Consider the following 113204-nt stretch of genomic DNA (forward strand, 5'->3'; position numbering starts at 1 on the left):
TGCGGCAGTGACTAAGTACTTCGTGATGATCCAAGACATCGCTGAACCTACTTGAGCTAGTGGAATGGGTCTGCCGGGATCATTCACCAGGCACTCATGAAGTGCTTCTGCTATCGCCAATCCATCCTTACCTCATCCTCGACCACACTACCCCCGACGTTGAAGGCGGTGTGTTGATCAGGTGTCTACCGGCCGATCAATGCGACGGCGAAGGGACGTTCTCGTGGAAAGCTGCGCGCTCGATCTGAATGGTGCAGTGATGGATTTCGAACGCGTCGCTGACTGCATCCACGACGGCCGCTAGCACAGCATCTCCATCTGCTGCGTCTCGGACGACCACGTGCGACGTCATCACGTTGCTTCCGCTGCTGACGGCCCAAACGTGCAAGTCATGGACATCCGTGACGCCGTCGACCTTGAGGATCGTGGCCTCGATTGCCGCCACGTTGAGTCCCCGGGGTACACCTTCCATAAGAATTCCCAAGCTCTCTCGAAGCAATTGCCAAGTCCGCGGCAATACCCAAAGGCCGATCGCTACGGCGACAACCGTGTCGACCCAGGTCCAGCCGGTAAAGCGGATAATGAGGGCGGCGATGATCACACCCAACGATCCGAGCATGTCGCTCCAGACTTCGAGGTAGGCGCCTTTGACGTTGAGGCTCTCGTTGCTGGCAGATGCCAGCAGTCGCATTGAAATCAGGTTGATGATCAGGCCGGCAATCGCGATCCACATCATTGTCCCGGTGGCGATCTCCGCTGGCATGAAGAAGCGCTGGTAGGCCTCGTACAAGATGTACATCGCCACCAGGAAGAGCAGCACGGCGTTGAACGTGGAGGCTAGGATCTCCAACCGCGCATAGCCAAAGGTTCTTTTCTGATCCGCCGGCCGCTTGGCGATCTGAAGCGCAATCAACGAAATTGCCAAAGCGGCTGTGTCGGTGAACATGTGAGACGCATCCGACAGCAACGCCAGGCTGCCGGTAATCCATGCGCCGATCACTTCAGCGATCATGAAACTACCGGTCAGGACCAATGCCATGACTAGTTTCTTCTGATGCCCCTCACGAACCGCGGCGCTGCCATGATCATGATTCGATCCCACGTATTTCTCCTTCCACAGGGTGGTGGTCGCGTTGGATTTCCAGTGTGGCCAAGCGCTAAGGGGTTGCCTGGCCGCACTGGCTGCAGAATTTTGCTCCTGCTGTCAGGGACGAGCCGCAGGCCGTGCAATCACTCGATAGTGGTGTTCCGCAGTTTAGACAAAAGCGTGCAGACGGGGCGTTCGCGGTCCGGCAGTGCTTGCAAGTCTGCAGATCTTTGACTGGGGCTTGAGCTATTGCGCGCCCACCCCCAATCACCTGGTCATTACCGTCGCAGGTTTGCTGCTGCTCATAACGACCATGCCGGTCATGTCGATCACTCCAGTGCCCACTACCGTGGTGCTTGCCACCGCCGTGGGTTCCGCGGCCGTGGTGGCCCCCCAGTAAATTTTTGAGAAAACTCATGGTATTCGTCCCTCATCGACAGGTGACATCAGCACGGGCAAAGGTGAAAGAAATGTTCTGCTCGCTAGAATGACTTTTAAGTTAAAGTAAAGGTTCAAAATTAGCGTATGGCAAAACGTAGCTGGTTTGTTTGTGAATTTTAATTTAATTAATCGGGCGGCATTAACCACCCAAAGAGTCAGACCTATCCATTTTTTATCATAGCCTGGGCAGTTCCAATCAAAAAAGTCATTATCGCGATCATGTCAGCATTGTAATCGCGAAGTCATCATGACGTTATCGTGTAGCGGAAATAATGCGCCTGGCGAGAGTTTATTTCTCATCATCCCATGCCTCACACATCTTAAGCGTCCTCAGGCTAAAGGGACCAAGGTCTCAGACCTTCTCTACGCCCTGATTCGCTATGTCTGTCGGAGGCTTGCCATTTAGCTCCCGGCTATTCATGACCAGCGCCATGGATGAGCAGCTTCTTAGAGTTTGATAATGACACCTTCTAAATCCATTCATACCCTGTTCAGTAAATGGATCCATGCTATTCGCAATGTTAGACAGGAAGGCATCAGCACCAACTTACTCATCGCGCTAGTAACTTTCTGGTTATTGCTATTCGCGAACGCTGAGTTTTGGCGTGTGCTCTGGCGCCTGGCATTCAACACCGAGGAAGTAAACTGGCCGCTCGCCGCCAGCCTGCCAGTCGTGGTATTCGTTTGGGTGTTCACCGTACTTAGCTTGGGGTCATGGTCAAGATTCGCAAAACCTATGCTATGTCTAGTGCTGATCAGCGCGGCGTTAGCCAGCTACTTCATGAGTGCTTACGGAATTGTCATTGATTACACGATGTTCACCAACGTCGTGGAGACCGACGTCAGTGAGGTATCTGAGCTACTGAACTGGAAACTTGGCCTTTGGGTGGCAATGGTAGGGGTATTGCCCGTCTACCTGATCTGTTTGGTGCCCCTGCGACGCAAGCCCTGGACCAACGCGTTGGGTAGCAGACTCATCGTCCTGGCGCTCGCACTGGTAGCCCTTGCTGGTATCGTGCTGAGCCAGTACCAATCTTATGCCTCCCTCCTACGCAACAACCGGGAGATCCGGCTCATTCTGGTTCCCACCAATTTGTTTGCTGCCGGTCATGGTTACCTGAAACGCAAGCTGGCCACACCGAAAGCGCTGACCTCCATCGGTACCGACGCCGTGGTGACCAGGCAGGGAGCGGCTCGTAAACCCAAGCTGCTGGTACTGGCAGTCGGGGAGACCGCACGTTCCGCCAACTTCTCCCTGAATGGCTACTCCCGCGATACCAATCCTGAGCTGGAAAAGCGCAATGTCATCAGCTTCTCGAATGTGAGTTCTTGCGGCACCGCCACCGCGGTTTCGCTGCCATGCATGTTCTTGGACGTCGGTAGGGATGATTACAAGGACGGTTTGGCCAAGAGCCGCGAAGGGCTGCTCGATGTGCTTCAGCGCGCAGGCATCAGTATCATGTGGGCTGATAACAATTCGGGCTGCAAAGGGGTCTGTGATCGGGTGCCAAACCACAAGGCTACCCAACACGCAGATGCTCAGCTGTGCAGTAGCGACGAGTGCAAGGACGGTGTATTGCTCTCTGAGATGGAGGGCTTCATCAAGCGTCAGGAAGGCGATGCAGTCCTGGTGCTCCACTACAAGGGTAGTCACGGCCCGGCCTACTACAAGCGCTACCCCACGCAGTTCGAGAAATTCGGGCCGGTTTGCGAGACCAATGAGCTCGACAAATGTGAGCAGCAGGAAGTGATCAATGCCTATGACAATTCGATCCTCTACACCGACTACGTCACGGCTGGGCTGATCGATATTCTGGCCGCGAACAGCAAATTCGACACTGCGCTGATGTACGTTTCGGACCACGGGGAGTCACTGGGAGAGGGTGGTCTTTACCTGCATGGGCTGCCCTATGCGATGGCCCCAGATGAGCAAACCAAGGTGCCATTGGTGCTCTGGATGTCTGATTCTCTCGCGAAAAGCGAACGCCTCAATGTGGGCTGCTTGAAAGCACAGACGAGCTCGCCACTGAGCCACGACAACCTGTTCCACACCGTACTCGGGATGATGAACGTCCAGACATCCTCGTATCGCTCAGCTCTTGATTTTACTGCCCCTTGCAAGACTTTGACCGGAAGCACCTACTCAGGCCTCTAATGCTGCAACGGGCTGAACACGTGAGGTCGATAGCGATTCCACATCGAGCTGCTTTGACAGCAGCCAGAAGCTCGACTAACTACATAGCAGTACTCAACAACCCAAGCGGAAAAGGAAATTTGCATGAGCATCAAGCCAGGCCCTAAACGCACCAACGAAGATGGCACTCCGGACAAGAGGCAGCGGGTCACGCCTGAGAAGCAGAAGGATCACCCAGACCTGAAACCCCACAAGCATAAAAAGGGGGAGTAGGGCAGAAAAGCAGCTCTTCGGAGCTGCTTTTTTATCTGCAGACAGTGTCCTGAAAAGCTCTCTAGCCCAGGAATGTCAGGCATGAAAGGACGGCTGAAGCCACCTGATGCCACTACCACAGCACGCGTAGTGAAATTCGCTCCGTTGGCGGTGCGAACCTCAAATGCCTTGCCCTTCTGTACGACCGCCACCACTCGGGTACCGCCCTGAAAAGGGAGCTGAAACTCGGCGGCGTATGCCTCCAGGTACTGCACCACTTCATTTCGCACCGGGTAGTCCTTGGGATCGCCAAGAAACGCTCGCCCCGGCAGCGCTGAGTACTCCGATGGTGAGAACAACTGCAAGCTTTCGTAGTAGTTACGCCAGTTACCGCCCGGGGATGTCTGCTCATCCAAGATGAGGTAATCCAAGCCGTGCTGCTGTAAATGCCAGCCAGTCGCCAAACCTGCTTGCCCACCACCGATAACGACCACATCCAGAACGCGATCCAACTCATTCATATATGCGCACTCATGCATATTTAAAGGCAAAAAAAGGCCGGACTACGGACAGCAGATCGATACTAGACCTTTGGTTCGCTGGAGCAGGCCCTCCAGTCGCTCGACGATCGACCCACCATTTACTTCATAGAACACCTGCCGACCCACCTTGGTGGCCTTCACGATCTTGGCGTCATGCAATACCTGCAGGTGCCTGGAGATCACCGAGCGCTCCTGTGGCAGCTCTTTGGCGATTTCGCCGACATCCGCCCGGCCGAGCAAAAGTACGCGCTTGAAAACCGCGACTCTGGAAGGCTCGCAAAGCGCTTTGAAGAAGGTCTCGTCTAGCGACTCGATGGCGGCTTCGATGGCTTGAGCACGGAGATTTTGGTTGGTCGTCATGCAGCCAATATATGTGCATGAACGCGCACATGTAAAGCCACCCATCATCGAGGGGTTGCGACACATTCGAAAAAGCGTATATTCGAAAAACCATATACACTCAGGGTGCCAAGTGATGACTGGCAAGACCCGCGTTCTGTTTGTTTGCACCGCAAACGCCGCTCGCTCCCAGCTCGCCGAAGCTTTGCTCCGGCACACAGACCCTGTGCATTTCGAAGCTTTTAGCGCAGGTACCCAGCCTGGCCAAGTCGATCCGCGCACCTATGACGCCCTCGAATATCTCGATATCGATACCAAGGCTCTACGCAGCAAGTCCATCGACGAGTTTGCAGGGGAACGGTTCGACTACTTGATTACGCTCTGCGACAAGGCAGCCCATGAGTGCCTTACTTTGCCTGCCCTCGGCGAGGTTCTGGCGTGGAACTTCGAAGACCCTGTTACCAGTGACCAACACGATGCCTTCCGACGCAAGCTTCACGAGATTCATGAGCGCATCAAAATGTTCGTCCTCGTGAAAACTAAACACTGAGAATTGCTATGACTGACTCGCTGACACCTACCAAGGTTTTCAAATGCCTCGCCGACGAGAACCGCATTCGGATGATGCTGCTGATCGCTCGCGAGGAAGAACTCTGCGTCTGTGAACTGACCTGCGCGCTGGAAGAAAGCCAGCCCAAGGTTTCCCGCCACCTGGCGCAACTGCGCACGTGTGACCTGCTGGAAGACCGGCGTCAGGGCCAGTGGGTTTATTACCGCCTGCATCCATCGCTTCCCGGCTGGGTACGTGAGGTCCTGGCGACGACGCTGGAGGCCAACCGCGAATGGCTGAGTGCTAGCACTAAACGACTGGACACAATGGGTGACCGCCCTCAACGCGTCGCCTCCTGCTGCTGATCATTGCCGAGAAAAACCGATGAAAGTTCTGTTCCTCTGCACCGCCAATAGCTGCCGCAGCATCCTCTCCGAGGCTGTTTTCAATCATCTGGCCCCGGCCGGCATGAAGGCCTACAGCGCCGGCAGCCAGCCAAAGGGTGGTGTGCACCTGCTGTCCATCACCGCGCTGCAGCGTGCTGGTATCTCCACCGAGGGCCTCAGCAGCAAGTCAAGTGACGCGCATGCCGAGCTGGCACCGGACTTTGTCATCACCGTCTGCGACAAGGCCGCTGGCGAAGCCTGCCCCGTGTTCTTCGGACCAGCAGTGAAAGCCCACTGGGGGCTTTCTGACCCTTCTGACCAGCAGGGCAACACCGCCGAACTGGACGCAGCGTTCGACGTCACGCTTGAGCAGATCAAACGACGCCTCAATGCATTCCTCGCGCTGCCTTTCGAACAATTGGATGCCGCCCAGCTTAAGGCCGAGCTGGCCCGTATCGGAACGCTCTGACGTTTAGGGAGATCCACCATGAGCAAAAGCCGACTTTCCTTTCTAGACCGCTACCTGACGGTGTGGATCTTTCTGGCCATGGGCCTGGGCATTGGTCTGGGCAGCCTGTTCCAGGGATTGCCTGCGTGGCTGAATAGCCTGTCGGTAGGCTCGACAAACATCCCCATCGCCATTGGCCTCATCGTAATGATGTACCCACCTCTGGCGAAGGTGAAATACGAGGAGTTGCCACAGGTATTCAAGGACAAGCGCATCCTTGCCCTGTCGCTGATCCAGAACTGGGTGATCGGCCCGGTCCTGATGTTCGGGCTGGCCGTTGTCTTCCTTTCCGACAAGCCTGAGTACATGACCGGCCTGATCCTCATCGGCTTGGCACGCTGCATCGCCATGGTGCTGGTGTGGAACCAGATCGCCGGTGGCAACAACCAGTACGTGGCGGGTCTGGTCGCCTTCAACAGCATTTTCCAGATCCTGTTCTTTAGCGTGTACGCCTGGATCTTCCTGGGGCTGTTGCCGCCGCTGTTTGGCCTTGAAGGTAGCGTCATTGAGACCAGCTTCCTCGATATCGCCCAATCGGTGCTGATCTACCTGGGCATCCCGTTCCTGGCTGGTTTCCTGACCCGCAAGATCCTGATCAGCAGCAAGGGCGAGACCTGGTACCAGGAGCGATTCATCCCGAAGATCAGCCCGCTGACCCTCGTGGCGTTGCTGCTGACCATCGTCGCCATGTTCAGCCTGAAAGGCGACATGGTGCTGCAACTGCCGCTGGATGTGCTGCGCATCGCTATCCCGCTGACCATCTACTTTGTGGTGATGTTCTTCATCAGCTTCTGGATGGGCAAGCTGTTGGAAGCTGACTACCCACGTACCACTGCGCTGGCGTTCACTGCAGCGAGCAACAATTTCGAACTGGCCATTGCCGTGGCCATCGCCACCTTCGGCCTTGCCTCGCCGGTCGCGTTTGCCACCGTCATCGGGCCCTTGGTGGAAGTGCCGGTACTGATCTCCCTGGTGGGCGTGGCCTTGTGGCTCAAGCGCCGCTGGTTCGATCAGCCATCTGGCGCCTTGACTCAGGAGTAAATCATGACCGAACACCATATCCCGAATATCGACAACGATCTGGTCGACCTGCCGACAGCAGACAAACTGGCAGTCGAGCAAAAGTCCACCCATAACCCTCGCATCCTGCTGCTGTACGGATCGACCCGCGAACGCTCGTTCAGCCGCCTGCTGACGGAAGAAGCGGCACGCCTGCTGGAGCACTTCGGTGCCGAGACGCGGATCTTCAATCCGACCGGGCTGCCACTGGCGGATGACGTGCCCGATGACCACCCCATAGTCAAGGAGCTGCGCGACCTGGTGCTGTGGTCGGAAGGCATGGTCTGGTGCTCGCCAGAGCGCCACGGCGCGATGACTGGCGTGTTCAAGTCGCAGATCGACTGGATTCCACTGAGCATGGGCGCCGTGCGCCCCACTCAAGGCAAAACCCTCGCGGTGATGCAGGTCTGCGGCGGCTCGCAGTCTTTCAACGTGGTCAACCAGCTGCGCGTCCTCGGCCGCTGGATGCGCATGTTCACCATCCCTAACCAGTCGTCCGTGCCGAAGGCCTATCTGGAATTCGACGAGGCGGGTCGCATGAAACCCTCTTCGTACTACGACCGTATTGTCGACGTAATGGAGGAGCTGGTGAAGTTCACCCTGCTGCTTCGTGATCGCTCCGACTACCTGGTCGATCGCTACTCCGAACGTAAAGAGTCGGCTGAAGAACTATCCAAGCGTGTCAATCAACGATCCATTTGAGGCTTTGTGAGCATGCAATTGCACCCGTATTCAGTGTTGGCTAATTCCGAACTGGTCGGCCAGCTGATCTTCACTCCGTGCCCAGGTACCAAGGAGACATCGGTATCTCAGGCTCTGGCAACGTTGCACGATGCCGGCGCAAGCGCGCTGGTAACCCTGATGCCGAGTGAAGAACTGCTGCAGAACGAGATCGATCTGCTTCCCGAGGAGTGCCAACTGCTGGGCCTCGAATGGTTCCACCTGCCGGTCGAGGATGACGAAGCGCCCGGTGAGCCGTTTGCGGCCGCCTGGAAGGCTCACCGGGAACGCCTGAAAGAGCTGGTGATGACCGGTAAGACGATCGCCATTCACTGCAAGGGCGGCTCTGGCCGCACCGGCCTGTTTGCCGCCCGCCTGATGATCGAGTGCGGCATCCCTGTGCAGGAAGCTGTTTCCCAGGTCCAGGCCCTGCGTCCACGTGCGATCCAGAACCCTGCGCACGTTGGGTATATCAACCAGTTCAGCGACACCCTCTGACCTTTCGCTAATCGCGATTCGAGAACAAGAACATGGCTATCAAAGTAGGTATCAATGGGTTTGGCCGTATTGGTCGCTTGGCGCTTCGCGCCTCCTGGGACTGGCCGGAATTCGAGTTTGTGCAGATCAATGACCCGGCCGGTGACGCCGAGACCCATGCCCATCTGATCAACTTCGATTCGATCCACGGACGCTGGCACCGTGAAGCCCGCGCAGAGGGCGACGCGGTAGTGATCGAGGGCAAGCGCATCAAGGTCACCGCCAACAAGACCATCGCGGACACCGACTGGTCGGGCTGCGACTTGGTCATCGAGGCCAGCGGCAAGATGAAGTCGGTAGCCGTACTCCAGGCCTACCTGGATCAAGGCGTCAAACGTGTGGTCGTCTGCGCTCCAGTGAAGGAGAAAGGCGCACTGAACGTGGTGATGGGCGTCAACCAGCACCTATTCGACCCGGCGCAGCATCGTATCGTCACCGCCGCTTCCTGCACCGCTAACTGCCTGGCCCCGGTGGTCAAGGTGATTCACGAGAACCTGGGCATACGCCACGGCTCGATCACCACCATTCACGACCTCACCAATACCCAGAGCATTCTGGATACACCGCACAAGGACCTGCGTCGCGCCCGAGCCTCGGGCATGAGCCTGATCCCGACCACCACGGGATCTGCCACCGCAATCGCCGAGATCTTCCCCGAGCTGCGCGGCAAGCTGAATGGTCACGCCGTACGTGTACCACTGGCCAACGCCTCGCTGACCGACTGCGTGTTCGAAGTGGAACGTGAGACAACGGCTGAAGAGGTCAACGCGCTGCTGAAAGCCGCAACCGAAGGACCGCTGAAGGACATCCTGGGCTACGAAGAACGCCCCTTGGTGTCCATCGACTACCGCACCGATCCGCGGTCCTCGATCATCGATGCGCTGTCCACCCTCGTAGTCAACGGTACCCAAGTGAAGATCTACTCCTGGTACGACAACGAGTGGGGCTACGCCAACCGTGCGGTTGAACTAGCACGCCTGGTCGGCGCAGCGGAGTAAATGGCGATCATGAAGGCGTTGTCAGCCCTGTCTGCGGAAGTGCGTCAGTACCTGCTGGTTACCGGCAATTACTGGGCCTTCACCCTTACCGACGGCGCTTTGCGCATGCTGGTGGTACTGCACTTCCATTCGCTGGGCTACACGCCGCTGCAGATCGCGGCGCTGTTCCTGTTCTACGAAGTGTTCGGCGTGATCACCAACCTCGTGGGCGGCTACCTCGGCGCCCGCCTGGGGCTCAACCGCACCATGAACATCGGTCTTGGCATGCAGGTTGTCGCCCTGCTGATGCTCACGGTACCAGCAGCCTCGCTAACGGTGCCGTGGGTGATGGCCGCCCAGGCGCTCTCCGGCATCGCCAAGGACCTGAACAAGATGAGCGCCAAGAGCTCCATCAAGCTCCTGGTACCGGACAGCCAGCAAGGCACCCTCTACAAATGGGTGGCCATCCTAACGGGCTCGAAAAACGCCCTCAAAGGTGTGGGTTTCTTCCTCGGGGGAGCATTGCTAGCGCTGCTCGGTTTCACCCTGGCGGTGCTGGCCATGGCAGCAGCCTTGGCCCTCATTTGGATCTGCAGCTTGATCCTGCTGAAAAAGGACTTGGGCAAAGCCAAGGCCAAACCGAAGTTCCGCGACATGCTGTCCAAGAGCCGGGCGATCAACATTCTCTCGGCCGCACGGCTGTTTTTGTTCGGTGCGCGGGATGTCTGGTTTGTTGTGGCACTGCCGGTGTACCTGAGCTCTACGTTTGGCTGGGACTTCTGGCTGGTCGGCGGTTTCTTGGCCGCGTGGGTCATCGGCTACGGCATCGTCCAGTCGTTTGCTCCACATATCACCGGTAAGAAGCGCGGACATGTCCCCGATGGTCGAGCAGCCTTCATCTGGGCAATCGCCCTGGCCGGGCTGCCTGCGCTCATTGCCGTGGGCCTGGCGGCAGGCTGGTCAGCGCAGGTAGTCTTGCTCGGCGGGTTGATGCTGTTCGGCGTGCTGTTCGCCGTGAACTCATCGCTGCACAGCTACCTGATCGTCAGTTACGCCAAGGAAGACGGCGTGTCCTTGGATGTGGGCTTCTACTACATGTCCAACGCCCTCGGGCGCTTGGTCGGCACGCTGCTGTCAGGTTGGGTATTCCAAGCCTATGGGTTGGAAGCTTGTTTGTGGGTCTCCAGCATCCTCGTATTGGCTGCCGCGCTCATCTCGATCGCACTGCCCAGGCACAGCGAAATGGCACAGCAGACGCACTGATCCGTGAGGAAATGCGGAGGCCATCAGGCCTCCGCTTTCACCACAAACTGCTCGATCTCAGTTGCACTACTGCGGGCAGTGCGGGTCACCCCGATCAAGGTTGCTGATGCAGAACCTGTCCACTCGCCATAGCCCACCAACCAAAGTCTCGGCTCACTCACAGATCGGGTCCCTTCGACCTCTACACGTCCTTGCTCAGTAACAACCCCAAGGCTGGCGAGGTGTCCCAAGGCGGGTTTGAACCCGGTGCACCAGATCACTGCATCCACTGCGGTTTCCGAGCCGTCTGCCCAGACCACGCCGTTAGGGGTGAAACGAACGAAGGGTCTCACCGCGTGCAGAACGTCTCGCTCACGCGCCTCCACCACAGGCGGGACCATTACCACATCGCCCAACCCGCCGACCGGCTGCTCAATTACACGCCCCTCCACCTGCGCTTTCCAGCGCTCTGTGGCCCGCTCGAACAGCACTCGGCCATCTACATCATCAGGTAGGAAAACTGGATCGGTAGGGGTTACCCAGGTCGCAGCAGCTACTTTGGAAACCTCTGCGAGAATCTGAGCGCCGGAGTTGCCGCCGCCGACGACTAGCACGCGCTTGCCCGAGAAGGCCTGCGGTTCAACGTAGTGAGCCGAATGCAGCTGCTGGCCACGGAACAGCTCAGCGTCGGGGTAGGCAGGTATGTTCGGATTGCTCCAAGTGCCTGTGGCACTGACCACAGCTTTGGCATCCCAATGGCCAGACACTGAATGGACACGTAACGCGCCCGCTACGCGCTCGACTGAGGTGACACGTACCGGCCGTTTAATCGGAAACTGATAGCGCGCCTCATACTGGGTGAGGTAGTCGATGACATGTTCGCGAGACGGATAGCCATCCTGAGCAGGCGGCATCATCCAACCGGGAATGGAGCTCCAGGTGGCTGGCGAGAACAGCCGCAGCGAATCCCAGCCGTGTCGCCAAGCCCCGCCGGCGCCCTGCTCGGCATCGAGGATGATGAGCGAGAGATCTGTCCGGCGCAGGAAGTACGCCGTTGCCAGGGCGGCTTGTCCTCCGCCAATGATGACTACATCCCACAAGCGCTCTGCATGGGCTTTCATTTCACTCCCTCCGGCCATGGTCAGGCCCCATTTTCTCAGGTGCTGCGGTAAGTGACTTGATGTAGGTCGTCTGAAGCCAGAGTCTGACAAAGAGCTGGACGTACTAGCAGGGGAGTATGTACTGCTTGTCGACCGAGCAACATGTCATGCTGACCGAACGCCTGGCCACCGATACCTTTCTGCGACTAGCCGTGGATGGCTTTCTCCGGCCTATCTCCAATTGATATGCGTATGCTCTCCAAAAGCGAGGAACTCTATACTCAAACTAGGAGTCAAAATGCCATTACAGCGCGCTGTGGTGCGTCAGGTAACAGTCATCTCTTGAAGGGAGGCTGGTTGAGGCCTAGCGCGTCAACGTATGGTGCTCGCTCCGTCATGGTCGTCATTGGCACCCCGGTGCTGCTTGCCACTGCTAGCTCAAGAGCCAAAAACATGAAATCGGAACACGAAATGCTCGGACTCCTCCTGATCGTCGAGGACGAGCCAATTCTGCGATCAATGATTGTTGAGGTACTGCAGGATTCGGGCTTTCTACTTCTCGCCGTAGCTACAGCAGACGAAGGTTTGGAGATACTCAAACGAACACCAGTGACCATGCTCATTACTGATGTAGAAACGCCCGGACAAATGAATGGCTGGGAACTTGCTCAGATCGCTAGCCAGCAGGATCCCAAAACCTCGATAGTCATTTCTAGCGGATGCGTCAGACATGAAACGGACCTCATACCCGAAGGCGCTCAGTTCCTCGCGAAGCCATGGTCAATTGACCTACTCCTGAGCCTAGTGACCGAACACCGGCAGCTCCTTTTGCAAAAATCAACCTCGGGAGAGCATGGGGACTCATAGCCGCATTCCCATAGGCCAACCATGCCAACGTGTCGAGCGAGGCAAAACGGCTAGAGAGACTGCTGGACATCATCTTGAAGTGCCCGTTGCCAAGGTACCGGTAAGGTGCATACACAATATCAAAGCCTTGACGGCTCCACCTCAAGCACGGTCAGAAAGAAAGCCCCACATCATCCTGCGTCATTTCTTGTGATAGTGATACTTCGAGGCACTAAGCGTCATTGATTCGTCTCGATGAGTCATATTGATGCTTTTCAATCTTGGGACTAAGACTAAGGTATATGCTTGGAGAGACACGCGTCATGCAAAAGAGATTTGTTATCGTTCCGGCTGTGCCGATCGACAAAGAATGCTTCCAATCTGGTTCTCGATACTATGCCGCTACCGTATCAGGCGGATTCGACATTTACGACAATCAGGAAAAATTACGATTGAAGCCAAGCTACTCCACGAGGTCGCTCGCAGAAGCCACCTGTGAGGAGTTGAACGGGGAATGCGGCAATCCAGACGAACTTTTTCCATTCTTGCGGGTGGACTGCTCTCCCAATGAATAGTGATGTGGGCTGGCGACTGTGGGCGCTCACAACATAGTTTGACACAAGCAGACAGGAGTCCGATCTTGTTCATTACGGAGTACGATATTCGGTGAAGCCACCCTCGAGCCGACCTCTATGAGTCAGCCATTACGTATGACAGTGAAATGCTAGGACCCTGGGGACACGGCTAAGGAGATTTCATCGTCGAGCTACCTCCGGAAGTCCTGAGGTAGCTCGGTGTCACAGTTGGTGACCAGAGCATCGAACTCATCGCTGGCGTAATTGTCCTGAAGCCAGTCTATATAGCTACTCCTGAGTAGCTGCTGGCTCTTGCTGACTGATTTCACTGAGTGGGGTCTGGGCACGAACCTCTATCATTTCGATCAGCTCCAAATGCTTGGGGAACTCACGCTTCAGCCAATCGCTGGGCACAAAGTGATGATCTAGGTGCACCGCCGTGCTCTGTCCGTCATCGCAAGCACAGAGCATTACGTTCATCTCCGTCTCATCACCCGCCATTGCTGCAGGTACAAATATAGTACCGCTGTCACTGACGCCAAACGACCGGCGCCACTCGGGAAAGCGCTTGCCGTCTGGGTTGGAAACCGCGAACCAATTGATCTTGTTCATTTGTCATTCTCGAATGGAATCAGAGTGGAGTACGGAAGCTCTTCGTCTTCGACCGCAGCAAACACCTGATCCAGCACTGCAGTTGGGGCATCAAAAGCTCCAAGGATCACGTATAGCTCGCACATGAGGTTAGCCTTGGCCTGCCGGTCAAAACCAGCATCACCGGCTACCTTTTCAGCCGAGTCGAATGCCTGGCTTACTGACGTTTCTGCGATCAAGTAGCGAGCACCGCAGTCACACAGCAACGGGTGGTTTGATCGAGGGGCAGTGCTCGCAGGAGCGGAGGAGAGAGGCCTCACCGGCTCCTGCGACAGTTTTAATTCTCTAAATCCAACGATGCAAGAGCGCCCACACGGGTTACCCATCCCAAAAAGATACCATCATAATTTTTTTGGGGGTTTTGCACGGTACATTGCTGCGATTTTTCTGTGGCTGAACCTTTGCTGTGACAACCTTTATTGTTGTGACAACCTTTATTAAACGAAAACCCCGAGAATTTTTGAAAAGCTATGCTTTGTGACAACCTTTATTTTCTCTTCCCCAGGATCAATCTCCCCGCTAGGCCGCGAATTTCAAGAGGTTTTGGGACAAAGTTTATTAATCAGCAACAAATTGGTTTCCGACAATAAAAGCGGTACCGCGACAATAAAAGCTGTCATGCGCGACTGCGGCCTCCTGTAAGGGCCGCGGTCGCGTGGGTCGGGGCGACACAGTTACGTTATCCAAGCAGTCTCAGCATGCTCTCCATACCGCGTTTGCAAATTCAGCCTGAAGAGTCAATTCGCTCGTTTTTGGAACGTACTCTGTTCCTCTGCTGGGACTCACATGCTGTCGACGAAATTCGGAAATTTCAAAATAAGGTTCGATTCTTCAAATCTGATCTGAAAGAAATCTCAGTCTTTCTGGGCTGGGGTGGGAGCTATGGTTTCGATCGGCTGATTTCCCTTCATACTTCCCTCGCTGTGAATTACGTTGTTAAACATTCACAGGATATTTCCTACTCGCGGAAGCTCTATCCGTTTAAGGGTGAGCCGTACGCCGAAAAAAATGTAAGTTACTGTCCTGAGTGCGCTAAGGAAGACCTAGCAAGGCTTGGATTCTCATATTGGCGTCGGGCATATACCCTATTTGGAAACGACACTGTTTGCCACAAGCATAATAAGTTGTTGCTTACGCACTGCCCGTATTGCGGCCTTTCATTGGGCGACCCGAAGCATCGTTTAGATGTAATGCGGGGAGGCTGTGATGGTCATTACTTGTGGGACGTTGAACCTTCCGTGAATAGTGACGGCGCAGAGTTCCAACGAGCACGCTTCAACCATGCATTTTGCACATCAGTTCGCCACATCTCGGCCGTGCCTGCAGTGATTGCTGTGCGGCGCAAGGTACAGGCGACGATGCCGGAAGGGGTCACCACGTGGCACGACATCTACTGGTTGGAAAAAGATCTCGAATTAGCGGCCATTCGCATGCAGGATCAAGCCGTCGACAATGATGCTGCGCACTTAGATAGCTCTCTTGAGCTCATAATAAAAGCAATTTTCTCGCATTATGGCGACATTGATGAATTCATGCGGGACATCGGCGAGCACGGCGTTTCTAGGTTGGTTCAGAATGGATGGGGCACCTACTTAGCAATGGGCGATGAGTCTGCTTGGTACGTCACGGAAGACTATACAATGGGTATAGCAGTTCTTTCCTGCCCCTATCCCTGTGATAAATCGATGCGTCTCTCTAGTCAGTCGGCATTCCGTGATTTAGATTCTCTGTATCACTATAGCTGTTGTATGCAGGGCGACAGTCCATCGAGACGTTTGATCAAAAGGTCACACCTTGTCTTACCTCCCGTTCCCAGACTGGGTGTCAGAACCAGACAGAATATGGGGCAACTGGACGGAGCTGCTGTTTAAGAGTTCGCATTCAGCTCCCGCCAGGGAGCGAAACATAAATGCGCCACCGGCAGTAAGGGAGGATGGTCTATTTTTATTACGCCGCGAAACATGGCGGTCGACCGTGACACGGCTAGGTAAGGACTATCGATTTCACAAACGCTCGTGTGCGTGGGTAGCGGCCGTACTTTTCAAGGGCTCCGGCCAGCGTAGGACAGGCGAGAAAAAGCGCTCGACGGCTGACCTCGCCATCTCTGCCAACTCTACCCAGTTCGATGAAGGTGCGACTGACCTGGATGAGCAGGTCCTCGTCACGTTTCGCCCAGTCCACCCGCGAATGGTTACCCAGCCGTCCTGAGGGCATCTCTCCTGTTCGTGAAAGCAGCCACTCACGGTCATTCCGGTAGAGCCAAGCGTAGATGTCCGGGGCAAGGGCTCGGATGTCGTGTGGAGTATGGCTATGTTGGGTGGCTGCTGCGGCGATCCATAGGGATCGATGCTTCTCCACGTTGGTCGTTAGAGACTGCTCTATCCAAGTCCTCTTCACTTCTGGCTCTGAACGAAGCAGCTTGTTTACCGTCGATACCGTGATTCCGAATCTCGCGCAGATCTCGTTCTTCGGCTCCCCGCGGCCCAGGCGGTCCAAGATGTCGTTGCGAATGGGTAGCTTGAGCACCTTCGGCCTGCGCGTCTGCGGCGTTTTGTTACGAAGTTCTGTGCACCGGGATTTGCAGCATTGGTAATCAGCTTCCTCGTGGTCCGCCGGCCTTTCCTGAACCTCCAGACGTACAACAGCGCGATCGTACGCTTCGATAAAACAGCTCACCGATCCAAATAGCCAGGTGATCGCGACCAGGTGCCTGAGCGGATGACTGCGGCTCTGCCGGTCGCGGACGAGCTGCGCCCAGAAGGTCGGCACTTGCTGAAGCGTCGTCGGTAACGAAGCGAAGATTGGAAACGGTTGGAGCGAGGCGCAGTGATGAGCGAAGGCGTCCATTGTGGGCTCGATCCCAGAGGCCAAGGCTGTCTTGTACAGTGTTCTCACTAGGTCCGGGCGAAATCGCCGCCGACGCCCGCAGACCGCCAGATCCAAGACCGCCGTTGCGACCTGCTCCAAAGCCTTTTGCGTTGGTTCGGGAGCGGGGACCTTGGTCGGCTCAAGCGTGCTTTCACCTGGCAATATCCAATGGAAGCGCCCAGACCACTGCCGGTTGTAGCAACTTTCTCTCAACATCTCCCGATGCGTAGGACATACCAGAACGCCTGGGTACTGATGGGAGAGATGCCAGTAGGTGAATCCATGGGTAGCAAGGTCTGTCTCCATGCACTGCGAGCATGCCTTCAACGGATGCTCAGCGCCGAAACGGCCGGTAAGGAGGCCTAGCTTGTACTTCAGCGAACCTAGGGTTGCGCCTTCCATTACCTGCATCGCTTCCACTTCATGATGAGCCGATTGGAAGGGCAGGAAAAATGGCAAGATCGTGTGCTCAAAAATAATCAATCGAGGGCTTCCCCAGCTTGCTGCAGCTGCACCGTTCAGCGCAGCCAAGTTGAAGGGAAGATCGTGAGCGGTAGACGCTGTTGGCGAGCCGAAAAGCCAGGCGGATGTAGACGACGGGGTGGGACTGCTCAGTACAACGTGTTGTCGGCTACAGAGGCTGTAGAAAGTCTCGTCCTCGGCCCACTTGGTGATAGGAGCGCGGGTAAAGCCAGAAGGCGCATTGCGGGGCGGAAGCATTTTCTCAAGCTCAGACCGAGGTCCGTGTACAGCATAAACGCAGAGCGCAAGCCTCGAAAATTCCGGTTAAGAATAATGCTAAGAACTAAATAAATATTAGAAAGGTAAAAAACCTATTTTGTTGTCGCATAGTTTAATTTCTAGATTTCAGCCTAAAAATAGCGTGCGCTAATCTGTTGTCAGAAATTAAAACTGAGCGATAAAATTTAAGGTTAAAGCGAAACGAGTTCAGCCCAGCGTCTGGCCGGACGCCTCTGACAGCGATAACTATTACCGAGCACGTAGCCGGAATGCGGCTACACCACCTGACCAAGGAATTCAGATGACATAACTAGCAGCAGCGCTAGAAAAGTCAGATAGAACAGGGAGCCCGAGTGACAGCTCAGGCCCCCTGTGGATAAGTCAGAAAGAGACCCTGACCCATCCATTGTCTATCTCGCGCATGTGGGGCGTCAAGCCCCGCACGACTTCGTTCGTCCACAAGAAGGTTGGCGTTATCCACAGCGCCGTGAGAGGGCCTGAGCCCGCAGTACAAGGGTTTGGCCGATGGCTTGCCTGTTATCCCCAGCCATCGGCAAAACCGGTGGCAATGGACAATTTAGATGACTCCGCAACAACGCTTCGCACTGATAATGGAACGCCAAGCCGGGTTCAAATGGGGGGACCAATACGCCCCCTCTATCATGGCGGTTCCAGGTGAGGCACCGAAGACCTCCAGACCCAGTCGGCTAAACAGTCGCTTGCTGGGCCGCACTATCCATACACTCTCCCGTCCAGAGCGCGTATTCACTCAGTTGGCTCTCTATCATCCTGATCTGTTTGATTTGCATGAGCAGAAGATGCTTTGGCCAATCAACAGCTCGCATCCGCTTTTTGGGCATCCTCTGATGCATGGCGTTTTCCCTCACCCAGTACGGGGAACAATCGACATTGCGCAAGAGATTGGCTTCCAGCACTTCGAGATCGTAATACAAGGTTCCGATGGGCAACGAGAGAGGATGGCTTTTCCCTACCAGGGAGACATATTGCTCTACCTGCATGGAAAAAATGGACCTTATGCACTGAATTGGACGGTCAAGGATAGGAAAGATGCCTTTGGCGAACGCAGGAGCGGCCAGTCCAAAACTCCGACGCAGCAGAAGAAGGACAGAACGAAAGCTAAGCTTCGAGCAACGCTTGAGGAAGCCTATTACGGCAGTGCCGGCATCAGAACCGTTCAGGTATCCCTTGACCTGCTCGAACCCACGCTCGTTCAGAACCTGGGGCTACTGTTCCCCATGCATGGTCTTCCCCTGAGGCTAGAACCCAGCTTGCTGGAGGATTTTAGCTGCGCGGTGAAAGAAGCTGTCGATGAAGGCGTGCCACCGGCGCTGATTGCTATCCAATATGCAGATCATTGGGGCGCACGTGATCAGTTTATCTGTCAGATCTACCAGGACATCTGGTACCGCCACCTTCCGGTGAGCCTACTCGATCCGATTTTGATTGATCAGCCACTTCAGAAAGACGGGCCCGATGTTTTGGCGGTGTATGGCTCGCTCTTTGAGGAGTATTCCTCATGATGATGGGGTCGCGCATTGTTGCGCCCGAAGGCTATAAGTCACTGCAAAAAGGTGAGGTGTATCATTTCTTGCTCAGTGATGGAGTCAACAATCGGGTTCGGCTGGTCTTCTTCAGTAAGGCTAAGAATAGTCTGAAAGCACAGCTGATTACCTTCGGTCGAATCGAGTTTGAGGAGGCGCTTGAGAATGGCCTGTTGATCGAAGAAGCTCCGGATAAGTATCCTCCCTGGCTCGCGAATATCCAAGGCGTGTCGATTCAGCATCTTGAAGAACTTCGGAAATCAGCTAAAGAGAGTTACGACCAGAAAGTCAATCGCAGGTACTTAGCAATCGCCGGTCTAGTCGATCGTGCCAACAAAATACTGTCTGCTGACAAACCTTCCCGAGAGATTGCCGCACATGCGAAAGATCAATCACCACCGCAAAACCCTACCCGGCTGCGGCTTTGGTTCTTAACCTACATTGTGTTCGGGAGAAACAAATGGGCCCTGTTGCCGCCGTTACACGCAGCCGGCCGGTGGAACCGTGAGGATCATGCCGCCAAGCAGAAGCTGGGAAGGCCTTCGCGTAAAGGCAAAAAGTGGGGATTTCATGCCGACCGCACAATGCGAGACAAAATACTTGAGGGCTTCCTTAGTGAGAAATCCAAGCATAATACTCAAAATCAGATTTGCAGCGACGTGCTTACAAAGTTTTTCGGCTGTATATCTGTCCCAAAAAAAGGACAAGGGCATAAATTTATTCATCCTGAGGGTAAACCCTTCCCCACTGGTCGGCAGTTTTGGTACGCGATAAAAAAACGAGTTCCCCAGCGTGAACTGTCATTGGCGCTCAAGGGACGCCATGATAGTAGAAAACTTTCTGGGTCCGAAGGTGAGTTTTCCGAACTGTTGACCAATGTTAATCAAGTCGTTGAATTTGATGGCTATTACATCTCTGAAAACCCAGCGGGGTTAATTGAAGGAACTGCACAGAAGGGTTATTGCGTTATACGCGGCACATGCGAACTTTCTGGGGCAGTCACGGCAATCGGTTTTTCCGAAGCTGGAGAAACCATGGAAGCTTATCGGATGGCGCTTTTTTGCATGGCAATCAACAAAGTCAAATTCTTCGAGCTTTTCGGATTTGTCTTGGATCCTGAAGAATGGGCTTGTGAGGGGCTTTCGGGTGACATCATCTTTGACAGAGGCCCAGGAGCGACCTTCGACTGCTTACCAGAGATAAACTGGCTTGGAGCGTTCGAACTGACGCCTACCTTCTCAGGCCAATCCAAAGCCACGGTTGAATCCTCTCATCCACGGGATAAACATCCGACAGCCCAGCCAAGCCATTTCCTCAGCGATAAGAATTTCATTTCGCTGGCGCGCAGGGAGCTCTGGAGGGTCGTTATGGATAACGCTTCATCGGATGCCACAAGTCGACTTAATGACGACATGGTCTTGGCGGGCGTAAGGCCAACACCACAAGGCATCTGGGATTACTGGGATGCCCGAGGACGTAACTCGTCCATTTCCATGGAGTTCGATACCGCAGTCAGAACATTTTTGACCCCCACGCCGGTCAGCATCACCCGGGATGCCGTTTACCTGCACAAACGGAAATACCGATCGGAAGCTTTGATTGCAACCGGGGTGTTTGATCGCGCCGCTAGGCACGGTGTGATTCAGACCACTGCCTACGTGCTGACAATGTGTGTGAGGCACATCTGGATCGAGGTTGAAGGTGTTCTTTATGAGTTAGATGTGATGCGCTCTGTGAAGACGACAGAGGTAACGATCGATTTGACCCTTCGAGAATTGTGCGAGCTTGGTCAAATGCGGCGCGACAGCGAGGCCGATCTGGAAGAGGAAATTCCGGCGACACAATGGTTCTACCGAAATCGTTTCGAGCAAGCCACCGGCGAAACGTGGGGTGGGGGTGTACGGAAGCCTGGTGGGGCGCCCAAGAATGCAGCTGCCAAGCGTGACAGTGCAGACGTTGCTCGTTTCAGAGGGAAATCGCAATGAATGCCGCGATCGAATCACGGTTTGACGGATGCTTCGAGATCGAGCAAATCCGCAAGCGTGTGACCCTTCAACCTGAACCCCTGGGCGACCTCAGCCAATTGAATCCAATGATCGCGGGAGAGGTGATATTGGACAGGCTGAAACAGATCTATCTGCCCAATCAGTTTTCGCTGACCTTCATCCAGGAAATGGTTGGGCGAGCGGATCTGTTCAGCCGAAGCGTGTTTACGTGTGAGCGCGACTACCAGGCGAAAATCTACAACCCGCCGGATGTGGAGGTCGCGCCCATCTGCTTGAGTGGCCTGGCCGGGGTAGGAAAATCCCAGACCATTGCGGCGCTGATGCGTTTGCTTCCGTCGAATGCAGAGTTCGAAAGCACCCATTTTCAGGACAAAGTACCGCTGGTCTCCTATTGGTACGCAAGCGCTCGCGACAAAGCCCGCGGAAGACAACTGCTCGCTGATTTTTTGCTTAATTTCGGTCCTACTGAACAGAAAACGAACGCATCCCAGCTGTTGAACTTATGCCGGTGCATCGTCCACAGGCATGGCGTATCACTTCTGCTGCTGGATGAGACTCAGCATATCGTCAAAGGCCAGGCCACTGCCGTGGTGACCGATATACTCCTGACCCTGGCTCGGATAGGCCTGCCGATGATTTACCTAGCCAATTACAGCCTTCTACATAAGCTCATGGGACGAAATCAGGAGGATACTCAGCGATTGTTGACCCAGCCCAGAGTCATGCAGCCGGACGATCCGGCCGGCCCTGACTGGAAGGCATACGTCGCTGAGTGCGTCAGGGTAAGCAGCGGTCAGATACGAGCCAATGAGGGAGAGTTCGCTGCGGAGCTCTACCGCTTGACCTTCGGACTGAAGCGATTGGCCGTGCACCTGCTGAGCCTTGCGTACATTGAGTGTCGCAAGGCCCGCAGAAGCCACATCGTGCTGAGTGATCTAAGCCAGGCCTACCGGTCTACGGAATACTCAAGCAGCAGGAGAGATGTAGAGGAGTTGTATCGGATAGCGGTGGAAGGCCCTAGAGGGACGAAACGAAAGGACCTCTATTGTCCTCTAGAAGCGCCGGCTGCTCGCACATCCAACATTGTGCAGTTCGCCCGGCAGGAGCGAGACGAACGCGTCACTGCACTGGCAATCGACTCCTCCATGACTGAGCAGGAGCGCAAAGCGATAAAGCACATCGAATCAGCAAGCCAGAGCCCCCACGCCAAACCCCCGCGGCGAAAGCCTTTACCCAAGGCCACTCCTGGAGAAACTCAGGTGGCGTTCGCGAAGTATGTGGAGGAAATGAAGTCGGGTAAGCCTAAAAAACCCAGCTGAAAAAGTGCCTGGAAGATGTAGCGTGTAAACCACTTTTTTAACCTGTAAACCTAGGTGATTTACAGGTTAAAAAAGTGGTTTACACGGCCAGCAATTGCCCGCTTTCGACCCTTAGTTGCCGGTGAGGTTGGCAGTGATTCTGTGGGAGCGGGCTTGTCCCGCGAAGAGGCCAGCCCATTAGAAGGAGTTGCCTGGCACGGGCTATGCCCGTGTTCGCGGGGCAAGCCCGCTCCCACAAAGATCGCCTTTGAGCTCGCTGGCAGCTTTGGGTCGATAGCGGCTCTTCGCGTCAGGCAACAATCAGTCAGTTGCGATCATTCAAATGCACCTACGAAAGTCTTGGGGATTCCCAATTAGTTTTCGTGCCCGAGAGCTATTTTCAATTCTTCAAGAACTGCATGCTCGGTAAGTTCGGCAATTTTCATTAGGGTTTCCATTTTTTCGAAATTGTTTTTATAGGAAAGTGGGATTGATGCCGTGCCTTCATGAGCGATTTTATGTCTTGCTTCCAAAAGCTTGCTTAGCGTTGTGGTTGCTTCATTTCTTGTGAATTCTTGCGATTGCCAGTGATCTGAAATTTTACTTATACCTAGGGCGTCTTTGAAAAGAGCGTCTATGTTTTTCGTATTCGGCGTATTGAATTTATTTAGCGATTCGTCGAGTTTGTTTTTTGCGATGGTTTTTAATATGCGGCCACCTTCAGATTTTTCGATTTGCCGAAAGCCATACCTCGCAAGATCTTCGATAAACACTTGCCAAAAAGCGATCAACTGGAATACATATGATTGATTTAGGAAATGTATTTTTAGCTCGAGCTTCTTAGCGTCGCTATCTTTTAAATCCTTTTGGATGTGTTGAATATATTTTATTTTTACTAGGTTTTTACTAAAAATATGGAGAGGTGTGTATTCAAGATCGAGAGTAATTGACATGGTTGGCACTGGCGAGGAATGGATTTATTTATGTGTTGGCTGGACCGTTTCCTGTCCTTGTGGACGAATGGAAATCTCCAACGTCACAAGCAGAGTCTGGCCCAATCTTGCAGGGAAGTGAATCACCGCTGGCTTTCTAGACGTATCGGGCGGTCTGCTTTTGGCCGAAAGCAGCCCATCGCGACCGTCCGCAATGGGTCGAAAGTGGTCTGTCGTGACCGGCTGCTTTCGACCCTAAGCTGTCGTTCATCAGCGGTTGTTATCGAACCAGAGCGTACGATCGTAGCCGCCTGCATTTTGTCAATAGATGCCTTGCGTAGAATTAGCGGTCAGCCAACAGCATAGGCCCATTTTCAATAGACTCAAAACACCAAACTGATGTTCGTTCTCTCTAGAAAATCACGGAAAATTCAGTAATCATCGCTTCATGACGACGGTGGAAAGAGCAAATACGGTCTGCGGAGCTCCACCATCCAAATGGGAGGAAAATGTTGCATGCTGTACGAAGACGTTGTTGCGTCGAATAAAGTAATAGTCACCCCCGGTAGTGCTCTGATTCATAAATGTAAATAGTGTAGCTATCAAATAGAAGCTGACGTCATGAACTAGGGGTATTTTAGAAAAAATTAATTGTTCGCGAAATTGTTGATTTTTGGAATCAAAGAAACCATCACCAGACAGGGAAGATAAAAATGCTGCGCTCTTTTGAAATATCCACAAATAATTTAGATGCTAAAGTAAAGCTTTACGAAGGTGAAATCGCTACTTTTGATACTTGGACTTCCGTTCTAATTGGACAGAACGGAAGTAGGAAAAGCTTCATATTGAGGCAAATACTTGATGCGGCGACAGGTGAGACTAATAAAGTCGGGGCGAAAGCAGTAAGCTTTGAAAGCAAAGGAACGAGCTGGGGTGATGGATATTTTCCCGACTCAATTACTTGCATATCTGGAACTCCGCTGGATAGATTTCCACGGATGCGGAGTTATTCACTAGGCATATCTATCTCCAAAGCGAGGCAGGTTTTTCGTAAGGAATTTTTATACCTAGGGCCTAGGGCATCAAATGGGATGGCGGGAACGGCACCCAGCGAAAGAGCATTGATGACCGCTTTGTTTTTAAACGCTGACAAACTGGCTGGGCGAGCCCACCTGTTTAGCACTATTTTTAGCGAGGTTGGTTTCAGGCCTAAAATAAGAATAATGCTGCGTTTGGAAAGAGAATTGGCAATGCATGGGCGAAGATTTAACGCAAAGGAACCGGCCCTCAACTCTGGCCTTCCCGAGCGAGCAATGGAACGTATTTATAAATCCTCCCTTCGCCCTTTTTTGGATTCGAGTTATGTTCACAGTCTCGGTGGCAGGCTAGAGGCAGCGCTCGGGCGAATTATGAATCTTCCCTATTACGGCTTTTTTGAGCTGGTTAAGATTTTTAGTTTTGATGAGCCTCCTGTATTTGTCTTTGAGGATGGTCAGATTCAGCTAGAGAGTCAACTTCCTCAGGGGTGCCTGATTGGAAGCGATGAGCTTGAGGTATATATACGAGCAGGTGCTTTACTAATTAGTAGCACCACATTTTACAAAATCCAAGATGATACTGATCGTGATTATTCAATTGACTTGGAACTCAACGGAGAAGATCTAAGCTCAGGGCAATGGAGCTGGATCGCGGGTTTTGCCGGTCTATGTGCAGAGATAACGCAAGGAAGCCTGATTCTCGTCGATGAACCTGAGAACAGTCTGCATCCGATCTGGCAGCAGACCTATGTACCAACACTAAATAAAATTCTGCGAGAGTTTAAAGGTGCGCAGGCCGTCATCGTCACACACTCCCCTCTGATCGCATCAGGGGTAGACCCTGAGTGGGGCCGAGTAGAAGCACTGGTGAGTCACGGTGTTGATGAGAGTGGACGCCAAATCATAAGGTCAAAAACCGTCAATAATACCTTCGGGTGGCGAGCGTCTGACGTTTACGAAGAAGTATTCCAAGTGCCGTCTTCGCGAGCTCCAGCTTTTACAAAAACTGCGGATATTGCGTTAGGGTTACTCAGGAGTGGTGAACCGGTCACCGTAGACGAATACACGTTGTTCAAAAACGAATTATCTCGAGATTTGCAAACATTACCGGTCACGGATCCACTGAGAAACGTGCTACTAAGCATTATAAAAGATCTTGAAACTAGGCTGTCTCAGGAGAATATGGATGTTTGAAATTATCGACTTCTCGGAGAATGATGATGCACTGCTTGAAGCAGTCCGCAGTCACAAAGGAAAAGCGTGGTCAGCTAAAGACGAAGTAATTGCATATCGAAAAAGATTACTCGACTTGCAGAATTATCGATGTGCTTACTGCCAAGGTGTAATCGACCTTGACGAGGTGGGTCACCGTGAGCTAGATCATATCCTCCCTAAGTCCACCACAAAAGACTGCACTGTGGACAAGGGGAGAAGCAATGATGACAAACATCGTCAACACACATTTGGATATCCCCAGTTTACATTCGAGCCGCTCAATCTAATTGTGACTTGCAAAATATGTAATGCATTCAAGAAGAGCCATGACCCACTTCTTGATCGTTCTCTGGCCTATGATAATGATGACTATCCCCCCCCTGGATCTATCCTATGGTTTTATCCCTATTCACATCGTTACAGCGATCATATTAGCCGCACGGAAAATTGGACATATAAGCGATTGAGTCACCAGGGCGAAGCGGTGATAAGAGTGTGCAAGCTGGATAAGGCGGAAGTGCTCGCATCTCGCTTTGCAATTCGAGCATTAATTCAAGCCAAACGGTCAAAAAATGCAAGAACTGCTTTTACAAGCTTGGCAGCCCACGTTCATGATGAAGTTTGTAGCATAGAGCAAGCGGTTGACGCTCTGGCGGGAACTCTTGATATCGGCGAAGAGATCTGCGAACAACTCATTAAGTTATGGATTTCCTATTTAAGCGGAGGGGGAGTCAGACATGTAGAAAAATTTGAATCTGTTTTGGCTGCCATTCTTTTTGACGAATCCCTCTGCATTGATGAAGCAGCAGAGCCTTTTGCTCGTGCAGCGGAAGAGCAAACAACTTAGTGTGAGTTCGAGCTATCCTTTCGGAGGTAGGTCGCCAGCCGCCTGTAGGTAACTGCTGTTGGTCAATGGCGTTCGCTTGTGAATGTCCGCTATTGGCCCAGGCTGTGTGAAAACGCCTGCGATTGTCTAACCTTCTGATCGTCGAGATCGCGGCGGGGACGATCATGAAGCGATTCATTAAAGGTGAGTCTCGGACGCAAGTCACGTTGCTGCCGGAGTGCCTGGACGACTACATCACCGAAGAAAACCCAGTTCGGGTAGTCGACGTTTTTGTCGATGAACTCGACCTTGGAACACTCGGGTTCGAGGGTGTCGATCCTGCGGCAACGGGTCGTCCGGCTTACCATCCAGCAGTGCTGCTAAAAATCTACATCTACGGCTATCTCAACCGAATTCAGTCCAGCCGCCGGCTTGAGCGTGAGGCCGAGCGTAATGTCGAGCTGATGTGGCTGACAGGCCGATTGGCGCCTGACTTCAAAACGATTGCCGACTTTCGCCGAGACAATGGTAAAGCCATTCGCAGTGTCTGCCGGCAGTTCGTTGTACTTTGCCGCAACCTCAATCTCTTCTCCCAATCGATCATCGCCATCGACGGCAGCAAATTCAAAGCCGTGAATAACCGCAACCGCAATTTCACTCAAGGCAAAGTGAAGGCGCGCATGCAGCAGATCGAGCAGAGCATCGACCGCTATCTAGCGGCAATGGATTCAGCGGATCGGGCAGCGCCGGAAGTGGCCGAGGCCAAGACTGAGCGGTTGAAAGACAAAGTCGAAAAACTGAAACAGCAGATGCAAAAACTCAAGGACATCGAGGCGCAGCTTCAAGCCAGTCCCGATCAGCAAATCTCGCTTACCGATCCAGATGCCCGTTCAATGGCCACAAGCGGCCGAGGCTCCGGCACAGTTGGGTACAACGTACAAACAGCAGTCGACGACAAACACCATCTGATCATTGCCCATGAGGTGACCAACGTTGGTAATGATCGCGGGCAACTGAGCAATATGGCTAACCAGGCACGGGAAGAAATCGGTGTTGAGGCGCTGACGGTGGTTGCTGATAGAGGCTATTACAAAGGCCCGGAAATCCTTGCTTGCGAGCAAGCTGGCATCACCACCTTTGTACCTAAACCACTGACATCGAGCAGCAAAGCGGAAGGCCGATTCGGCAAGCAGGACTTCATCTACATGGCTGCTTCGGACGAATATCGATGCCCTGCGGGTCAGTTGCTGACGCGCCGGCATTCCTCAGTGGAAGACGGCATGCTACTGCACTGCTACTGGTTTTCAGGATGCCAGAGCTGCTCGATGCAGAAGCAGTGTACGACCGGTAAAGAGCGGCGATTAAAGCGCTGGGAGCATGAAGCCGTAGTCGAAGGAGTGCAGATTCGATTGGAGCATGATCCGGGGAAGATGAAGGTTCGCCGGCAGACGGTGGAGCATCCCTTTGGCACGCTCAAATTCTGGATGGGAAGTACCCACTTCCTGACCAAAACCCTGCCGAGGGTAAGCACCGAAATGAGCCTTCACGTGCTCGCCTACAACCTCAAACGAATGATGAGCATCTTCGGCATCGCAGGGTTACTTGAGGCGATCAGGGCGTAAACCCCGCTGTTTGCTGGCCCGCAAACAGCTATATGGGCCGCTGACGCGGCCCATATAGCGCTGCAAACGTCTTTTTCGCTGGGTGAGGCTATTCGCGCTCTCGCGTGCTGATTCCACAGGCAGTCAGCTCGACTCTGAGTTTTCGATGTATTTACTGCGTTTTCACACAGCCTGGGCCGATTCCTGCCCTTCGTGAAGGGCAGCTATGGGTCGATAGCTGACACTCACCACTAAAGCTGAGGGCTTTGGCACCTCAATTTTGGCCTCATTATGAGGCTTGAAGGTGTCCACGAAACCCGTGGCGATTCACTGAGCTACATGCTGAAGCGCCCGAACTCATTCGGGACGGGCGCTTCGCTTCATCCTTCAGCTAGTGATCGGTCAGTGTCGAGGCTTCTTGGTGCTCGACGTGTTATCCAGGTGATTCGCGCTTGCGCCTGATTTCAGGAATTCAGCTTCCTGACGCAACGCCTCCAAACGCGCCGCTGAAATTTTATCCTGACCTTCCGCATCGCGCCGCTGCGCCTCAGTTGCAGCCTCAGTCGTATCCATCGTCGCGTGTTCTGCGTTGTGCATCGATTCAAAATAGTAGAACGATTGGTGAATAACGGTGCTTTGGTCGGCAATCAGAGGCCCCGGCGACCGGAGCAACACAACCAATGCGAGAAATAGGATTCGGGTCAATGGCGACGAAAACGGCAGAGCGGTTTTTGCAGCTGATTTTTTTGCTTTGGTAGGCATACGTAAGATTCTCATTACACGTGACATGGCCTGATTCGTAAGCGCCATGACAAAGCGGATGCTCTGTAATGAGTATTTACAGTCTTGACTTTCAAGGTCTTTCGGTGTGCCTGAAACGCTCTAGAACGCCAATTTTAAACCCTTCGATAGCTAATCGGATCGGTCCAAACCGATGAGGGGAATCCAGCATTTTTCCCTACGTTCTGATCGTGTCCCAGGAAGTGGTGTAACTCATCATGGCTCTGGCCATTGAGTTCGCCGTTTAGTTGATCACAGCTGACAGCTTGGCTTGTGGATTATCGCTGACCGCTTCGAAGGCCTCCAACTGCATGTAACGTCTTTGCAGGCACCACTCGTCGTTCTGCTCCAGCAGCATCGCGCCTACCAGCCGTGTGATGGCCGGATCGTTGGGGAAAATCCCCACGACATCGGTGCGGCGTTTGATTTCAGCGTTGAGCCGTTCAAGCGGGTTGGTGCTGTGTAACTGCTGCCGGTGTGCCTTGGGAAACGCCATGTGAGCCAGCACTTCATCCTCACAGCCGTCCATGAGCGTCGCGATCTTCGGGTACTTTTCGCGCAGTTGATCGGCGACAAACCGCCATTGCTGATGGCATTCGGCACGGCTGTCCTGGGCGAAGACCGTGCGCAGCAGCGCCGCTACCATGGTGCGCTGACCTTTGCCGACGTGGGCCATGGCATTGCGCATGAAATGCACACGGCAGCGCTGCCAGGTCGCGTTGAATACCTTGGAAACAGCCGCCTTGAGCCCTTCGTGGGCGTCGGAGATGACAAGCTTCACGCCCCGCAAGCCACGTCGCATGAGGCTGCGCAGGAAGTCTGTCCAGAACGGCTCAGCCTCTGACGGCCCAACCCGCATGCCCAGGACTTCGCGGCCACCGTCGGTGTTCACGGCCACGGCGATTATTACGGCGACCGAGACGATGCGCCCGGCCTCCCGCACCTTGACGTAGGTGGCATCGATCCAGAGATAGGGCCAGTCGCCTTCAAGCGGGCGATCAAGGAAAGCGTGAACGCGCTCATCGATCTCACCAGCTAGCCGTGAAACCTGGCTTTTGGAGATACCGGTCATGCCCATGGCCTTGACCAGCTCGTCCACCGAACGCGTTGAAACGCCTTGGATGTAGGCTTCCTGGATCACCGCCGCCATGGCCTTCTCGGCGGTACGTCGGGGTTCGAGGAAGCCAGGAAAGTAGCTGCCTTGGCGCAGCTTCGGGATCTTCAGGTCAACGTCGCCGGCGCGGGTTTGCCAAAGGCGATCACGGTAGCCATTACGGCTATTTGTCCGGTCTGGGCTTTTGACATCGAAGCCCGCGCCGCACAGGCCTTCGACATCGAACTCCATCATGCGCTGGGCAACGAACTGGATCATTTGCTTGAGCAGATCAGCGTCTGCCCCTTTCTCAACCAACTCGGTCAATGCGATAGTGGGCTTGGTCATCGTGGTTTCTCTGGTGAGTGTTTGGTCTTCGCAAACTCAACGTTAGCCAAGAACCACGATGACCATCCTCTTTCGCCCGCAGGGCGCCTTCGGCTGGTTCAGTTACACCACTTCCCGGGACACGATCCTACGTTCTGAATGTCATTCTCCGAATCGCTCGTTTCCAGCGCCAAAAGAATCATCCCTTCGCCCCAATTAAAGGCCGAATCAAGTGCACCGTATGCAGTTTGAAAACGGCTATCGTAGAGCGCTTCAGTCGTTGATTTCGCCATACAAAGCATTTGGGGCCGCCTTCGATCACTAGCCGAATCGGGCAATTGAGCGATACGATCGGTGGCACAGTGCCACCCAAAAAAATGGACCTGAGCGCCATTGGATAACAGGCCGGTTAGGATGACCTACAAGGAGTGACTATGATTCAGGCTTGGCCATACGCCGGTGCCCGTTGGTGGAAGTTCGATTTCCACACTCACACCCCGGCATCAAAGGATACGAACGCTTGGCAAGCCGCGATTGGCACCGCCGATGAACTCACACCACAAAGATGGCTGCTCAAGTACATGGCCGCCGAAATCGACTGTGTGGCAGTCACTGATCACAACAGCGGTGAATGGGTAGATGGGCTCAAGGCCGCCTACTCAGACATGAAACGTCAGGCAGATGCCGGTAATCCACCTGAAGGCTTTCGTGAACTCCATTTATTCCCTGGCGTTGAGATTTCTGTTCAGGGCGGCTTCCATTTGCTCGCTGTCTTCGATCCTTCGGCCTCCAGCCAAACCATCAGTGATTTGCTGGCTAAAGTGCATTACTCGGGAACACGTGGGGACAGTGATGGAGTGACACGTGAGGGTGCTGCCAAGGTGATCGAGCATGTCATCACCGAGGGCGGATTAGCGATCCCAGCTCATGTTGAAGGTGACAAAGGGTTGCTGCAGGTTGAGCAGGGAACCCGAAAATGTTTGCTCGATACGAACACTGTCAAGCAAGTGCTACAAGAGCCGGGCATCTTGGCGCTAGAGTGGACTTCTGGAAGCAGCTCACCTCCCATAGTGTATGAGGAACTGAAGCTTCGCTTCGCCAGTGTGGTTGGAAGCGATTGCCACAGTTTCAAAGGCTCGGCCGTTCCAGGCTCGCGCTTCACCTGGATCAAAATGGCTAAACCCAACATGGAAGGTTTGCGCCTCGCGCTGCTGGACGGACAGGAGGTTTCAGTTCGCCGTAGCGACCAAAGCGATGGTTTTGCACCATTCACTACCCCCGATCACTTTATCGAATCTATTGAAATTCAAAATGCACGTTACATGGGACGCGGAAAAACGGGTGCTTCTCTACCCCTCAATCCGTATTTCAATGCACTGATCGGCGGTCGAGGAACCGGGAAATCAACCATCGTGCATGCCCTTCGATTGGCCTATCGGAGGGAAAATGAACTGTCGCAGGCTTCCGAGGCCGGGCAAACCTTCAACAAATTCAACGTTGTCGCGAAGACCAAGAACGACAACGGCGGTTTGCTCGATGACACAGTGGTACGTGTGCAGGTACTTCGTAATGGCTCCCCCTATCGCCTTACTTGGCGAAAGGAAGACACCGAAAACATGGTGGAAGAGTGGGATATCTTATCCACTGATTTCACGCCCTCCGACAGCCAGGTCATCAACGAGCAGCGCTTTCCCGTAAGACTTTTTAGCCAGGGGCAGATTGCTGCCTTGGCCGGCGACAGCCAGCAGGCTTTGCTGAAAGTGATCGATGATGCTGCGGACACGCGATCGCAGAGACATGCATTTGAAGACGCAAAAAGCGCATTTCTGGCTTCCAGGGCACGGATGCGTGAGATGGAAGGGAAGTTATCAGGGCTCCAATCCGTAACTCTCGCATTGCAAGACATAAAGCGAAAACTTGAACGGTTCGAAGGCTCGGACCACACGGTGGTGTTGAAAAACTACCAGCGCACCAGCCAACAGAACCGAGAGCTTGAACGTCAGTTTGACGCGGCGGCCAAGCTTGTTAAGGGTCTGGAAAATGTCGCCGCCACGTTGCAGCCTGAAGATCTGCAAGCAGGGCTATTTGATGCCAATGATGACAGTCCGGCGCTGGCCTCCCTTCAGGCCTTGAACGCGGTTATTGGCAAAGTAAAACAGGACGTCGAGGCATCCGCTGCCGAATTGGCACTGCTTGGGCAAACGCTGAAAACGGACCTTGAGTCATCGCCTTGGTTTACCCGAATCGCAACTGCTAGAGAAGCCTACCATCAGCTAAAGGAGAGTCTTCAGCAGCAGGGGGTCAACGATCCCAGTGAGTACGGCCGCTTGGTTCAAGAAGCTCAGCGGCTGGATACCGAGCTGAGGAACTTGAACACGTTGAAGTCGCAACATGCTGAGCTGCGTAACACGGCGATGTTACAGCTGGAGCAAATCCAGGTGGCACGCCGGGCAATCAGTCATCGGCGTAGCGAATTCCTGCAGGCCACCCTACATGACAACCTCTACGTAAGGATTGAGCTCGTTCCCTACAGCCGCGATACGCAGGGGATCGAGCGATCATTGCGAGAAGCACTGGGTGTAGGAGAAAGCAAATATGCGGACGACCTGTATCAGGAGCAGGAGGGCTCGACGCCAAAGGGGCTCATAGCGGACCTCATGTTGGCAGCCGAGCTGCTCGGGGACACACCTAGCTTTGAAGAATCGCTGAAGACGTTGAGGGCACGGCTATCCCAAGCCTGCCGCGGGAAGGTTGAGTTTGGTGGCTGGTTCAATAAATTCTTGAAAGGTGAAACCGACAGACGACCTGAATACATGGACCACCTGCTGTGCTGGTTCCCTGAGGATGGTCTACAGGTGGAATACAGTCGCAAAGGCAATGGTCGGGACTTCCAGTCCATCGGTCAGGCTTCTGCGGGTCAGCGCGCCGCTGCGATGCTAGCTTTTTTGCTAGCCCATGGAGGTGAGCCTTTGGTGCTCGACCAGCCTGAGGATGACCTGGATAACCACCTTATCTATGGACTGGTCGTTCAGCAGATCCGATCTAACAAGCAGCGCCGCCAGCTAATCATCGTCACCCATAACCCCAACATCGTAGTTAATGGAGATGCCGAGCTGATCCATGTACTGGATTTCAACAACCAGTGTCACGTGAAGCAGACCGGTTCCCTGCAGGAACAGGACATGCGGCAAGAGGTTTGCCAAGTTATGGAGGGAGGCTCGGAGGCGTTTGAGCGCCGCTACCAGCGCTTGGGAGGGGAGAATTGATTAGGGTCTTGAGCCCCCTCATTGGGTGAGGAAGGCCAGGAAAGAACTAACCCCCTGGTGAGCAGTACAGATCCTGAGATCTGCCCGAGGTGTTGGGGTTAGAGAATGCCGTGACATAGTCGATGGCGAGTGTTAGCTCTAACAACAAGTCATACGGTCGAGATATTTGGAAGTCTTAGTGTTTGATTGGCAGTCACGTTAGGGAAGGCATTAAATGGTAAGTATAAAGCGGCACTTTCACCCTATAGGTCAAGGTGGATTTTTTTCTGAGCATCATAAAATTGGTCTCGGAAAGGAGTTTGTAGTCGTCTATGACTGTGGAGTTGCCCATAATCGAAGCAGCGCAGACAGTGTGGTGAAAACCAATCTTCTGAACGGGGTTGAAATCGACATATTATTCATATCTCACTTTGATTATGATCATGTTTGTAAGTTAAAGGTTTTATCCTCGCATGTGGGGAGAATAAAGAACGTAGTCATGCCGTTGCTGAGTAAAGATGAAAAGTTTCGCCTGACAAATTTATTCAGAGCAACTGGATTCAACTTGCTTAAGCTGATTAATTCGCCTGAGAAATTCTTCGGTAGCACCACAAGAGTTTTCAGTGTGGCCCCAGGAGGTCCTCGAGACGGAGATGGTGATGACCCTAGAGATGAAGCGGCAGTATCACTCGACTCACTTTCTCCAACAAAGAGCTTACGTAGCGGTGTGAAGATTAGTGTTCCAATTGGTGCTATCCCGCACAGTCATGATTGGGTGTTTATTCCGTATAATTATGAGTCTGCCACTAATTTGACACTGCTTGAAGCAGAGCTTAGAAAGGTAGGCATCAGTACTCATTGGATAAAGACTGATCCTAAATATACCCTTGATAAATCTATTGTTGGGCGAAAGCTTATTAAGGACGTATACAGCAGACTACCCGGTGGTATAAATCTCAACTCCATGATTGTGTACTCAGGACCAGAGAGTCGCACGTCACGATTGAGACTTAGGGAGAACTTACAAGGTCGTGTTAATCTACACAAAATCCCATGGCTAAAATCTCATGCGGGTTTGATTGCTCAGAAGTATCCTGTTTGGAAAAATTACCTTCTAGGTGAGGATGATCTTCGAGTTCTTGATTTTTTCTTTGATTGCGAATTTGAATATTTATTCAAGCTGCCAGGCTGTATTTATACTGGAGATGTTGATTTTAATCAGGTCGACATTCCTCGCGTGTTTAGGGAAGTGTGGCATCAGGTCGGAACTTTGCAAATAGCCCATCACGGAGCAGCGCCGTGCTTCGATGATTCGATATTGAAGGGTCAAAAGCTAATTTGTCCTATAGCTGTTGGTACAAAGTTCCTTCGAAAATATGGTCATCCTGCAAAATCCGTGATCGATAGCATCATCATGAATGGATGTGTACCAGTTTTTGTCACCGAACTAAACGAAGAATTTGTTCAGGTTATTTCGTGACGATTGCGAGAGCTAAGGGCGTTTCAGGGCATCATTTCGTGATGGATACGTCTCATGCGGTTGCCGAAACGGTTTCAGTCATTTGGGAATCTGAGAATAGCTTATAAGTACGTCGAACATAGCCTGAACGCTTATGACGATTCGTTTGTTGTCGACTGCCGTACATTGGCGCACTGCTCTGCCCTGATATGACTCCCTGCATCCCCTAGCTAGCGTGCAGCGGGGCTTGTGTATCGCCGCTTTGATAGGTACTACCACTAAGGCGCAAGAAAAATTGGGTCAATATTCGATGCGGCAGAAATGGACAAGACTGTTACGATAGCCGTCCAAAACACATCCCAATATTTAACCAGAGCAACCAGTACTGCCCCGGTGCCAGGAAGCCATGATAGAGCTTTCAGAAGCCGAAAAGTGTTTTCGAGCGTCTGTCCCTGTTTTTCAACTTGATGGATGGTGATTCGAAGCAGTCCTTGAAGCTTGGGCGGGTAGGTTTTTATTTTGTCTTTGAAGTCATCGAAGACGACGTTAAAGCTGTGCAGTAAGCGCTTAGTCTGCAGTATCTGGTTGTGCAATATCGCGAGGAGGATCACTGAAACAACAATCATGCCGAGCACAAGAACGAAAGCTTCGAAGGGTGAGGAGCTGTTCTTCAACGGAAGTAGGCCAGCGAGAGAAATTGGAAGTGCTAGCATCTTTCCGGCGATATCACCCAAGACGCCGCTTAGCTTGGTTCCATAGTCGATTTCTGCCTGCGCCAGCTCGCGGCGGACCTTCTCGAACGAGAATCCATAGACATAAGTTTGCAGATTTGCACGATAGGTGGAGAGAATCTCATTCCACTCTCTCACTACAACCAGGAAAAGATTTTTCTCGCTTTCAAATTTTTCAATCACGCTAGCAATCGCCATTCGGATCATTAGCTTGCGTTCGGAAAGATGGGCTTTGTTTTCGTTTTTACGGTTTAAGATTTCCTCAAGCAGACTCATATGCCTGAGCTCATGCCCCAGCAGTTGATCGTCGACATGGGTCGGTAGCAAGAAAGTCCTTGGCGGTTTTGCACCGTCAGGGGGCAGGGCGAAGAACAGGTTATAAGCGTCTGGACTACTTTCCTTGTCCACGCCTATAGCTAGCATTGCCAAAAGTTCAACCAGTCTGCATACGCGCTTGAGGGCCTTGATTGGTTCTGGCTCGTCATCATCAAAATCTGCCCACGCCAAGTCAGAGACATAAATGTTCTTCGGAAACAGTCCTTTACCCAAGGAGCCAGTTCGTGCGAGCTCGTAAACACTTGTATAGAATCGACCAAATTCATTCGAGGGGAGCCGAAGCTCTATTTCGAGTAAACCGTCATGCTCATCCTGATGCTGGATTCTTCCGAATGCCGGCTGCAGGTTCTGGCAGCTCTGCAAGGCAGCGATGATTTCAGGGGTTGATGGTCCTTCATAGGAAGCAACACCGCCCTGAATGAGAGGTGATCCCATCGCGCGATATAGAGCTACTACATAGCTAAACATCTGCTACTCAGCCCTAGCCTGTAGCTCTTTTTCAATCACGTCGATCAACTCCTGCGTAAGATTTGACAAAACCAGTTTTTTACGAGGCTCATCGTAGTAAACATCAGCAGTCGCCTCCTGGCCTAACGCGCCTCGTTCAAACTGGAGTGACCAACTGGCGGCGTCACCTTTGATTCGTGTCTTCGCTTTCAGTGATTTGGGATTGACCGTAAAGTCATCTGGAACTCTGTGCTTTTCATCATTGAGGTAGTTTTTCAGCCCTTCGATCTCATCCACAAGCTCGGCCGGAACGTGCTGAGTTGCTGCATGACAAATGGCGTCTAGACGTGCGGATTTGCCGTCTACCAGTCGGTCTTGAAGATACTTTACGACTGCCTCCTTTGCTTTGTAGGCGAAAGGCTTGAGCGCTTTCTTGTCGCGAAAGAAACGATCAACGTAGTCAATGGCATTTTTGGTGGCACGGCCGGATGCGACGCCCTTGGCACACCCTAGAGCGGAAATAAAATAATCAGACGCTTGGCTGTCTCTACCTCGGCTGATAAAGCAAAGGTATGTCGAATCCACTTCCTCAGCGTCATCATCTTCCTCTTTCGCCGCATTCTTGTCGGCAGCTTCTGCAGCTCCTGCAGCTTCTGCAGCCGCTGCAGTGACTGTGACGAAGCTCCCTAAATTTATCCTTGCCGCCTGCTGAACCGTCTTCAGGTCTACCTCTTGAATTTCCTTTGGAACGTAGTTCTCATCCAGCTGAATACCACCACGTTCTTTTATGCTAGCGACCAGGAAGAAGTCGGATGCACCGGACGTATATTGGGCGCAAAGAATGTGTCCGCCAGTAGCCAACGTCCGGCCTCCCGCTTGGTGGACCAACTGGTCCATTGCAAGGTGAGTCAGCGAAACAAACTGGTCCGTATCATTTTGCTGACCAATGAAGGCGGCGAAGCGCTCAGGAAACGGACCCTGACGACCATCGTTGGCGAATTGGCCGTAGACAACACTATTGCCTTCCTTGCCAATCAGGCCATTAATGCCTTCGACAAGAAGCTTGAGAGCCGGGTTTTCTGTGTTTAGAACGAATTCCTTTTTAACCACCTCTGAAACATATTCGGTGTAGGCCAGCTTCTTGAAGCTGTGAATGATGGCAGTTTTTAGCGTAATCACAGGTCGACATCCCTTCGGTAATATCAATATGAGATTACAGAAATCTCACCTTTTCCTGCAAATCTACCTTGGTCGCTGATGTGCCCGTCGAGATGGCACAGCTGTGCGAACAACTGTATTTACATACAGTAATTTTGTCGAGAACTGTTTGTTTTTCTGTGGATAGATGGTCATGCCTTCAGTCCCGGCGTGTCCGGTGCCGCATGGCTTAAGGCATCTAATTCAGCATGGGCGGCATAGATGAGCTGGAAAATGGTTGCAGCGACGATGTCTTCCAGCTTTTTGATTGCAGGTACAGGAATCGGCTGCATCACTCTGCGGCGGCTGAGGATCTAGGGAAGAGCATCTGGCTCGGGATGAGGCCAGTCATTTTTTCTATACGGGCTTGGCTTGAGGGGATCCCATTCCGACTGAGCTACTCAATAGCGTCGGAACATGGGGAGCAGCGGCAGGTTCGGAGCGCTTGCGGCGTGCAGATAAAATGTGCAAAAGCATGGATCATGGAAAAGGCGTGAAGCAGAAAGAAAACATCATTTAAATCAATAGGATAAGTGTTAGATACAGCCTTTATTGGATGGGCGTTCGATCAGAATGCTAGATTCCACAGGCTGTAACAGGTTGGCAACAGTGTCAGCGAAGTCTGAAACCCGCGCTCCGTAAGCGTCTGAAAATACAAGCTTTATTGGCAGAAACCTCAATTGATTTCGTTGAATTAAAACGGTCGTCGAACAATTGAAACTGCCGCCGGTAGAGGGGGAAGCGTTCGCTTTTCCTCTACCGGCGGTTTTACAAGCCTCCCTGCTTCTCCCCTACCTCAGACTGGCGTTTTCTCGCAGCCTTCCCAATTAAGGCTGATGAAACTCTTTCGTCGTACGTGACAAGCGCCATCCCGCGTCGCCTTACATTGCAGGCGACTGATCAACTCCCGCCCTGGCCCAGAATGTTTCTGCAGACTGACTGAGGGTTGCTTTTGGCCGGGTCAGATGAATTTCCAGGGGAATGTCCCAGCTTTCATCGAGCGCCCGGATCAAACGCCCGTCCAGTATCTCCTGCTCCGTAAGGCTCTTGGGTAGCCACGCCACGCCCTTGCTTTCCAAGGCCATGGACATCAACACCGCTGCAAGGTGACTGGTGAACAGGGGCTTGAGGTGAAGGTAATCTTCTTTGCCGCGCAGTCTGTGCGCGACGATACGGCCCAGTCCGGATTCATGGGTGTAGGCGAGGTAAGGCAATGCTGCAGGAGAAGTACCGAAGTCAGCGCGGGCACTGGCAAGCGGAACGAGAGTGTCTTCGCCTATCTTCTTGCTGGTGAACTGTTCGGGTGCCAATAGCGGCGGTACGTCGGGGTGGCGGTGGCATAGCAAAAACTGAACCTGGCCATGAATCAGCATTTGCTCACAAACGGCCATGCTATCTGAGTGCAGTTGAACTGCCTCGATTGGCGCACCGCTTTCGGAACTCCGGAGCCACTTCGGGAAGAATGTAAACGAGAGGGAGTGTGTCGCTGCGAATTGTAGTGACCTGGCTGCTACCCCTGCGACCTCTTGAGCTTCGCTGCGTATCCGGTACAAGGATCGGGCCGCTTCCTGGGCACTGGGCAAGATATGCCTGCCAGCCTCGGTGAGCGTGGCTCCATGTGGTGAGCGCACGAACAGCTCAACTCCCATCCAGTTCTCAAGAGAGCGGACTCTGCGGCTGAAGGCCGGCTGGGTTACGTGTCGCGCTTCGGCCGCCCGCACGAAGCTTCCGTACTCCGCCAGCGCTGAAAGATCTTCTAGCCAAACAAGTTCCAAGGGCCATGCCTCCTGTGCATAGGGTCCGGCATTAATAGCATTGGGCGAGCGCTACCTCAAAGCATAACGTGGGGCCACATACAACAAGAGGAACCCGTCATGCGTATCGTCGACATCCGTGAAAAAACCGTTTCCATTGCCTCGCCAATCGCCAATGCCTATATCGATTTTTCCAAGATGACCTGCTCGGTCGTCGCTGTTGTCACGGATGTGATTCGCGACGGTAAGCCGGTCATCGGCTATGGCTTCAACTCCAACGGTCGCTATGGCCAAGGCGCTTTGATGCGTGACCGCTTCCTGGCACGTATCACTGAAGCAGACCCAGAGACTCTCATCGACCACGAAAACAACAACCTGGACCCGTTTGCCATCTGGAAAACCCTGATGACCAACGAGAAACCAGGAGGTCACGGTGAGCGCTCTGTCGCCGTGGGCACCATCGACATGGCGGTTTGGGATGCCGTAGCAAAAATCGAAGGAAAACCGCTGTACCGCTTGCTCGCTGATCGTTACCGCAACGGCGTCGCCGACGATAAAGTCTGGGTGTACGCAGCCGGCGGCTATTACTACCCTGGCAAAGATCAAACCAAGCTCAAAGCCGAGATGCAGAGCTATCTCGACCGCGGCTACGACGTCGTGAAAATGAAGATCGGCGCGGTCCCGCTGGACGAGGACATCCGCCGTATCGAAGCCGTGCTTGAAGTGGTTGGCGACGGCCGCCGCCTGGCCGTCGATGCCAATGGGCGCTTCGATCTGCAGACCGGTATCGCCTACGCCGAAGCCATCAAGAAATACAACCTGTTCTGGTACGAAGAGATCGGTGATCCGCTCGACTACGCGCTGCAGGCTGAGCTGGCAAATCACTATGAACTGCCTATGGCCACTGGCGAAAACCTGTTCTCTCATCAGGACGCCCGCAACCTGCTGCGCCACGGCGGTATGCGACCTGATCGTGACTATCTGCAGTTCGACTGCGCGCTGTCTTACGGCCTTGTCGAATACATGCGCACCCTCAAGGTGATGGAAGAAATGGGCTGGTCTTCCCGCCGCGTTGTACCCCACGGTGGCCACCAGATGTCGCTCAACATTGCCGCCGGCCTGCACCTTGGTGGTAACGAGTCGTACCCGGATGTTTTCCAGCCGTTCGGCGGCTTCGCGGACGGCATCAAGGTTGAAAACGGCTACGTCGGCCTGCCCGACATCCCGGGTGTGGGCTTTGAAGCCAAATCCGCCTTGTACGCAGTCATGCGTGAGCTGGGCGAGGGTTGATCATCCTCGGTTGCGGTCTCTGTAGAAGAGGCCGCAGTACCAGGCGGCGCGCAGCACCGCCAAGCCACATGCCCATCACAAAAATAAAATGAGGTGCTTTCGTGGAAATTTCCAAATCCCGCTGGTACGGCCAGCTGTATGTGCAAGTGCTGATCGGCATTGTGATCGGCGCGGCAATCGGTTACTTCTTACCCGATATCGGTGCCAAGCTCCAACCTTTCGCCGATGGCTTCATCAAACTGATCAAGATGCTCTTGGCACCGATCATCTTCGGTACTGTCGTTGTTGGTATCGCCAAGATGGGCAGCATCAAAGAGGTTGGCCGAATTGGCGTTAAGGCGCTTATCTACTTCGAGATACTGTCGACCATTGCCTTGGTCGTCGGCCTCATTGTGGTCAACATCGTTAAACCCGGCGAAGGCATGAACATCAATGCCAACGCCCTCGATGGCAGTGCCATCAGCAAATACAGCCAAGCCGCGAGTGAACAAGGCGGCACGATCGAATTCTTCCTCAATATCATCCCGCATACCTTCGTCGGCGCTTTCTCCAACGGCGTAATGCTGCAGGTGATCCTGCTTTCTGTCTTGATGGGCGTCGCTCTGGTGCAGATGGGTGAAACCAGCAAGCCGCTGATCAATACCATCGACTTGTTCCTTCAAGGCCTGTTCAAAATCGTCGCAATGGTCATGCGCCTCGCTCCGATCGGCGCCGGTGCCGGCATGGCATTCACCATTGGCAAGTACGGTATCGGCACGTTGCTGTCACTCGGCCAATTGCTGATCGCACTGTATATCACCACTCTGATATTCATTGTGGTCGTGCTCGGTGCCGTCGCCAGATGGTCCGGAATGCCGCTGATGCAGTTCCTCCGTTACTTCAAAGATGAAATTCTCATCACCCTAGGTACCTGCTCAACCGAAGCCGTGCTTCCGAGAATGATGGTGAAACTGGAGAAGCTTGGCTGCAAGAAATCGGTGGTCGGCATGGTGCTGCCTACGGGCTACACCTTCAACGCGGACGGCACATGCATCTACCTCACAATGGCTGCCATCTTCATCGCCCAAGCGACCAACACGCCGCTGACATTCATGGATCAAATGATTCTGCTGGCCGTATTCCTGCTGACCTCCAAAGGCTCGGCTGGCGTTGCGGGTGCGGGGTTTGTAACGCTGGCTGCAACGCTCACAACTATCCATTCCATTCCGCTGGTAGGCCTTGTGCTGCTGCTGGGCATCGATCGGTTCCTCAACGAAGCGCGGGCGGTGACCAACCTGATCGGTAATGGCATCGGCACCATCGCGATCGCCAAGTGGGACAACTCCTTTGATGTCGAAGCTTGTGAACGAGAAATCGCAGCCATGAAACAGGAAAAGGCGGCAAGGAAGGCCTTGCTGGCGCATAAGTGACTCACCTTCACTTCCGGTCATCGCGCTTGAAAGTCGGCGATGATCGGTTGTGATCTGGTTTCTTTAGCCCCGCAAAGCGTGCTCTGCACCAGCTGAATGAATTTGATGGAGCCGAATATGATCGAGCGATCGCATCATGAATTGCGCAAGGCGTTTGGTGATTTGCTTCAAGGACATGTCTGTAAATTTGCTGCTTCCGTATTCGATCCCATATCGGTGCGTATGGCATCCGACCTCGGTTTCGAGGTGGGTATACAGGGAGGGTCTGTCGCCTCGCTTCAAGTGCTTGGGGCACCGGACATTGCACTCCTGACGCTTGATGAGTATGTCGAGCAGGTCAACAGAGTTGGGCGTGCGAGCCAAATCCCTATCATCGCTGACGCTGACCATGGGTTTGGGAATGCGCTGAATGTCATGCGCACAGTCACTGAGTTACAGAAAGCCGGCGTTGCCGCGTTGACTTTGGAAGACACTCATCTGCCGGCCAGATACGAAGAGCAATCGCCGGCGTTGATCGGAGGGGAAGAGGCAGCAGCCAAGATCTACGCTGCTCGATTTTCCCGCTCGGATGACAGCCTCAGCATCATCGCCAGAACGAACGTGGCCGCAACCACTCTGGAAGATTCTATCGCTCGTACTGCGGCCTATGAGAAAGCGGGTGCAGATGCTATCTGCTTGGTCGGGGTCAAAGACTTCCATCACCTAGCGGCACTCACGGAACACCTCACCACGCCGATCATGCTTATCAACTACGGTAATCCGGCCCTCAGTGATGTTGAAAAACTCAGCGCGGCCAATGTGCGCATCGTGGTCAATGGGCATACTCCTTATTTTTCAGCGATCAAGTCGATCTACCAAGCGCTGCGTGAGCAAAGCGGTTCACAGGGGCGCGAACTCTCCCTCCCTGAGCTGATTTCGAAGTACACGCGCGTCGAAAGTTATCGAGAGTGGACGAAGACGTATCTGAAGGTAGGGCACGACTCGCCACGCTGAGTCATCCCACGCGGCCCGGTGAAAGCGGAGGCCTGACGGCCCCCGCATTTCCTCACTGATCAGTTTGCCTGGTGTGCAATCTCACTGTGCCTAGGCAGTGCGATCGAGATGAGTGCGGCAGCCAATACGAAGATGCTGGAGACCCACAAACAAGCCTCTAACCCATAAGCTTGGAACACCCAACCTGACAGCAACGTGCCGACCAAGCGACCGAGGGCGTTGGACATGTAGTAGAAGCCTACATCCAGGGAGACGCCGTCTTCCTTGGCATAGCTGACGATCAGGTAGCTGTGCAGCGATGAGTTCACCGCGAACAGCACGCCGAACAGCATCAACCCACCAAGCAGCACTATTTGCGCCGACCAGCCTGCCGACAGGCCCACGGCTATGAGCGCAGGGAGCCCGGCCAGGGCGATTGCCCAGATGAAGGCCGCTCTGCCATCGGGCACATGACCGCGCTTCTTGCCGGTGATGTGAGGAGCAAGCGACTGGACGATGCCATAGCCGATCACCCACGCGGCCAAGAAACCACCGACCAGCCAGAAGTCCCAGCCAAACGCCGTGCTCAGGTACACCGGCAACGCCACCACGAACCAGACGTCCCGCGCACCGAACAAAAACAGCCGTGCGGCCGAGAGGATGTTGATGGCCCGGCTCTTGGACAGCATGTCGCGGAACTTCGGTTTGGCCTTGGCTTTGCCCAAGTCCTTTTTCAGCAGCATCAAACTGCCGATCCAGATCAGAGCCAGTACTGCTGCCATGGCCAGCACCGCCAGGGTGAAACCAAGCAGCGCAAGCAGTGCTCCCCCGAGGAAGAAGCCGACGCCTTTGAGCGCGTTCTTGGAGCCCGTGAGGATGGCCACCCACTTGTAGAGCGTGCCTTGCTGGCTGTCCGGGACCAGGAGCTTGATGGAGCTTTTGGCGCTCATCTTGTTCAGGTCCTTGGCGATGCCGGATAGCGCCTGGGCGGCCATCACCCACGGCACCGTCAGCCCGGCTGCCGGTACCGTGAGCATCAGCAAGGCCACAACCTGCATGCCAAGGCCGATGTTCATGGTGCGGTTGAGCCCCAGGCGGGCGCCGAGGTAACCGCCCACCAGATTGGTGATCACACCGAACACTTCGTAGAACAGGAACAGCGCCGCGATCTGCAGCGGCGTGTAGCCCAGCGAATGGAAGTGCAGCACCACCAGCATGCGCAATGCGCCGTCGGTGAGGGTGAAGGCCCAGTAATTGCCGGTAACCAGCAGGTACTGACGCACTTGTGCAGGCAGGGCTGACAACGCCTTCATGATCGCTGTTTACTCCGCTGCGCCGACCAAGCGTGCCAGCTCAACTGCACGGTTGGCGTAGCCCCACTCGTTGTCGTACCAGGCGTAGATCTTCACCTGGGAACCATTGACCACCAGGGTGGACAGCGCATCGATGATTGAGGAGCGTGGATCGGTGCGGTAGTCGATGGACACCAAGGGGCGCTCTTCGTAGCCCAGGATGTCCTTCAGCGGCCCTTCGGCAGCGGCTTTCAGCAGCGCGTTGACCTCTTCAGCCGTCGTCTGTCGTTCCACTTCGAACACGCAGTCTGTCAGCGAGGCATTGGCCAGCGGTACACGCACGGCGTGACCATTCAGCTTGCCGCGCAGCTCGGGGAAGATCTCGGCGATTGCGGTGGCCGAGCCTGTGGTGGTCGGTATCAGGCTCATGCCCGAGGCACGCGCGCGCCGCAGGTCCTTGTGCGGTGTATCGAGGATGCTCTGGGTATTGGTGAGGTCGTGAATGGTGGTGATCGAGCCGTGGCGGATGCCCAGGTTCTCGTGAATCACCTTGACCACCGGGGCCAGGCAGTTGGTGGTGCAAGAAGCGGCGGTGACGATACGGTGCTGCGCCGGGTCGAACAGGTGCTGGTTGACGCCCATCACCACGTTCAGTGCGCCTTTCTCCTTCACTGGAGCGCAGACCACCACACGTTTGACGCCCTGATCCAGGTAGGCCTGGAGCACGGCTACCGACTTCATCTTGCCGCTGGCCTCGATGACCAGATCGCAGCCCGGCCAGTCTGTGTCCGCGATGGTCTTGTTCGCGGTGACCTTGAGGCGCTTGCCTTCGATCACTACCGCGTCGCCTTCTGCGCGGGCTTCACGGTGCCAGCGTCCGTGGATCGAATCGAAGTTGATCAGATGGGCATGGGTCTCGGCGTCACCGGCCGGGTCGTTGATCTGCACAAACTCGAATTCTGGCCAGTCCCAGGACGCGCGAAGCGCCAAGCGACCAATACGGCCAAACCCGTTGATACCTACTTTGATAGCCATGTTCTTGTTCTCGGATCGCGATTAGCGAAAGGTCAGAGGGTGTCGCTGAACTGGTTGATGTACCCAACGTGCGCAGCGTTGCTAGCACGGGGTACGGGTGCAGTTGCCTGCTCAGAAAGCCTCAAATGGATCGTTGGTTGACACGCTTGGACAGTTCCTCTGCCGACTCCTTGCGCTCGGAGTAGCGATCGACCAGGTAGTCGGAGCGGTCACGAAGCAGCAGGGTGAACTTCACCAGCTCCTCCATAACGTCGACGACACGGTCGTAGTACGAAGAGGGTTTCATGCGGCCCGCCTCGTCGAATTCCAGATAGGCCTTCGGCACGGACGACTGGTTAGGGATGGTGAACATGCGCATCCAGCGGCCGAGGACACGCAGCTGGTTGACCACGTTGAACGACTGCGAGCCACCGCAGACCTGCATCACCGCAAGGGTTTTGCCTTGGGTCGGGCGCACGGCGCCCATGCTCAGTGGAATCCAGTCGATCTGCGACTTGAACACGCCAGTCATTGCACCGTGGCGTTCTGGCGAGCACCAGACCATGCCTTCGGACCACAGCACCAGATCGCGCAGCTGCTTGACCATGGGGTGGTCATCGGGGGCGTCGTCCGCCAATGGCAGACCGGACGGATTGAAGATGCGCGTCTCGGCACCGAAGTGCTCCAGCAGGCGTGCTGCTTCTTCCGTCAGCAGGCGGCTGAACGAGCGTTCTCGGGTCGATCCGTACAGCAGCAGAATGCGAGGCTTATGGGTGGACTTTTGCTCGACTGCCAGTTTGTCTGCGGTCAGCAGGTCGACCAGGTCGTTGTCGATGTTGGGGATGTGGTGTTCGGTCATGATTTACTCCTGAGACAAGGCACCAGGTGGCTGAAAGCGGTCTCGCAGAGGGTGTTGCGGCAGCTATTGGCTGTGCAGAGGAACAGAACTTTCATCGGTTCTTCTCGGCATGGATCAGCAGCACGAGGCGACGCGTTGTGGGCGGTCACCCATGGAGTCCAGACGTTTGGTGCTGGTACTCAGCCATTCGCGGTTGGCTTCCAGCGTCGTCGCCAGGACCTCACGTACCCAGGCGGGAAGCGATGGATGCAGCCGGTAATAAACCCACTGGCCCTGGCGGCGGTCTTCCACCAGGTCACAGGTGCGCAGCTGCGCCAAGTGGCGGGAAACCTTGGGCTGGCTTTCTTCCAGCGCGCAGGTCAGTTCACAGACGCAGAGTTCTTCCTCGCGAGCGATCAGCAGCATCATCCGAATGCGGTTTTCGTCGGCGAGGCATTTGAAGACCTTGGTAGGGGTCAGCGAGTCAGTCATGGGGTTACTCAGTGTTTGGTATTCACAAGGACGAGCAGCTTGATGCGCTCATGGATCTCGTGAAGGGTGTGTCGGAAGGCATCGTGTTTGTCACTGGTCGCCGCGCTGAAAGCGTCGAAATGCACAGGGTTCGTGTGCCGGAGCAAAGCTTGGCGAGCGAGCTGCGTTTGCGGTACAAACAAACAGGACGCGGATCTTGCCAATCCGCGCCTATATGTTTTTTCGAATATACGATTTTCCGAATATATCGCAACCCTTCGATGATGGGTGTACTCATCTTGGATGAGCAGACACCCCCAGGCGGGAACTGGCGTAGCTACTGCGACAGCCTGCAGTTGTTCGCCCAGCGGAAAACGCAACATGCACACCTAAGGCTATGCTGCCCCTGCCAGTGACCCACCCACGCTGCGCTTCTCTCTTATAAAACACGTCACCATCGCCGCCACGCCAATGCTGAAGATATAAAGCGCCTGCGGCCCGGATTGCTCCATCATCGCACTGGCAATCAAGGGCCCGATGGTGGCGCCAATGCCAAACGTCATCAGCAATACCCCAGCCACCGCTACACGCAGCTCAGGCTCCAGATTGTGGTTGGCATGCGCCACACCCAGTGGATACAGGCAGAACTGCAAGAAACCGATGGTGGCGCCCGCCAAAATTATCCACAGCTGCCCTGATGCCAGGCCCAGAGCCAGCGGCAGGTAGGCGATGCACAGCAATAAGGCCGTAGCCCGGATCAGCGTGATGCGCGAAAAATGATCCGACAGTTTGCCCAGCGGCAGCTGCGCCAACAGCCCGGCGGCAATGCTGATGGCCATGAACTGCCCAACCTGCGCCGGGGTAAAGCCCAGTTGCGCGGCAAAAATCGGGGTCAGCCCATACAGGCAACCGTTCAGCAATCCCGAAGCAAGGATGGTGAACAACGATTGAGGAAGCCGGCGCAGGTACAGCATCGGTTTGATCCGAGCCTGGCTGATACCGCTCGGCTGGGCGCCGCTGTGCAGGGCCACGGGGATCAAGCCGATGGCAAAGGCAATGGCCACGCCTGTCAGCGCCAGTGTGTGCAGCCCATCGCCAAGGCTGAGCATCAGTTGGCCAAGCATCATGCCGACATAGCTGGCCACCATGTACAGCGACATGGCGCCGCCTCGCCGGCTTACCGGGGCACAGTCGTTGAGCCAGCTCTCGATGACCATCAATTGGCACATCATCGCCGCCCCCACGATAAACCGCAGGGCAAGCCACAGCGGCAAGCCGTCACTGAGCTGGTGCGTAAGCACCGCGGTCACTATCACCCCGGCGCTCACCACAAAGGCCCGCGCATGGCCGGCCAGGCCAATCAGCCAGTAGCCGGAGCGAGCTCCGAACACCATCCCCAACGCGTTTGCGGCCATCAGCGCGCCGCCCCACAACTGTGCCACTCCGGCTGCATCCAGGCGCAGGGCCAGGTAGGTCATCAGCAGGCTGGAGCCCAGTTGCATCAACAAGGCAGCGACATAAATCGTGCCGAACCTTTTACTTAGTGCGAACAATTGGCTTCCCCAGGGAGAGGGTCGGTAGTCAGGCAAGGCCGTGACGCTGTTTCCAGTCGCCCGGGTACACCACATAGCCGAACAGCGCGTGGCCTGCATAAACCAGTTGCGTGCCTTCGGGAATCCACAGCACCTGGCCGGGCGATACCCGATACAGCTCACCGTTGGCCTGGAGCTCAAAGCAGCCCTCGATGACGAAAATCACTTCGTCGTAGAGCACCGTCCAGGCCACTTCGGCACCTGCCCAGCGGGCAAAGCCTACGCCCAGGTTGGGCGACACTTCGTTGCTGATGGCGCGTGCGACCCACGCGTCACCCGGCGGGCCGCCACGCTGGGCAAAATCCAGGTCGCGATGATCGACCAGGCGCACCGGGCCTTTGCCGCTCGGCACGCGGCTCATACTTCGCGCCTGCTGTTGAACGCTGCCCAGCGAATCCGAGTGCGCACGCCCAGGCCCAGGAACGGCTCAGGCGGGTTGCGTGAGGGCATCCCGGTCACGGCGCGGATGTCGCTCAATTGCCGCGAGTCCGCGCCCACTGCCATGTCGGCCAGCAGCGTGCCGGAAATGGTGCCCCAGGCGGCACCAACGCCGTTGTCGCAGGCGGTTGCGTAGACGCCGTCATCGAGCTGGCCGAAGTAATTGGTGAAGTTGCGCGAGATCGCATAGGCACCGCCCCAGGTATGCGTGAACGGCACCTGTTTGAGTTGTGGATAGCGCGCCTCGAACGCCTTGCGATGATCATCGCGAATCTTGTTGCGGGCGGTATCGGTGATGCTACGGCCGTAGCGAGGAACGTGCTTGTAGGTATTGCGAATGATCAGGCGTCGGTCCTGGGTCATGCGCACCGTGGTACCGGCGTGGTCGGCAGGGGTAAGCCCCCAGTCGGCCTGGGCGCCGATTGCTGCCATCTCGGCATCGCTCAGCGGCCGTGTCCAACTGGCGAAGGTCATCACCGGCAGCAGGCGGTTGCGCAGGTAACCGAACTCCTGGGTGAAAATGCTGGTGCCCAGCAATACCTGCGGGGTACGGATCAGTCCGTTGTCGCCGCGCAGCAGCCATTTGCCGCTGGGGTCTTTCTCGAGTGAGCGGATGGGCGACTCTTCAAGCACTTCGACGTTGGCCGGCAGCGCACCACCCAGGCCACGGACCAGGGCGGCAGGCTGCATCAAGTAACAACCCGGGGTATAGATAGCACGGCTGTAGTAGCGGCTACCGAGTACGCCGGCCAGTTCGTCACGCTCCACCACGCGATAGGGCTCACCCAGGTCGGCCATGAGTTTTTCGAAATGGTCCAGATAGCCCTGGCCACGCTCGCCCACCGCGCCCTGGTACTTGCCCGCATGAGACCACTGGCACTCGATGCCATGACGGTCGATCAAGGTCTGCAGTTGGTCGATGGCGGCCCGGTTCAGCCCCAGCAGGCGCTGCTTGTGTTGCGGGTCGGGATGCTCCAGAGCGAACTTGTGCGGCAGGTCGATGACAAAGCCCGAGTTGCGACCCGAGGCGCCATAGGCGATGCGCTGGGCATCCACCAGGATAATGCGCGCCTGTGGCAGGTGCTCGGCCAGCCGCCGTGCGGCCGCAAGCCCGGCGAAGCCTGCACCGATCACTACATGGTCGGCATTCTGTTCGCCGCTCAGGCGCTTGCTCGGTGCCGGCTCAGGCAGCGCGGCGTACCAACCGCAGCTGCGGTCGTCGTGAGGCAGATTGACAATACTGTTCATGGTTCGGCCTCAGGCCACATGTTGCTGGGTGTCCTGGCAGCTTTGCAGCCAGGTATTACGTTGCAGTTGCGCCTGGCGCCCGAGCAGCACGAACCCGCGCAGGGCACCGGCGTGGTCGTGGAACGCCGCGCTCAATCCATCGCTGGTCGGATCGCAACGCCATTGCCCCTGACAGTCACCGGGTGGCGTCAGCAGGCACAGTGGGGCAACCGGGGTTTTCACGGTCACAGGCGCCAGTGGGTAGTGGGCAGCGGTCGGTTGACCCAGCAACGTCTTGGCCAGGGCACGAATACCCTCGTTGATCGGCGCCAGGTAGGGCAGCAACTGGCCATTGATCTCGACGCAGTCACCCAAGGCGTATATGCCCGGGTGCGAGGTCTGCAGTTGTGCATCGACCTTGATCCCCCGGCCGCAGTCCAGGCCGGCCTCTAGCGCCAGTTCAAGGTTGGGGCGCAAGCCCACTGCGCTGAGCACCAGGTCTGCCTCGACCACTTGACCGTCGGCCAGAGTCAGTTGGTAGCCGTCGCTGTTGCGCTCAATGCGCTGCAAGGTGGTGCGCAGATTCCATTGCACGCCAAGGCCCGAAAGCGCCTGCTGCAAGTGCTGGCCTGCCGCCTCGGGCAGCAGGCGCTCCATGGGCCAGGCGCCCAGGCCGATCACCCGCACCTTGTAGCCATTGCTCGCCATATCGTTGGCGAACTCGCAGCCAATCAATCCGTCACCCAGAATTGCCACGCTCTTTACATCTTTGAGACGTTGGCGGAACGCCTGGTAATCGTGCAGGTTGTTGACGCTGAGCAGGGCCTCGGCGCACCCCTCGATAGGCAACCGCACCGCAGAAGCACCGCTGGCCAGTATCAGTTGGCCGTAGTCCATTTCGCCTAGGCTGGTATGCAGCCGTCGCGCCTGGGTATCAATACGCTCGACCTTGCATCCGGCATAGATTCGAATGCCCAATCGCTGCTCGATCGCCAGCGGGCTTTCAGTTGCCAGGGTTGCAGCAGTGCGCCCTTGGGCCAGGGCGATCGACAAGGCAGGTTTGGAGTAGATATGCCCCGACTCTTGGGTCAGTACGCGAATCTCCAGCTGCGGGTCGGCCTTGCGCAGGGCTTGTGCCAGGCCATAGCCGGCATGGCCGCTACCGATGATGACCACCGGTTGCGCCGGGCGGGCGACGACCACAGGTTGCGCCTGGATGACCGGCGCCGCCGCCACAGCAGCAATCGGAGTGCTCAGTTCGATCATTTCAAAGTCGGCCTTGCCGACCTTGCACTCAGGGCACAGCCAGTCCTCGGGCACATCTTCCCAGCGGGTGCCGGGGGCGATGCCGTCGTCGGGCCAGCCTTTGGCTTCGTCGTAGATCAGGCCACAGATGATGCAGAGCCAGGTTTTCATCGCGTTACCTCCTCACTCGCCCTTGATACGTACGGCCAGGTTTTTGGTCCTGACGTAGCTGTAGAGCGCCTCCTGGCCTTTTTCGCGTCCGAAGCCCGAGAGCCCGACCCCGCCAAACGGGGTTTCGATGCCGCCGGCATACCACTCGTTGACGAACACCTGGCCGGCGCACAGGCGCCGTGCGCAGCGCAGAGCGCGGTTGAGGTCCTGGGTGAACACGCCTGCCACCAGCCCGAAGACGGTGCCGTTGGCAATGGCGATGGCCTGCTCTTCGCTGTCGAAGGGCATCACTGCCAACACCGGGCCGAACACTTCGGCCTGGGCGATCTCCATGTCCGGGGTTACATCGCGCAGTACCGTCGGCGCCATGTAGTGCCCACGCAGGCCAGAGATGGCCTCGCCGCCGGTTGCGACGACGGCGCCTTGCTGTTGGGCCCGCTGGCACAGGGCTTCGATACCCTCGAGCTGGCCTGCAGAGATCACCGGTGTGTGGTCCGGGTTGTCCTGGCCCAGGCCGACGCTCAACCCCTCTGCCATTGCCACGACATCAGCGACGACATCGTCGTAGACCGAGCGATGCACCAACAGGCGTGACATGGCCGAACATACTTGGCCGGCGTTGAAGAAAATGCCGCTTTTCACGCTGTTGATCACTTGCTCGCGATCGGCATCGGGGAACACCAGGGCAGCCGACTTGCCGCCCAGCTCCATGACGCTGGGGGTCGCGTGGTCGGCGGCGGAACGCAAAATGCTCTGGCCGGTAGCAACAGAGCCGGTGAAGACGATCTGGTCGACGTCGCGATGGCCGGCCAAATAGGCCCCCACTTCACGGCCCCGGCCGCAGATCAGGTTGACCGCACCCTGTGGCAGGCCAGCACGCTCGATGGCCTGCATCAGCACGCACAGGCCGAGCGGCGACAGCTCCGGCGACTTGATCACCACAGCGTTGCCCGCCGCCAGGGCCGGGGCCAGGGAGCGCGCGCAGATCGACACCGGGAAATTCCACGGCACGATTTGCAGCGACACGCCCATCGGGTCGTAGACGGTGAAGTCCATGTAGCCGTCGCCCAGCGGAATCGACTTGCCTTCGATCTTGTCGGCCATGCCGGCGTAATACTCGAAGTAGCGCGCAGCCTCGACGAATTCGTCACGCGCATCACGCAGGCTCTTGCCGTTTTCCTGGCACAGCACCCAGGCGCCTTCATCGGTGATTGCACGAATCTGCGCCGCAATCTCAAGCAGCCAGGTCACACGCTGCGCCGGCCGCACGCGGCTCAACACATTGCTGTCGACACAGCGTCGGGCGGCCTGCAGGGCGCGTTCGGCGTCGGCCACGCTGGCCTGGGCGACGGTCGCCACAGGTGCGCTGGTGCCGGGGTTGTGGATGGTCAGGTGCTGCTCACTGTCGGTCCACTGGCCGTCGATGAAGTTCAGCCAGTGCGGGGCTATCGAATGCATGGTGATCACCTCAGGCGCGCTGCGCGCAGTCGAGCAATTGGCGGGCAGCCCACTTGTGGAAGTAGTGGGTCGGCAGGTCCATTTCCGGCGAGAATGCGCCACCGCTATAGCCAGGGGAGAGGCGGCCCTTCTGCATGCCTTCGACCGAAGCGATATCTTCGGCGAACACCACGCGCCAGGACTCCATCACGGCTTTGCGCGAGGCGTCGTAGTGGCTGTCCAGGGCCTGATCGCCGACATAGAACAGGCGCAGGTGTTCGATGGTTTTGCCTGGGGCCACGGGCTCCAGCATCATGGCGAAGGCGTGGTCGGCCTGGATGCCGAGCAGCACGTTGGGGAAGAACGCCACGTACTCGGCGGTGCGCAGGCGCTCCTGTGGCCAGGATGGGAAGATCGGCAAATGGGTGCCGGCAACGGCCGAGAGGTTGTAGGCGTGGCTGCCCTGGCCGGCGAACTCCTCGAACATGATGTTGTAGTGGTCTTCCAGGCGCGAGTAGCTGTTCAGGCTCGGGTGTACCCACGGCAAGTGGTAGGCCTCGCAGTAGTTCTCGACCGCGAGCTTCCAGTTGCAGTTGACCTCGATGCTCATGGCGCCGCTGTTCGCTTCACGGCGCAGCAGGTTCATGCCGTCGCTGCCCAGGAACTGGGTCCAGCGCTCGGTCAGTGGCTTGAGTTGCTCTTCAAGGGCCGGTGCATCGCCGGACAGGTTGATGAACACCATGTCCATCCAGATCGTGGTGCGCAGTGCCTTCAGGCCATGCTTTTCGCAGGCGAAACGCTCGTCCTTGTGCTGATTGATCCCGCCGACATGCGGTGTGCCTTTGAGGCCGCCATTGAGGTCGTATGTCCAGGAGTGGTAGGGGCAGCGGATCACGCCCTGCACTTCACCCGCCTGCTGCACCAGTTTCACGCCGCGGTGGCTGCAGACGTTATGGAACACCTGCACCAGGCCCTCGCGGTTGCGCATCATCAACAGGGGCAGGCCCATGAAGTCCACAGGCTTGACGTAGCTGGTGGTCGGCAGGTCGCTGGCAAAACCGATACAGGCCCAGTTACGCCCCAACACTTCATCGCGCTCAAGCTCGAAATAGCGCTGGTCGGTGTAGAACTCATTGGTCAGGCCATGGGCTTCATGGATCGGTGCCAGAACGGTTTCCAGGGCGTGTACGGGAATAAGGCGGGAATCAGTCGATACGGTCATTTTTGTTTTCTCTTGTCAGATGCACGGCAGGCAGTGCCTTGATGCCTGGCGCCAGTTTCAGCAAGAGAAGGAGGGCTCGACAAACGATTTATTTCAGCGTTATTTATCAGTTTTAATCATTAATGATTTGCACGCAGATTATGGGCTTCGCAGAGGAATGGTTGATGAACGGTCATCTTCTGGATTGCTCACGTTTATGATTTTTTGTAATCAATTGATGACAAGAAATAGTTTGTCGAAGTGTGGGTAATTCTCCCATTTTGTCAGGGCCCAAGGGAGCGTGCCGTGCCTTGGGCCTACGGGAGGACCGCCGCCAGGGATCTGGCACCTGCCTGTGGCAGCGGCGCTATCCAGCCGTGACATAAAACCCTTGAACAAAAACAATAGGGGATAACCCATGCGTGCCGAATCTGGCCTGCTCAAAGGCCTCAATCCCACCGTGACGATATGGTCGTTGCTGGCCGTTGTACTTTTCGTGCTGTTTTGCGCCCTGTTCGCAGAACACGCGGCTGCTGCATTTCAACGTGCCTCCGACTTTATCTTGCAGAACTTCAAATGGTTCTACCTGATCTCGGTCACTGGTGTCTTGGGGCTACTGTTTTATCTCATGTGCAGCCAGTTCGGGCACATCAAGTTAGGGCGTGACGACGACAAGCCTGAGTTCAGCTTCGGCTCCTGGATCGCCATGTTGTTCAGTGGTGGCATGGGCATTGGCCTGATCTTCTGGTCGGTTGCAGAGCCCATGTGGCATTACGCGGGCAACCCCTTTGCTACGGGCCTGACCGACGAAGCGGCGACCACCGCCATGCGTATTACCTTGTTCCACTGGGGCCTGCATCCGTGGGCAATCTTTACCATCGTGGGCCTAGGCCTTGCGTACTTTGCCTACCGTAAGGGCTTGCCGCTGAGCATGCGCTCGATCCTCTACCCGCTGATAGGTGAGCGCATCTATGGGCCTATCGGGCACGTGGTCGATATCCTTGCAGTGGTGATCACTGCATTCGGTGTCTCCCAGTCGTTGGGGCTGGGTGTAGTGCAGATGAACACTGGCTTGAGCCAGGTGTTCGACCTGCCCATCAGCCTCGGGGTGCAAGTCACCTTGATCGTGCTCATTACCCTGGTGACCACCGTATCGGTGATGGCTGGTGTATCGCGCGGCATGAAGCGCCTGTCGGAATGGAACATGCTGCTGTCGGTGATACTGGTGGTGTTGATCCTGCTGCTTGGGCCGACTCGCTACATTCTCAACCTGATGCTTGAAAGCACCGGAGACTATGCCCAGCACATCGTCGGCTTGAGCTTCTGGAGCGATGCCCAGAAAGACAGTGGCTGGCAGAACTGGTGGACGGCCTTCTACTGGCCATGGTGGATGACCTGGGGGCCGTTTGTAGGCCTGTTCATCGCCCGCATCTCCAAGGGCCGTACCATTCGAGAACTGATTGCCGGCGCGCTGTTGGTGCCAACCTTGGTGACCATCGTCTGGATGTCAGTGTTCGGCGGCGCGGCCCTCAAGACCGAGCAGGTCGACCGTCAGCACCACGAGCTGCGGGTAGCCAGCGGCGAGCTGCAGGGCGACAAGGCCAAGTTCGAAGGTGGCACGGTATTGCTGGCGACCAAGCAGGAAACCACTGCGGCCATGTTCACCCTGCTGCACAAGATCGACGCGGGTACGTTGGGCAAGGTGCTGAGCGTGCTGGTCTGCATCCTGTTGGCGACGTACTTTATCACCTCGGCTGACTCCGGCACCCAGGTGCTGTGTACGTTGAACTCCATGGGCAGTGCCAATCCGCCGCAGAGTATCCGCCTGCTCTGGTGCATTCTGGAGGGTGCCATTGCCACAGCCCTGCTGATGGCGGGAGGGCTCAAGGCGATCCAGATGGCAAGCATCGCAGCGGGCTTGCCCATTGCGGGGTTCATCCTGCTGATCAGTTACACCCTGATGCGCAGCTTGCGCCAGGAAATGGCTGATGGCGTGCTCGATACACCGCCGGGCGGGCGCATGCCAATCCCGCAGATCATCCCTCAGGGCATCACTCCGGTGACTGGCACACTGACGGGCGGGGGTCTTGATGGGGGGCTGACGGCGAAGAAAGCCAGCTGACCCCAACCCGGTATGGAATACCCAAGACCGGCAGTCATCCGCTGTCGGTCTTGTGCTTTCTGGCAGGCTATTTCTGTACGGATGGCTGGGCCATCAACCAGTCTCGGAACAGCCGCACGCTTTCACGGGGGCCCCGCTCGTTGGTCGACTCCAGCAGGCAGAACTTGGCATCGGTCTGCAGCACCACATCGTTGGGCATGACCAGCGCGCCGCTGCTCAACGCATCGTCCACCAGGTTGCCCCAGGCCAGAGCCACGCCCTGGCCACTGATCGCCGACTGGATCAACATGCTGTAGCTGTTGATGTTCACGCGGTGCTTGGGCGTCATCGGCTGGTACCCCAGGCGTTTGAACCACTCCGGCCAACCTACCCAGTCGCGCTGGGAGTCCTCAAGCCACAGCCAGGTGCACGTCGCCAAACCTTCGATGCTGCTCAGTTGCGGATGCCTGGCCAGATAGGCCGGGCTGCATACCAGAAAGATCTTTTCCGAGAACAGCGGCGTGACAGTCATGTCCTTGGGCGGTGGGTTGCAGTAGTACAGCGCGAGGTCGCTCTCGAGCCTGGCGTAATCCTTCACATGATCGTGGGCGATGATCCGCAGATCGATGTCTTCATGGGCACTCTGGAACTCCGACACCTTGGGCAGTAACCAGAGTGAGGCCATGGCGGTACTGGTGGCCACCGTCACTTGCTGGTTGCCATGCCACTGGCGAATCTCGCCCGTGGTACGGGCCAGGTGCAACATGCACTCGCGCACCGTTTCGTAGTACTGCGTGCCGGTATGGGTGAGGGTCATGGTGCGGGTGGTGCGGGTGAACAGTGCCTTGCCCAGGTAGTCTTCCAACAGGCGAACCTGACGGCTGATGGCACCCTGGGTGACGTTCAGTTCTTTGGCAGCAAGGGTAAAGCTCAAATGGCGGGCTGCAGACTCAAACGCATGCAGGCTGTTGAGCGGCGGAAGAGGCTGGATTTTCACGGCTTGGGGTTCCACTCATTATTATTATCAGCCGCTCTATATTAATGATCCGTTCAGTCTCCAGGGGGCAGTCGGGAGAAATATTTTGAAGACTGGACCAGACCACAGGCCCCATGATTTGGGGCCTGCCGCAACAGCTTCAGTTCTTCGAACTCACTGTAACAACCCTCAGTGAGAGGGGCGTCGTTCCGGGGTTTCGAACCTCAGATCTGCATCGCCATCCCATCCACATTCATCGCCGCCTGGCGCAAGGCCTCGGAGCGGGTCGGGTGCGGGTGGCAGGTGAGGGCGATGTCTTCAGCCGAGGCCGAGAATTCCATCGCCACGCAGAACTCGCCGATCATCTCGCTGACGCTCGGGCCGACCAGATGCACGCCCAGTACCTCATCGGTGTTGGCATCGGCGAGGACCTTGGCGAAGCCTTCGGTCTCATGGTTGATCTTCGCGCGGCTGTTGGCGGTGAAGGGGAACTTGCCCACTTTGTAGGCGCGGCCCTCTGCCTTGAGTTGCTCTTCGGTCTTGCCGACGCTGGCCAGCTCGGGGCGGGTATAGATCACGCCGGGGATCAGGTTGTAATTGACTTCGTGGGGTTTGCCGGCGATGCGCTCGATGCAGGCGACCGCTTCGTCTTCGGCCTTGTGCGCCAGCATCGGGCCGGAGGTGACGTCGCCAATGACCCAGACACCTGGCACCGAGGTGCGATGATGCTCGTTGGTGAGCATGCCGCGTTTATCGGTCTGCAGCCCGACGCTTTCCAGGTTCAGGCCTTGGGTATAAGGACGACGGCCGATGGCAACCAGTACGTAGTCGGCTTGCAGTGTTTCTGCAGCGCCGCCGGCGGCCGGTTCCAGCGTCAGGCTGACCCCGTCGGGCGAGGCCGTCGCCTGGGTCACCTTGCTGCCGAGCTTGAAGGCCATGCCTTGCTTGGCCAGGGCCTTTTGCAGGGTCTTTGCGGTTTCCTCATCTGTGCCGGGGCAGATGCGGTCGAGGTATTCAATGACGGTGACCTGGCTGCCCAGGCGACGCCACACCGAACCCAGCTCCAGGCCAATGACGCCAGCGCCGATCACGATCAGGTGCTTGGGCACCTCGGGGAGGGCCAAGGCGCCCGTGGAATCGATGATGCGCTGGTTATCGATAGTCACGCCTGGCAGGGGAGTGGGCTCGGAGCCGGTAGCGATGACGATGTCCTTGGCCTGCAACGGCGTCTCGCTGCCGTCCTCGGCTTTGACAATGACCTTGCCGACGCCATCGAGGCGGCCCCAGCCTTTGATCCAGTCGACCTTGTTCTTGCGAAACAGGTACTCGATGCCCTTGGTCAGGCCAGTCACGCTCTCGTCCTTCTGTTTCATCATCTGGGCGAGGTTCAGGGTTGGCTTCACTTCGATGCCGAGGTGGGCAAACTCGTCACCGCTGGCAGCCTCATACAACTCCGAGGCATGCAGCAATGCCTTGGACGGCATGCAGCCGACATTCAGGCAGGTACCGCCAAGGGTCGAGCGGCCTTCCACACAGGCGACACTCAGGCCCAGTTGCCCGGCACGAATCGCCGCGTTGTAGCCGCCGGGGCCACCGCCGATGATCACCACGTCATAGGATTTCATGGGTTTTCTACTCCAGATGAAGAAGCGCGAGATGGACACAAGGTTAAGCTGAGAGCGCTAAATTGTATACAATCTGAGGTATTCATAAGATCAGTTGGTTCTAGACCTTGGTATCGTTCAGCGGAAACTTCGCACGAATGAACTACCCTGTTTCGGTGGTGTTCGAAATTTCATGTATCGAGCCCAGAAGGAGGGTCGTTCATGCTTGCGCAACTTCCGCCGGCGCTGCAGAGCCTGCATCTGCCACTTCGTCTGAAATTGTGGGACGGTAACCAGTTCGATCTGGGGCCCAGTCCGCAGGTCACCATCCTCGTCAAGGAGCCTCAGTTGATCGCTCAGCTGACCCATCCAACCATGGACCAGCTGGGCGCCGCGTTCGTGGAAGGCAAGCTGGAGCTGGAGGGCGATATCGGTGAAGCCATTCGGGTGTGCGATGAGCTGAGCGAAGCCTTGCTGACGGGGGAAGATGATGCACCGCCACAGCGTGTGGCTCACGACAAGCGCACAGACGCCAAGTCCATCTCCTATCACTACGACGTCTCCAACGCGTTCTATCAACTCTGGCTCGATCAGGACATGGCGTATTCCTGCGCCTACTTCCGTGAGCAGGACAACACCCTCGATCAGGCACAGCAGGACAAGTTTGACCACTTGTGCCGCAAGCTGCGCCTGCAAACCGATGACTACCTATTGGACGTCGGCTGCGGTTGGGGTGGGCTGTCACGCTTTGCCGCACGTGAGTACGGGGCGAAAGTGTTCGGCATTACCTTGAGCAAAGAGCAGCTCAAGCTGGCGCGGCAACGGGTCAAGGCAGAAGGCCTGGCCGACAGGGTCGACCTGCAGATCCTCGATTATCGCGACCTTCCTCAGGATGGCCGCTTCGACAAGGTGGTCAGCGTTGGCATGTTCGAGCATGTCGGGCATGCCAACCTGGCGCTGTATAGCCAGAAGTTGTTTGGCGCTGTGCGAGAGGGCGGCCTGGTGATGAACCATGGCATCACCGCCAAGCATGTCGATGGCCGTCCGGTGGGGCGAGGGGCGGGTGAGTTCATTGACCGTTACGTATTCCCCAACGGTGAGCTGCCGCACTTGTCGATGATCAGTGCAAGTATCTGTGCGGCCGGGCTGGAGGTCGTCGACGTCGAGAGCCTGCGCCTGCATTACGCCAAGACCTTGCACCACTGGAGCGAAAACCTGGAGAACCAGTTGCACAAGGCTGCCGCGCTGGTGCCGGAAAAGACCCTGCGCATCTGGCGTCTGTACCTGGCCGGCTGCGCCTACGCATTCCAGAAGGGCTGGATCAACCTGCACCAGATCCTTGCCGTCAAGCCCTACGCCGACGGGCATCATGACCTGCCCTGGACGCGTGAAGACCTGTATCGCTGATTCCCCCGGGGCGCTTCAGCGGCCCCGGTTACCTATCAGAGTATCGGCGAAATCAACCGCGCAATACGCATCCCTAGCTGTTGAATGCGGTGGGTTTTACTGCTGTCCTCAGGCGTAATTTCCCTGGCCTTCTCGAAATCAGTGGTCAACATCGTTTCGACCTGATCCGCGAAATCCCGATCCACGGTCAGCAGGGTAATTTCGAAGTTGAGCCGGAACGAGCGGTTGTCCAGGTTGGCACTACCGATAGCACTGACCTCGTCGTCCACCAACACCACCTTCTGATGAAGGAAACCTGGCTGATAGCGGAACATGCGTACCCCCGCCCGTACGGCCTCGAAGGCGAACAGGCTGGAGGCTGCGTAAACGATCCGATGGTCAGGCCGCGCTGGAATCAGGATGCGCACATCCACACCGCGCAGCACGGCCAGACGCAGTGCGGCGAACACGGCCTCGTCGGGAATGAAGTAGGGGCTGGTGATCCATACGCGGCGAGTCGCCGAGTGGATGGCTTCGATGAAAAACAGTGAGCAGGTTTCCTGGGAATCTGCCGGCCCGCTGGCCAGGGCCTGGCACAGCACACCATTGTCAGGATAGGTGTCCGGCAGGATCAGTGGCGGTAGCTGACGCGTTGCCCAGTACCAGTCTTCGGCGAAAGACTCCTGCAGGCAGGCCAGCACCGGGCCGCCGATCTGCACGTGGGTATCACGCCAGGGCGAGAGCTGGGGGTTGCCGCCAAGGTATTCATCACCGACGTTGTGCCCGCCGATGAAACCGGTGACCCCATCGACCACGACAATCTTGCGGTGGTTACGGAAGTTCACCTGGAAGCGATTGAACCAGCCGCGGCGGGTGGCGAAGGCATGGATCTGTACACCTGCGTCTCTGAGGCTCTGGCTATAGCTGGCGGGCAAGGCATGGCTGCCAACCCTGTCATACAGCACGAACACCTTCACGCCATCGGCCGCTTTGCGCAGCAACAGTTGCTGCAGTGCTTTGCCGAGGGTGTCGTTGTGGATGATGAAGAACTGTACCAGCACCACTTCTCGCGCTTGTTCGATAGCCGCGAAGATGGCGTCGAAGGTGGCCTTGCCATCGATCAACAGCTTCACTTGGTTATTGGCCAGGCATGGCATTCGCCCAAGTTTCGGCATGGCACGCAGGGCGGCGTAGCTCTGTGACTCCCGAGCGGTGAGGGCTTCCTCCACCCATGGCCGCCAGTTGAGGTTGGCCATGGCCACGTGCATTTCCTGGTTGGCCTGGCGCCGAGCCTTGATGTAGGCATTGAAGGAGCGGGCACCGAATACCAGGTAGGGGATGAGGGTGAAGTAGGGAATGAAGAACAACGACATGGCCCAGGCGATGGCCCCTTGGGCAGTACGCACGGTAAACACCGCATGCAGCGCGGCGATGATGCCAAGCAAGTGAACGAGCCCGAGCACATAGCCGAAGAAGTAGGGGCTGTGGTAATCCATACGCATCCTGCTTGGCAAATACACAGCAGATAACAGAACACTTCCAGGGCCGCCTTGCAACCTGAAAGCGGATTTGCCGTCTAAGCCTTTGCCCGGCCATGAGCCGGTTATTTTGAGGAGCGTTCGTCCATGAAGATTCGTCTGCCAATGCTGGCCCTTGCTTTTGGCCTGGCCAGCCCACTGGTGCATGCGCAGATGTTGCAGCCTGGTCTGTGGGAGCTCACCACCAGCAACATGCAGGTCGACGGTAAGCAGTTGCCGGACATGCAGTTCATGCTTGGCCAACTGAAGAACCTGCCGCCCGAGCAGAGGGCTATGATGGAAGGGGCGCTGGCCAAGCAGGGCATCGCGGTAGCAGGTAATGGCGTGCGTTCCTGCCTGACGCCGGAGCAGGTGAAAACAAACGATATTCCCTTGCAGGACCCTCAGTCAGGCTGCACGCAAAAGATTACCGACCGGACCGGCAATGTCTGGAAGTTTCAGTTCAGTTGCCCAAAAGCTCAGGGTACCGGCCAGGCTACTTTCCTCAGCGATAAGGAGTTCACTACCCAGGTCAACGGGACATTCAATGCTTCGGGTGTCCAACAACGGGGCAGTATGAATACCCGTGCGGTATGGCTGGGAAATGACTGTGGAACAGTAAAGCCGCGTACCTGAAGAGCTCACCATTGCCAATGGCTGGCGGCGACTGCGTCGTGGGCATGCAGGCTTTCTGCATGTACCACACGCAGCTTGAAGGCCGTGGTCCATTCCATCTGTCGCAACGCTTCATGCAGGCGGCGGGCGGCATCTTCGCAGAACATCAGGTTCTGTCCGTTGGCCAAGGCGAACGCCTGTTCGTCTGCGCGTTTCACGGCTGTTTGAACGGCGGTGCCCAAGCTTGCCTCAATCTGGTCGATCAGCTTCGTGACCGGTAGTACTTCCAGGCTTTCGCCCAACCGTACGTGAACCTCAGCCAGGCTCCGTTGGCTGTGGGGGGTAGCAACGATGCCCTGGCTGCTGCCCAACCACTCCACGACCGCCTCTCGGTTCATTGCCTGCCCGGAAAAGTCTGCCTGGAATTGTTGCTGAATCAATTGCCGTGCAAGTGCCGCAGAGCATGGGCAGGTCGACGAATAAGGCACGCGAACCGATAGTTCCACGTGGAACATTCCATTTTCAACCTTGGCATTCACGGTGATCGAGTAGCTTTTCCATCCTGCCAATGGGCTGACAAGGGCCGGCCTTTTCAACAAATGATCGAAGGTCAAACGCAGGTAGGCGGCATGGGATAGGCCCTCATGACTAGCCAGAAAATCTGCCAGTATTTGGCGGATTGCCAACGGAGTCAGCGATTGACGTTCGAGACGCTCCAGTGACAGGTACAGCCGGGACATATGAATACCGCGCGAGGCGCCATCCTCCAGGCTTACACCTGCATCGGCCATGGCCGCTACGCTACGCCCGTCGAAGTGCACGAGCTGGGCGATCCCGCACATGCCCACCCAGGCCAGTGGCGTAGCATGCTGATGTGTCTGTGCGGCGATATCGGGGAGCTTCAGGCTAGTCATTGGCAATACCAGATAAAAGAAATGTCAGCGGCAGCCACCGACCAGGCTGCAATGCAGATTGAACCGTTGGCCGTTGGAGCTGGAAACGCGGTTAAGAGAGGTCCAGCCAACTCGGCGGCTGTAGCCAACCCAGGCTTCACCATCGCTGGCCAGGCCGGTGAAGAATGTCAGCGCTCCATAGCGGCTGTTGGTTTGCGCCCATAAGCGGCGCGTCGCACTGTCGAAACCGCGCAGGTAGAAGTGGCTGCCCTCCGTACGCACGCTGTAGTAACTGCCATTGGCGTCCTTGCAGGCCAACAGCGTCGCGCTGCGTGTACATACCGCCAGCGTGTTTTGCTGAGGCATCGCAAGCAAGGATGTAGGCGCAGCGAGCAGCAGCAACAGGGCGGCAGGTGACAGGTTCATTTCCATCTCCGGGTACTCATCCGACGAGTACGGCTTGGCGAAATTGTATTGTTACTTTATAACATTGTGCAATGCATCGTTTCGAATGCGTCTGCCTGTAGAGGTTTCGCCATGCCCAATCGTCTTCCCGTTACTGTGCTTTCCGGCTTCCTGGGTGCCGGTAAAAGCACCTTGCTCAACCATGTCCTGCGTAATCGCGACAACCTGCGTGTCGCAGTCATCGTCAATGACATGAGCGAAATCAACATTGATGCCAGTGAGGTCCAGCGTAATGTCAGCCTGAATCGGGCGGAAGAAAAGCTGGTTGAGATGAGCAACGGCTGCATCTGCTGCACCCTGCGCGAGGACCTGCTGGAGGAAGTCGCACGGCTGGCGAATGAAGGCCGGTTCGATTATCTGCTGATCGAGTCCACAGGCATCTCCGAGCCGCTGCCTGTAGCTGAGACGTTCACTTTCCGCGATGAGCAGGGCCGTAGCTTGAGCGACATGGCACGGCTGGACACCATGGTGACGGTGGTCGATGGCCTGAACTTCCTGCGCGATTATCAGGCGGCGGACAGCCTGGCGAGCCGTGGCGAAACCTTGGGGGACGACGATGAGCGATCGATCAGCGACCTGCTGATCGAACAGGTGGAGTTTGCTGATGTACTGCTGCTGAGCAAGATCGACCTGATCAGCCAGCATGAGCGCGAGGAGCTCATCGCCATTTTGCGCAGCCTCAATGCCCGAGCGCAGATTTTGCCGATGGTCATGGGCCAGGTGCCGCTGGCACAGATCCTGGATACCGGCCTTTTCGATTTCGAGCAGGCTGCACAGGCACCTGGATGGCTTCAGGAACTGCGCGGTGAGCATGTGCCGGAAACCGAGGAATACGGCATTGCCGCTACTACCTGGCAAGCTCGCAGGCCGCTGCACCCACAACGCTTCTTTGATTTTATCCACAAGCAATGGAGCAATGGCCGGTTACTGCGCTCCAAAGGCTTCTTTTGGCTGGCCAGCAAGTTTCAGGAGGCTGGCAGCTGGTCGCAGGCTGGCGGCATGATGCGCTATGGACTGGCCGGTCGCTGGTGGCGTTTTGTGCCAAAGGAACACTGGCCGCAGGACGAACAGAGCGCTGCAGAAATTCTTGAACACTGGGTGGCTGAGAGTGGTGACTGCCGTCAGGAGCTGGTGTTCATTGGGCAGAACATCGACTTCGCCCAGTTATCCACAGACCTGGATGCCTGCTTGTTGACCGATGACGAGATGGAAATGGGTCATGCGGGCTGGCTGCGCTTGCCGGATCCCTTCGGTCCCTGGCACACCGAGGAGGCAGCATGACGCCAGCGGCTCAGCCTGTGGATATCCGCCAAGTACACGGCGAATCGCCTCGGGTACTCACCGACATATTTCAAGAGGGCGTGAACCTGGCAGTCTGGCAGCGACGCTTGCCTGCCCAGGTTGAAGACTTCGCGGGATTGGTGGTCAGCCTCGGCCAACCGTTGGCGGACCAGCGGGTGCTCGAGGTGCATGAGCATGAGCCGCCGTTACTGCCGGGCTTTTTGGGGGAAGCGGCTGATCTGCAGGGCTATGAGAGTTTCGTCGCAGATGTGTGCTGGCTGATTTCAGCCTATACGTGCCTGTTGGGTGCACGTCGGGTCGGTCTGCGCGTGCGGGTACTGCACAATGCCATGTGCCCGCGCTTTCATGTGGATAACGTGCCTGTGCGCTTGCTCACGACTTATGTGGGCTGCGGCAGCGAATGGCTGTGCGAAGGAGCCATCGAACGAGCCGGATTGCAGCTCGCACCGGCACCTGTGGATAACATCCAACGACTGCAAGCGGGTGATGTTGCGCTGCTGAAGGGCGAAAAATGGGTAGGCAACGAAGGGGCAGGCCTGATCCATCGCTCGCCGGCTGGCCATGACCCTCGCCTGTTGCTCAGCCTTGACTGGTTGGCGTGACGGGGCATAGTGGAGTGAATTTCGGCCTGAAGTAAACGCATGCTGCAGAACATTCCTACCCACGTCATCGCTGGCCCCTTGGGTGCAGGCAAGACCAGCGTCATCCGTCAGCTTATGGCTCAGCGCCCGGCCGGCGAGCGTTGGGCCGTACTGGTCAATGAGTTTGGCCAGATCGGCCTGGATGCGGCCCTGCTCAGCCGTGATGAAGATGGGGTTGCCATTGCCGAAGTGGCGGGTGGATGCCTGTGCTGCGTCAATGGCACTCCGTTTCAGGTCGGGCTGGGGCGCCTGTTGCGCAAGGTGCGGCCCGACCGGCTGTTCATTGAACCTTCGGGTCTTGGTCACCCCTTGCAGTTACTGGCTCAACTGAATCAGGCCCCCTGGGTTGGAGTGCTGACGCTGCAGCCGATGGTCATGGTTGTGGATGCTCAAGCGCTAGCGCGAGGTGAGCCGTTACCTGATGCGCAACAGCAGGCCCTGGCAGCCGCGGCGCTGGTCGTTTTCAATAAGAGCGAGGCTGTTGATGAAAATAGTAGGTTGTTGATAAATAAGGAATTTGCAGCGAAACAGGGCGTTTGGACAGAGCAGGGGCTGTTAGCAGTTTCCAGGCTTCCTTATTCATCCACAGCCGCCGTGAGCGATGCTGCTGTGGATAAAAGGGTTGTGGACAATCACCAAGCGGCCGCAGGCGCCCTGTGGATAGACCCACGTCAGCCAATCTGTCATGCACAGCAAGGTGAGGGCGGCTGGAGTGTCGGCTGGCGCTGGCACCCAAGCCAGCAATTCGATCCACAGGCTCTGCGTGGCTTGCTTGACTCTCACTCATGGCGTCGGGCCAAAGGTGTTATCCACAGCCCGCAGGGGTGGCAGTCTTTCAACGGCCTTGACGGCAATTTGCCGGCTTGGCAGCCGAGTGACTGGCGCAAGGACACGCGCATTGAGCTTATTTTCGACCAGCCCCAACCCCTTCAAGCGCTGCAGGCTGCGCTGGAGGCTTGCCGGGTGGTGTGATCAGTTGTGCCAGCGATTGTGTTCCTGGCGCCATTGCTTCATCTCGATCACGTTGTCGGCCCGTGGCGGCGTATTGATCTCGAACGGGTAGGGCGCCAGCTCGATCTGCACGCTATGAGCGCCAAACTGAGTCACCGTGCCCGGGTGGCGTTGTTCGCCGGTGACAGTGAACTCGAAGGCATACACGCGGGCCAGGCGCTTTCTGCCGTTGGCATCGCGCAGGAATGCGATGCGCTTGAGCGCGACGGCATCGTCGAGCAGCTCCAGATCCAGCTTGGCACAATGCTGTTTGACCCGTTCCAAGGCTTTCTCGCGCAGCCCGTGGTTGTGCCATAACCAAGCGCCTGCCGTGGCCACCAGCATCAGGACGAAGAGATTCTCCAGGGTCAACATTTGCGTATGCTCCAAACAGGTCGATCCAGCTTAACTGCGTCCCTGGTCTGTCGTACAGGTGGCAATCGAGTTCATACTGCGCGACGCACAATCCTTGAAACAGCTTTGGAAAACGCCCGCATGAAACGCACTCCGCACCTGCTCGCCATTCAGTCCCACGTGGTGTTCGGCCACGCCGGCAACAGCGCCGCGGTGTTCCCCATGCAGCGTATCGGGGTCAATGTCTGGCCGCTCAATACCGTGCAGTTCTCCAACCACACTCAGTATGGCCAGTGGGCGGGCGAAGTGCTTGCTCCAGCGCAAATTCCTGCGTTGGTGGAAGGTATTTCCAACATTGGCGAACTGGGGCATTGCGATGCCGTGCTCTCGGGCTATCTGGGTAGCGCCGAGCAGGGGCGGGCGATATTGGCAGGTGTAGAGCGGATCAAGGCGGTCAACCCGAAGGCGCTGTACCTGTGCGACCCGGTCATGGGGCATGCGGAGAAGGGCTGCATCGTGCCCCAGGAGGTGAGCGAGTTCCTGCTGGACGATGCGGTTGCCCAGGCTGACATCCTGTGCCCCAACCAGCTGGAGCTGGACAGTTTTTGTGGCCGGCGCGCGCAAAGCCTGGAAGATTGCGTGGACATGGCTCGCGGCCTGCTCGAGCGTGGCCCGCAGGTTGTGCTGGTCAAGCACCTGGCCTACCCGGGGCGTTGCGAAGACATGTTTGAAATGTTGCTGGTCACCCATGATCACAGCTGGCACTTGCGCCGCCCGCTGCTGGCATTCCCTCGCCAGCCGGTCGGGGTAGGGGACTTGACCTCAGGGCTGTTCCTGGCCCGGGTGCTGTTGGGCGACAGCTGGGTGCAAGCCTTCGAATACACCGCGGCAGCTGTGCATGAGGTGCTGCTGGAAACCCAGGCCTGCGCCAGCTACGAACTGCAGTTGGTGCGCGCTCAGGACCGCATCGCTCATCCGCGGGTACGCTTCGAGGCGCAGCCCCTGGCGTTTTAAAGGGCGTCGGTCTTCAGGTCCTGGTAACGCTTTTCCAGCTCCTGACGGATCTGCCGGCGTTGCTGGCCCTGTAGGAAACGGCGCTTTTCTTCACTGGACTGCGGCTGACGCGCAGGGACCGGGACCGGGCGGCGGTTGTCGTCGACCGCGACCATGGTGAAAAAGCAGCTGTTGGAATGTCGCACCGAGCGTTCGCGAATGTTCTCGGTCACCACCTTGATGCCCACCTCCATGGAGGTATTGCCGGTGTAGTTGACCGAGGCCAGGAACGTCACCAGTTCGCCCACGTGCACCGGCTCGCGGAAAATCACCTGATCGACCGACAGGGTTACCACATAGCTGCCGGCATAGCGGCTAGCGCAGGCATACGCCACTTCATCGAGATACTTGAGCAAGGTGCCGCCATGTACGTTGCCAGAAAAGTTGGCCATGTCCGGGGTCATCAGGACGGTCATGCTCAGCTGGGCGTTTCCAGGTTCCATAGTGTGCTCACGGTGAGGTTGCGCTGAATCGGGGCGGGTATCTGCTGACACTTTCTGTTTCCCCTCTTGAAGTTTGCCTTCCTGATACGGGACGCTGACAGACGCTCCGTCGTCACGCCGATCATGCCATCAGGGGCCGTTGCTCGGCCGATCTGTTTCTACATATTGCGTCGGCAATATGCGGCGGGGTGCGATGTTAACCTGAGTACGCCCATGCAACATGGGCCTTCCTGCATTCAATACAGTATGTACTTGCTGCTCGCTCGGGTTTTCCTTGGCAGAGGAGCGGTTTGCCCGGGCAACGAAAAGGAGTATCGCGCCATGCATGCCATCAGCTTCATCCAGGATCTGGCAGTGATCATGCTGGTCGCCGGGGTAGTGACCATCCTCTTTCATCGCTTCAAGCAGCCAGTAGTGCTGGGCTACATCGTTGCCGGTTTCATCATCGGCCCGCACACCCCGCCGTTCGGCCTGATTCACGATGAAGACACCATCAAGACCCTGGCCGAGCTGGGGGTGATCTTCCTGATGTTCTGCCTGGGGCTTGAGTTCAGCCTGCGCAAGCTGTTCAAGGTGGGGGCCACGGCGTTCATTGCAGCGTTTCTGGAAATCGTCCTGATGATCTGGATCGGTTTCGAGATCGGCCGCTGGTTTGGCTGGAGCACCATGGACTCGCTGTTCCTCGGTGCGATCCTGGCGATTTCCTCGACCACCATCATCGTCAAGGCACTCAACGACCTGAAGATGAAAAACGAGCGTTTTGCGCAGCTGATCTTCGGCGTGCTGATCGTCGAGGATATTCTGGGCATCGGCATTATCGCGCTGCTGTCGGGGATTGCGGTCAGCGGTACGGTCAGTTCCGGTGAGGTCTTTTCCACGGTCGGCAAGCTGTCACTGTTCATGATCGTGGCGCTGGTCATCGGCATTTTGCTGGTGCCGCGACTGCTGGCATACGTGGCGAAATTCGAAAGCAACGAGATGCTGCTGATCACCGTCCTGGGCCTGTGCTTCGGCTTCTGCCTGCTGGTGGTCAAACTCGAGTACAGCATGGTGCTGGGGGCTTTCCTGATCGGTGCGATCATGGCCGAATCCCGCCAGTTGCTGAAGATCGAACGGCTGATCGAGCCGGTACGTGACTTGTTCAGCGCCATATTCTTCGTCGCCATTGGCTTGATGATCGACCCGAACGTGCTGCTCGACTACGCCTGGCCGATTGTGGTGATCACCGTAGCGGTGGTGCTGGGCAAGATGCTGTCCTGCGGCATGGGTGCATTCATTGCCGGCAACGACGGCCGTACCTCGCTGCGCGTGGGCATGGGGCTGTCACAGATCGGCGAGTTCTCTTTCATCATTGCGGCCTTGGGCATGACGCTGCAGGTTACCAGTGACTTCCTCTACCCGGTTGCGGTGGCTGTTTCGGCCATCACCACGTTGCTCACGCCCTATCTCATCCGCGCTGCGGACCCGCTGTCGCTGAAGCTGGGCAAGGTGATGCCGAGCCGGCTGTCGCGCGTGCTGTCGCTGTATGGCGAATGGCTGCGCAGTATCCAGCCGCAGGGTGAAAGCGCGATGCTGGCCGCGATGATCCGGCGCATCCTGCTGCAGGTGGGTGTCAACCTGGCGCTGGTGATCGCGATTTTCTTCAGCGGCGGCTATTTCGCTGTACGTATCGGTACTTGGCTCAGTGAATGGGTGAGCGATGTCAGCCAGCAAAAGGCGATAATCTGGGGCGCGGCGCTGTTGTTGTCGCTGCCCTTCCTTATCGCTGCCTATCGCAAGCTCAAAGCGTTGTCGATGCTGTTGGCGGAGATGGGTGTCAAACCGGAAATGGCTGGGCGCCATACCCAGCGCGTTCGCCGTGTAGTGGCCGAAGTGATCCCGCTGCTGTCACTGCTGGTCATCTTCCTGCTGCTGTCGGCGTTGTCGGCAAGCATCCTGCCGACCAACGAATTGCTGCTGATCATCGCCGTGGTGGCCGCGATAGTGGTGGCGGTGCTGTGGCGCTGGTTCATCCGCGTGCATTCGCGGATGCAGATCGCCCTGCTGGAGACGCTGGAAAACAGCCGGGAAAACACGCACTGAGCGGGAGGGTCTCTGCGCTGGATTCCACCATTGTGGGAGTGGACGGAGCGGTAACGATGTCGCCAGGGGCTTAAAGCCTGGCGACCGTGCAAGTCATCAGCTTTCCAGCCAGACGTCCCGTGCCCAGTGCCAGACCGATTCCCAGCTGTCTTCACCAACCCCTTCCTCGTCGGCATCCCACAACACCACCGTGCCGTCTTCCTCGACGCAGTAGAAGTTGTCGCCGTCCTGGCACAGCGGGATCAGGTCACGCGGTACTCCAGCATCCCAGGCATTGGCGGCCACGTCGGGCAGGTAGGTATGTGACTGGGGATCGGTGACGGTGACCGGTTCCAGGGAGCCGTACACCACGTCGCTGACGGTCAAGAGGAATTCTTTGAATACGAACGGAATGTTGATGAACAGTTGTTCCTCGATCTCGACCAGTTGGTCCTCGTCGGGAAGCTCCAGGGGCACCGGTACCGGTTCATTGGCTTCACGGAGTTGTTCGATCACTTCTTCCACGGTTCATTTCCTCCAACCTTGATGACATCGCTGCGCGTTATACCCTAGTAGGGCGGTCTGGCAAAAGCAAAAACCCCGGGGCTAGCCCGGGGTTTTTTGTGCAACGTGCGACGGTTAACCGTTTTGGCGGATACCGGCGACCAGCCAAGGCTGGTTCTCGCCCGGGGCACGAACCATGTGCCAGCTTTCGCTGAAAGGTTCGCCCTGGTCGAAGCGCGAGGTCTTCGACACGCCACGGAAGGTCAGGGTGGCGTCGGTGCGGTCGGCACGATCGTCGACACCGTCCAGTTGCACATCGAGGTTATCGATGTAGGTAGCCTGGAAACCATCACCCAGATCAGCACGCTCACGCTTGAGGAACTCGAGCATCTGCGGGGTGACGAACTCGGCGATCTTGTCCATCTCGTTGGCATCCCAGTGCTGCTGCAGCGACTGGAAGTGGCTACGGGCTGCGGCCAGGAAGCTCTGCTCGTTGAACCAGGCCGGGGCGTTGATGACCGGCGCGGCTGGCGCTGCAGGTGCAGCCGAACCACCGAAGATCGACGGCTGGGCAGGCTGGCCGTGGGCTTCACGCTGGAACGGTGCGTGGCCCGGAGCGGCCATCTGCGGCTGCTGCTGGCGGCGCCGTGCGGCGATGAAGCGGAACACCAGGAACGCGATCAGGGCGACGATCAGGAAGTCCATGATCTGTAGGCCCTCGAAGCCGTCACCCATGAACATGGACGCCAGCAGGCCACCGGCGGCGAGGCCGGCCAGTGGGCCCAGCCAGCGCGAAGCACCGCTGGCGGCGGCCGGTGCACGGCCAGGAGCGGTCGGTGCAGCGGCGGGCGTGGTTGGCGTAGCCTGGCGGGTCTGGTGGATAGGCGCGGAGCCCGAGCTCTTGCCGCCGCCGAAGCGCTTGGCGTTGGCGTCCAGGCTCAGCGTCAGGCCGACGCAAAGCGCCAGTGCGATGCTAAGAAAACGTTGCATAAATGGGATTTCCCCTGTTGTGGATTGCACGCGCGTCATGTTGCACAGGTTCCTGTGCACATGACCAGCGACATAATGTTTCCAGCTTTTGCCTAAATATTTCAGCGCGCCCCACAGGCTTCAGATAGCTTCGAGCTTGGCATAGCCAAGCATCAGCCACTTGCTGCCTTCGGCAAAGTTCACCTGCACACGCGCCTGTGCGCCGGAACCCTCGAAGTTGAGGATCACGCCTTCACCGAATACCGAATGCTGTACCCGCTGGCCCAGATTGAAAGCGGTCTGCGGAATGTTGGCATTGGCGAACAGGCTGCTGGCGCTGGTGTTCTTGGCGCCGCCGAACGGGCGGCTGACGCTGTTCGAAAGACGCACTTCCTGAACCAGGCCAGGCGGAATTTCACGTACGAATCGTGACACCTTGTTGTAGGTCTCACTGCCATACAGGCGACGCGTTTCGGCATAGGTCATAAATAGCTGGCGCATGGCGCGGGTAATGCCCACGTACGCCAGGCGGCGCTCTTCTTCCAGGCGGCCTGGCTCTTCCAGGCTCATCTTGTGCGGGAACAGGCCTTCTTCCATGCCTACCAGGAAGACGTAGGGGAATTCCAGGCCCTTGGCGCTATGCAACGTCATCAGCTGAATGCTGTCTTCGTGCTCGTCAGCCTGGGCCTCGCCGGCTTCAAGCGAAGCATGGCCGAGGAAGGCCGACAGCGGCGAAAGGTCGGCGTCATCGTCAGTGGTTTCGAAGTTGCGAGCGGCGCTGACCAGTTCCTCAAGGTTTTCTACCCGTGCCTGGCCCTTTTCACCCTTTTCTTCCTGGTGATAGATGATCAGGCCGGACTGCTCGATGACCGTCTGCGTCATGGTATGCAGGGGCATGTCCGCGACTTTGCCAGCCAGGCTCTCGATCAGCTCGATGAAAGCGCCCAATGCACTGGCGGCCCGGCCTTTGAGTGCCTTGGCTGCCAGCAACTGGCACATGGCGCCCCACATCGACAACTGACCGTGGCGCGCATGTTCGCGGATGGCCTCGACGGTTTTTTCACCGATGCCACGCGGCGGCACATTGATTACCCGTTCGAGCGCGGCGTCGTTGCCACGGCCTTCCATCAAGCGCAGGTAAGCCATGGCGTTCTTGATCTCGGCGCGCTCGAAGAAGCGCTGCCCACCATAGATGCGGTAGGGGATGCGCTCGCGCAGCAGCGCTTCTTCCAGCACGCGCGACTGGGCGTTGGAGCGATAAAGAATGGCGATGTCGCTGCGCGAATTGCCTTGCTTGATCAGGCTCTCGATGGTCTCGACCACGTAGCGCGCTTCGTCATGCTCGTTGTAAGCCGCATAAAGGGTCAGAGGCTCGCCTTCGCCCAGGTCGGTCCACAGCTCTTTGCCCAGGCGCCCGCTGTTGTTTGCGATCAGCGCGTTGGCGGCTTTGAGGATGCCGCCGGTGGAGCGGTAGTTCTGCTCCAGGCGGATCATCTCGGCATCAGGGAAGTCAGCCGTGTACTGGTGAATGTTTTCAATCTTGGCGCCGCGCCAGCCGTAAATCGACTGGTCGTCGTCGCCCACGGCCATCAGGCTGCCGCCGCCCTTGCCAGCCAGCAGGCGCAGCCAGGCGTACTGCACGGCGTTGGTGTCCTGGAACTCGTCCACCAGCAGGTGACGGAAGCGCCGCTGGTAGTGTTCGAGCAGGCCCGGGTGGTCGCGCCACAGGTCCAGGGCCCGCAGCAGGAGCTCGGAGAAGTCGATCACCCCGGCGCGTTCGCAGGCCTGCTCGTAGGCCACGTAGATGCTGCGCATGGTCCCCAGGAACAGGTCGCCACCGGGCTGGATATGCTGTGGGCGCAGGCCTTCGTCCTTCTGCCCATTGATGAACCACTGGGCCTGGCGCGCGGGCCAGCGCTGCTCATCGAGGCCAAGCTCACGGATCACCCGCTTGACCAGGCGCTGCTGATCATCACTGTCGAGGATCTGGAAGTTCTGCACCAGACGGGCTTCCTGCCAGTGAGCGCGCAACAACCGATGCGCCAGGCCGTGGAAGGTGCCCACCCACATGCCGGCCGGGTTGATGCCCAGCAATTGCTCGATGCGCTGGCGCATCTCGGCGGCGGCCTTGTTGGTGAAGGTCACCGACAGGATCGAGTGCGGCGAGGCCTGTTCGACCTGGATCAGCCAGGCGATGCGGTGCACCAGCACGCGGGTTTTACCGGAACCGGCGCCAGCAAGCACCAGCTGACGCCCGAGCGTGGCCGCGACGGCCTGGCGTTGGGCATCGTTGAGGGAGTTCAGCAGGAGGGAGAGGTCATCTGTGTGCATCCGCCCATTCTAGGGGCAGGCCGGTTACGGGGCAAACGCCTACTGTATAAATATTCACCCTGCCGCGCCGCCGCCCATCGTTGCGTGGCGTACCTCTTCAGCCATGCCAGTGCCTGCCGTGCCTGGCCAACAGGCTGTTGGCCTGGTCGGGGCCATTGCTGCCGGCCGCATAATGGCGGGGGGCCTGAAAATGCTCCTCCCAACCCTTGATGATCGGGTCGACCCAAGCCCAGGCGGCTTCCACCTCGTCACGCCGCATGAACAGCGTCGAATCACCTTCCAGCACGTCCAGCAGCAGGCGTTCATAGGCTTCCCAGCGACGCGTCTGGCCGAACACCTGCGCCAGGTTGAGGTCAAGGTCCACCGGCTCCAGGCGCATGCCTTTGCCGGGGCTTTTGGTCATCATGCGCAAGCTGATGCGCTCGTCGGGCTGTAGCCGGATCAACAGCTGGTTGACCTGGCCACCGTTGAACAGCTCGTGGGGGACGGGCTTGAACTGGATGACGATCTGCGACGAGCGTCGTGCCATGCGTTTGCCGGTGCGCAGATAGAAAGGCACGCCAGCCCAGCGCCAATTGTCGATGTGGGCGTGGACGGCGACGAAGGTTTCGGTGTCGCTGTCATTGTCCACGTCCTTCTCGAAGTAGTAGGCGGGCACTTCCTGGCCGCCGATGTGCCCGGCACCGTACTGACCGCGCACGGTCTTGTCCTGAACGTCCTGGCCGGTGATTGGCTTGAGGGCGCGCAGAATCTTGACCTTCTCGTCGCGTACCGCCTCGGCCTCGAACTGCGCAGGCGGCTCCATGGCTACCAGGCACAGCAGCTGCAGCAGGTGGTTCTGCAGCATGTCGCGGGTGGCCCCGGACCGATCGTAGTAGCCGCCCCGGTTTTCTACACCGAGGGTTTCACAGACGCTGATCTGCACATGATCGACCTGCCCGTTGCGCCACACCGGTTCAAGCAGCGCATTGGCGAAACGCAGAGCCATGAGGTTCTGCACGGTCTCCTTGCCCAGGTAGTGGTCGATGCGAAACACCTGAGATTCCTCGAACACCGCGCCGATCGCTTCGTTGATGGCGGTGGCCGACTCCAGCGAATGGCCAATCGGCTTTTCCAGCACGATACGCGCCTCATGGTCGGCCAGGCCCGCCACCCGTAGGTGGTTGGCAATCGGCACGAACAGATTGGGCGCGGTGGCCAGGTAATAGATGCGGGTCAGCCCGCCAGGCTCGCCGAGGTAGCGCGCCAGGCGCCCGAAGTCGGCACTTTGCGCGGCGTCCATGGGAAAGTAGTCCAGGCGTGCGCAAAAGCGTTGCCACACTTCTTCGTCGAAATCACTCCGGGCGATCTGCACTCGGCAATGGCGTTCGGCGAGCTTCAGGTACTCGTTGCGCGACAGGTTGCGCCGGGCCAGGGCAATGATGCGCACGGCAATGTTCAGGCGTGCCTCGCGATACAGGTGATAGAGCGCCGGCAGCAGTTTGTGCAGGGCCAGATCGCCAGTGCCGCCGAACACCAGAATGTCGCAAGGAATAGTCAAACCACCACTCTCCACGTTCGTTTAACTGGGCGGGTTGGCGTCCATGTAGTATAACTACAAGAAAGCTACATCCCGGCCAGCCGATCATAACCGAGTCCAGCCCGTGAATCTGTTGCAACATATCGCCCAATCGCGCCACCTGCTGCGCAAATCGGAACTGAAAGTGGCCGACCACGTGCTGCTGGACCCGGCTGCCGTCATGCACAGCTCGATGGCGGACCTTGCACACAGCGTGGGTATCAGCGAGCCGACCATCGTGCGGTTCTGCCGGGCGATCGGCTGTTCAGGTTTTCAGGACCTCAAGCTCAAGCTGGCGCAGAGCCTGGCTGCCGGCGCCAGCTTCGGGCAGTTCGCCATCCATGAGGACGACTCGGTTGCCGATTACAGCCTGAAGATTTTCGACACTACCTTGCACACCCTGATGGAAGTGCGCGAGCACCTTGACCCGCACGCGTTGCAACAGGCGGTGAGTGCCATGGCGCAGGCGCAACGTGTGGAGTTCTATGGCTTTGGTGCATCCGGCGCGGTTGCTGCAGACGCGCAGCACAAGTTTTTCCGCCTGTTGCTCAGTGCCGCCGCGTACTCCGACCCGCACATGCAGGCCATGTCGGCGGTCACCCTCAAGCCGGGTGACGTGGCGGTATGCATTTCCCAGTCCGGGCGCTCCAAGGACCTTTTGATCACCGCCAACCTGGTGCGTGAGAGCGGCGCCAACCTGATCACCCTGTGCCCCAGCCAGACCCCACTGGCCGAGCTTTCGACCGTCAACCTGGCGATCGATGTGCACGAAGACACTGAAATCTATACCCCGCTGACCTCGCGTATCGCCCACCTGGTAGTGATCGATGTGCTGGCCATGGGCGTGGCCATGGCCCGTGGGCCGAGCCTGGTCAATCACCTCAAGAGTGTGAAGCGCAGCTTGCGCAGCCTGCGGTTGTCGCCCAAGTCGATCAAGGCGATGGATGACTGATCGGCAATTGCGGAAGAATCTGCAAATTTCATCGATTTGTCACCAATCCTCAGCAAAACGGTAAAGCGCTCGAGCCAGTCTGAAACTCCCCGCACTCGATCAGGGAGACAGGCATGGCTCGTGATTTCGATGGCTCTTACCTACCTAGCGCCAAGGCTCGCAAACAGCAGGAAAAAGATCAGCGCCGCATGGAGTACCGCCGTGCGATCGAAAGCTATTGCGACCAACGTCAACTGCTGCGCGACCTTGCAGACTACCCGGAGCTGCAAGCCCTCACGGTGTGGCAGACTTCAGCGCCAGCTTCCCCGAAAAGCGCTCAACAAGCGCGCTGATCAGCGCACGTTCGCTGCGAATGAAAGCCAGAAAGGCCAAGGCTACCGGTGACTGCCGCTTGGCCTTGGCCTGCACCACACACCAGCTGCGGTACAGCGGTAGTTCCTCCACTGGCAATTCCTTGAGCACGCCCATGGCCAGCTCCATGTTCACTGCATGGCGGGTCAGCAGGGCGATACCAAGGCCGGCGATGACGCATTCGCGCTGGGCATCGGCCGACGCTACCTCCAGCGTCTGGGTGAAGTGCACACGCTTGTCCTTGAAGTACTCCTCGCAGGCTTTGCGCGTCCCTGAGCCCTGTTCACGGACCAGCAGTGTATGAGGCTCCAGGTCCTGCAGGCGCAACTGCTCCAGTTTGCACAACGCATGGTCCGGCGGCGCCACGGCGATGATCGGGTTGTTGAGAAACGGCAGGAACTCCAGGCCCATGTCCTGCGGCACCATGGACATGATGATCAGGTCGTCGCGGTTGTCGGAAAGGCGCCGAATCGCCTGGGCGCGGTTGACCACGGTAAGGGTCAGGTTGACCTCCGGGTGACGTTGCTTGAAGGCGGCGAACAGGTGTGGGACGAAGTATTTGGCGCTGGATTCGATCGCCAGTTTCAGTTGCCCTTGCAGTGAGCCCTGCATGTCGGAAAGCTGCATGTCGAGGCTTTCCAGGCGCCCGAAGATGTCCCGGCTGGCGCGCTGCAGCGCCTCGGCGGCTTCGGTCAGGTAAAGTTTCTTGCCGACGTATTCGAACAGCGGCTGCCCTACCAGCTCTTCCAGCTGACGAATTTGTAGACTAACGGCGGGTTGCGTCAGCGCCATCTCCTCGGCGGCGCGGCTGTATGAGCGCAAATCGCACACCTCATTGAAGACCTGCAACTGACGCAAAGTCATACGCATCAAGGACTTACGCATTTTTATTCTAGGCTCCGGTAAAACCTTGTTACCTAACTATAAGCTTTTGCTAATACAGCCTCTAACAAATATTGATTTTTGTTTATCGACCTACAGCGCTAGGGTGAATGTGCGACTGGCCAGCGACGCTTGGTCACGCGCCGACCGGTAGAACCGGCTCGACTGTTCCTACGGCTTTGGGAAGACTCCAGTGATAAAAAAAATCCTGATCGCCAACCGGGGTGAAATCGCAGTCCGCATCGTGCGTGCCTGCGCCGAGATGGGCATTCGCTCTGTCGCGATCTATTCCGACGCCGACCGTCACGCCTTGCACGTCAAGCGCGCTGACGAGGCCTACAGCATTGGTGCCGAGCCGCTGGCTGGTTACCTGAACCCGCGCAAGCTGGTGAATCTTGCTGTGGAAACCGGCTGTGATGCCCTGCACCCGGGCTACGGTTTCCTGTCGGAAAACGCGGAGCTGGCAGAGATCTGCGCCGAGCGCGGTATCAAGTTCATCGGCCCGGCCGCCGACGTCATTCGCCGCATGGGCGACAAGACCGAAGCGCGCCGCACCATGATTCAGGCCGGCGTGCCCGTTACCCCAGGCACCGAAGGCAACGTTGCCGACATCCATGAAGCCCTGAGCGAAGGCGAGCGTATCGGTTACCCGGTGATGCTCAAGGCCACCTCCGGCGGTGGCGGCCGGGGCATTCGCCGGTGCAACAGCCGTGAAGAGCTGGAGCAGAACTTCCCTCGCGTCATCTCCGAAGCTACCAAGGCCTTCGGTTCAGCGGAAGTGTTCCTGGAAAAGTGCATCGTCAACCCCAAGCACATCGAGGCGCAGATCCTGGGCGACAGCTTCGGCAATGTGGTGCACCTGTTCGAGCGTGACTGCTCGATCCAGCGCCGCAACCAGAAGCTCATCGAAATTGCCCCAAGCCCCCAGCTCACCCCCGAACAGCGTGCCTACATCGGTGACCTGGCGGTCCGTGCAGCCAAGGCTGTGAACTACGAGAACGCCGGTACTGTGGAGTTCCTGCTCGCCGATGGCGAGGTGTACTTCATGGAAATGAACACCCGCGTGCAGGTCGAGCACACCATCACCGAAGAAATTACCGGTATCGACGTGGTCCGCGAGCAGATCCGCATCGCCTCGGGCCTGCCGCTGTCGGTCAAGCAGGAAGACATTCAGCACCGCGGCTACGCGTTGCAGTTCCGCATCAACGCTGAAGACCCGAAGAACAACTTCCTGCCCAGTTTCGGCAAGATCACCCGTTACTACGCCCCTGGCGGCCCGGGTGTGCGCACCGATACAGCGATCTACACCGGTTACACCATCCCACCGTTCTATGACTCCATGTGCCTGAAACTGGTGGTGTGGGCGTTGACCTGGGAAGAAGCCATGGACCGTGGCCTGCGGGCCCTGGACGACATGCGCGTGCAAGGGGTGAAGACCACCGCCGCGTACTACCAGGAAATCCTGCGCAATCCGGAATTCCGTAGCGGCCAGTTCAACACCAGCTTCGTCGAAAGCCACCCTGAACTGACCAACTACTCGATCAAGCGCAAACCCGAAGAGCTGGCCCTGGCCATCGCCGCCGCCATCGCCGCCCACGCAGGCCTATGAATGCAGCTGCAAGCTGTGAGCGACCCGCTGCAAGTTGAAGCGAATCGGCTTTTTCTTGCGGCTCGTAGCTTCAAGCTTGTCGCCATGAGGAGATAAGAATGTCCAAGAAGATCTTTGTTACCGACACAATCCTGCGTGACGCCCACCAGTCCCTGCTGGCTACCCGCATGCGGACCGAAGACATGCTGCCGATCTGCGACAAGCTCGACAAGGTCGGCTACTGGTCGCTGGAAGTGTGGGGCGGCGCCACTTTCGATGCCTGCGTGCGCTTCCTCAAGGAAGACCCGTGGGAGCGCCTGCGCAAACTGCGCAATGCGCTGCCCAATACCCGCCTGCAGATGCTTCTGCGCGGGCAGAACCTGCTGGGCTACCGCCACTACAGCGATGATGTGGTCAAGGCGTTCGTCGCCAAGGCGGCGGTCAACGGTATCGACGTGTTCCGCATCTTCGACGCAATGAACGACGTGCGTAACCTGCGCGTGGCCATCGAGGCGGTGAAGGCTGCCGGTAAGCACGCCCAAGGCACCATCGCTTACACCACCAGCCCGGTGCATACCATCGAAGCCTTCGTGAACCAGGCCAAGCAGATGGAAGCCATGGGTTGCGACTCGGTGGCGATCAAGGACATGGCTGGCCTTTTGACCCCGTATGCCACCGGCGAGCTGGTCAAGGCGCTGAAGGCCGAGCAGTCGCTGCCTGTGTTCATTCATTCCCACGATACTGCCGGCCTGGCCGCCATGTGCCAGCTCAAGGCGGTGGAAAACGGTGCTGACCATATCGACACCGCCATCTCCAGCTTTGCCTGGGGGACCAGCCACCCAGGTACCGAATCGATGGTCGCCGCGCTCAAGGGCAGCGAGTTCGACACCGGTCTGGACCTGGAACTGCTGCAGGAAATCGGCCTGTACTTCTATGCCGTGCGCAAGAAGTACCACCAGTTCGAAAGCGAGTTCACTGCGGTGGACACCCGCGTGCAGGTCAACCAGGTGCCAGGCGGGATGATTTCCAACCTTGCCAACCAGCTCAAGGAGCAGGGCGCACTCAACCGCATGAACGAAGTGCTGGCCGAGATCCCGCGGGTTCGCGAAGACCTTGGCTTCCCACCTCTGGTGACCCCGACCTCGCAGATCGTCGGTACCCAGGCGTTCTTCAACGTACTGGCCGGCGAACGCTACAAGACCATCACCAACGAAGTGAAGCTGTACCTGCAAGGCGGTTACGGCAAGGCGCCTGGCGTGGTCAACGAGCAACTGCGCCGCCAGGCGATCGGCAGCGAAGACGTGATCGATGTACGCCCGGCCGATCTTCTCAAGCCGGAAATGGCCAAACTGCGTGCCGACATCGGCGCCTTGGCGCACAGCGAGGAAGATGTGCTTACCTTCGCCATGTTCCCGGACATTGGCCGTAAGTTCCTCGAAGAGCGTGAAGCCGGCACCCTCACCCCTGAAGCGCTGCTGCCGATCCCGGAAGCCGGTGCGGTCGCCGCCCCGGGGGGTGAAGGTGTGCCGACCGAGTTCGTCATCGACGTGCACGGTGAAACCTACCGCGTCGACATCACCGGCGTTGGCGTCAAGGCCGAAGGCAAGCGCCACTTCTACCTGTCGATCGACGGCATGCCGGAAGAAGTGGTGTTCGAGCCCCTCAACGAGTTTGTCGGCGGCGGCAGCAGCAAGCGCAAGCAGGCCAGTGCGCCAGGCCACGTCAGCACTACCATGCCGGGCAACATCGTCGATGTGCTGGTCAAGGAAGGCGACACAGTCAAGGCCGGCCAGGCAGTGCTGATCACCGAAGCGATGAAGATGGAAACCGAAGTGCAGGCGGCCATCGCCGGTAAGGTCGTTGCCATCCACGTGGCCAAGGGCGATCGCGTGACGCCGGGTGAGATCCTGATCGAGATCGAGGGCTGACATAAGCCCTCATCTACAAGCGGTTAACCTCTGGGGAGCGGATGCTCCCCTTTTTTTGGGTGGTTGTCAGGCCCCTTGCGATGCGGGCGGCGCTAGCTCAAATACCCCTCGGTTGCGCTGGACCTAGCGCTGATAGCCCTTGCCAAAATGCCGCTCCAGCCTGGCCTGGGCCAGTTCGAGCAGGATCGACAGCACCCAGTAGATCACTGCAGCTGTCGTCAGCATCTCCAGGTAGCGATAGCTTGAGCGCCCATACGACTGGGCCAGGAACATCACTTCCCAGACACCCATCACCGAAATCAGCGACGAGTCCTTGAGCATCGAGATGAACTGGTTGGCGCTCGGCGGGATGATGGTGCGCATGGCCTGGGGCAGAGTGATGTGCCAGAAGATCGCCACCGGGCGCATGCCCAGGGCGAGCGCTGCCTGGCGCTGGCCCAAGGCAACGCCAATGATGCCGGCTCGGAAGATTTCGCTCAGGTAAGCGCCATAATTGAGCGACAGGGCGATGATGCCCGCTGCGATTGCACCTGGCACCAGGCCCACTTGGGGCAAGCCGAGGTAGATCAACAGGATCTGGATCAGCAGCGGCGTGCCGCGGAAGAACGAGGTGTAGAAGCTGGCCACGCCGAACATCAGCGCACTCTTCGACAACCGTGCCAGGGCGGCGGCAAAGCCCAACAGCACCGACACCACCATAGAACACAAGCACAGGAACAGGGTCAGCGCAGCGCCCTGCAGGAAGCCATTGGGGCCCAGCTTGAAGCCTGCCAGGTTGGGGAACTTCTCGACGATGATCGAGAATTTCAGATCAAAGCTGAGAAAGAAACCCACGAACAGCAACAGCAGCACCAGCCACGTCAGGTACAGACGGGTGCGAAAGCCGAACAGGCGTGATCCCGTCGCGGTGGCGACGGGCTTGGGTGCAGGTTGATGGGCGCTCATTTACTGATGTCGGCGCCAATCCACTTCTGCGACAGCTTGGCCAGCGTGCCATCGGCCTTCAGCTCGGCGAACACTTGCCGCAGCTTGGCGTCCCACTCTGGATCGCCTTTCTCGATGGCGACTGAGTTGGGCTCTTCGTAAAGCGGCGCGCCTGCCAGTTTGAAGCGCTTGTCCTGGGCCAGGCGTGGCTGCGCGGTCACCAAGTTGGTCAGGATCGCATCCAGGCGCACGCCTGCACCCAGGCCGAGGTCCTGGAAGGCGACGTTGTCGGTGTCATAGGGGGCAATCTGGACGAAGTCGAAGGGGTACTCGATCTTCTTGTCTTCCGCGCCTTCGATAACCAGGTTCTTGTTCAGGTAGCTCTCATAGCTGGAGGCGCTGGTCAGGCCGACCTTGAGGCCGTCGAGGTCCTTGGCCGTGTGAATCCGCTCATCCTTGGCGTTGACCACGATCACCGCAGGCGAGGCGTAGTATTCCACCGGGAAGTCGAACACCTCGGCGCGGGCCTTGCTTGGCGTCATCGAACAGATGCACAGGTCGTAGCGACCACTCCAGCGGCCCGCAGCAATGACATCCCAGGAGGGTGTTTCCAGTCGCAGCTTTACGCCGAGCTTGGCCGCGACCGCCTTGGCCACATCGACGTCAAAACCATCGAGCTGGTTCTGTTCATTGAGGAAGGAGAACGGCGGGTAGCTCTCCATCAGTACGTTGACGACTTCCTTGCGCGACTCGACGCGGTCCAGTGTGGCACCGGCAAAGGCTGCAGAGGTGGCGCTCAGGGCCAGAAGGCCTGCGCAAATCAAGGAAGGCAAACGCATGAAGACACCTGGAAAAAGTTGTTAAAAAATCAGATTTCGATATTTAATAGTTATAAGTTTAAAGCCACCAGTGAATATTATTCATATCAATATAAGCGGAAGTTATATGGGCGATCGGACGTTGGAAATTCTTGATGGCGGTATGGGTCGGGAGCTGCAGCGCCGAGGCGCGCCGTTCCGCCAGCCGGAGTGGTCGGCACTTGCACTGAGCGAAGCGCCGGAAGCCGTAGTGGCGGTGCATGCGGCCTATATCGAAGCCGGTGCTGGGGTGATCACCAGCAACAGTTATGCAGTGGTGCCGTTCCATATTGGTGAAGACCGCTTCGCTGATGAAGGCTTCGCCTTGGCCGCCACCGCTGGTCAGCTGGCACGTACTGCGGCGGATGCCAGCCCACGGCCAGTGCGAGTCGCTGGCTCATTGCCTCCGCTGTTCGGCTCCTACCGCCCTGACCTGTTCGAGCCACAGCGCGTGTCCGAGGTATTGCTCCCACTGGTGGTGGGGCTGGCACCGTATGTCGATCTGTGGCTGGCCGAAACCCAGAGTGCGATCGCAGAAGTGCAGGCAATTGCCGGCCAGTTGCCAGCAGATGGCAAGCCGTTGTGGGTATCGTTCACCTTGCAGGATGAAGAGGTCGGCGACGTACCGCAGCTGCGTTCTGGTGAAAGTGTGACCGCAGCTGCCGAAGCAGTAGCAACGCTGGGCGTCAAAGCCATGCTGTTCAACTGCAGCCAGCCGGAAGTGATCGGTGCTGCCATCGACGCTGCGCGCGAAGTGTTCGAGCGCCTGGGTGTGGATATCGCCATCGGAGCCTACGCTAACGCCTTCCCGCCGCAACCCAAGGACGCCACCGCCAACGATGGCCTGGATGAGCTGCGCGAAGACCTCGACCCGCCGGGTTACCTGAGCTGGGCCCAAGACTGGCGCCAGCGCGGCGCCAGCTTGCTCGGCGGATGCTGTGGCATCGGGCCAGAGCACATCGCGGAGCTCAAGCGTAACCTGAGCTGAGCCTCAGCCCTGCTCCCGGCAGGCTTCCAGCGTTTTCGACTGACCCTCGTGGCGCTGGTTGTCGGCACTCAGCCAGCGCTCGAAAGCGGCCGCCACTGCAGGCCACTCTTCATCTGTAATCGAGTACCAGGCCGTGTCGCGGTTCTGGCCCTTGATCACCATGTGATTGCGGAACACACCCTCGTAGATGAAGCCAAAGCGCTCCGCTGCGCGCTTGGAGCGGGCATTGGCGTTGTTGCACTTCCATTCCAGTCGGCGATTACCCAGTTCAAAACCGAGCTTGCCCAGCAGGTATACCGCTTCGGTGCCCTTGGGGGTGCGTTGCATGGCTGCGCCGAAGGCAATATGGCCGATCTCGATGCGACCGTGGGCAGGCACCATCGACATCAGGCTCAGAATGCCTTGTACCTGGCCGCTGCTGCGGTCGATGACGCTGTAAAACAGCGGATCGCGGCTGGCGGCATTGTCTGCAAGCCATTGATCGAACGGACCGCGCTCGGCAAACGGGCCATAGGGCAGGTAGTCCCACAGTGCTGGATCGCAGTGCGGACCTTGCAGCACCTCCCAGAGATCGTCCGCATGACGCGCCGGATCGAGCTTCTCCAGGCGGATGAAACGCCCTTCAAGGGGCTCGGCCTGGGGCAGGGCCGCAGGTTGCCAGTTATTGGGTTGACTCATGCGTTGCTCCCGTCTCACAGCGTTTGGCGAAATTGGATGAAGCCGGGTCGCTCGGCGACCTGCTCGTACAAGCCGATGGCGGTAGCGTTGGTTTCATGTGTCAGCCAGTGCACCTTGCAACAGCCGGCCGCTTTGGCACTGGCGTTGACCAGTTCGATCAGTTGCCGGCCAACGCCCAGGCCGCGCTGCTTACCGTCAACGTACAGGTCCTGCAGGTAGCAGGCGTTGGCAATGCTCCAGTTGGTTCGATGATAGATCCAGTTGACCATGCCTACCGCCTTGCCATCGATCCAGGCCAGCGCCGAGTGGGTTGGCTCCTGCGAGTCGAGGATGCGTTGCCATGTCACGGCGCTGACTTCATCGGCCAGTTCGGTTTGATAAAAGCGCAGGTAGGCCTGCCACAGGGGCAGCCACGCGGCGTGGTCGTTGGCGCTGACGGGGCGCAGGATGACGTTGGGCATGGGGCTGTTCCTTCAGGGCGTGCGCATCTGCGCCGCCAGTTGATTGTTTAGCTGATCGGTACTGCTGGCCAACCCTTGGCGTACGCCTTCGATGTCCTGCGTTGAGCGGTTCTGGCTGAGTTTGCGTGCCCCCTGCAGACGTGCGATGGGCAGGCGGAAGCCGACGATGGCGCGGAGCATGCCTTCGATGTAATCGCTGGGTGCATCGGCGACCTTCCATGGGGCGCTGCGTCCTTGCTCGTGCAGGTCGGTCAGGCGGCTGACGATATCCAGCAGGTCGGGGCCGCCCTGCACCACTTCAGCGACGCCGTAGGCATGCACCGCCAAGTAGTTCCAGGTGGGCACAACCTTGGGGTTGTCGAGCTTGCTCGGGTAGTAGCCGGGGCTGACATAAGCGTCAGGGCCGGCGAAAACCAACAAGGCTTCTACACCTTGCTCCAAGGCCTGCCACTGATGGTTGGCACGGGCCAGATGCCCGTAAACGGTGCCCAAGTCACCTTCGCTGGTATCGATCAACACGGGTATGTGACTGGCCAGCAGACCTTGCTCGCCGTGGGTGACAAGCAGGGCTAGGCGGGTTTCCCGCATCTGTTGATGCAGGCGCTCAAGGTTGTGTTCCTGGTGCGGTTTGCTGTTGTACATGGGCGGATCCTTGTCGATTGGCTTCATCGTAGGCAGGCTATTGGTTCAGGTTAAGAGCCATTGGTGATGATTTTGATAGGTCCAATGCGATGAGCGAGCGCCCTTTGGTATTGCCTTTCGATCCCGCCGGGATCGTCCTCGATCAACGCCGAGGGTTGAGTCAGCAGCTCTATCAAGCGCTGCGCGCTCGCGTGCTGGATGGGCGCTTGAGCAGCGGCACGCGCCTGCCGTCGACACGAGACCTGGCGGGCATGCTCGCGCTCTCGCGCAACAGCGTGGTGCGTGCCTATGACCAACTGTATGCCGAAGGCTACATAGAAAGCCGGGTTGGAGATGGCACCTATGTTTGCCATCTGCCGAAACTATCCACACAACTGTCCACAGGGTTATCCCATGGCTTATCAACAGGGTTATCCACAAAATGCTCAGAAAGCACTGATGATTTATCCAGATGTGGGCGTTCCAGTGAGCGTTTGGAGCGTCTGAAAAGTAACCATCTGCCATTCCCAAAAGTTGGCCCGCCACGGGCGTTTCGGGTAGGTGTTCCGGCCTTCGATCTGTTCCCCTTTGAGGTCTGGGCCAAGCTGCAAGCGGGCTTCTGGCGAAATCCCGATCCAGCGCAGCTTGGCTATGGCGACCCGGCGGGCGAGCCGTTACTGCGTGAATTGATCGCTGCGTATCTACGTCGGTCGAGGGGGATGTCGTGCACGGCTGGACAAATTGTGATCACCAGTGGTGCGCAGGAGGCAATAAGTCTTTGTGCACAGTTGTTGTTGCAGCCCGGGGATGAGGTGGCTGTGGAAAACCCCGGGTATCGTGCCGCCGGGCATGCGTTTGCAGTAGCGGGCGGGCGGGTGAGGGGTGTGCCGGTAGATGAAGAGGGCCTCGACTGCGCCAGGCTTGCCCTCGCTGGCGACTGTCGCTTGGTTTACGTCACCCCGGCGCACCAGTACCCGACGGGGGTGACCATGAGCCTGGCCCGGCGCTTGGCGTTGCTGGCCTGGGCCGAGCGCCAGGATGGCTGGATCATCGAAGATGACTATGACGGCGAGTACCGTTACAACGGAGCACCGCTGGCGCCGTTGGCGGCTTTGGACCGGCAAGGGCGGGTGCTGTACGTCGGTACCTTTGGCAAGATCGCTTTCCCAGCGCTGCGCCTTGGCTATTTGGTATTGCCGGCGCGGTTGGTGCAGGCTTTCAGCCAGGGCAGGGCGCTGGCAGTGCGGCATTCCGAGGTGGGAACCCAGTGCGTGATGGCCGAGTTCATGGCCCAGGGGCACTTTCAGAGGCATATACGCCGCATGCGTCGTGCGGCGTTGAGCCGGCGCAATGTGCTGAAGGCAGGGTGGCCTGTGGGTGTGCCGGGGCTTGCGGGGATGCCGGATGTGGCAGCGGGGCTGCATGTGAAAGTCGATGTGGATAACTTTACACGCGAGCAGGAACTGGTGGCCAAGGCCGAGGCGGTGGGAGTGGAAGTGAATCCGCTCAGCAGTTACTGGCTTGAGGACAGCGAGGTGCCTGTGGATAAACGCGCGGGGTTGGTGCTTGGGTTTGCGGCGGTGCCAGAGGGAGAGATTGCTGAGGCGTTGATGCGCTTGCGCAAGGCTTGGAGGTAGGGGGGCCTGGTGTCGCCAAAGGCCTGCAAAGCAGGCCGACGGTTTTTGCATGCCGATGAAATCCTGGGGCCGCAAAGCGGCCCGGGGATTTCTGATCAGAACGCCGGCACTACAGCGCCTTTGTACTTCTCGGTGATGAACTGCTTCACCTCAGGCGAATGCAGCGCAGCCGCCAGTTTCTTCATGTCTTGCGAGTCCTTGTTGTCCGGGCGGGCAACTAGGATGTTCACGTACGGTGAGTCGCTGCCTTCAATGGCCAGCGCGTCTTTTTCCGGGTTCAGTTTGGCTTCCAGCGCGTAGTTGGTGTTGATCAGGGCAGCATCGACCTGGGTCAGTACACGCGGGATGGTGGCCGCTTCGAGCTCACGGAACTTCACGTTCTTCGGGTTCGCGACAACGTCCTTCACGGTCGACAGGATATTGCTGTTGTCCTTGAGCTTGATCACGCCGGCCTTGTCCAGCAGCAGCAAGGCACGGCCGCCGTTGGTGGCGTCGTTGGGGATGACCACGGTGGCACCGGAAGGCAGTTCGTCGAGCTTCTTGATCTTGGCCGAGTAGACGCCCAGCGGCTCGATGTGCACGCCGGCAACGCTGACCAGGTTGGTGCCCTTGGCCTTGTTGAACTCATCCAGGTACGGCTGGTGCTGGAAGAAGTTGGCATCCAGGCGCTTCTCTGCGACTTGTACGTTCGGCTGGATATAGTCGGTGAACTCTTTCACCTTCAGGTTTACACCCTCTTTTTCCAGCTGCGGTTTGACGAAGTTGAGAATTTCGGCGTGCGGCACCGGGGTGGCGGCGACAGTCAGGTCACCGGCGTGGGCCGAGAACGCCGCGACAGCGGCAGCGACAGCAAGCAGCTTCTTCATGAATCACTCCTTGTGAGGGCCGCGACGGCCCCCGAACGGGTCGGCCGGGCCGACCCCATTGGGGTTACTTACGGGAAAAATGCACGACCAGTTTGTCGCCCACGCTCTGCAGTACTTGAACCAGAACCAGCAGCAGTACCACGGTGACCACCATTACATCGGTCTGGAAACGCTGGTAGCCGAAGCGGATGGCCAGGTCGCCCAGGCCGCCAGCGCCGACAACGCCGGCCATGGCGGTGTACGAGACCAGGGTGATGGCGGTGACGGTAATGGCCGCGAAGATGCCCGGGCGGGCCTCCGGCAACAGCGCACTGGTGATGATCTGGCGGGTGGTGGCGCCCATCGACTGGGTGGCCTCGATGATGCCGCGGTCCACTTCACGCAGGGCAGTTTCCACCAGGCGGGCGAAGAACGGCGTGGCACCCACCACCAGCGGCGGGATGGCGCCGGCAACGCCCAGCGAGGTACCGGTGATCAGCACAGTGATCGGGATCATCACGATCAGCAGGATGATGAACGGCAACGAGCGCAGGATGTTGACCACCAGCGACAGCAGCGCATACACGCCCCGCTGTTCGAACATCTGCTTCGGCCCGCAGAGGAACAGCAGCACGCCCAGTGGCAGGCCCAGCAGCACGGTGAAGAACAGCGAGCCGAACAGCATGATCATGGTGTCGATGGTGGCCAGCCAGATTTCGGCCCAGTCGACATTGGCGAAGAAATTCAGGGCGTCCATCAACGCAGTACCTCCATATGTACGTCAGCTGCCGTGAAGCGGTCGAACGCCGCTTCCATGTCGCCGCCGGTGACGGCCAGGGTCAGCTGCCCATAGGGCACATCCTTGATGCGGTCGATACGCCCGGCGAGGATGCTGTAGTCGACACCGGTTTCGCGGGCCACGGTGCCCAGCAGCGGCGCGTAGGTGGCGTCGCCCTGGAAGGTCAGGCGCACGATGCGGCCTGGCACGTGGGCAAAGTCGTCGCGCTGCTCGCCTTCATCGACCTGCTCGTCTTCCTGGACAAAGCGCTTGGTGGTGGGGTGCTGCGGGTGCAGGAACACGTCGGCCACCGAGCCTTGCTCGACGATATGGCCGGCGTCCATCACCGCGACGCGGTCGCAGACACGGCGGATCACGTCCATCTCGTGGGTGATCAGCACGATGGTCAGCTTCAGCTCACGGTTGATCTCGGCCAGCAACTGCAGCACCGATGCGGTGGTTTGCGGGTCCAGGGCGCTGGTGGCTTCGTCGCACAGCAGGATCTTCGGGTTGGTCGACAGGGCGCGGGCGATGCCGACGCGCTGCTTCTGGCCGCCAGAGAGCTGCGCCGGGTACTTTTTGGCGTGGTCCGACAGGCCCACGCGGGCCAGCAGCCCGGTGACGCGCTTGTCGATTTCGGCCCGCGACAGCCCGCCCGCCAGCGTCAGCGGCAGGGCGACATTGTCGGCGACGGTCTTGGAGGCCAGCAGGTTGAAGTGCTGGAAGATCATCCCGACTTGCTGGCGGAAGCCGCGCAGCTGGTTGGCGTTGAAGGCGGTAACGTCTTCGCCGTCGACGATGATCTTCCCGCCAGAGGGCTCTTCCAGCCGGTTGATCAGGCGCAGCATGGTGCTTTTGCCTGCGCCGGAATGGCCGATCAGGCCGAACACCTGGCCGTCTTCGATGGTCAGGCTGGTTGGGTTCAGAGCGGGGATTTCCCTACCGGCGACGCGGTAGGTCTTGTGTACATGTTGGAACTCGATCACGTAGCGAACCTTGTGGGGCGCATGGAATTTGGGTCAGCGGTTGGCTGGGGTGGCGCATTTTAGCCTTTTCCAATAGTTGTTCTTAGCATTTATTTCGTAATGGACCAATCCATCAGGCATAACGCGACAACTGGTAATCCCGATTGAACGCTCGCCAAAGCCCTCTAGTCACTACTGGAACGAGCCCGCAGAGGGCAAGCCTGAAGACTGATGAGGAGAGCCGACCATGACCAGCAAGAAAACGGACGCGCCCAAGCACAGTGAGGCCGCCGGCACGCAGACCCCCGACCGCGCCAACACCAACGCCAAGCTGCAGAGCCTGGAGGCGTTTCGCAGCGATGCCACTGGCCAGGCCTTGCGTACCAACCAGGGTGTGAAGGTAGCCGACAACCAGAACAGCCTGAAGGCTGGTGCTCGTGGGCCATCGCTGCTTGAAGACTTCATCATGCGCGAGAAGATCACCCACTTCGACCACGAGCGCATTCCCGAGCGTATCGTCCACGCCCGAGGTACCGGTGCCCACGGCTACTTCCAGAGCTACGGCAACCATAGCGAACTGACCAAGGCCGGTTTCCTCCAGGACCCCGAAAAGATAACCCCGGTCTTCGTGCGCTTCTCCACCGTGCAAGGCCCGCGCGGGTCGGGTGACACGGTGCGCGACGTGCGTGGCTTTGCTGTTAAGTTCTACACCGATGAGGGTAATTTTGACCTCGTTGGCAACAACATGCCGGTATTTTTCATTCAGGATGCCATCAAGTTTCCCGACTTCGTGCATGCGGTCAAACCTGAACCGCACAATGAAATGCCCACGGGCGGTTCAGCCCACGACACGTTCTGGGATTTTGTCTCGCTGGTGCCTGAGTCGGCGCACATGGTCATCTGGGCCATGTCCGACCGAGCCATCCCGCGGAGCCTGCGGATGATGGAAGGCTTTGGCGTGCATACTTTCCGCCTGATCAATGCCCAAGGCGTGGCCAGCTTCGTCAAGTTCCACTGGAAGCCACGCCAGGGTGTGCATTCGGTACTGTGGGACGAAGCTCAGAAGCTGGCAGGCAAGGACACCGACTACCATCGCCGCGATCTGTGGGATGCGATCGAGACGGGTGATTACCCCGAGTGGGAACTGGGCGTGCAGATCGTCCCAGAGGCCGATGAGCACAAGTTTGATTTCGACCTGCTCGACCCGACCAAACTGATCCCCGAGGAACTGGTACCAGTGACGCCGCTCGGCAAGATGGTGCTCAACCGCAACCCGGACAACTTCTTCGCCGAGACCGAGCAGGTCGCTTTCTGCCCTGGCCATATCGTGCCGGGCATCGACTTCAGCAACGACCCGCTGCTACAGGGCCGGCTGTTCTCCTATACCGACACACAGATCAGCCGCCTTGGCGGCCCGAACTTCCACGAGATCCCGATCAACCGGCCGGTAGCGCCGAACCACAGCAGCCAGCGCGACGCCATGCACCGCATGACCATCGACAAGGGCCGTGCTTCCTACGAGCCCAATTCGATCGATGGCGGCTGGCCGCGGGAAACGCCGCCGGCGGCGCAGGATGGTGGCTTCGAGAGCTATCAGGAGCGCATCGAGGCACACAAGATCCGCCAGCGCAGCGAGTCGTTCGGCGATCATTTCTCGCAGGCGCGGCTGTTCTTCCAGAGCATGAGCCCGACCGAGCAGCAGCACATCATCAAGGCCTACAGCTTTGAATTGGGCAAGGTGGAGCGCGAAGCAATCCGCGCGCGTGAGGTCAATGAGATCCTGGCCAATATCGACCTGAAGCTGGCAGCGGCTGTGGCGGCCAACCTCGGCTTGCCGGCGCCCAAGCAGGGCACGGTTCAGGTCAAAGGTAGCAAGCTTGCGCAGTCCAAGGCTTTGAGCCAGATGAACCACCCTGGAGATGTGGGCATCAAGGGACGCAAGATTGCCGTTGTGGTCGCCGATGGCGTGGACGCCGCGAGCGTCGACAGGCTGGTCAAGGCGCTCGAAGCACAAAGCGCGCGGCCCATGCTGCTGGGGCCATCCTCGGCGCCGGTGAAGAGCGCCGATGGCAAGCAATTGCCGGTGGATGCTTCGATCGAGGGTATGCCGTCGATCATGTTCGACGGGATAGTGGTGCCGGGAGGCAAGGCTTCAATCGATGCCTTGAGCGGCAGTGGTGTGGCCAAGCACTTCCTGCTCGAGGGTTACAAGCATTTGAAGGCGATCGTGTTGGCCAAAGAGGCCAAAGCGTTGCTGGGCAGCTTGGGCCTGAAGGAGGACAAAGGCTTGTTGCTTGGGGATGATCAGAAGGCAGTGGATGCCTTCGTCAAAGCCGTGGAAGGGCATCGGGTCTGGGAGCGGGAGGCGGCTGCAGAGGCGATCCCTGCGTAAGACGCTGCGTTGGTACCCATCGCCGGCTGCCGGCGATGGGCCCCCAGAAGTGTCAACGCTGATGCGGTACCAATACCACCTGAGCGGGCAACTTGCGCTGAATCTCGTGTTTTTGCTCAAGTGCGAAGCCGCTGTCGATCTTGCGAACCCGCTTTTCCAGCAAGGTCTTCAACCAAGGCGCATCTTCGGTGCGAGGTACCTGGAACACCACGTCGCACTGATAATTCACCACATCAGTGGCAATTTCATCGAGCTGCCGGCGCATGGCCCGGATGTCCGTGGTCTTCAGTGCAATGACCGTGCTAGGCGCGGTCGGGTCGATCACCCGCGCCTTGGGCTTGGCCTCGGCAGCCTTCAGGGCGGCCTCGGCTTTTTCCAGCTCAGCCTTGCGTGCCTGTGAGACCGCGTCACCGCCAGTCACGGCAGGTGCCTGCGGCATCAGTGCGCGGGCACGTGCCAGCGCGGTTGCGGCAGCGTTGACGTCACCCTTCTGAAGGACGATCTGGCTGCGTTTGAGGTAAGCCTCAGCCAACTGCCGCTGGTACTGTTCCAGGCGGCCATCGTCGGGCGATTGAGCCTGCAGCGAGGCAAGCTGATCTTCGGCTGTGGCCAGTTCATTGCTGTTGATACTTTGCTGCAGCTGCTGCCAGGCATCGGCTTGGGCAGGTGCACCGGGCTGCTCGACCGGCGCACTTGAACAAGCGGCCAGGAACAGGGAAAACGCGGCAACAAGCAGATAACGGGATGCGAACGGCTTCATTCCTGCGACTCTCTATTTGCGCAAAAAGCGAGCAAGTCTACACCCAGGTGCGCACGCTCGAAAACAAGTCTTACAGACCCTTTACCCGCGAAAAGGTTGCAGGGTGTGCCATGGCGCACCCCGGTTTTCAGCGTTTGGGCAGGGCCAGGCTCAGCAAGAATAGCACTGCCGCGCAGACCACGATCGATGGGCCGGCCGGGGTGTCCTTGAACCAGGACATGGCCAGGCCGCCGCAGACGGCCGTGACGCCCAGCAGGCTGGCCCCCACTGCCATCTGCTCCGGCGAGCGCGCGTGGCGCTGTGCCGCAGCGGCAGGGATGATCAGCAGGGAGGTGATCAACAGCACGCCGACGATCTTCATGGCGACGGCGATGACCACGGCAATCAGCAGCATCAGCGCCAGGCGCAGGCCAGCGACCGGCAGGCCTTCAACCATGGCCAGCTCTTCGTGGACGGTAACCGCCAGCAACGGTCGCCAAAGGACTGCAAGCAGCAGCAGTACCAGCGCACTGCCGCCCAGGATCCAGGCCAGGTCAGTGGTACTGATGGCCAGCAAGTCGCCGAACAGGTAGGCCATCAGGTCGATGCGTACGTCGTGCATGAAGCTCAGCACCACCAGGCCCAGCGACAAGGTGCTGGGCGCGAGGATGCCGAGCAGGGTGTCGGACGCCAATGGCTGGCGTTGCTGCAGGGTTACCAGCAGCAACGCCAGCAACAGGCACCCCACGGTTACCGCCAGCGCCGGGCTGACGTCCAGCACGAAGCCCATGGCCACGCCCAGCAGCGCTGCGTGGGACAAGGTATCGCCGAAATAGGCCATGCGCCGCCACACCACGAAGGAGCCCAGCGGGCCAGCCACCAGCGCCAGGGAAAGACCCGCGAGCAGGGCGTAAAGAAGAAAATCAGCCATGCTTGCAGTGGTCTCCGTGAACATGGGTGCCAGGGGCGACCACCGAGCCATGCAGGTCGTGGCTGTGATCGTGGTGGTGGTGGTAGACGGCCAGGCTCGGTGCGTTCTGGCCGAACAGTTCGACGAAGGCGGGGTCGTTGCTGACCTGCTCGGGGTGGCCGGAGCAGCACACATGCCGGTTGAGGCAGACCACCTGGTCGGTGGCGCTCATCACCAGGTGCAGATCGTGCGAGACCATCAATACCCCGCAACCATGGCGGTCGCGCAGGCGAGTGATGAGGTTGTACAGCTCGGTCTGGCCGACCACGTCGACGCCTTGTACCGGCTCATCCAGTACCAGCAGCTGGGGCTCGCGCAGCAGCGCCCTGGCCAGCAGCACGCGCTGCATCTCGCCGCCGGAAATGGTCTGGATCGGGCTGTCGATGACCTGTTCGGCGCCCACTTCCTGCAGTGCCGACAACGCTGCCTGCCGGTCTACACCGGGTACCAGGCGCAGAAAGCGCAGCACCGACAACGGCAGCGTGGCGTCCACCTGGATTTTTTGCGGCATGTAGCCGATACGCAGTTTCGGCTTGCGCCACACTGTGCCGCGGTGCGGCTTGAGCAGCCCGAGCACAGCACGGACCAAGGTAGTCTTGCCTGCGCCGTTGGGCCCGATCAGGGTGACGATCTGGCCGGGTGCCACCGACAGGTCGATGCTGTCGAGCACGGCCTCGCCGCCGAACGTGACGCCGACTTGCTCCAGACGGATCAGTGCATCGCTCATGCGGCGCCCCGGCAATTGCCGCACAGGCCGACGATTTCCACCGTCTGCGTTTCCACGCTGAAACCCACGCCTTTGGCGCTGGCGATGATCGCATCGCTGATGCTGTCCTGCTCCAGTTCGATGGCGACGTGGCATTCGCGGCAGATCAGGAACTGGCCCTGGTGCGCGTGCTCGGGGTGGCTGCAACCGATGAAGGCGTTGAGTGAAGCGATGCGGTGTACCAGGCCGTTTTCCAGCAGGAAATCCAGCGCCCGATAAACGGTTGGTGGCGCAGCACGCCGGCCATCCTGTTCGCTGAGCACGGCGAGGATGTCGTAGGCGCCCAGCGGCTTGTGGCTTTGCCATACCAGCTCCAGCACACGCCGGCGCAGTGCGGTCAGGCGCAGGCCCTGGCGGGTGCACAGCACCTCGGCCTCGGTCAGGGCGCTGTGCACGCAATGAGAGTGATCGTGGGGACGGTGGGCCAGCGGCGTGATGGACATGAGCAGCGACGGTTCTGGATGGAGACGTTATTATGTTACCTGTTTCTGACGAGTCGAGTATTCACTGTGTCCCGATTGCTTGTGCTTTTTGTCGCTTTTATCGCCTGCTCGGCGCAAGCCGACGTGCGTGTGCTGACCAGTATCAAACCGTTGCAGCAGATTGCCGCCGCTGTGCAGGGCGGGGTTGGTAGCCCCGAGGTGCTGCTGCCTCCTGGCGCCTCGCCGCACCACTATGCCCTGCGCCCATCCGACGTGCGCCGCGTCGGCGATGCCGACCTGCTGTACTGGATCGGCCCCGACATGGAAGGTTTCCTGCCGCGGGTGTTGGGCAGCCGCAGCAAACCTGTCGTGGCTGTTCAGTCGCTGCCGGGCATGCAGTTGCGCCACTTTGGCGAGGACAGCCATTCACACGATGAAGAAGACCACGATGAGCATGACCACGATCATCGTCCGGGCAGCCTGGACGCGCATTTATGGTTGTCGTCAGTTAACGCCCGGGTGATTGCGGCGAAGATGGCGGCGGACCTGGCGTCGGCGGACCCTGCCAATGCCGCGCGCTACCAGAGCAACCTGAAGGCCTTCACTGCACGCCTCGATAGCCTGGATGCACGCATCAAGGCCCGGGTGGCGGGTATTGCCGACAAACCTTACTTCGTGTTCCACGAAGCGTTTGACTACTTCGAGTCTGCTTATGGGCTCAAGCACGCGGGTGTGTTCAGCGTGGCGGCCGAAGTGCAGCCGGGGGCGCAGCATGTCGCTGCCATGCGCAAGCGTCTGCAGGAAGTGGGCAAGACCTGTGTGTTCAGTGAGCCGCCGCTGCGACCGCGCTTGGCTGAGACGCTGACGGCCGGGCTGCCGGTGCGCTTGGCTGAGCTGGATGCGTTGGGCGGGAATGACCCAGTGGATGCCAAGGGCTACGAGCGTTTGCTGGAAAAGCTGAGCGGTGAGCTGGCAGGGTGCCTGGAGCAGCTTTAAGCCATTTGCATAGGCGCTGTAGGAGCGGCCTTGTGTCGCGAAAGGGCCGCAAAGCGGCCCCGGATATCGCGCTGCCGCAGATATGTCTGGGGCTGCTGCGCAGCCCTTTCGCGACACAAGGCCGCTCCTACCGAGAGCGGTGGCGCTTCGGTCAGAGCGCGAACGGCAGGTGCAAAGCCACTTGCTGGCGCTGCGCCAGACGCACCTCGAACTCGCTCGGGTCATGGATCATCACATCCATCCCGGCAAACGACTCGGCCGCGATCAAACGCGACAGCCAGAAGCGCACGCACCCGACCCGCAACATCTGTGGCCAGAGCTCGGCCTCGGCTGCCGTGAACGGCCGTAGCGCTGCATAGGCCGCCAGCAGGGCCTGGGCACGAGGCATATCGATCGCGCCGGTTTCATCCAGGCACCAGTCATTCACGGTGATGGCGATGTCGTACAGCATCGGCCCCGAGCAGGCATTGTAGAAGTCGATCACGCCGGTCAGATGGGTGCCTTCGAACATCACGTTGTCGCGGAACAGGTCGGCATGCAGGTTGGCCCGCGGCAATGCCAGGATCTGCGCCTTGTGCGCGATGATTTCGTCCAGCGCCGGCTGCAACAGGGCAACCTGTTCTGCCGTGAGGCGCGGCATCAGCTCGGCACCGCTGGCGAGCATCCAGTCCAGGCCGCGATCGGTCTTGCGCTCGATGACGTGCTCGCGGGTGGCCAGGTGGATATGCGCCAGCAGCTCACCTACCTGGGCGCAGTGCTGGTTGTTCGGCGCCTTGATGTGCTTGCCCGACAGCCTTGGTTGCAGCAGTGCCGGCTTGCCGCACAGCTCGCGCAGGCCATTGCCGTCACGGTCACGTATGGCGTAAGGCACCGGCATATCGGCGGCGTGCAGCGTGTCTAGCAGTTCGATGAAGAACGGCATGTCCTCGCTGGGGCCGCGCTCGATCAGCGTCAGGACGAACTCCCCCTGTTCGAGGCTGACGAAGAAGTTGCTGTTTTCGGTGCCGGCGGCAATGCCCTGGAAATCGAGCAGACGGCCCAGCTGATACGGCGCCAGAAAGGTTTCCAGCTCAGGCCGGGTCACGGGGGTGAAGACTGACATGATGAAAGAATGCCCATACGGGCACTTCCGCCGGGAAGTGCCAGGTTGATGTGAACGGTACGCGTCAGATTACCACTCGAAGATCTTCCAGGACGGTATCAGCATGTCCGGTTGGTCGGAACGAATGAAATTGCCATCAGAGCCATCGGCGCGTACCAGAAAATAAGGCTTGCCGTTTTTCGGCGTGATCTTGATCGCATACAGGAAGCCGTTCTGCCGGTATTCCTGGATGGTTTTATCGCCTTCCGTGCGAATGGTCACCTCGGGATCTGCCGAGGGGGCGTCGTCCGCCGCCAGGGTGACGACTGGCATGGTTGCCAACAGGCTGAGCAGTAACAGGCGATTGAGTGTACGCATGATAACCTTGTCCCTTTGTCGTCATTGATCCGGCTATTCTAGCTCCGGACCCGCCGAAAAGGTTGATTCTGCTCATGAGCCAAGCGCCCCTCGTCCTGGTGGACGGTTCCTCCTACCTTTACCGCGCCTTCCACGCGCTGCCCCCGCTGACCACTTCCAAGGGCATGCCCACCGGCGCGGTCAAGGGTGTGTTGAACATGCTCAAGAGCCTGCGCAAGCAATACCCCGACAGCCTGTTCGCCGTGGTGTTCGATGCCAAGGGCGGTACCTTTCGCGATGCCATGTTCGCCGAGTACAAGGCCAACCGCCCCAGCATGCCGGACGACCTGCGGGTGCAGGTGGAGCCGCTGCATGCCAGCGTCAAGGCTCTGGGTTACCCGCTGCTGTGTGTCGAAGGGGTCGAGGCCGACGACGTGATCGGTACGCTGGCGCGCAGCAGTGCAGCACAGGGGCGGCCAGTGATCATCTCGACCGGTGACAAGGATATGGCGCAGCTGGTGGACGGCCACGTTACCCTGGTCAACACCATGACGGGCAGTGTGCTGGATGTGGCTGGCGTGCATGAGAAGTTCGGCGTCGGCCCGGAGCACATCATCGACTTCCTCGCCCTGATGGGCGACAAGGTCGACAACATCCCAGGCGTACCTGGGGTCGGTGAAAAAACCGCAGTAGGGCTGCTGACCGGTATCGGCGGCGGCCTCAGCGACCTGTACGCCAACCTGGACAAGGTGCCGGCACTGGCGATTCGTGGCGCCAAGACCCTGCCGGCCAAGCTCGAAGAACACCGTGACGCGGCGTTTTTGTCCTACGAACTGGCGACCATCAAAGTCGACGTGCCGCTGGATATCGAAGTGGACGCCCTGGTGTGCGGCGAGCCGGACCGTGAAGCGCTGCTGGCGCTTTATACCGAGATGGAATTCAAGAGCTGGATCGCCGACGTTCAGCGGGACGCGGCCAGAGCCGGCGATGAAGTTGCGCCTGTGCAGGCGCCTGCGGCCACGGTCGAGCCGAAATACGAAACCATCCTCGATCAGGCTCGCTTCGATGCCTGGCTGGAAAAGCTGCGTCAGGCGCCGCTGTTCGCTTTCGATACCGAGACCACCAGCCTCGATGCGCAAAAGGCACAGCTGGTCGGCCTGTCCTTCGCTGTCGAACCCCATGAAGCGGCTTACGTACCGTTGGCACACGACTATGAAGGCGCGCCGGTGCAACTGGATCGCGAAGCCGTGTTGCTGGCATTGAAGCCGCTCCTGCAAGACCCGGCCAAGGCAAAGGTAGGGCAGAACGCCAAATACGATATCAACATCCTTGCCAATGGCTCGCCGGCGATCCAGATGCAGGGCGTTGCCTATGACACCATGCTTGAATCGTATGTGCTCAACTCCACTGCGACCCGTCATGATATGGACAGCCTGGCGCAGAAGTATCTCGACCACGCCACCATCGCGTTCGAAGACATCGCCGGCAAAGGCGCCAAACAGCTGACCTTCAACCAGATCCACCTGGACAAGGCCGGCCCTTACGCCGCCGAAGATGCCGACATTACCCTGCGCCTGCATCAGGCGCTGCAGGCCCGCCTTGCGCAGACACCGAGCGTGCAGCCGGTGCTGATGGATATCGAAATGCCGCTGGTGCCGGTGCTGGCCAAGATCGAGCGCCAGGGCGCGCTGGTTGATGCCGCCCTGTTACAGATACAGAGCGGTGAGCTGGGCGTGAAAATGGCCGAACTCGAGCGTCGGGCCTTCGAGCTGGCGGGTGAGGAATTCAACCTCGGCTCGCCCAAACAGCTCGGCTCGATCCTCTACGACAAGCTTGGCATGCCGGTGTTGAGCAAGACCGCCAAGGGCCAGCCTTCCACGGCCGAAGCAGTACTGGACGAGTTGGCCGAGCAAGGCTACCCGTTGCCGGAGGTACTGATGCAGTACCGCAGCCTGAGCAAGCTCAAGAGCACGTACACCGACAAGTTGCCGGGGCAGATCAACCCGCGAACCGGGCGGATCCATACGTCTTACCAGCAGGCCGTGGCCGCCACTGGGCGCCTGTCGTCCAGCGACCCGAACCTGCAGAACATCCCTATCCGTACCGCCGAAGGCCGGCGTATCCGCCAGGCGTTCATCGCCAGCCCGGGCTACAAGTTGCTGGCGGCGGACTATTCGCAGATCGAACTGCGCATCATGGCCCACCTGGCCAAGGACGAAGGCCTGCTGCACGCCTTCCGCAATGACCTGGATGTGCACCGTGCCACGGCTGCGGAAGTTTTTGGCGTAGCCCTGGAAGCGGTCACCACCGATCAGCGTCGTAGCGCCAAAGCCATCAACTTTGGCCTCATCTACGGCATGAGCGCCTTCGGCCTGGCCAAGCAGATCGGCGTAGACCGCAAGCAGTCGCAGGATTACATCGACCGCTATTTCGCCCGTTACCCAGGCGTGTTGGCCTACATGGAACGCACCCGCGCCCAGGCTGCCGAGCAAGGCTTCGTCGAGACCTTGTTCGGCCGCAGGCTTTACCTGCCGGACATCAACGCCAAGAATCCGGCCCTACGCAAGGGCGCCGAGCGCACGGCGATCAACGCACCGATGCAGGGTACCGCCGCCGACATCATCAAACGGGCAATGGTCAACGTGGACAACTGGCTGAGCGAAAGCGGCCTCGATGCTCGTGTGATCTTGCAGGTACACGACGAATTGGTGCTTGAAGTGCGCGAAGACCTGGTCGAGCAGGTGAAAGATGAAATTCGCGGGCACATGAGCAAGGCCGCGCAACTGGATGTACCGCTGCTGGTCGAAGTCGGCGTTGGTTCGAATTGGGACGAAGCTCACTGATTGAGCAGGGAAACCTGTGTAGGATCCGGGTTGCAGCGACGCGGATCCTGGCATGGCTCGATGCCATTAGTACTACGGTTTCATGAAACTATCGCAAATAGTTTTGAGGGCTCTGGAACTAAACCGGTGAAGCGGAACTCAGAGTAACTGAATGGCTGGTGAAGCCCTTCGATGCTCCTATGTTGTGTTAAGTGTTGGCAGATATCTGGACCCCGCCCTAGCGGTCCGGACTTGGACCCCGAACTTCCCCCTCCCCATACGAAGTCCGGGGTTTTTTTTGCCCGAAATTTGGGGGTGACGATGGCGGCACTATCGCCAAAAGCCGGCCCCCACAGGGTGGGAAGCCGACTTGCCGGCGATGACGTCGCTTCAGGCTACCGGCTTGTCTTCCAGCTCCATCCAGCCCGCCAGCACCTTGTAGGCCTCTTCCAGCCCCAGACGCTTGGGGGCCGAGAACAGCTGGATGGTCACGCCATCCCCCCAACCTTTGCGGATTTCCGACTGCACCTTGAGCAGGGTGTTCTTGCCTGCGCCGTGGGTCAGCTTGTCGGCCTTGGTCAGCAGGATGTGCATAGGCATGCCGCTTGCCCTGGCCCAGTCGAGCATCATCTTGTCGAAGTCGGTCATCGGGTGGCGCACATCCATCATCAGGATGACGCCGCGCAGGCATTCGCGGCTGCCCAGGTAGGCCTCCAGGTGACGCTGCCAATGCTGCTTGAGCGGGATCGGGACTTTTGCATATCCGTAACCTGGCAGGTCGACCAAACGCCGTTCATCGTCCAGACTGAAGAAATTCAACAGCTGGGTGCGCCCTGGAGTTTTCGAGGTTCGCGCCAGGCTGGCATGAGTCAGGGTATTGAGGGCGCTGGATTTGCCGGCGTTGGAACGGCCGGCGAAAGCCACCTCGTAACCCTGGTCGTCCGGGCATTGTTCGACCTTGGCAGCGCTGAGGGCGAATGTGGCTTTCTGGCAGAGGCCGAGGATGGGGTTCTTGACTTGCATGGGATATCCGATGTGGGTGTTGCCAAAGCCTAGGCCGGCAAGCGGTGTCGTTTCCGTTTGGATGGCGGAAGTATATAATGCCCCAGTATTTGTGTGCTCATTCTCCCAGCGAAGGAGAACGGGCATGGGGTGTCGAACAATAGCTCGCGCATCAGAACGCAGCGCGTCCCCCAACCCTGTCAGGTCGTTCCGCATGGCGAAATGGCTGCTAGCTGTCGGTATGTTCCTGCCGTTTTTCAGCGCACAGGCTACACAGGATCCCGAGGCGTTGTACAACCGCACGTGTGCGGCCTGTCACGCCGGGCAGTTGCCACAGGCGCCCAAGAAGGGTGACCGGGCAGCCTGGGAGCCAAGGCTGGCGCAAGGCATGGAGGTACTCATGGCACATGTGACTCAGGGTTTCAAGGCTATGCCGCCGCGTGGATTGTGCAGGGACTGCAGTGCCGAGGACTACCGTTTGGTCATCCTTTGGATGAGCGGCAGTCCCGATACATAACATTTCACCCTTAGCCGTGTTGGATTAGCTGATGAACAAACTAGTCGTGAGTCTGCTGTTGACCATGGGTGTCGCAGGTGCGGCCAATGCTGCAGAACCTGTCAAAGGCGACGCCGCCGCCGGCCAGGCCAAGACCGCCATCTGTGGTGCCTGCCACAACCCCGACGGCAATAGCCTGGCACCCAATTTTCCGAAACTGGCCGGCCAGGGCCAGCGCTATCTCGAAAAACAGTTGCATGACATAAAGTCCGGCAAGCGTACCGTGCTGGAGATGACCGGCATGCTGGCCAACTTCAATGACCAGGACCTGGCCGACATCGCCGCCTACTTCGCCAGCCAGAAAGGCAGCGTCGGCGCCGCCGACCCCAAGTTGGTCGAGCGTGGCCGGGCGCTGTTCAATGGCGGCGATCTGGAAAAAGGCATGCCTGCCTGCACCGGGTGCCATTCGCCCAATGGCGCAGGCATCGCGCTGGCCGGCTTTCCACACCTGGGTGGCCAGCATTCGCAGTACGTGACCAAGCAGCTCACCGACTTCCGTGAAGGCAACCGCACCAATGATGGTGATGCCATGACCATGCGGACCATAGCCGGCAAGCTGAGCAACCATGATATCGAAGCGTTGGCCAGTTATATCCAGGGCCTTCACTGAGCTATCTGCGCATTAACATTCGGTTAATGCTGCAACGCTAAAGATGAAAGGGCGGCGCGGACCGCCCTTTTTTCAGTCCGCAGCCGGTACACTACAGAACTCGGGCCCTTCCCGACCTGTCTCAGTACAGGTCGTGTCGAGGCGACCAAAGACTGCTCAGGAGTAAAGCATGCGTAAACTGATTCTCAGCGCTGCGCTGGTCGCCGCCAGCGTATTCGGTATGTCCGCCGTTCAGGCTGCGGAGCCTGCCACGGCCGGCAAGGAGTACCTCGAGCTGAGCAACCCTGTTCCGGTGTCCGTTCCCGGCAAGATCGAAGTGGTCGAGCTGTTCTGGTACGGCTGCCCTCATTGCTATCACTTCGAGCCGGTGATCAACCCTTGGGTTGAAAAACTGCCGAAGGACGTCAACTTCAAACGTGTGCCGGCGATGTTCGGCGGTGCATGGGACGCCCACGGCCAAATGTTCCTGACCCTCGAAGCCATGGGCGTCGAGCACAAGGTTCACGCCGCAGTGTTCGATGCCATTCAGAACCAGCGCAAGCGCCTGACCGATCCCCAGGACATGGCTGACTTCCTCGCCACCCAGGGCGTCGACAAGGACAAGTTCCTCGCCACCTTCAACTCGTTCGCCATCAAGGGCCAGGTCAACCAGGCCAAAGAGCTGGCGAAGAAGTACGAAATCACCGGCGTACCTAGCATGGTGGTCAACGGCAAGTACCGTTTTGACCTCGGCACCGCTCAGGGCCCGGAAGGCGTGCTGAACGTCGCTGACCAACTGATCGACAAGGAGCGCGCCGCTAAGTAAGCGGCGAACCCATGCCCCGCTTCAGAGCCGCGCGTGGTATTGGCCTGCATCAGCCGCAGGTCAACGAGCATCATCTGCAGGCCAATGGCCTGCCGGAAGATGGTCGCCTGCGGCTGCTCAGCTTCAATATTCAGGTCGGCATCAGTACCGAGCGCTATCGGCATTACCTGACCCGCAGCTGGCAGCATCTGCTGCCGCACACCGGGCGCGCCGGCAATCTGCAGAAAATCGGCGACCTGCTCAATGATTTCGACCTGGTAGCCTTGCAGGAAGTAGATGGCGGCAGCCTTCGTTCTGGTTACGTCAATCAGGTGGAGCACCTGGCCCAGTTGGGGGGCTTCCCTTACTGGTACCAACAGCTCAACCGCAACCTTGGGCATTTCGCCCAGCACAGCAATGGGGTGCTCAGCCGCCTCAAGCCGCATGTGCTGGAAGATCATCCTCTGCCCGGTCCCTCCGGCCGCGGTGCGATCCTGGTGCGCTTCGGCGAAGGCGAGGACGCGCTGATCGTGGTCATGATGCATCTTGCGCTTGGTGCCAGGACCCGCGCCCGCCAGCTTGCCTACATCCGTGAACTGATCGGTGGATACCGCCATCAGGTCCTGATGGGCGACATGAACACCCATGCCAACGACCTGCTCGACCATTCTCCATTGCGTGATCTGGGCCTGATTGCACCTCAGGTCGAAGCCACCTTCCCCAGCTGGCGCCCGCAGCGGTGCCTGGACCACATCCTGCTCAGCCCGAGCCTGACCCTGGAGCGGGTCGAGGTGCTGGCCCAGCCTATTTCCGACCATCTCCCGGTCGCCGTAGAGATCCGATTGCCTGATGCATTGACTGTGGATACGCTTCCGGCCCTGAGCTAGATCAGCAAAAGGCCATTGGAGCACTCAAGAGTTCCAGCCGTGCGCCGACAGCGTGTAACCATAGCCCACCGATGCATCACCCGTTGCGGATCCAGGCATGACCGAAGAAGCCGAGCGCTGGAAAGAAAAATACCTTAAAAGCATCGAACAGCAGGAAAAGCTGGAGCGCCGATGGGCAGCGCGGCTTGACCTGCTGCGTCGGGGCCTGGTGCGCAGTACCTTGGCCGCAGAAGGCAGCGACAAGGCGGTGGACCAATGCATGAAGGAAATGCGTGAGGTCATTCGCAGCGACAACATGGATGCCGGCCTTGCCGGGTTGATCCCGCGTCTTGAAAAGGCCGTGCTCGACTCCGAGCAGCGCCGCGAAACCCGCATGAACCAGGTCAGCGATGCGCTGACCGCGCTCGTGACGCAGCTGCAAGGCCTGCCGTTGTCCGGTGACGTATCGCGGTCGCTCAAGAAACTGGCGAAGAAACTCGACGGCGGCGTCAGCCAGTCGCGCGAGTTGCCGCCGCTGCTCGGAGAGCTGAGCGGGTTGCAGGGGCGGGCGCTGTCATCGCTGAACAGGCCGGATGAGGATGCCAGGCCGGGCTTTTTGCAGCGCTTGTTCGGCAACCGTGAGAGCGAACCACAGGGTGTAAACGCTGTAGAACCGGCGGCCCCTTCTGTAATCGCTGCGCCTGAACTGCAGCCATTGCCGGACGGGCCGGTGCTGGTGGATCTACCACCCCGGGATATCGACGAGCTGCAGCCGTTGGTAGCACCTGAGGTTCATGACCCTGTGCCTGTGGTGCCTGTGGTGCCTGTGGTGCCTGAAACGCCTGTTGCCGCACCGCCCGCTCCAGGCGAGCCTGAGCCGCACGCACAGGAGGCGGTCGAGGTTGCACCCGTCTGCGCTGAGCAACCGCAGCGCCTCGAGGGCGCTCGAACCGAGCTGCCAATACAGGTCGATGAGCCACAAGCGCTCAAGCCCCTGGAAGAAACCTTCGGCGAAGACGGACCCTATTCACTCCCTGACGCAGTCGAGCCGCCCTACAGTCAGGTTGCCGCGCATATCGAGCAAACCCTGATCGGCCTGCTCGATGACCTCAGCCTGCCGGAACGCCACAAGGCCCAAGCCCTGGAAATGCGCGAGCGCGTGGCGCGGGGGCTGAACTGGTACGAGCTGATCCCGGTGCTCGATGACCTGGCCGTGCTCATGCTGGCCATCACTGACAGCGGGCAGCACGAATTCGAGACTTACCTGCAGCAGCTCAATGAGCGTCTGGAAAGCTTCCAGAGCCACCTTCATGAAGCCAGTGCCGGTCATGCCGACAACAGTTCTGCTGCGCGCGAGCTGGACAGCCAGCTGCGTGAGCAGGTCGATGGCCTGCAAAGCAGCGTGCAGGGGGCGGCCGATGTGGACAGCCTCAAGCACATTCTCGAGAACCGCCTGGAAGGGCTGCTGGGCACCATGGATGAGCATCAGCATGAGCGTGACCGCCGCGAACAGGAACTCGCCGGGCGCCTTCAGGGCTTAGCCGAGCGCGTCGCTAACATGGAGCAGGAGGCCCTCGGCTACCGCGAACACCTGGAGGAACAGCGGCAGAAGGCATTGATCGACCCGCTGACCGGGCTGCCCAATCGCGCGGCCTGGAGCGAGCAGGTAGAGCGCGAAATGCAGGCCTGGCAGGAGAACGGCGGCCACTTGGCGATGGCGATTCTCGACCTGGACCACTTCAAGCGCATCAATGACAGCTATGGCCATCTGGCGGGTGACAAGGTACTGAAGATTGTCGCTGACCAGTTGCGCAAGCGCTTGCGGCCGCGCGATTTCATCGCCCGTTTCGGTGGCGAGGAGTTCGTACTGTTGCTGGCGCAGACGTCACCCACCGTAGCTGCGCAAGTGGCCGAGGTGCTGCGTGCCGCTATTGAAGCGTGTCCGTTCCATTTCAAGGGCGAACGGGTGGTTATCACCGCCTCCATCGGTTTGAGCGCATTCCGCTCGGGTGAGCGCGGTGATCAGGTGCTCAAGCGTGCTGATGCAGCGCTGTACCGGGCCAAGGACTTGGGCCGTAATCGGGTGGAACAAAGCTGAGCGGGTGAGCCGGGTGCGCATACGTTATGCTAATGCGTCACTGCTAATTACCCTGGCTTCTTCCATGAAAGCGTTGTTCACTGCATTTTTGCTGATCGTACTGGCCGGTTGTTCGACCGGCCTGCGTATCGACCGCAGCCATCCCTCGGCCAACCAGGACAACCGCATCCAGTTCGTCGTGCTGCATTACACCAATGCTTCGCTGGAGCGCTCGCTGGCGCTGCTAACCCATGGCGAGGTCAGCAGCCACTATCTGATCGGCGATGGCCCAGCCAAGGTTTATCAACTGGTCGATGAAAGCCGTCGTGCCTGGCATGCCGGGGACAGCCAATGGCAGGGGCGAACCTGGTTGAACTCAAGCTCAATCGGTATCGAGATCGTCAACCCAGGCTTTGACACCACGCCCAATGGGCGAGTCTGGTATCCGTACAGCGAAGCGCAGATTCAGTCTTTGATCGCGCTGCTAAAGGATATCGTCAAACGTAACAACATCGACCCTCGCCATATCATTGGCCACAGTGATATCGCACCCTTGCGCAAACTGGATCCGGGGCCGTTGTTCCCATGGAAGCGTCTTGCCGATGCGGGGCTTGGGGTATGGCCAGAGCCCAATGCCGTGGCGCGCCAGCAGGCGTATTTCAACGCCAATCCACCGAGCATGGGTTGGTACCAGCAAGAGCTGGCACGCTTCGGCTACGCCATCGAACAGACCGGGCAGCTCGATGTCGCTACCCGCCATGTCATTGCGGCGTTCCAGATGCGTTTCCGGCCACAGCGCTTCGACGGCATGCCCGATGCGCAGACGGCTGCCATGCTTCAAGTGCTCAACCGGATGCGCTGATCCTCCGCGCGCCCTTGGGCTCCGCCAAACGGCCAAGCCAATACGCCATTCAGTTGCTATACCCTGTATATCAACTGGATGCTGCCCATGTCGGCTCTGATTACCGCGTTGCGCCAATTTTTTTACCGCCCCTGGATGCTGGCCTCTCTGGCAGCGTTGGCCAGCGCTGCGGTGTTGCTGACTGCCAGTATCGGTATTGCGCTGCAGCAGATGAAGCAGAGCGAGAGTGCGCAGATGAATGCGCAGGGCGAGCGTTTTCTCGACCGCCTCGAGCAGGTTTTCGGCCAGTTGCGCGAGGGTGTCGACGACCTGCAGGCGCAGCCTTTGCGCGGCTGCAACCCGGCGATGCTGGCGTTGTTGCAGCAAGTTGGGCTGGGCTCGCGTTTCATTTATGAGGCGGCATACGTAGACGTCAATGTCGCCTGCTCCAACCGCGGGGGGGCACGGGCTTTCGTGCCCACGCGGGCTCCGGACATCCAGGGCCCGACTTACAGCTATTGGCTCAATACCACCACCGAACCCAACGAGAACCTTGCCGCGTTGATGCTTGCACGTGGCAACTTCCTGGTTTCTACGTCGCGTGGGCACTTGACCGACGTGGTTGACCTGCCGCCCGGAGGTAGCCTGTTGGTGGTGCTGGACAATGGCACCAGAGCGATACCGGTACTGGGCCCGCCACAAGTCTGGCCGCCAGCTGACAATTGGCCGCCACCCAGCGGCAATTCGTTGTTCGAACTGCATGACCGCCTTGTCTATCGCATGCTGACCAAATCGCCCGATTACCAGCTCGTGCTGATCGCCCCACGAGCCAGCCTGCCACTGCGGATGAACGGCATGCTCTGGCTATTGTTCCCAGGCAGCGTTCTGGCGGCCTGTTGTATCGGTTGGCTGGTACTGCAGCTGATCCTGCAGCGGCGTTCCATGAGTTCAGAATTGCAGAACGCTTTGCGCCGCGGTGAACTGCAGGTGCTCTATCAGCCGATCATCGAACTCGACAGCCGGCGCTGTGTGGGCGCTGAGGCGCTGGTACGCTGGCGGCGCCCTGACGGGACCCTGACCAGCCCGGACCTGTTCATTCCGCTGGCTGAAAATACCGGGCAGATTCGCCAGATCACCGATTTCGTCCTGCAACGGGTGCTTGAGCAACTTGGCCAGTTGCTGCGTTCGCACCGCAACCTTTACATCTCGGTGAACCTGGCGGCCTGTGATGTGATGGTCCCGCGCATCGGACGGGTGGCTGCACGGTTGCTGGCACTGCACAGGGTGGCTGCCAGCCAGATTGCCTTCGAGGTTACCGAGCGGGGGCTGATCGATGTGGTGGTGGCCCGTGACAACCTGCAGGCGCTTCGTGCGGTGGGGCATCAGGTGTTGATCGATGACTTCGGTACTGGCTACTGCAGCCTGGCTTATCTGCAGACCTTGCCGGTGGACTGCCTGAAGATCGACAAGGCCTTCATCGACGCGCTCGGGCACGATGCCGCCAGCAGTGGCGTGGCGCCTCATATCATTCGCATGGCCCATGACCTTCATCTACGGGTGATAGCCGAAGGCATAGAGTGCGAGGCCCAGGCAGTGCTGCTCAACAGCGAGGGTGTCAATTATGGCCAAGGCTGGCTCTTCGCCCATCCGCTCAATGCCCGGCAGTTCGTCGAGTTGGTGACGCGAGGCCGGCAAGTCCGCAGGCCGCGGATAGATGATGAACCGTGAGTGTACTTGCAGTGGCCGGCAAGGCGTTGCCTCAACGACCTCTGCAGGTCAAGAAATCACACCGGAAGAGCCATGTAGAACTGTGTTCCCTGCCCGGGCCGGGAGAAGACGCCCATGCGGCCGCCGTGCAATTGCACGATTTCCTTGCACAATGCCAGCCCCAGCCCGGCCCCGCCCTTCTTGCGCCCTACCTGTACAAAGGGTTCGAAAATGCGCCCCTGCTGTCCGTAGGCAATGCCTTCGCCATTGTCCTCGACGCTGATGATGACGCGCTCCGCGTGGCGTCGCGCATGCAGGCGAATTCGCCCCCCGCTGCCGGTATGCCGAATGGCGTTGTGCAGCAGGTTGTCGAGCACACGATCCAGTTGGGCGATGTCGGCCTGGATCCGAGGCAGCGGCGGCTCCAGCGCCTTGATCAGCTCGATCTGCTTGACTGATGCCTGCTCGCTGAACCGTACCTGGGCACGTTCGAGCAGTTCGTCGATGGCACAGGGGGCGAGTTCGAGTTTTTGCAGCCCGCTCTGGTAGCGTGAAAAATTCAACAGGTCGTTGATCAGTTGGGTCAGGCGCTGCATTTCCTCGCCGATGGTCTCCAACAGGTCATTCTCACGCGCCTCAGGTGGAAACTTCACGCGCTCTCGCAGCAGGCCGAAGGCCATGTGCATGCCGGTGACCGGCGTACGCAGTTCGTGGGAGGCGCGCAGTACGAACTCGCTACGCACACGCTCGAAAGCGCGCTGCTCGGTCACATCGTGCAGCACCATCACGGCACCGAGAATCGGTCCTTGCGGGTGGCTGACCGGGGTCAGGCTGTAGGACAGCAGGCGTGACTCTTCATCAACCTCGATACTCAGGTCCTCAGGTGGGCGGTCCAGGCTACCGCCGCGCAGCACCTGGCGCAGCTGTTGCTCCAGTTCTGGGCGCTGCAGTGCCTCTGCCAAGGGGCTGCCCAGGCGGTTGTTGCTCCAGCCGAGCTGGCGCTGGGCGACCGGGTTGAGATGCTCCAGGTTGCCTTGGCGGTCGATGATCAGCAGGCCATCGTCGATGCTGTCGAGCACAGCCTGCAGGCGTTGTTGGCCAGCCAGCAGTTCATCGACGTTGGTCTCCTGGTGCTTGCGCAGCGCCTCGGCCATCAGCCCGAAGCGGCGGGTCAGCTGGTTGACTTCTATGGCTTGGCTGACGGGCAACGTGACATCGAAGTTACCTTGGCCGAGTTGATCTGCGGCCTTGGCCAGGGCTTCGATGGGTTGCCCGAAGCGGCGGGCGATGTTGTGTGCGGTAAAGAAGCCGAGCATCAGCACCACCAAGCCCGTCAGGCCGAGTACACCACTGACCAGTAAAGCGCGGTCGCGGGACAGTTGTTCGCTGCGAGTGATGTAATCGATGGCAAGCTTGTGCGAATCGATCAGGTCGGTGCGCACTTGGTTGAACGCGGCGCCCAGTGGCTGGTCGGCACCCATGCTGTTTGCCGGTGCAGGGCTTTGGCGATAGGCACTCAGGAAGGCCTGATAGTTGCTGCTGGCCTTGTTGAAGCCGGTACGTTCACCGCCTTGTGCAAGCCCTTGGTCAAGCAGGTCCTGGAAATTGTCTTGCAGCGCTCGCAGGCTCTGAGGCGAAGTTTGCGCATCGAGGATGAGCATCAGTTGCTCGCCCAGGTTCTGCCGAAGCTTCAAGCCTATTTCCAGGACATGGGTGGTATTGCTCACCGAAGCTTGCTGCGCGGCAGTCATTTGCAACACGCTGACCAAACCTAGCATCAGGCCCAGCAGAGCGACTGTGATCAGCGCTGAAATGCTGAGGAAAAGCCGCGTACGCAGCTTCATCGGCCATTTCATAGGTTGTACTGCTTACGCTTGCGGTACAGGGTCGAGGCATCGATACCCAAGGTCTTGGCGGCCTGGTCCAGTGTGTCACTGGCTGCCAGCACGGCGCCGATGTGGGCACGCTCCAGTTCATCCAGGCTCAGCGCCGCACCAACCCGGGGAGCGCTGCCGGCAGGTTGCTCGCCCATACCCAAGTGAATGATCTCCACGCGGTCCTGTGGGCAGATGATGCTGGCGCGTTCGACCACGTTGCGCAGTTCGCGGATATTGCCAGGCCAACGGTAATTGAGCAGCGCGGCGCGGGCTTCGTCGCTGAAGCCGCGGGCAGGGCGCGCGTACTCCTTGACGAAACGGGCGAGGAAGCGATCGGCCAGGGTAAGGATGTCCTCACTGCGCTCGCGCAGGGGCGGCAGGTGCAGGGTGATGACGTTCAGGCGGTAGAGCAGGTCTTCACGGAAGCGGCTTTCGCGGACCATTTCTTCCAGGTTCAGGTTGGTCGCCGCGAGGATGCGCACATCGGCGCGTCGGGTGACAGGGTCGCCTACCCGCTCATACTCTTTATCCTGGATGAAACGCAGTAACTTGGGTTGCAATGTCAGGGGAAAATCGCCGATCTCGTCGAGGAACAGCGTGCCGCCATCGGCCTGGTTGACCCGGCCCAGCGTGCTTTCACTGGCGCCAGTGAATGCGCCGCGGGTGTGGCCGAACAATTCGCTCTCCATCAGCTCGGCGTTCAGCGACGGGCAGTTGATGGTCACGCAGGCCTTGCGTGCACGCTTGCTCCAGCTGTGAATGGCGCGGGCCAGTTCGCCCTTGCCGGTTCCCGATTCGCCAAGAATGAGGATGTTGGCGTCGGTGGTGGCTACCTGACGTGCGGTTTCCAGCACGGCCATCATTGCCGGGCTATGCGAGTCCAGGCCGTCTTTGGGCTTGCGCACTTCACCTTCGAGCGCCTCCAGGCGTGCCGACAATTGGCGGACTTCCAGCTGTTTGGCTGTGGCCAGGCGCAACTGGTCGGGGCTGCAGGGTTTGACCAGGTAGTCGGCGGCACCGGCCTGGATCGCATCGACCGCAGTGTCGATGGCCGAATGCGCGGTGACGATCACCACCCGCATCCACGGTGCCTGGATGCGCATCTGTGCCAGCACATCCAGGCCGTTGTCTTCACCCAGACGCAGGTCGAGGAAGCACAGGTCGAACACCTGGCGCTGGAGCAAGGCTTCAGCCTGCGCGGCACTGTTGGCGGTGGCCACGCTGTAGCCCTCATCTTCGAGGCAGTAGCGGAAGGTGCGCAGGATCGCGGACTCGTCATCCACAAGCAGAATACGGCCTTGGTTGTCCTGGGCTGATTCCATTTCCAGCGCTCCTTTGGGAAAGATCTTCATTTAGTGTGGGAAAAATCGGGCAAGTTGCATGGTCAATTCTGAAGGATTCTGTCCTATGCATGCTAGCCAATGGCCAAAGAATGCCGTGAACCCGCGATATCTCAATGATTGCCTTAGAGCATTGAGGTGGCACATTGGTTGCGATGATTTGTGGATTTAGCCTACAGAAGGAGTGCGGTCATGCCTTTTACCACTCGAACGGCTGTGTTGACGGCCAGCCTGTTATCCATTTGCACCCCAGCGTTTGCCGACCCGGTTCAGGATGCCCGCCTGGAGGGCTCCCTACAGACTGCGCTGGCACTCAACCGCATGCTCAACCCGTTTCGCATTGAGGTCGAGGTGGATGGCCAGCGGGCACGCCTGACGGGTGAGGTCGAGAATGAGGTTGAGCGCCAGCTGGCCGAACACGTCGCACAGGCGACTCGAGGCATCGAGCAGGTCGATAACCAGTTGCAGGTCAACGCCGGGCTGGTCGAGCGCCCGCTCGAATTGCGGGCTTACGCTCAGCGTCTTGAGGATGCAACCCTGGCTGCCGTCATTCGTGCCCGTCTGCTGTGGAGCCGTACGACGCAGAAGGCGCCTATCGAGGTACAGAGCAGTGAAGGTGTGATCACCCTGCGCGGCAAGGTCGACAGCGCTGAAGCCAAGGAACTGGCTGGGGTGGTGGCGCGGACCACTGACGGTGTGTACCTGGTCAACAACCTGGTCAGTCTGGATTCCGCAGCCATGGCCCAGGCTCGCGAAACGCCGGTGGGCGTGTCCACCGGGCCG

At 58.3% G+C, this 113204-nt stretch carries 104 protein-coding genes and 2 pseudogenes (2 of these 106 cut by a window edge); 49 read left to right on the top strand and 57 right to left on the bottom strand.

Going from position 1 to position 113204, the window contains the following annotated elements:
* From IWW33_RS11410 to IWW33_RS26900, 3 genes are all read right to left on the bottom strand, one after another.
* Positions 1 to 39: the start of a DUF3147 family protein gene (locus tag IWW33_RS11410; RefSeq protein ID WP_129931836.1), read on the bottom strand. Its footprint begins 312 nt before the window's first position; only the first 39 of its 351 coding nucleotides appear in the window; the start codon lies at positions 37 to 39; its stop codon lies off the left edge, out of view.
* Between the two features lie 157 nt (positions 40 to 196).
* Positions 197 to 1102, bottom strand: a complete 906-nt coding sequence (locus IWW33_RS11415; RefSeq protein WP_104886868.1) for a cation diffusion facilitator family transporter — start codon at positions 1100 to 1102, stop codon at positions 197 to 199.
* A gap of 55 nt (positions 1103 to 1157) precedes the next feature.
* Complete coding sequence (locus IWW33_RS26900; RefSeq protein ID WP_241799402.1) at positions 1158 to 1358, bottom strand: zinc ribbon domain-containing protein; 201 nt, start codon at positions 1356 to 1358, stop codon at positions 1158 to 1160.
* Between IWW33_RS26900 and IWW33_RS26905 the strand changes: the two genes are divergently transcribed.
* Together IWW33_RS26905 and IWW33_RS11425 are read left to right on the top strand one after the other, a co-directional pair.
* Positions 1296 to 1487 (top strand): hypothetical protein, encoded by a 192-nt coding sequence (locus IWW33_RS26905; protein ID WP_241799404.1) that lies wholly within the window; start codon positions 1296 to 1298, stop codon positions 1485 to 1487. The two genes, IWW33_RS26900 and IWW33_RS26905, sit on opposite strands and share 63 nt — an antisense overlap.
* 501 nt (positions 1488 to 1988) lie before the next feature.
* Positions 1989 to 3683, top strand: a complete 1695-nt coding sequence (locus IWW33_RS11425; RefSeq protein WP_104886870.1) for a phosphoethanolamine--lipid A transferase — start codon at positions 1989 to 1991, stop codon at positions 3681 to 3683.
* Between the two features lie 209 nt (positions 3684 to 3892).
* Here the strand turns inward: IWW33_RS11425 and IWW33_RS11430 are convergent, their stop codons facing one another.
* Positions 3893 to 4435: an NAD(P)/FAD-dependent oxidoreductase gene (locus tag IWW33_RS11430; protein WP_231386153.1), complete on the bottom strand. Its 543-nt coding sequence runs from the start codon at positions 4433 to 4435 to the stop codon at positions 3893 to 3895.
* A 42-nt stretch (positions 4436 to 4477) separates the two neighbouring features.
* Positions 4478 to 4816, bottom strand: coding sequence for a metalloregulator ArsR/SmtB family transcription factor (locus tag IWW33_RS11435; RefSeq protein ID WP_013974863.1), 339 nt, complete (start codon positions 4814 to 4816; stop codon positions 4478 to 4480).
* A gap of 115 nt (positions 4817 to 4931) precedes the next feature.
* Here IWW33_RS11435 and IWW33_RS11440 point away from each other — a divergent pair, with 115 nt between their 5' ends.
* The 8 genes from IWW33_RS11440 to arsJ (IWW33_RS11475) are packed head-to-tail and all read left to right on the top strand — an operon-like array spanning position 4932 to position 10795.
* Complete coding sequence (locus IWW33_RS11440) at positions 4932 to 5345, top strand: arsenate reductase ArsC (protein WP_196914277.1); 414 nt, start codon at positions 4932 to 4934, stop codon at positions 5343 to 5345.
* A gap of 8 nt (positions 5346 to 5353) precedes the next feature.
* Positions 5354 to 5710 (top strand): metalloregulator ArsR/SmtB family transcription factor, encoded by a 357-nt coding sequence (locus tag IWW33_RS11445; protein ID WP_129931833.1) that lies wholly within the window; start codon positions 5354 to 5356, stop codon positions 5708 to 5710.
* A 19-nt stretch (positions 5711 to 5729) separates the two neighbouring features.
* Positions 5730 to 6200: an arsenate reductase ArsC gene (locus IWW33_RS11450; RefSeq protein WP_196914447.1), complete on the top strand. Its 471-nt coding sequence runs from the start codon at positions 5730 to 5732 to the stop codon at positions 6198 to 6200.
* 18 nt (positions 6201 to 6218) lie between these two features.
* Positions 6219 to 7280, top strand: a complete 1062-nt coding sequence (gene arsB / locus IWW33_RS11455; RefSeq protein ID WP_054912979.1) for an ACR3 family arsenite efflux transporter — start codon at positions 6219 to 6221, stop codon at positions 7278 to 7280.
* A gap of 3 nt (positions 7281 to 7283) precedes the next feature.
* Positions 7284 to 8000, top strand: coding sequence for an arsenical resistance protein ArsH (gene arsH / locus IWW33_RS11460; protein WP_196914278.1), 717 nt, complete (start codon positions 7284 to 7286; stop codon positions 7998 to 8000).
* 12 nt (positions 8001 to 8012) lie between these two features.
* Complete coding sequence (locus IWW33_RS11465) at positions 8013 to 8516, top strand: cyclin-dependent kinase inhibitor 3 family protein (RefSeq protein ID WP_013974857.1); 504 nt, start codon at positions 8013 to 8015, stop codon at positions 8514 to 8516.
* A gap of 32 nt (positions 8517 to 8548) precedes the next feature.
* The gene (locus IWW33_RS11470; RefSeq protein ID WP_196914279.1) at positions 8549 to 9553 is read left to right on the top strand and encodes an ArsJ-associated glyceraldehyde-3-phosphate dehydrogenase; all 1005 of its coding nucleotides are present in this window, start codon (positions 8549 to 8551) and stop codon (positions 9551 to 9553) included.
* A 9-nt stretch (positions 9554 to 9562) separates the two neighbouring features.
* Positions 9563 to 10795, top strand: coding sequence for an organoarsenical effux MFS transporter ArsJ (gene arsJ, locus IWW33_RS11475; RefSeq protein ID WP_104887857.1), 1233 nt, complete (start codon positions 9563 to 9565; stop codon positions 10793 to 10795).
* A gap of 23 nt (positions 10796 to 10818) precedes the next feature.
* Here the strand turns inward: arsJ (IWW33_RS11475) and IWW33_RS11480 are convergent, their stop codons facing one another.
* Positions 10819 to 11895, bottom strand: coding sequence for an ArsO family NAD(P)H-dependent flavin-containing monooxygenase (locus IWW33_RS11480; protein WP_104886876.1), 1077 nt, complete (start codon positions 11893 to 11895; stop codon positions 10819 to 10821).
* A 432-nt stretch (positions 11896 to 12327) separates the two neighbouring features.
* Here IWW33_RS11480 and IWW33_RS11485 point away from each other — a divergent pair, with 432 nt between their 5' ends.
* Together IWW33_RS11485 and IWW33_RS26625 are read left to right on the top strand one after the other, a co-directional pair.
* A complete protein-coding gene (locus IWW33_RS11485; RefSeq protein WP_196914280.1) occupies positions 12328 to 12741 on the top strand; it encodes a response regulator in 414 nt (137 codons plus the stop codon).
* Positions 12742 to 13043: 302 nt separating this feature from the next.
* The gene (locus tag IWW33_RS26625) at positions 13044 to 13295 is read left to right on the top strand and encodes a hypothetical protein (RefSeq protein ID WP_104886883.1); all 252 of its coding nucleotides are present in this window, start codon (positions 13044 to 13046) and stop codon (positions 13293 to 13295) included.
* A gap of 288 nt (positions 13296 to 13583) precedes the next feature.
* On the opposite strand, the gene IWW33_RS11490 is transcribed toward IWW33_RS26625, so the two are convergent.
* Positions 13584 to 13907, bottom strand: coding sequence for a hypothetical protein (locus tag IWW33_RS11490; protein WP_104886884.1), 324 nt, complete (start codon positions 13905 to 13907; stop codon positions 13584 to 13586).
* The gene (locus tag IWW33_RS11495; RefSeq protein WP_177410003.1) at positions 13904 to 14125 is read right to left on the bottom strand and encodes a hypothetical protein; all 222 of its coding nucleotides are present in this window, start codon (positions 14123 to 14125) and stop codon (positions 13904 to 13906) included. Before IWW33_RS11495 ends, IWW33_RS11490 begins: the two co-directional genes overlap by 4 nt.
* 519 nt (positions 14126 to 14644) lie before the next feature.
* Here IWW33_RS11495 and IWW33_RS11500 point away from each other — a divergent pair.
* Positions 14645 to 15817, top strand: coding sequence for a hypothetical protein (locus tag IWW33_RS11500; RefSeq protein ID WP_174141103.1), 1173 nt, complete (start codon positions 14645 to 14647; stop codon positions 15815 to 15817).
* 112 nt (positions 15818 to 15929) lie between these two features.
* Here IWW33_RS11500 and IWW33_RS11505 read toward each other — a convergent pair whose 3' ends face one another.
* On the bottom strand, positions 15930 to 17534 hold the full coding sequence (locus IWW33_RS11505; protein ID WP_174141104.1) for a TnsD family Tn7-like transposition protein: 1605 nt from the start codon (positions 17532 to 17534) through the stop codon (positions 15930 to 15932).
* Positions 17535 to 18136: 602 nt separating this feature from the next.
* Between IWW33_RS11505 and IWW33_RS11510 the strand changes: the two genes are divergently transcribed.
* Genes IWW33_RS11510 through IWW33_RS11520 form a run of 3 tightly spaced genes read left to right on the top strand, consistent with a single transcriptional unit; the run spans position 18137 to position 22442 of the window.
* Positions 18137 to 19096 (top strand): hypothetical protein, encoded by a 960-nt coding sequence (locus IWW33_RS11510; RefSeq protein ID WP_231386154.1) that lies wholly within the window; start codon positions 18137 to 18139, stop codon positions 19094 to 19096.
* Positions 19093 to 21102: a transposase gene (locus IWW33_RS26630; RefSeq protein WP_231386155.1), complete on the top strand. Its 2010-nt coding sequence runs from the start codon at positions 19093 to 19095 to the stop codon at positions 21100 to 21102. Before IWW33_RS11510 ends, IWW33_RS26630 begins: the two co-directional genes overlap by 4 nt.
* The gene (locus tag IWW33_RS11520; protein ID WP_174141105.1) at positions 21099 to 22442 is read left to right on the top strand and encodes an ATP-binding protein; all 1344 of its coding nucleotides are present in this window, start codon (positions 21099 to 21101) and stop codon (positions 22440 to 22442) included. Before IWW33_RS26630 ends, IWW33_RS11520 begins: the two co-directional genes overlap by 4 nt.
* A gap of 353 nt (positions 22443 to 22795) precedes the next feature.
* Here the strand turns inward: IWW33_RS11520 and IWW33_RS11525 are convergent, their stop codons facing one another.
* Complete coding sequence (locus IWW33_RS11525) at positions 22796 to 23374, bottom strand: HEPN domain-containing protein (RefSeq protein WP_174141106.1); 579 nt, start codon at positions 23372 to 23374, stop codon at positions 22796 to 22798.
* 692 nt (positions 23375 to 24066) lie between these two features.
* Between IWW33_RS11525 and IWW33_RS11530 the strand changes: the two genes are divergently transcribed.
* The 3 genes from IWW33_RS11530 to IWW33_RS11540 all read left to right on the top strand — a co-directional run bounded on the left by IWW33_RS11530 (position 24067) and on the right by IWW33_RS11540 (position 28053).
* On the top strand, positions 24067 to 25584 hold the full coding sequence (locus IWW33_RS11530) for an AAA family ATPase (RefSeq protein ID WP_174142649.1): 1518 nt from the start codon (positions 24067 to 24069) through the stop codon (positions 25582 to 25584).
* On the top strand, positions 25577 to 26452 hold the full coding sequence (locus tag IWW33_RS11535; RefSeq protein ID WP_174142650.1) for an HNH endonuclease domain-containing protein: 876 nt from the start codon (positions 25577 to 25579) through the stop codon (positions 26450 to 26452). Before IWW33_RS11530 ends, IWW33_RS11535 begins: the two co-directional genes overlap by 8 nt.
* A gap of 164 nt (positions 26453 to 26616) precedes the next feature.
* Positions 26617 to 28053, top strand: coding sequence for an IS1182 family transposase (locus IWW33_RS11540; protein WP_196914281.1), 1437 nt, complete (start codon positions 26617 to 26619; stop codon positions 28051 to 28053).
* 381 nt (positions 28054 to 28434) lie between these two features.
* Here the strand turns inward: IWW33_RS11540 and IWW33_RS11545 are convergent, their stop codons facing one another.
* On the bottom strand, positions 28435 to 28794 hold the full coding sequence (locus IWW33_RS11545; protein ID WP_174142372.1) for a hypothetical protein: 360 nt from the start codon (positions 28792 to 28794) through the stop codon (positions 28435 to 28437).
* Positions 28795 to 29056: 262 nt separating this feature from the next.
* Entirely contained in the window at positions 29057 to 30253 is a 1197-nt protein-coding gene (locus IWW33_RS11550; RefSeq protein WP_174141603.1) for an IS256 family transposase, read from the bottom strand.
* A gap of 413 nt (positions 30254 to 30666) precedes the next feature.
* Between IWW33_RS11550 and IWW33_RS11555 the strand changes: the two genes are divergently transcribed.
* Positions 30667 to 33498 carry a TrlF family AAA-like ATPase gene (locus tag IWW33_RS11555; protein WP_174142373.1) on the top strand — a complete coding sequence of 944 codons (2832 nt, stop codon included), beginning with the start codon at positions 30667 to 30669 and terminating at the stop codon, positions 33496 to 33498.
* 214 nt (positions 33499 to 33712) lie between these two features.
* On the top strand, positions 33713 to 34957 hold the full coding sequence (locus IWW33_RS11560; RefSeq protein WP_174142374.1) for a hypothetical protein: 1245 nt from the start codon (positions 33713 to 33715) through the stop codon (positions 34955 to 34957).
* A gap of 257 nt (positions 34958 to 35214) precedes the next feature.
* On the opposite strand, the gene IWW33_RS11565 is transcribed toward IWW33_RS11560, so the two are convergent.
* The 4 genes from IWW33_RS11565 to IWW33_RS11580 all read right to left on the bottom strand — a co-directional run bounded on the left by IWW33_RS11565 (position 35215) and on the right by IWW33_RS11580 (position 39422).
* Complete coding sequence (locus tag IWW33_RS11565) at positions 35215 to 36471, bottom strand: hypothetical protein (RefSeq protein WP_174142375.1); 1257 nt, start codon at positions 36469 to 36471, stop codon at positions 35215 to 35217.
* A 3-nt stretch (positions 36472 to 36474) separates the two neighbouring features.
* Complete coding sequence (locus IWW33_RS11570) at positions 36475 to 37629, bottom strand: nucleoid-associated protein (protein ID WP_174142376.1); 1155 nt, start codon at positions 37627 to 37629, stop codon at positions 36475 to 36477.
* Between the two features lie 170 nt (positions 37630 to 37799).
* On the bottom strand, positions 37800 to 37940 hold the full coding sequence (locus IWW33_RS11575; protein ID WP_174142377.1) for a hypothetical protein: 141 nt from the start codon (positions 37938 to 37940) through the stop codon (positions 37800 to 37802).
* Positions 37941 to 38528: 588 nt separating this feature from the next.
* Positions 38529 to 39422, bottom strand: a complete 894-nt coding sequence (locus IWW33_RS11580; protein ID WP_174142378.1) for a LysR substrate-binding domain-containing protein — start codon at positions 39420 to 39422, stop codon at positions 38529 to 38531.
* A gap of 99 nt (positions 39423 to 39521) precedes the next feature.
* Here IWW33_RS11580 and IWW33_RS11585 point away from each other — a divergent pair, with 99 nt between their 5' ends.
* The 3 genes from IWW33_RS11585 to IWW33_RS11595 all read left to right on the top strand — a co-directional run bounded on the left by IWW33_RS11585 (position 39522) and on the right by IWW33_RS11595 (position 43093).
* Complete coding sequence (locus tag IWW33_RS11585) at positions 39522 to 40691, top strand: mandelate racemase/muconate lactonizing enzyme family protein (protein ID WP_089230364.1); 1170 nt, start codon at positions 39522 to 39524, stop codon at positions 40689 to 40691.
* Positions 40692 to 40792: 101 nt separating this feature from the next.
* Complete coding sequence (dctA, locus tag IWW33_RS11590) at positions 40793 to 42100, top strand: C4-dicarboxylate transporter DctA (RefSeq protein ID WP_115273201.1); 1308 nt, start codon at positions 40793 to 40795, stop codon at positions 42098 to 42100.
* A 117-nt stretch (positions 42101 to 42217) separates the two neighbouring features.
* Positions 42218 to 43093: an isocitrate lyase/phosphoenolpyruvate mutase family protein gene (locus IWW33_RS11595; protein ID WP_115273200.1), complete on the top strand. Its 876-nt coding sequence runs from the start codon at positions 42218 to 42220 to the stop codon at positions 43091 to 43093.
* A gap of 59 nt (positions 43094 to 43152) precedes the next feature.
* Here IWW33_RS11595 and arsJ (IWW33_RS11600) read toward each other — a convergent pair whose 3' ends face one another.
* The 12 genes and pseudogenes from arsJ (IWW33_RS11600) to IWW33_RS11645 all read right to left on the bottom strand — a co-directional run bounded on the left by arsJ (IWW33_RS11600) (position 43153) and on the right by IWW33_RS11645 (position 54019).
* The gene (gene arsJ / locus IWW33_RS11600; RefSeq protein WP_174142379.1) at positions 43153 to 44385 is read right to left on the bottom strand and encodes an organoarsenical effux MFS transporter ArsJ; all 1233 of its coding nucleotides are present in this window, start codon (positions 44383 to 44385) and stop codon (positions 43153 to 43155) included.
* 9 nt (positions 44386 to 44394) lie between these two features.
* Positions 44395 to 45399: an ArsJ-associated glyceraldehyde-3-phosphate dehydrogenase gene (locus IWW33_RS11605; protein WP_174142380.1), complete on the bottom strand. Its 1005-nt coding sequence runs from the start codon at positions 45397 to 45399 to the stop codon at positions 44395 to 44397.
* Positions 45400 to 45520: 121 nt separating this feature from the next.
* On the bottom strand, positions 45521 to 46237 hold the full coding sequence (arsH, locus tag IWW33_RS11610; RefSeq protein ID WP_125924289.1) for an arsenical resistance protein ArsH: 717 nt from the start codon (positions 46235 to 46237) through the stop codon (positions 45521 to 45523).
* A 114-nt stretch (positions 46238 to 46351) separates the two neighbouring features.
* Positions 46352 to 46708: a metalloregulator ArsR/SmtB family transcription factor gene (locus tag IWW33_RS11615; RefSeq protein ID WP_115273196.1), complete on the bottom strand. Its 357-nt coding sequence runs from the start codon at positions 46706 to 46708 to the stop codon at positions 46352 to 46354.
* Between the two features lie 8 nt (positions 46709 to 46716).
* Positions 46717 to 46912 (bottom strand): annotated as a pseudogene (locus tag IWW33_RS26910) (hypothetical protein).
* A 170-nt stretch (positions 46913 to 47082) separates the two neighbouring features.
* Positions 47083 to 48240 carry an MFS transporter gene (locus IWW33_RS11620; protein WP_174142381.1) on the bottom strand — a complete coding sequence of 386 codons (1158 nt, stop codon included), beginning with the start codon at positions 48238 to 48240 and terminating at the stop codon, positions 47083 to 47085.
* Positions 48241 to 48268: 28 nt separating this feature from the next.
* Positions 48269 to 48640 (bottom strand): ethanolamine utilization protein EutQ, encoded by a 372-nt coding sequence (locus tag IWW33_RS11625; RefSeq protein WP_046786775.1) that lies wholly within the window; start codon positions 48638 to 48640, stop codon positions 48269 to 48271.
* Positions 48637 to 49965, bottom strand: a complete 1329-nt coding sequence (locus IWW33_RS11630) for an FAD-dependent oxidoreductase (protein ID WP_046786774.1) — start codon at positions 49963 to 49965, stop codon at positions 48637 to 48639. Before IWW33_RS11630 ends, IWW33_RS11625 begins: the two co-directional genes overlap by 4 nt.
* Positions 49966 to 49974: 9 nt before the next feature.
* Entirely contained in the window at positions 49975 to 51210 is a 1236-nt protein-coding gene (locus IWW33_RS11635; RefSeq protein ID WP_231386415.1) for an FAD-dependent oxidoreductase, read from the bottom strand.
* A pseudogene (locus IWW33_RS26635) lies at positions 51199 to 51360 on the bottom strand (rubredoxin); the annotation flags it as partial. The gene IWW33_RS11635 and the pseudogene IWW33_RS26635, both read right to left, overlap by 12 nt.
* 12 nt (positions 51361 to 51372) lie before the next feature.
* Positions 51373 to 52818: an aldehyde dehydrogenase family protein gene (locus IWW33_RS11640; RefSeq protein WP_115273194.1), complete on the bottom strand. Its 1446-nt coding sequence runs from the start codon at positions 52816 to 52818 to the stop codon at positions 51373 to 51375.
* Between the two features lie 10 nt (positions 52819 to 52828).
* Entirely contained in the window at positions 52829 to 54019 is a 1191-nt protein-coding gene (locus IWW33_RS11645; RefSeq protein WP_115273193.1) for an aromatic ring-hydroxylating dioxygenase subunit alpha, read from the bottom strand.
* A 397-nt stretch (positions 54020 to 54416) separates the two neighbouring features.
* On the opposite strand from IWW33_RS11645, the gene IWW33_RS11650 reads away from it, so the two are divergent.
* Positions 54417 to 56120: a BCCT family transporter gene (locus IWW33_RS11650; RefSeq protein ID WP_174142383.1), complete on the top strand. Its 1704-nt coding sequence runs from the start codon at positions 54417 to 54419 to the stop codon at positions 56118 to 56120.
* A 67-nt stretch (positions 56121 to 56187) separates the two neighbouring features.
* Here the strand turns inward: IWW33_RS11650 and IWW33_RS11655 are convergent, their stop codons facing one another.
* Both IWW33_RS11655 and lpdA read right to left on the bottom strand, forming a co-directional pair.
* The gene (locus IWW33_RS11655) at positions 56188 to 57096 is read right to left on the bottom strand and encodes a LysR substrate-binding domain-containing protein (RefSeq protein WP_046786769.1); all 909 of its coding nucleotides are present in this window, start codon (positions 57094 to 57096) and stop codon (positions 56188 to 56190) included.
* 203 nt (positions 57097 to 57299) lie between these two features.
* A complete protein-coding gene (lpdA, locus tag IWW33_RS11660) occupies positions 57300 to 58700 on the bottom strand; it encodes a dihydrolipoyl dehydrogenase (protein WP_046786768.1) in 1401 nt (466 codons plus the stop codon).
* Positions 58701 to 58901: 201 nt separating this feature from the next.
* On the opposite strand from lpdA, the gene cfaB reads away from it, so the two are divergent.
* Positions 58902 to 60086 (top strand): C17 cyclopropane fatty acid synthase CfaB, encoded by a 1185-nt coding sequence (gene cfaB / locus IWW33_RS11665; RefSeq protein WP_046786767.1) that lies wholly within the window; start codon positions 58902 to 58904, stop codon positions 60084 to 60086.
* A 35-nt stretch (positions 60087 to 60121) separates the two neighbouring features.
* Here the strand turns inward: cfaB and cls are convergent, their stop codons facing one another.
* On the bottom strand, positions 60122 to 61561 hold the full coding sequence (gene cls / locus IWW33_RS11670) for a cardiolipin synthase (RefSeq protein WP_046786766.1): 1440 nt from the start codon (positions 61559 to 61561) through the stop codon (positions 60122 to 60124).
* A 129-nt stretch (positions 61562 to 61690) separates the two neighbouring features.
* Here cls and IWW33_RS11675 point away from each other — a divergent pair, with 129 nt between their 5' ends.
* Positions 61691 to 62218 (top strand): DUF3617 domain-containing protein, encoded by a 528-nt coding sequence (locus IWW33_RS11675; protein ID WP_039602348.1) that lies wholly within the window; start codon positions 61691 to 61693, stop codon positions 62216 to 62218.
* A gap of 5 nt (positions 62219 to 62223) precedes the next feature.
* On the opposite strand, the gene folE2 is transcribed toward IWW33_RS11675, so the two are convergent.
* A complete protein-coding gene (gene folE2 / locus IWW33_RS11680) occupies positions 62224 to 63111 on the bottom strand; it encodes a GTP cyclohydrolase FolE2 (protein ID WP_174142384.1) in 888 nt (295 codons plus the stop codon).
* Positions 63112 to 63135: 24 nt separating this feature from the next.
* Positions 63136 to 63516: a hypothetical protein gene (locus IWW33_RS11685; RefSeq protein ID WP_039602354.1), complete on the bottom strand. Its 381-nt coding sequence runs from the start codon at positions 63514 to 63516 to the stop codon at positions 63136 to 63138.
* Positions 63517 to 63627: 111 nt separating this feature from the next.
* Here IWW33_RS11685 and zigA point away from each other — a divergent pair, with 111 nt between their 5' ends.
* Genes zigA through IWW33_RS11700 form a run of 3 tightly spaced genes read left to right on the top strand, consistent with a single transcriptional unit; the run spans position 63628 to position 66470 of the window.
* A complete protein-coding gene (gene zigA, locus IWW33_RS11690) occupies positions 63628 to 64836 on the top strand; it encodes a zinc metallochaperone GTPase ZigA (protein WP_174142385.1) in 1209 nt (402 codons plus the stop codon).
* Positions 64833 to 65459, top strand: a complete 627-nt coding sequence (locus IWW33_RS11695; RefSeq protein WP_046786763.1) for a DUF1826 domain-containing protein — start codon at positions 64833 to 64835, stop codon at positions 65457 to 65459. The genes zigA and IWW33_RS11695 overlap by 4 nt, the downstream gene beginning before the upstream one ends.
* A gap of 39 nt (positions 65460 to 65498) precedes the next feature.
* Positions 65499 to 66470 carry a CobW family GTP-binding protein gene (locus tag IWW33_RS11700; protein WP_115273186.1) on the top strand — a complete coding sequence of 324 codons (972 nt, stop codon included), beginning with the start codon at positions 65499 to 65501 and terminating at the stop codon, positions 66468 to 66470.
* On the opposite strand, the gene IWW33_RS11705 is transcribed toward IWW33_RS11700, so the two are convergent.
* Positions 66471 to 66863: a DUF3301 domain-containing protein gene (locus tag IWW33_RS11705; protein WP_012316888.1), complete on the bottom strand. Its 393-nt coding sequence runs from the start codon at positions 66861 to 66863 to the stop codon at positions 66471 to 66473.
* Positions 66864 to 66983: 120 nt separating this feature from the next.
* On the opposite strand from IWW33_RS11705, the gene pdxY reads away from it, so the two are divergent.
* A complete protein-coding gene (gene pdxY, locus IWW33_RS11710) occupies positions 66984 to 67856 on the top strand; it encodes a pyridoxal kinase PdxY (protein ID WP_046786761.1) in 873 nt (290 codons plus the stop codon).
* On the opposite strand, the gene IWW33_RS11715 is transcribed toward pdxY, so the two are convergent.
* A complete protein-coding gene (locus IWW33_RS11715) occupies positions 67853 to 68338 on the bottom strand; it encodes an acyl-CoA thioesterase (protein ID WP_012316886.1) in 486 nt (161 codons plus the stop codon). The two genes, pdxY and IWW33_RS11715, sit on opposite strands and share 4 nt — an antisense overlap.
* Before the next feature lie 321 nt (positions 68339 to 68659).
* Between IWW33_RS11715 and IWW33_RS11720 the strand changes: the two genes are divergently transcribed.
* Positions 68660 to 70420, top strand: a complete 1761-nt coding sequence (locus IWW33_RS11720; RefSeq protein WP_046786760.1) for a cation:proton antiporter — start codon at positions 68660 to 68662, stop codon at positions 70418 to 70420.
* Between the two features lie 96 nt (positions 70421 to 70516).
* On the opposite strand, the gene IWW33_RS11725 is transcribed toward IWW33_RS11720, so the two are convergent.
* The 4 genes from IWW33_RS11725 to zwf all read right to left on the bottom strand — a co-directional run bounded on the left by IWW33_RS11725 (position 70517) and on the right by zwf (position 75743).
* Complete coding sequence (locus tag IWW33_RS11725) at positions 70517 to 70924, bottom strand: SMI1/KNR4 family protein (RefSeq protein ID WP_046786759.1); 408 nt, start codon at positions 70922 to 70924, stop codon at positions 70517 to 70519.
* Between the two features lie 114 nt (positions 70925 to 71038).
* On the bottom strand, positions 71039 to 71893 hold the full coding sequence (locus IWW33_RS11730) for a TIM44-like domain-containing protein (RefSeq protein WP_012316883.1): 855 nt from the start codon (positions 71891 to 71893) through the stop codon (positions 71039 to 71041).
* Positions 71894 to 72013: 120 nt separating this feature from the next.
* Complete coding sequence (uvrD, locus tag IWW33_RS11735; protein WP_174142386.1) at positions 72014 to 74203, bottom strand: DNA helicase II; 2190 nt, start codon at positions 74201 to 74203, stop codon at positions 72014 to 72016.
* A 97-nt stretch (positions 74204 to 74300) separates the two neighbouring features.
* The gene (zwf, locus tag IWW33_RS11740) at positions 74301 to 75743 is read right to left on the bottom strand and encodes a glucose-6-phosphate dehydrogenase (protein ID WP_046786757.1); all 1443 of its coding nucleotides are present in this window, start codon (positions 75741 to 75743) and stop codon (positions 74301 to 74303) included.
* 103 nt (positions 75744 to 75846) lie between these two features.
* Here zwf and hexR point away from each other — a divergent pair, with 103 nt between their 5' ends.
* On the top strand, positions 75847 to 76713 hold the full coding sequence (hexR, locus tag IWW33_RS11745) for a transcriptional regulator HexR (RefSeq protein ID WP_012316879.1): 867 nt from the start codon (positions 75847 to 75849) through the stop codon (positions 76711 to 76713).
* A gap of 113 nt (positions 76714 to 76826) precedes the next feature.
* Positions 76827 to 77045, top strand: a complete 219-nt coding sequence (locus IWW33_RS26640; RefSeq protein WP_080765901.1) for a hypothetical protein — start codon at positions 76827 to 76829, stop codon at positions 77043 to 77045.
* Here the strand turns inward: IWW33_RS26640 and IWW33_RS11750 are convergent.
* On the bottom strand, positions 76987 to 77934 hold the full coding sequence (locus IWW33_RS11750; RefSeq protein WP_161872865.1) for a LysR family transcriptional regulator: 948 nt from the start codon (positions 77932 to 77934) through the stop codon (positions 76987 to 76989). The genes IWW33_RS26640 and IWW33_RS11750 overlap by 59 nt on opposite strands.
* 205 nt (positions 77935 to 78139) lie before the next feature.
* Here IWW33_RS11750 and IWW33_RS11755 point away from each other — a divergent pair, with 205 nt between their 5' ends.
* Both IWW33_RS11755 and oadA read left to right on the top strand, forming a co-directional pair.
* Positions 78140 to 79555, top strand: coding sequence for an acetyl-CoA carboxylase biotin carboxylase subunit (locus IWW33_RS11755; RefSeq protein ID WP_046786755.1), 1416 nt, complete (start codon positions 78140 to 78142; stop codon positions 79553 to 79555).
* A 98-nt stretch (positions 79556 to 79653) separates the two neighbouring features.
* Positions 79654 to 81462, top strand: coding sequence for a sodium-extruding oxaloacetate decarboxylase subunit alpha (gene oadA, locus IWW33_RS11760; RefSeq protein WP_046786754.1), 1809 nt, complete (start codon positions 79654 to 79656; stop codon positions 81460 to 81462).
* Positions 81463 to 81585: 123 nt separating this feature from the next.
* On the opposite strand, the gene IWW33_RS11765 is transcribed toward oadA, so the two are convergent.
* Complete coding sequence (locus IWW33_RS11765; protein ID WP_174142388.1) at positions 81586 to 82407, bottom strand: amino acid ABC transporter permease; 822 nt, start codon at positions 82405 to 82407, stop codon at positions 81586 to 81588.
* Positions 82404 to 83225 (bottom strand): ABC transporter substrate-binding protein, encoded by an 822-nt coding sequence (locus tag IWW33_RS11770; RefSeq protein WP_039604255.1) that lies wholly within the window; start codon positions 83223 to 83225, stop codon positions 82404 to 82406. Before IWW33_RS11770 ends, IWW33_RS11765 begins: the two co-directional genes overlap by 4 nt.
* A gap of 106 nt (positions 83226 to 83331) precedes the next feature.
* Between IWW33_RS11770 and IWW33_RS11775 the strand changes: the two genes are divergently transcribed.
* Positions 83332 to 84231, top strand: a complete 900-nt coding sequence (locus tag IWW33_RS11775; protein ID WP_046786752.1) for a homocysteine S-methyltransferase family protein — start codon at positions 83332 to 83334, stop codon at positions 84229 to 84231.
* A gap of 3 nt (positions 84232 to 84234) precedes the next feature.
* On the opposite strand, the gene IWW33_RS11780 is transcribed toward IWW33_RS11775, so the two are convergent.
* Genes IWW33_RS11780 through IWW33_RS11790 form a run of 3 tightly spaced genes read right to left on the bottom strand, consistent with a single transcriptional unit; the run spans position 84235 to position 86012 of the window.
* Positions 84235 to 84909, bottom strand: coding sequence for a GNAT family protein (locus IWW33_RS11780; RefSeq protein WP_174142389.1), 675 nt, complete (start codon positions 84907 to 84909; stop codon positions 84235 to 84237).
* 14 nt (positions 84910 to 84923) lie between these two features.
* Positions 84924 to 85370, bottom strand: a complete 447-nt coding sequence (locus IWW33_RS11785; protein WP_046786750.1) for a GNAT family N-acetyltransferase — start codon at positions 85368 to 85370, stop codon at positions 84924 to 84926.
* A gap of 12 nt (positions 85371 to 85382) precedes the next feature.
* Positions 85383 to 86012, bottom strand: coding sequence for an FMN-binding negative transcriptional regulator (locus tag IWW33_RS11790; protein WP_174142390.1), 630 nt, complete (start codon positions 86010 to 86012; stop codon positions 85383 to 85385).
* Between the two features lie 89 nt (positions 86013 to 86101).
* On the opposite strand from IWW33_RS11790, the gene IWW33_RS11795 reads away from it, so the two are divergent.
* Complete coding sequence (locus IWW33_RS11795; protein ID WP_174142391.1) at positions 86102 to 87628, top strand: PLP-dependent aminotransferase family protein; 1527 nt, start codon at positions 86102 to 86104, stop codon at positions 87626 to 87628.
* 95 nt (positions 87629 to 87723) lie between these two features.
* On the opposite strand, the gene IWW33_RS11800 is transcribed toward IWW33_RS11795, so the two are convergent.
* The 3 genes from IWW33_RS11800 to IWW33_RS11810 form a co-directional block, all read right to left on the bottom strand.
* Positions 87724 to 88494: a MetQ/NlpA family ABC transporter substrate-binding protein gene (locus tag IWW33_RS11800; RefSeq protein WP_012316868.1), complete on the bottom strand. Its 771-nt coding sequence runs from the start codon at positions 88492 to 88494 to the stop codon at positions 87724 to 87726.
* A gap of 64 nt (positions 88495 to 88558) precedes the next feature.
* Positions 88559 to 89230 carry a methionine ABC transporter permease gene (locus tag IWW33_RS11805; protein WP_039603885.1) on the bottom strand — a complete coding sequence of 224 codons (672 nt, stop codon included), beginning with the start codon at positions 89228 to 89230 and terminating at the stop codon, positions 88559 to 88561.
* Positions 89230 to 90237, bottom strand: a complete 1008-nt coding sequence (locus IWW33_RS11810; RefSeq protein ID WP_046786747.1) for a methionine ABC transporter ATP-binding protein — start codon at positions 90235 to 90237, stop codon at positions 89230 to 89232. Before IWW33_RS11810 ends, IWW33_RS11805 begins: the two co-directional genes overlap by 1 nt.
* Positions 90238 to 90463: 226 nt before the next feature.
* Between IWW33_RS11810 and katE the strand changes: the two genes are divergently transcribed.
* Positions 90464 to 92608 carry a catalase HPII gene (gene katE, locus IWW33_RS11815; protein WP_115273178.1) on the top strand — a complete coding sequence of 715 codons (2145 nt, stop codon included), beginning with the start codon at positions 90464 to 90466 and terminating at the stop codon, positions 92606 to 92608.
* A gap of 52 nt (positions 92609 to 92660) precedes the next feature.
* Here katE and IWW33_RS11820 read toward each other — a convergent pair whose 3' ends face one another.
* The 4 genes from IWW33_RS11820 to zur all read right to left on the bottom strand — a co-directional run bounded on the left by IWW33_RS11820 (position 92661) and on the right by zur (position 95526).
* Positions 92661 to 93368, bottom strand: a complete 708-nt coding sequence (locus tag IWW33_RS11820; RefSeq protein ID WP_115273177.1) for a PA5502 family lipoprotein — start codon at positions 93366 to 93368, stop codon at positions 92661 to 92663.
* A gap of 127 nt (positions 93369 to 93495) precedes the next feature.
* Entirely contained in the window at positions 93496 to 94278 is a 783-nt protein-coding gene (gene znuB / locus IWW33_RS11825; protein WP_046786744.1) for a zinc ABC transporter permease subunit ZnuB, read from the bottom strand.
* Positions 94271 to 95044: a zinc ABC transporter ATP-binding protein ZnuC gene (gene znuC / locus IWW33_RS11830; protein ID WP_046786743.1), complete on the bottom strand. Its 774-nt coding sequence runs from the start codon at positions 95042 to 95044 to the stop codon at positions 94271 to 94273. Before znuC ends, znuB begins: the two co-directional genes overlap by 8 nt.
* Complete coding sequence (gene zur, locus IWW33_RS11835) at positions 95041 to 95526, bottom strand: zinc uptake transcriptional repressor Zur (RefSeq protein WP_046786742.1); 486 nt, start codon at positions 95524 to 95526, stop codon at positions 95041 to 95043. Before zur ends, znuC begins: the two co-directional genes overlap by 4 nt.
* Positions 95527 to 95544: 18 nt before the next feature.
* Between zur and IWW33_RS11840 the strand changes: the two genes are divergently transcribed.
* Positions 95545 to 96501 (top strand): zinc ABC transporter substrate-binding protein, encoded by a 957-nt coding sequence (locus tag IWW33_RS11840; RefSeq protein WP_174142392.1) that lies wholly within the window; start codon positions 95545 to 95547, stop codon positions 96499 to 96501.
* A 151-nt stretch (positions 96502 to 96652) separates the two neighbouring features.
* Here IWW33_RS11840 and IWW33_RS11845 read toward each other — a convergent pair whose 3' ends face one another.
* On the bottom strand, positions 96653 to 97603 hold the full coding sequence (locus IWW33_RS11845) for a homoserine kinase (RefSeq protein ID WP_012316859.1): 951 nt from the start codon (positions 97601 to 97603) through the stop codon (positions 96653 to 96655).
* 69 nt (positions 97604 to 97672) lie between these two features.
* The gene (locus tag IWW33_RS11850; RefSeq protein WP_012316858.1) at positions 97673 to 97960 is read right to left on the bottom strand and encodes a DUF2782 domain-containing protein; all 288 of its coding nucleotides are present in this window, start codon (positions 97958 to 97960) and stop codon (positions 97673 to 97675) included.
* Positions 97961 to 98034: 74 nt separating this feature from the next.
* Between IWW33_RS11850 and polA the strand changes: the two genes are divergently transcribed.
* Positions 98035 to 100782, top strand: a complete 2748-nt coding sequence (polA, locus tag IWW33_RS11855; protein WP_046786740.1) for a DNA polymerase I — start codon at positions 98035 to 98037, stop codon at positions 100780 to 100782.
* Between the two features lie 369 nt (positions 100783 to 101151).
* Here the strand turns inward: polA and yihA are convergent, their stop codons facing one another.
* On the bottom strand, positions 101152 to 101784 hold the full coding sequence (gene yihA, locus IWW33_RS11860; protein WP_012316856.1) for a ribosome biogenesis GTP-binding protein YihA/YsxC: 633 nt from the start codon (positions 101782 to 101784) through the stop codon (positions 101152 to 101154).
* Between the two features lie 193 nt (positions 101785 to 101977).
* Here yihA and IWW33_RS11865 point away from each other — a divergent pair, with 193 nt between their 5' ends.
* The 7 genes from IWW33_RS11865 (at position 101978) to IWW33_RS11895 (ending at position 109225) form a co-directional block, all read left to right on the top strand.
* On the top strand, positions 101978 to 102280 hold the full coding sequence (locus tag IWW33_RS11865) for a c-type cytochrome (RefSeq protein WP_046786739.1): 303 nt from the start codon (positions 101978 to 101980) through the stop codon (positions 102278 to 102280).
* Between the two features lie 31 nt (positions 102281 to 102311).
* Positions 102312 to 102929 carry a c-type cytochrome gene (locus IWW33_RS11870; protein WP_115273175.1) on the top strand — a complete coding sequence of 206 codons (618 nt, stop codon included), beginning with the start codon at positions 102312 to 102314 and terminating at the stop codon, positions 102927 to 102929.
* A gap of 169 nt (positions 102930 to 103098) precedes the next feature.
* Positions 103099 to 103734 carry a thiol:disulfide interchange protein DsbA gene (dsbA, locus tag IWW33_RS11875; protein ID WP_039602079.1) on the top strand — a complete coding sequence of 212 codons (636 nt, stop codon included), beginning with the start codon at positions 103099 to 103101 and terminating at the stop codon, positions 103732 to 103734.
* A gap of 11 nt (positions 103735 to 103745) precedes the next feature.
* Positions 103746 to 104600, top strand: coding sequence for an endonuclease/exonuclease/phosphatase family protein (locus tag IWW33_RS11880; RefSeq protein ID WP_174142393.1), 855 nt, complete (start codon positions 103746 to 103748; stop codon positions 104598 to 104600).
* Positions 104601 to 104697: 97 nt separating this feature from the next.
* Positions 104698 to 106677, top strand: coding sequence for a GGDEF domain-containing protein (locus IWW33_RS11885; RefSeq protein ID WP_174142394.1), 1980 nt, complete (start codon positions 104698 to 104700; stop codon positions 106675 to 106677).
* A 52-nt stretch (positions 106678 to 106729) separates the two neighbouring features.
* Complete coding sequence (locus IWW33_RS11890) at positions 106730 to 107518, top strand: N-acetylmuramoyl-L-alanine amidase (RefSeq protein ID WP_115275451.1); 789 nt, start codon at positions 106730 to 106732, stop codon at positions 107516 to 107518.
* An 87-nt stretch (positions 107519 to 107605) separates the two neighbouring features.
* Positions 107606 to 109225: an EAL domain-containing protein gene (locus IWW33_RS11895; RefSeq protein WP_046786734.1), complete on the top strand. Its 1620-nt coding sequence runs from the start codon at positions 107606 to 107608 to the stop codon at positions 109223 to 109225.
* Between the two features lie 56 nt (positions 109226 to 109281).
* Here the strand turns inward: IWW33_RS11895 and IWW33_RS11900 are convergent, their stop codons facing one another.
* Both IWW33_RS11900 and algB read right to left on the bottom strand, forming a co-directional pair.
* Positions 109282 to 111060, bottom strand: a complete 1779-nt coding sequence (locus tag IWW33_RS11900; RefSeq protein WP_115273172.1) for a KinB sensor domain-containing domain — start codon at positions 111058 to 111060, stop codon at positions 109282 to 109284.
* Positions 111057 to 112403 carry a sigma-54-dependent response regulator transcription factor AlgB gene (algB, locus tag IWW33_RS11905; RefSeq protein ID WP_046786732.1) on the bottom strand — a complete coding sequence of 449 codons (1347 nt, stop codon included), beginning with the start codon at positions 112401 to 112403 and terminating at the stop codon, positions 111057 to 111059. The genes IWW33_RS11900 and algB overlap by 4 nt, the downstream gene beginning before the upstream one ends.
* Positions 112404 to 112613: 210 nt before the next feature.
* Here algB and IWW33_RS11910 point away from each other — a divergent pair, with 210 nt between their 5' ends.
* Positions 112614 to 113204: the 5' portion of a BON domain-containing protein gene (locus IWW33_RS11910; protein ID WP_125924268.1), read on the top strand. It continues 231 nt past the right edge of the window; the window shows 591 of its 822 coding nt (coding positions 1–591); its start codon is at positions 112614 to 112616; the stop codon falls past the right edge of the window.

The sequence above is a fragment of the Pseudomonas sp. M2 genome (assembly GCF_015751845.1).
Classification (GTDB): Bacteria; Pseudomonadota; Gammaproteobacteria; order Pseudomonadales; family Pseudomonadaceae; genus Aquipseudomonas; species Aquipseudomonas putida_E.

What these genes read in the sequence shown, in the direction of transcription:
- IWW33_RS11790 (WP_174142390.1), bottom strand. Translation starts at nt 86,012, where the DNA reads ATGTACAACAGCAAACCGCACCAGGAACACAACCTTGAGCGCCTGCAT.
- IWW33_RS11445 (WP_129931833.1), top strand. Translation starts at nt 5,354, where the DNA reads ATGACTGACTCGCTGACACCTACCAAGGTTTTCAAATGCCTCGCCGAC.
- IWW33_RS11425 (WP_104886870.1), top strand. Translation starts at nt 1,989, where the DNA reads ATGACACCTTCTAAATCCATTCATACCCTGTTCAGTAAATGGATCCAT.
- IWW33_RS11820 (WP_115273177.1), bottom strand. Translation starts at nt 93,368, where the DNA reads ATGAAGCCGTTCGCATCCCGTTATCTGCTTGTTGCCGCGTTTTCCCTG.
- zigA (WP_174142385.1), top strand. Translation starts at nt 63,628, where the DNA reads ATGCCCAATCGTCTTCCCGTTACTGTGCTTTCCGGCTTCCTGGGTGCC.
- oadA (WP_046786754.1), top strand. Translation starts at nt 79,654, where the DNA reads ATGTCCAAGAAGATCTTTGTTACCGACACAATCCTGCGTGACGCCCAC.
- IWW33_RS11845 (WP_012316859.1), bottom strand. Translation starts at nt 97,603, where the DNA reads ATGTCAGTCTTCACCCCCGTGACCCGGCCTGAGCTGGAAACCTTTCTG.
- IWW33_RS11685 (WP_039602354.1), bottom strand. Translation starts at nt 63,516, where the DNA reads ATGAACCTGTCACCTGCCGCCCTGTTGCTGCTGCTCGCTGCGCCTACA.
- IWW33_RS11695 (WP_046786763.1), top strand. Translation starts at nt 64,833, where the DNA reads ATGACGCCAGCGGCTCAGCCTGTGGATATCCGCCAAGTACACGGCGAA.
- pdxY (WP_046786761.1), top strand. Translation starts at nt 66,984, where the DNA reads ATGAAACGCACTCCGCACCTGCTCGCCATTCAGTCCCACGTGGTGTTC.
- IWW33_RS11705 (WP_012316888.1), bottom strand. Translation starts at nt 66,863, where the DNA reads ATGTTGACCCTGGAGAATCTCTTCGTCCTGATGCTGGTGGCCACGGCA.
- IWW33_RS11645 (WP_115273193.1), bottom strand. Translation starts at nt 54,019, where the DNA reads ATGACCGTATCGACTGATTCCCGCCTTATTCCCGTACACGCCCTGGAA.
- arsJ (WP_104887857.1), top strand. Translation starts at nt 9,563, where the DNA reads ATGAAGGCGTTGTCAGCCCTGTCTGCGGAAGTGCGTCAGTACCTGCTG.
- IWW33_RS11435 (WP_013974863.1), bottom strand. Translation starts at nt 4,816, where the DNA reads ATGACGACCAACCAAAATCTCCGTGCTCAAGCCATCGAAGCCGCCATC.
- IWW33_RS11750 (WP_161872865.1), bottom strand. Translation starts at nt 77,934, where the DNA reads ATGCGTATGACTTTGCGTCAGTTGCAGGTCTTCAATGAGGTGTGCGAT.
- IWW33_RS11565 (WP_174142375.1), bottom strand. Translation starts at nt 36,471, where the DNA reads ATGTTTAGCTATGTAGTAGCTCTATATCGCGCGATGGGATCACCTCTC.
- IWW33_RS11880 (WP_174142393.1), top strand. Translation starts at nt 103,746, where the DNA reads ATGCCCCGCTTCAGAGCCGCGCGTGGTATTGGCCTGCATCAGCCGCAG.
- znuB (WP_046786744.1), bottom strand. Translation starts at nt 94,278, where the DNA reads ATGGCTGATTTTCTTCTTTACGCCCTGCTCGCGGGTCTTTCCCTGGCG.
- IWW33_RS11595 (WP_115273200.1), top strand. Translation starts at nt 42,218, where the DNA reads ATGATCGAGCGATCGCATCATGAATTGCGCAAGGCGTTTGGTGATTTG.
- IWW33_RS11800 (WP_012316868.1), bottom strand. Translation starts at nt 88,494, where the DNA reads ATGAAGAAGCTGCTTGCTGTCGCTGCCGCTGTCGCGGCGTTCTCGGCC.
- IWW33_RS11545 (WP_174142372.1), bottom strand. Translation starts at nt 28,794, where the DNA reads ATGCCTACCAAAGCAAAAAAATCAGCTGCAAAAACCGCTCTGCCGTTT.
- IWW33_RS11525 (WP_174141106.1), bottom strand. Translation starts at nt 23,374, where the DNA reads ATGTCAATTACTCTCGATCTTGAATACACACCTCTCCATATTTTTAGT.
- IWW33_RS11490 (WP_104886884.1), bottom strand. Translation starts at nt 13,907, where the DNA reads ATGAACAAGATCAATTGGTTCGCGGTTTCCAACCCAGACGGCAAGCGC.
- IWW33_RS11605 (WP_174142380.1), bottom strand. Translation starts at nt 45,399, where the DNA reads ATGGCTATCAAAGTAGGTATCAACGGGTTTGGCCGTATTGGTCGCTTG.
- IWW33_RS11485 (WP_196914280.1), top strand. Translation starts at nt 12,328, where the DNA reads ATGAAATCGGAACACGAAATGCTCGGACTCCTCCTGATCGTCGAGGAC.
- IWW33_RS11535 (WP_174142650.1), top strand. Translation starts at nt 25,577, where the DNA reads ATGTTTGAAATTATCGACTTCTCGGAGAATGATGATGCACTGCTTGAA.
- IWW33_RS11505 (WP_174141104.1), bottom strand. Translation starts at nt 17,534, where the DNA reads ATGCTTCCGCCCCGCAATGCGCCTTCTGGCTTTACCCGCGCTCCTATC.
- IWW33_RS11585 (WP_089230364.1), top strand. Translation starts at nt 39,522, where the DNA reads ATGCGTATCGTCGACATCCGTGAAAAAACCGTTTCCATTGCCTCGCCA.
- IWW33_RS11795 (WP_174142391.1), top strand. Translation starts at nt 86,102, where the DNA reads ATGAGCGAGCGCCCTTTGGTATTGCCTTTCGATCCCGCCGGGATCGTC.
- IWW33_RS11630 (WP_046786774.1), bottom strand. Translation starts at nt 49,965, where the DNA reads ATGAACAGTATTGTCAATCTGCCTCACGACGACCGCAGCTGCGGTTGG.
- arsH (WP_125924289.1), bottom strand. Translation starts at nt 46,237, where the DNA reads ATGACCGAACACCACATCCCCAACATCGACAACGACCTGGTCGACCTG.
- IWW33_RS11440 (WP_196914277.1), top strand. Translation starts at nt 4,932, where the DNA reads ATGACTGGCAAGACCCGCGTTCTGTTTGTTTGCACCGCAAACGCCGCT.
- IWW33_RS11640 (WP_115273194.1), bottom strand. Translation starts at nt 52,818, where the DNA reads ATGCATTCGATAGCCCCGCACTGGCTGAACTTCATCGACGGCCAGTGG.
- IWW33_RS11480 (WP_104886876.1), bottom strand. Translation starts at nt 11,895, where the DNA reads ATGAAAGCCCATGCAGAGCGCTTGTGGGATGTAGTCATCATTGGCGGA.
- dsbA (WP_039602079.1), top strand. Translation starts at nt 103,099, where the DNA reads ATGCGTAAACTGATTCTCAGCGCTGCGCTGGTCGCCGCCAGCGTATTC.
- zur (WP_046786742.1), bottom strand. Translation starts at nt 95,526, where the DNA reads ATGTCCATCACGCCGCTGGCCCACCGTCCCCACGATCACTCTCATTGC.
- IWW33_RS11675 (WP_039602348.1), top strand. Translation starts at nt 61,691, where the DNA reads ATGAAGATTCGTCTGCCAATGCTGGCCCTTGCTTTTGGCCTGGCCAGC.
- IWW33_RS11850 (WP_012316858.1), bottom strand. Translation starts at nt 97,960, where the DNA reads ATGCGTACACTCAATCGCCTGTTACTGCTCAGCCTGTTGGCAACCATG.
- IWW33_RS11715 (WP_012316886.1), bottom strand. Translation starts at nt 68,338, where the DNA reads ATGGAACCTGGAAACGCCCAGCTGAGCATGACCGTCCTGATGACCCCG.
- IWW33_RS11785 (WP_046786750.1), bottom strand. Translation starts at nt 85,370, where the DNA reads ATGCCCAACGTCATCCTGCGCCCCGTCAGCGCCAACGACCACGCCGCG.
- IWW33_RS11805 (WP_039603885.1), bottom strand. Translation starts at nt 89,230, where the DNA reads ATGGACGCCCTGAATTTCTTCGCCAATGTCGACTGGGCCGAAATCTGG.
- IWW33_RS11555 (WP_174142373.1), top strand. Translation starts at nt 30,667, where the DNA reads ATGATTCAGGCTTGGCCATACGCCGGTGCCCGTTGGTGGAAGTTCGAT.
- arsB (WP_054912979.1), top strand. Translation starts at nt 6,219, where the DNA reads ATGAGCAAAAGCCGACTTTCCTTTCTAGACCGCTACCTGACGGTGTGG.
- IWW33_RS11700 (WP_115273186.1), top strand. Translation starts at nt 65,499, where the DNA reads ATGCTGCAGAACATTCCTACCCACGTCATCGCTGGCCCCTTGGGTGCA.
- polA (WP_046786740.1), top strand. Translation starts at nt 98,035, where the DNA reads ATGAGCCAAGCGCCCCTCGTCCTGGTGGACGGTTCCTCCTACCTTTAC.
- IWW33_RS11430 (WP_231386153.1), bottom strand. Translation starts at nt 4,435, where the DNA reads ATGAATGAGTTGGATCGCGTTCTGGATGTGGTCGTTATCGGTGGTGGG.
- IWW33_RS11615 (WP_115273196.1), bottom strand. Translation starts at nt 46,708, where the DNA reads ATGACTGACTCGCTGACCCCTACCAAGGTCTTCAAATGCCTCGCCGAC.
- yihA (WP_012316856.1), bottom strand. Translation starts at nt 101,784, where the DNA reads ATGCAAGTCAAGAACCCCATCCTCGGCCTCTGCCAGAAAGCCACATTC.
- IWW33_RS11635 (WP_231386415.1), bottom strand. Translation starts at nt 51,210, where the DNA reads ATGATCGAACTGAGCACTCCGATTGCTGCTGTGGCGGCGGCGCCGGTC.
- IWW33_RS11465 (WP_013974857.1), top strand. Translation starts at nt 8,013, where the DNA reads ATGCAATTGCACCCGTATTCAGTGTTGGCTAATTCCGAACTGGTCGGC.
- IWW33_RS11840 (WP_174142392.1), top strand. Translation starts at nt 95,545, where the DNA reads ATGGAGACGTTATTATGTTACCTGTTTCTGACGAGTCGAGTATTCACT.
- IWW33_RS26640 (WP_080765901.1), top strand. Translation starts at nt 76,827, where the DNA reads ATGGCTCGTGATTTCGATGGCTCTTACCTACCTAGCGCCAAGGCTCGC.
- arsH (WP_196914278.1), top strand. Translation starts at nt 7,284, where the DNA reads ATGACCGAACACCATATCCCGAATATCGACAACGATCTGGTCGACCTG.
- IWW33_RS11500 (WP_174141103.1), top strand. Translation starts at nt 14,645, where the DNA reads ATGCTCTCCATACCGCGTTTGCAAATTCAGCCTGAAGAGTCAATTCGC.
- IWW33_RS11650 (WP_174142383.1), top strand. Translation starts at nt 54,417, where the DNA reads ATGCGTGCCGAATCTGGCCTGCTCAAAGGCCTCAATCCCACCGTGACG.
- IWW33_RS11510 (WP_231386154.1), top strand. Translation starts at nt 18,137, where the DNA reads ATGACTCCGCAACAACGCTTCGCACTGATAATGGAACGCCAAGCCGGG.
- IWW33_RS11470 (WP_196914279.1), top strand. Translation starts at nt 8,549, where the DNA reads ATGGCTATCAAAGTAGGTATCAATGGGTTTGGCCGTATTGGTCGCTTG.
- IWW33_RS11900 (WP_115273172.1), bottom strand. Translation starts at nt 111,060, where the DNA reads ATGAAATGGCCGATGAAGCTGCGTACGCGGCTTTTCCTCAGCATTTCA.
- katE (WP_115273178.1), top strand. Translation starts at nt 90,464, where the DNA reads ATGACCAGCAAGAAAACGGACGCGCCCAAGCACAGTGAGGCCGCCGGC.
- IWW33_RS11560 (WP_174142374.1), top strand. Translation starts at nt 33,713, where the DNA reads ATGGTAAGTATAAAGCGGCACTTTCACCCTATAGGTCAAGGTGGATTT.
- cfaB (WP_046786767.1), top strand. Translation starts at nt 58,902, where the DNA reads ATGCTTGCGCAACTTCCGCCGGCGCTGCAGAGCCTGCATCTGCCACTT.
- IWW33_RS11520 (WP_174141105.1), top strand. Translation starts at nt 21,099, where the DNA reads ATGAATGCCGCGATCGAATCACGGTTTGACGGATGCTTCGAGATCGAG.
- IWW33_RS11865 (WP_046786739.1), top strand. Translation starts at nt 101,978, where the DNA reads ATGGCGAAATGGCTGCTAGCTGTCGGTATGTTCCTGCCGTTTTTCAGC.
- arsJ (WP_174142379.1), bottom strand. Translation starts at nt 44,385, where the DNA reads ATGAAGGCGTTGTCAGCCCTGCCTGCACAAGTGCGTCAGTACCTGCTG.
- IWW33_RS11720 (WP_046786760.1), top strand. Translation starts at nt 68,660, where the DNA reads ATGCATGCCATCAGCTTCATCCAGGATCTGGCAGTGATCATGCTGGTC.
- IWW33_RS11885 (WP_174142394.1), top strand. Translation starts at nt 104,698, where the DNA reads ATGACCGAAGAAGCCGAGCGCTGGAAAGAAAAATACCTTAAAAGCATC.
- IWW33_RS11775 (WP_046786752.1), top strand. Translation starts at nt 83,332, where the DNA reads ATGGGCGATCGGACGTTGGAAATTCTTGATGGCGGTATGGGTCGGGAG.
- znuC (WP_046786743.1), bottom strand. Translation starts at nt 95,044, where the DNA reads ATGAGCGATGCACTGATCCGTCTGGAGCAAGTCGGCGTCACGTTCGGC.
- IWW33_RS26625 (WP_104886883.1), top strand. Translation starts at nt 13,044, where the DNA reads ATGCAAAAGAGATTTGTTATCGTTCCGGCTGTGCCGATCGACAAAGAA.
- IWW33_RS11550 (WP_174141603.1), bottom strand. Translation starts at nt 30,253, where the DNA reads ATGACCAAGCCCACTATCGCATTGACCGAGTTGGTTGAGAAAGGGGCA.
- IWW33_RS11770 (WP_039604255.1), bottom strand. Translation starts at nt 83,225, where the DNA reads ATGCGTTTGCCTTCCTTGATTTGCGCAGGCCTTCTGGCCCTGAGCGCC.
- IWW33_RS11780 (WP_174142389.1), bottom strand. Translation starts at nt 84,909, where the DNA reads ATGAGTCAACCCAATAACTGGCAACCTGCGGCCCTGCCCCAGGCCGAG.
- IWW33_RS11870 (WP_115273175.1), top strand. Translation starts at nt 102,312, where the DNA reads ATGAACAAACTAGTCGTGAGTCTGCTGTTGACCATGGGTGTCGCAGGT.
- uvrD (WP_174142386.1), bottom strand. Translation starts at nt 74,203, where the DNA reads ATGCACACAGATGACCTCTCCCTCCTGCTGAACTCCCTCAACGATGCC.
- IWW33_RS26630 (WP_231386155.1), top strand. Translation starts at nt 19,093, where the DNA reads ATGATGATGGGGTCGCGCATTGTTGCGCCCGAAGGCTATAAGTCACTG.
- lpdA (WP_046786768.1), bottom strand. Translation starts at nt 58,700, where the DNA reads ATGAAATCCTATGACGTGGTGATCATCGGCGGTGGCCCCGGCGGCTAC.
- IWW33_RS11625 (WP_046786775.1), bottom strand. Translation starts at nt 48,640, where the DNA reads ATGAGCCGCGTGCCGAGCGGCAAAGGCCCGGTGCGCCTGGTCGATCAT.
- IWW33_RS11450 (WP_196914447.1), top strand. Translation starts at nt 5,730, where the DNA reads ATGAAAGTTCTGTTCCTCTGCACCGCCAATAGCTGCCGCAGCATCCTC.
- folE2 (WP_174142384.1), bottom strand. Translation starts at nt 63,111, where the DNA reads ATGACTAGCCTGAAGCTCCCCGATATCGCCGCACAGACACATCAGCAT.
- IWW33_RS11730 (WP_012316883.1), bottom strand. Translation starts at nt 71,893, where the DNA reads ATGCAACGTTTTCTTAGCATCGCACTGGCGCTTTGCGTCGGCCTGACG.
- IWW33_RS11895 (WP_046786734.1), top strand. Translation starts at nt 107,606, where the DNA reads ATGTCGGCTCTGATTACCGCGTTGCGCCAATTTTTTTACCGCCCCTGG.
- IWW33_RS11530 (WP_174142649.1), top strand. Translation starts at nt 24,067, where the DNA reads ATGCTGCGCTCTTTTGAAATATCCACAAATAATTTAGATGCTAAAGTA.
- IWW33_RS11575 (WP_174142377.1), bottom strand. Translation starts at nt 37,940, where the DNA reads ATGCAGCCGATTCCTGTACCTGCAATCAAAAAGCTGGAAGACATCGTC.
- IWW33_RS11765 (WP_174142388.1), bottom strand. Translation starts at nt 82,407, where the DNA reads ATGAGCGCCCATCAACCTGCACCCAAGCCCGTCGCCACCGCGACGGGA.
- IWW33_RS11540 (WP_196914281.1), top strand. Translation starts at nt 26,617, where the DNA reads ATGAAGCGATTCATTAAAGGTGAGTCTCGGACGCAAGTCACGTTGCTG.
- cls (WP_046786766.1), bottom strand. Translation starts at nt 61,561, where the DNA reads ATGGATTACCACAGCCCCTACTTCTTCGGCTATGTGCTCGGGCTCGTT.
- algB (WP_046786732.1), bottom strand. Translation starts at nt 112,403, where the DNA reads ATGGAATCAGCCCAGGACAACCAAGGCCGTATTCTGCTTGTGGATGAC.